Consider the following 115343-nt stretch of genomic DNA (forward strand, 5'->3'; position numbering starts at 1 on the left):
CTACGCTGGGCATCGGCGCGCCAACCGACAGCGTGTTTATGATTGAAGAGGCCAAACGTCCGGGCGAGTACATGACCGCCTTTGAAGACGAGCATGGCACGTACATCATGAACTCAAAAGATCTGCGCGCCGTCGCCCACGTTGAACGTCTGACCCAGATGGGCGTGCACTCCCTGAAAATTGAAGGCCGCACCAAATCCTATTACTACTGCGCGCGTACCGCACAGGTGTACCGCAAAGCGATTGACGACGCGGCAGCCGGTAAACCGTTCGACACCAGCCTGCTGGAAACTCTGGAAGGTCTGGCGCACCGCGGCTATACCGAAGGTTTCCTGCGTCGTCATACCCATGACGATTATCAGAACTACGAGCACGGCTATTCTGTGTCCGAGCGTCAGCAGTCTGTCGGCGATTTTACCGGCGAGCGCAAAGGTGCGCTGGCCGCCGTGGCGGTGAAAAACAAGTTCACCAAAGGCGACAGCCTGGAGCTGATGACCCCACAGGGCAACATGAACTTCACGCTGGAACACCTGGAGAACGGCAAAGGCGAAGCGATTGAGGTTGCGCCGGGCAATGGCCATACCGTCTGGCTGCCGGTACCGGAAGAGGTGGAGCTGGAGTTTGCCCTGCTGATGCGCAATTTCAACGGTGAAAGCACCCGAAATCCGCATAGTAAATAGTCAACCAGGGAAATTTTTTCGCGCCGGGAAAATTCTTAGAATCGGATCACATACCGCTTCGTTCAATACGGGTATTATCCCCAGCGCTGAAAAACATAACCCATAAATGCTAGCTGTACCAGGAACCACCTCCTTAGCCCGCGTAATCTCCCTTACGTGGGCTTATTTTTTTGCTTTAATAAAACGATTTGTTCTTAATCATGCTCATATATTGACCACCTCATTATATATCCCGCATCTGTGCTGAAGGATCCCCACAAACTTAGCGCTACCCTGCTTCGTCAGATACAAGATATCAGGTCGCTTTTGATGCCTGGGCATCAGGAGACCCAAACCGAGATATGCGCGACTTAAACACGGGAAAATTGCGAAAAAGGACATAAAAAAACCGGCATATTGAGTGCCGGTTTTATGGATTCATTCAGGCGTCAATTCTGCCATGAAATGATGTCGTCCAGACCTGAGAGCAGGTCTGGAAAATAGCTTTCATCAATATCGAAGGAATCCTCAAGCGTAATACTGTCAGCATGGTTTTCAGGCTTCAGTACCAGGCTGACGCCAACAGCCCCGGCAAAATGTGCCTGATGAAACTTAAGCATAACCTGCTCAAATGCCGAGGTTAAATTAATATCCTTAAATTTCGCCCCTGTCTTTAAGGCCTGATGAAAACTATGGATATCATGCCTGAATTGCTCTAACTGACCGACAAAAAACTCTGCAGCAAACGCCGTTTTTAAGGCAGGGATTGAGAATTCAACCCATACCATAATACGGCTATAAGCTGGCTCCTCGGGCTCAGTCAGCCTTTCATAAGGCGTTAATTTAAGGTGTCTGTCACCGCTTGTGATGTCTATCATGATCCCCCCTTACGGCATGTACTGAAAATGCATGATAGTCCAGTCAGTTTCTCTGACCAAAACCTCAAGACGATAAGACTTATAAATATAAGTGCCTTTATTTTGCCTGTCTTCCACAAGCTTATACATACGCGCTTCGTACCGGAAAAGCCCAGGCTTTTTTAGTGGGTCTGACGTTCTGGTACCATAGCGAATGGCCTTTTCCTGAATCTGTAACGGCACATAACGACCTGGGGTCAGCATGTGTTTTGCCGATGACTCGCTCATCCTGAGGGCGCGCGCTGATAAGCCTAATTTAAGGCGGCCACGCAAGAGACTGATGGTAGCCTCACTGAGCCTCACCGTTACGGCGGTTTTGACACCACTCTCCAGTAACGCCTTACCTGCCCGAAAAAGACGAAATGCACCAAAGGCAATTAAAGCGAGGTCTGTTGGGTCAATCAGTGGGGCTTCTAATGGCGCTTCTTCCAGCCTGACAAACATGCCGTCGGCATCGTAAATCTGCCATAAACCGGGAGCCTGTGCGACAGAATAACCAATACACATCCCGCTTTCGTCATCAACAATGGGTTTTGAGTTCAGTGGAGGGTTGCGGGGTCGAAATTCGAAATATTCACCGGCGGGCAATGTTGACTGGAAGGTGTAGAAACGTCCTGGCGCGTCTGTAATTAATCCAACGCTCATTGTCATGATTTCCTTTTGGGCTAACCTGTAGGGTCATCATAATGGACGTTTTTACTTCAATCTACCTTTCTTAACTCTGGTTTTATCGACTTAGAAGCCAACGCCTCGCGGGGCCCATTGTTCAACACCACCAGCGATGAAACAGAGTTTTCAACACCGGGGGCGTTTGCTATCGTCGACGTGGCGCAGGAATCATTGCAGTTGCTCTTAGCGTGAGTTGTTAAACACCATTTCAAATTCCTCAGCCTTTGTTGGAAGCGCTATCTCAGGTAATACCAGGAATCCGCAGAATGTTGTACAAACGGGTAAATATGTTTTCGGTTTAATTCAGTCTTTTTCATTTACAGGAAGTTATTAACCCAGCCATGATGAAATACATTAAAAATAGCCTTGCATTAAGTGCTGTGGTTACAAGTAAAATGGCGACCGATGATCTACAGCAGCTTGAGTCATTAAAAGAAGAGTTAAAAGCGCAATTTGGCGTTCCTGTGGGTGTACATATGACAGGAATTCCTTTGGCATTGAGTACCTTACTTGCTATTTTTTGCTACGCCATGCTGCAGGTTTCCCTCTGGTTGGTGCTGTTTCGCTGGCTTGAATTGCCAGAGTTTAAAGTCATGATGGGAGTATTCAGTGCAGCAAGTGTGTATTGTCTGGCAGTGATGAGCACGATGTTTATGACGACAAGGGGTTCTTTGTCTGGATATAAACTGCATATTTTTGTCATTACGCTGACAGGCTTGATGAGCATCGTTTATTTCCTCTCGACATGGATTTCGCTTTTATTCGGCCCCGTTGACAATTACACGCCGCAAATAACCTCTTTATTGGGTCTGGGATTTTTCTGTCTGAACATCATGTGGATGAATACATCGATTTTTTACCGTTCCATTGCGCTAACGCTACATAACCGTGTCTGGCGTAAGCAGTTGAAAATTGAGGCAAAGCAAATGTCAGGGCTCAAACGATAACCGCAATTGACAGGAGCATGCTATGTAAGCGCTACGGGCTTCGTTTGGCGGTATAACGGCCCCGCTTACGCGGCCTTATTTTTCCCTTTCATCCTGTTCTTACCCGCTTTTTTCGTCACTGCTATACACTCTTACTAACGCTAAAAAAGGGAGCAGCGAGGATGGCAACCTATCCAGACAGTTTATTGATTCTCAATGGTAAAAGTGCAGGCAACGATCTGCTGCGTCAGGTAATCACTGATTTACGGGAAGACGGGGCGCGGATCCATGTACGGGTCACGTGGGAAAAAGGCGACGCGGCACGGTATATCCATGAAGGCCTGACGTTGGGTGTCGAGACTATTATCTCCGGCGGCGGCGACGGCACCATCAATGAGATCGCCTCTGCGCTTGTCGACCTGCCCACCGAAGACCGCCCGGTGATGGGCATTTTACCGCTCGGTACCGCCAATGATTTTGCCACCAGCGCTGGCATTCCGGAGGAGTTAAGTAAAGCCCTGCAACTGGCGATCCTCGGTAAAGCTACCGCCGTGGACATTGCGCAGGTGAATGACAAAACCTGCTTTATCAACATGGCGACGGGCGGGTTCGGCACGCGGATCACCAGCGAAACGCCGGAAAAACTCAAAGCGGCGCTGGGCGGTGTCTCTTATCTGATCCACGGCCTGATGCGCATGGACACCCTCAAGCCTGACCGCTGTGAAATTCGCGGCGAGGATTTCCAGTGGCAGGGAGACGCGCTGGTGATTGGCATTGGCAACGGTCGTCAGGCAGGCGGCGGGCAGCAGCTTTGCCCGGAGGCGCTGATTAATGACGGTCAGCTTCAGCTGCGTATTTTCACCGGCGACGGCCTACTGCCCGCGCTATTTACCACGCTGACGCAGCCCGAAGAGAGCCCAAACATTATTGCCGGAAAATCCGCGTGGTTCGAAGTGAATGCCCCGCACGGGATGACGTTTAATCTGGATGGGGAACCGTTGAGCGGGGAGCATTTCCGCATAGAGGTATTGCCCGGCGCGCTGCTGTGCCGGTTGCCGCCGGATTGTGTGCTTCTGCGCTAACCCCCTCACCCCAGCCCTCTCCCAAAGGGAGAGGGAGAGTGAGGTGTCAGGCGATCGTCACTTTGCTGTCCAGATAAACATCCTGAACTGCATTGATCAGCTTCACGCCGTCAGCCATCGATTTCTTAAACGCTTTACGGCCAAGTATCAGCCCCATACCGCCTGCGCGTTTGTTGATAACCGCCGTGCGCACCGCGTCAGACAGGTCAGTATCTCCACCCGCCGCACCGCCGGAGTTAATCAGCCCGGCGCGTCCCATGTAGCAGTTCGCCAGCTGGTAGCGCACCAGGTCGATCGGGTTATCGCTGGTCAGTTTGCTGTAGACACGGTCATCGGTATAACCGAAGTTCACCGCCTTATAGCCGCCGTTATTCTCGGCCATTTTCTGCTTCACGATGTCAGCGCCAATGGTTGCGGCCAGGTGGTTCGCCTGACCGGTCAGGTCAGCTGAGACGTGGTAGTCCACCCCGTCTTTTTTAAACGCGGAGTTACGCAGATACGCCCACAGCACGGTCACCATCCCGAGTTCATGGGCGCGTTCAAAGGCGGCGGAAATCTCTTCAATCTGACGACGGGACTGCTCAGAGCCGAAGTAGATCGTTGCCCCAACCGCTACTGCGCCCATATTGAACGCCTGCTCCACGCTGGCGTAGAGGGTCTGGTCATATTCGGTTGGGTAGCTGAGCGTCTCGTTGTGGTTCAGTTTGACGAGGAAAGGAATGCGGTGGGCATAACGCCGTGAAACAGACGCCAGCACGCCATAGGTAGAGGCCACACAGTTACAGCCTGCTTCAATCGCCAGCTCAACAATGTTCTTCGGATCAAAGTAGAGCGGATTGGCTGCAAAGGAGGCGCCTGCCGAGTGCTCAACGCCCTGGTCAACCGGCAGAATCGAGAGATACCCGGTACCGCCCAGCCGCCCGGTATTATAGAGCGTCTGCATATTTCGCAGCACGGCCGGTGGACGGTTGTTATCCACCATCACGCGATCAACGTAGTCGTGGCCGGGCAGATAAAGCTGGTCGGCTGGAATGGTCATACAACGATGCTGTAAAAGGCTGTCGGCGTCTTTGCCAAGCAACTGCGCAATATCAGTCATAGCGATGCTCCCGTAATTCCGACGTCATGTCGGTGAGTGTTTATCCAGACCCACTTTTTTATGGGCAGACTAAGCCTGGTACCGACTTAACAGATTTTCCAGCATTTGCATTTTTTTTCAGCACAATCTGCTGGCTCGATTCGTGTACAACAAAACTGTTACATTGATCAAACAATCACCACAAAGGTATTTTAAAGGTATTATTGAATGGTATGTTAAAGGCGTACTCTCACTGACATGCAGGATTAAACAATGAAAACGAAAGTCCAACTGTCATTCATGATGTTTGTTGAATGGTTTATCTGGGGAGCGTGGTTTGTGCCGCTGTGGCTGTGGCTGAGCAAAAGCGGCTTTACCGCGGGGGAGATTGGCTGGTCCTATGCCTGTACGGCCATTGCGGCGATCCTGTCGCCTATTCTCGTCGGCTCGCTGACCGACCGCTTCTTTGCCGCCCAGAAAGTGCTGGCGGTTCTGATGTTTGCAGGTGCCATTCTGATGTACTTCGCCGCACAGCAAACCCAGTTCAGCACCTTCTTCCCGTTGCTGCTGGCCTACTCTCTTACCTATATGCCCACCATTGCGCTGACCAACAGTATTGCCTTCGCCAACGTCGATGACGTGGAAGCCGATTTCCCGCGTATTCGCGTGATGGGCACTATCGGCTGGATCGCCTCCGGTCTGGCATGCGGGTTCCTGCCGCAGATGCTGGGCTATAGCGATATCTCTGATACCAATATTCCGCTGCTGATGACCGCTGCCAGCTCTGCCCTGCTGGGCGTGTTTGCCCTTTTCCTGCCGAATACGCCGCCGAAAAGTACCGGCAAGCTGGATTTCAAAGTGATGCTCGGTCTGGACGCGCTGATCCTGCTGCGCGACAAAAACTTCCTGGTATTCTTCTTCTGCTCTTTCCTGTTCGCGATGCCGCTGGCCTTCTATTACATCTTCGCCAACGGCTATCTCACCGAAGTGGGGATGAAAAACGCCACCGGCTGGATGACGCTCGGCCAGTTCTCTGAAATCTTCTTTATGCTGGCGCTGCCGTTCTTCACTAAACGCTTTGGTATTAAGAAGGTCTTACTGCTGGGCCTGCTCACGGCCGCCATCCGCTACGGTTTCTTTGTTTACGGCGGCGCGGAACAATACTTCACCTATGCGTTGCTGTTCCTCGGCATTCTGCTGCACGGGGTGAGCTACGACTTCTACTATGTAACCGCGTATATCTACGTGGATAAAAAAGCGCCGGCGCATATGCGTACGGCTGCGCAAGGCCTGATTACGCTGTGCTGTCAGGGCTTTGGTAGCCTGCTGGGTTACCGCCTGGGCGGCGTGATGATGGAAAAAATGTTCGCTTACAAAGAGCCGGTGAATGGGCTGACCTTCAACTGGGCCGGAATGTGGACATTCGGTGCGATCATGATTGCCGTGATCGCCGTGCTGTTTATGCTGTTTTTCCGCGAATCGGACAAAGAGATCACCGCAATTGAGGTGGTTGATGGCGATGCTGCGCTGACACAAGGGGAAGTTAAATGAAACAAGAACGTATTCTCGGTGCTCTTTACGGGCAGGCGTTAGGGGATGCGATGGGTATGCCCTCTGAGCTGTGGCCAAGAAAGCGCGTAAAAGCGCACTTCGGCTGGATCGACCGCTTCTTACCCGGCCCGGCAGAGAATAACGCGGCCTGCTATTTTAAGCGCGCGGAGTTTACCGATGATACTTCGATGGCGCTGTGCCTGGCCGATGCGATTATCGAATGCGACGGGGAGATTGACGCGGATATCATCGGCAAACACATCCTGAACTGGGCGCTGGATTTCGATGCCTTTAATAAAAACGTGCTGGGTCCCACCTCAAAAATCGCGCTTAACGCCATCCGCGACGGCAAACCCGTCAGTGAACTGGACAACAACGGTGTGACCAACGGGGCGGCGATGCGGGCTTCCCCGCTGGGCTGCCTGCTACCGGCGACGCGGCTGGAACATTTTGTCGGGCAGGTCGCGCTGGCCTCCAGCCCGACGCATAAATCGGACCTCGCCATCGCCGGGGCCGTGGTGATTGCCTGGGCGGTTTCGCGCGCCATCGACGGTGAGCGCTGGCAGAACATCGTCGATGCCCTGCCCGGCATTGCCCGCTACGCACAGGAGGCGAATACCACCACCTTCAGCGCCTCGCTGGCGGCTCGTATTGAACTGGCGCTTAAGACCGTGCGGGAAGCCCACGGTATCGACTCCGCCAGCGAGCAGGTTTATCAGCTTATTGGTGCGGGCACCAGCACCATTGAGTCCGTTCCGGCGGCGATTGCGATGGTGGAGCTGGCCGGCACGGACCCTAACCGCTGCGCGATTTTGTGCGCCAACCTCGGTGGTGATACAGACACCATCGGGGCGATGGCAACGGCCATCTGCGGGGCACTGCACGGCGTGCAGGCAATTGACCCGGCGCTGAAGGATGAACTCGATACCGAAAACCGGCTCGATTTTGACTACTATTGCGAAAAACTGCTGCACTACCGGGAGCAAAGGGAGGGCGTATGAGTACGTTAGCCCAGCGTCTTGAAACATTACAGGCCACACGCCCGGTCACGGTGCTGGGCGCGGCGGTCATCGACGTGATCGCCGACGCGTACGCCCTGCCCTGGCGCGGATGCGATATCGAGCTGAAACAACAAGGGGTGAATATCGGCGGCTGTGCGCTGAATATTGCCATCGCCCTGAAGCGGCTCGGCATTGCGGCGCAAAACGCCCTGCCCGTCGGCCACGGCGTATGGGCGGAGATCATCCGTAACGCCATGGCAAGACAGGATCTGCACAGCGCCGTGGAGGCCGAAGCGGGCGATAACGGCTGGTGTCTGGCGCTGGTAGAGCCTGACGGCGAACGCACCTTTATGTCGTTTAGCGGCGTGGAGAACCAGTGGCAGCCGCACTGGCTGGATGGGCTGAACGTCCCACCGGGTAGCCTGGTGTATCTGTCCGGCTATCAGCTGGCATCGCCATCGGGCGAACTGCTCACACGCTGGCTGGAGTCGCTGGAAAACGTCACCGCGTTTATCGATTTTGGCCCCCGCATTGCTGATATTCCCGACGCGCTGATGGCGCGGATCATGGCCCTGAAACCTATCGTGTCGCTCAATCGTCAGGAGGCGCAGATTGCCGCAGAGCGCGCTGGCATGGACGTTGATACCTTAGGCGTGCAGTGGCAGCACCGTTATGGCGCCGCGCTAATTATTCGTCACGACAAAGATGGCGCAGCCTGGTATGAAGGCGACGCATCGGGTTATGTTCCTGCGTTTCCCGCCACCGTCGTCGATACCATTGGCGCAGGCGACAGCCATGCGGGCGGTACGCTTGCCGGTCTGGCGGCAGGATGGCGTCTGGCGGATGCCGTGACGCTGGGAAATGCCGTGGCGGCCTGGGTGGTCAGCCACCGCGGCGGGGATTGCGCGCCGACGCGCGAGGCATTACTCCTCGCACACAAAGACGTATAGGTCGCTGCGACAGTAGCTGATGCTGTACTCAATCGGCCGGTGCTGCTGGTCAAGCGCAACCTGCTTGATCACCAGTACCGGTATTTTGTCATCCATACTGATATGCGCCTGAAACTCGCTGTCCGGCATCCGGGCGCTGACCCGGGAGCGGGTGCGTTGCGGAAAGATATTCTGGCTACGGAAGTAGTCGTACAGCGAGATGCCAATTGCGTCCGGGTCATGAATTAACTCAACCGGAACCCAGGACTCCTCAATCGACACCGCGTCATCGTCAACGTAACGAATGCGCTTAAGCAAGAATACCTCGCTGTTCGGGGGTACCGACAGCTGGCTGGCCACCTCTTCCGGACACTTCACCACCCGTTTATTCACCCACAGCGTGTTAGGTTTTTTACCGCGCAGCACCACCTGCTGGGAAAACCCGCGCGCTTCCTTGAGCGAATATTCAAAGATGTTGTTGATCTGTGTCCCGTAACCCCGGGCGCGCGTTACCACGCCCTCTTCTTCCAGCGCCTGCATCGCTTTGCGCACGGTAATGCGCGACACCCCGGTTAACTGACTCAGATCGCGCTCGCCGGGCAGAATATTCCCGTGCTCCAGCACTCCGCTGCGTACCGCGTTTTTTACCGTTTCGGCAAATTTCAGATACAGCGGCATGTTGTCGGGCGCGGCGATCCGTTCATTCAGTTGAGCGATTAACCGGGTATGCGCTTGTTCCATCTCTGTTTTCTCAGGCGTGGTGTTTCCTGCCAGTATACTGGCTTACCACCATGCATGAAAATGATGAACCGGCCCAATACCGTGACCCACTTCCAGAGTATCGGCTTTTGCCAGCGCGGCCGAGAGCCATGTTTTGGCCTCGCGTACCGTATCGTCCCAGCTGTTGTGCCGTGGACGCAGCGCCGCCAGCGCGGCAGAGAGCGTGCACCCCGTACCGTGGGTATTTTTGGTATGCACGCGCGGGGCCGTGAAACGCAGTTCACCGTCGCGGGTAAAGAGCCAGTCCGGGCTTTCATCGTCATCGAGATGGCCGCCTTTCATTAGCACCGCGCCGCACCCCATCGCCAGCAGGGCGTTCCCCTGCTCTTTCATCTCACGTTCGTTCTGCGCGTGTGGCGCGTCTAACAGTGCGGCCGCTTCCGGCAGATTTGGCGTAATCAGCGCCACCTGCGGCAGCAGTTTCTTGCGCAATGTCTCAACAGCAGAGGCAGAGAGCAGCGGGTCACCGCTTTTAGCCAGCATCACCGTATCCAGCACCACATTTTGCACCTGATAACGTTGCAGCCGCTCAGCCACCGCTTCGACGATATCCGTTTCTGCCAGCATCCCAATTTTGGTGGTGTCGATGCGCACATCGCTGAATACCGAGTCCAGCTGTGCACCGACAAAATCAGGCTCGATACGGTAGACCGACTGCACGCCACGGGTGTTTTGCGCCACCAGCGCGGTGATCACCGAGCAGCCGTAAGCGCCAAGAGCCGAGAACGTTTTCAGGTCGGCCTGGATACCGGCACCGCCGCTTGGATCGGTACCGGCAATCGTCAGAGCATTAATTCGTTTCATGCCTGTGCCTCCAGGTTGTGCAGCGCATCAAGGAACGCGCTGGCAAAGCTGCCCGGCCCGTGAGACTGCGCAACGGCGATCGTTCCGGCACGCTTCATCCATCCGCAGGCAGCGGCAACATTATCCAGCCGCTCCCCCGGCAGGGAACAACTCGCCGCCACCACCGCCGAGAGCGCACACCCGGTGCCCACCACGCGGGTCATTAACGGATCGCCGCCCGCAACCGTTCGGGTGCGCTGGCCGTCGGTGACGTAATCCACCTCCCCCGTCACTGCCACAATGGCATTGGTCTGGCGAGCCAGCACCTGCGCGGCGGGTAGCGCGGCGGCGGCGGTGTCGGTGGTATCTACACCGCGTCCCCCTGCGCTCATCCCCGCAAGGGCGAGAATTTCCGACGCATTGCCGCGAATGGCTGCTGGTTTCAGGGCAAGGATTTGATGACAAAAGCGGGTACGGAACGCCAGAGCGCCCACCGCAACCGGGTCAAGCGTCCAGGGCTTGCCTGCCGCCACCGCGCTCTCAATAGCACGACGCATCGACTGGGCGCGGGGCGTGGTGAGAGTACCGACGTTAATCAGCAGCGCATCGGCCATCCCGGCAAACTGCTCGGCCTCTTCGGCTTCAATCACCATTGCCGGAGAAGCGCCAAGCGCCAGCAGAACGTTGGCCGTAAAGGTTTGCACGACATCATTGGTCATACAGTGCGTAAGCGGGGAACGGGTTCGGAAATGATGTAAAACGTGTAAATCGAGCAGGTCAGGCTGCATAGGTTCGCTCCTGCCTTGCGTGAAGAAGCGATGACCAGGGGAGGCATCTGACTTCCCTACGCTGGCATTATCCAGATCAGGTAATACGGGTATTTCTCAGCCTTCAACGAAGAAGGGCACCCCGAGTCAAAATACTTTTAAAACAAATAGTTAGATGCAAACATTTGCTTGAATTTAGTGTAACCGTAGCGAAGGCCACGGTGCAAGGGGTTTCTACAAGGCCAGTCGCATGCAGCATGTGGCCGCAGCTTATCGTAGGGAGATCATTCCTGTATTTTTTAGCTATACGTTTCGCGATAATTAAATCATTGTTACCTAAACACGATAAATTCGTTGTTTTTAAACCGTTACAACATGATATTTTTTCATGTGGAAAATATTTTGCAGAGGCAATAATAAAAGTTTCATTCAAAACAAATAACGAAATCAATAGAAAGGAAAACCAAAAGACGCTTTAAATAAATTAATTAAACAGGCGTAATAATGTAATTTTTTGACGAAAACAGATAAGCAAGATTAATGTATTCTTAGTTTTACCCAAGAACGCCCGTCAATCCCCATAAAAATTAACTCCTTGTTTTATAATGAGTAGATCAATCCGCTCTCAAACTCCCCTTTTTAGCCATGCGTGCCAGTATTGATGAAGATCAATAAATAAAACGTGAATATCCGGGATAGTTGCTGCGCGTTACAAAAAAAGTGATTTAGAAAAAATCACCGCAACCTCCTTTTTTAAATTAAATATAACAAGACGTTATATCCTCCCGCCAGGATAGCGAAATAATTTTATTGATGAGAGTTTGGAAATGAAATGTATTAAAACCGCCGTATCTGTTTTTATTTTAACTTCTGTTCCTGGCACAGCAGTTCTTGCCTCTACCTCGCCGGTTACATCCAGTTGGGGGGACGCATATATTTCCGCAAAGAATGAGCAATTTACTGCCACACCTGTTATTACCCTGCCGACGCAACAAACACCGGTTGCACCACAGCCAGTATTATTAGCCCCTCACCTGGACGGGCAGCATATTGAGCCTGGTCAGGCGCCCACGCCTGTTCTGCCGCCGCAGAAAACTCCCGTGAAACAAATTGCGGTTGACCCAATACAAACCTCTGTTGATGGTTCTGCAACGGCGTTGAAAACCGCGCAGGCAACACATTTAGACGGTCAACACAACCAGGTCATTAATGGTCGTGATGGCCGTCCGGGCAAAGACGGCGTGACGACGATCATCACCCGTAATGTCACTGATACAGCCGCCGTTAAACAGATCAATACGCTGACTACGCAAACAGCCGGGCAAGCACAGGAGCTCAACGCGGCCCGACAAATGCTTATTCAGCAGCAAAAAAGTTCTAACGCACAGTTTAAAAGCCTTAAAGACGACGTGGACGATAATAAAAAAGAGTCCCGTAGTGGAATCGCCGGTGCCGTTGCTATCGCTTCAATGCCGCAAGTCGAGCGGGATCAAACGTTTATGGTGAGTGCGGGTGCCGGGACTTTTCATGACGAAAGCGCCGTTGCGGTAGGCGCGTCCTTCCATGCGGGTGAACATGCCATTGTGAAAGCGGGTGTCACCACCACAACGAATAACGATTATGCTGTAGGGGCGGGTATAGGGCTTGGCTGGTAATTAAAAACAACCACATAGAGTAAAACCATTAATCGCAAGTTGCGTTTAAATTCCTGAAATAATTTAGATATCTGCTCTTACAATGACATGCTTTGTTTATATCAAAGCAAGAGCACAATTAAATGATTTACTGGGGTGTAAAATTAAAATAATTTACTGGTCATTAGCGGTGATAGTTATTTTTATAATAATTATCATCATCACAGCATATATTAAAATTGTGATGTTAGTGCAATGAAAAAAACGATATTTACTGTAGTCATACTCAGCATAGCGTATTTTCTCGGCGGATGTGCAACAAAGGCGTCAAGGATGCAGGAGTGTCTTAATGAAGGCATTTCTAAAGACACCTGTTATCTCGCAGAATCACAACGCCAGGCAGCGATCAGCAACGCGTCGATGAATGCGGCTTTTGCGAATGCGGCTCATGCGGTGCAACATGCACAAATGACACATAAGCACAGAAAAGAGCTTGCTCGTTCAGGATGTACGCAGGTTGAGGAAGCTAACGGCGAATGCACTGCAAATTCAGATAAAAGTCAATCGCGTGATTTAAAACAGCTCTCCCGCGAGGCCGAAGCGGTAATGAACGGTACCATCGATGACGGTGCGGCATTCCTGCTGGGGCAAGGATGGAAACCAAACAACGGTAAATGGCATAAACAGGGATATACCATAACGCTGGTGGTTGAAAAGGGAATTGTTGTGAACAGCCAGCTGTCAAAATGATGATCTAAACCGGCAACAATAAAGGGGTGGCTGCCCCTTTATTGCAAACTCACCATGCGAATGAACGGGAAGTCGTCACTCCAGCTGCCAGGCTCCGGCTTCGAATAATAACGCTGAGCCACCCCAGGCGAATAAATTTATTTCCCTTCGCCCTGCCTCAGGATAAATTCGGCTGCTTAAACACGCGTCGCCTTCATTGACAAAAACTTCCACGGATGAACTGTCGAAGAACAGACGCAGACTAAGCGTATTATCCAGGTTCAGCGCGACGCTTCGTGTCCCGCACAGGCCATACTGCGGATAGTTTCGCTCAAGAACCAGACGCTGCATTTGAGCATCCACGTAGACGCGCAGCCCCTCTCCCAGACTCATGCCGTACTGCTCGGCACTGCTGTTGGCACAATCCCACTGCAGAATAACCTCCATCGCGTCGCAGCGTTCCAGCAGAGTCATCTGCTGATTGTTAAGCGTGCTAACCGGCCAGGGGAACCACGCTCGCCTGAGACCTTCGACCTCTCTGGCTGGCCGCATTTGCAGACGGTGATCCGCGCCAAGCGTCAGTTCGCGCGGTAAAGAGAGCATGCCAGCCCAGCCGTCCTCCTGTTCCGGCAGCGGGGATTCCCACATGTCCAGCCAGCCGATAACGATGCGGCGACCATCAGGCGTGAGGAAACTTTGTGGCGCATAGAAATCATGCCCGCGATCCATCTCCACAAACTCACCTTCCCGCACAAAAGGCTGCCCGGGCTGCCACTCGCCCAAAAGATAGCCGCTCTGGAAAAGATTACGATTTTTGAATCCTTCAGCGGCCATCCCCTGAGGCGAAAACATCAGCACGCGTTTGCCATTGAGCGTGAAAAAGTCCGGGCATTCCCACATGTAGCCCATCTCCTTTTCAGCCACCGCCAGCACGCCCATATCCTGCCACTCACGCAGATCGGCAGAACGATATACACGCACCTGGCCCGTCTCACCGTCCCGCGCACCGACAACCATGTACCAGCTCTCCCCTTCACGCCACACTTTCGGGTCGCGGAAGTGATGCAGACCTGGCGGGGTATCAACGATCATTCCCTGCCGGACAAAATGAATGCCGTCACGGCTGGTCGCCAGACATTGCACCTGGTAGAGATTCGCCTCGTCATCAGGATCGCCGTGGAATTTATGTCCGGTGTAAATCAGCGCCAGCGTATCGCCATCCACCACCGCCGATCCGGAAAAACAGCCATCCTTGTCTTCAGGCCCTTCTGGCGCCAGCGCAACGGGGAGATGTTCCCAGTGAACTAAATCCTTGCTACGCGCATGGCCCCAGTGCATAGGCCCCCACTGGGTGGAGTACGGATGATGCTGGTAAAAAACGTGATACCAGCCGTCAAACCAGACCAGGCCATTTGGGTCGTTCATCCAGCCAGCGCGTGCAGCGAGGTGGTAACGTGGATACCAGCGCAGATTGAGCCCTTCGCGTCTGGACTGAAGTTCCTGCTCTGCTTTAGTAATTGAATACGTCATTTCTCTACTCTTTCGATCAGATGGTGGAAGGTTGCGGCATGAGCGGGTCAGAAGAAGATTTACCCGAGCGCAACAGGAAGATGGAGATAAACGTGGTGCTGAAAACTAACAGCCCCATAATGAGATAGGACTGGGCGAAGCCGTATTTCTCATAGCTGTAACCCGCCAGCGGCGACAGGACCGAGGCGATCACCGAGCTGGTACAGGCAAAGCCCACCAGATAGAGGGTGGAAGAGAGCCGTTTATCGAAATGTAAGCTGTTGTATTTAAAAATTGAGACCAGCAAAACGGGCAGTTCGACCGCGTGCAATAGCTTGGTCATGGAGATCAGTACCGGCCCCTCAACCAGCCCCGAAGCCACCATACGCATCGCCATCACCATTCCCGCAAAAATCAGGCCATTCTTTGCGCCAAGGCGGTTCACCAGCCATGGGGCGCAGAACATGCCCGCCGCCTCAAGGAAAACCTGGAAGGAGTTGAGATAGCCATACATGGCGTTTCCTTCCTGTAACGTCGGGAACTGGGAGGAGAAATAGACCGGGAACTGCTGGTCGTAAACGCCATAAATACAGGTGCCGATAACAAAAAACACCAGCGCCCAGAACCGCGGCAGCGTCAGCAGACGCAATGCATCTTCCAGCGTGACTTTACCGCCTGACACCGCTTCCTGCATGGCGTGCGGGGCGGAAGAGACCCTGAGACGCGCCAGCAAAACAAAAAACAGCAGTCCTGCAGAGCTTGCGACAGCGAAGTTCAGCTTCGGATTAATGTTAAACAGAAGTCCCGCGAAAAAGGTTGCCACCGCCCAGCCAAGCGATCCCCACATCCTCGCCTTGCCGAACTCAAACTGGCTCTGGCGGGCGACACGCTCGGTATAGGACTCCAGTACCCCTATCCCACCGTTAAACGTCAGGCCGATATAGATCCCGCCGAAAATACTGCCGAGTAAAACGTTAATCTGCAGCAGATAACCAAACAGCAAAAAGGCCGGACCAGAAAGAATGAGCAGGCTGGTCAGAAACCAGAGCAGGTTCTTGCGCAGACCAAGTTTGTCCTGAATGAATCCATAGCAGATTTGAGCGAAAAGCGCGGAGACAGAAAGCACGGCATAGATAATGCCGGTGTCGCCCGCTTTTAAGCCCACCTCCTGGTGGAGCCAGATGGAAAGCAAAGAGCCGGAAGAAGACCAGGTGACAAAAAAGAAAAACAGTAATGCGCTCAATAAGGGATAGCTGTGAGAGTGATGCGTTTTCATCATGGCATTCTCATGTTGGAGTAATGACAAAATGGTAACGTTAACATTGAGCGCGACTCATGCGGTTTGGATCAGATTCATGATGTTAATCACGAAAGTTAACGTTAACATTACAGAAGTGAGATCGCGATCAATTATTCATCAATGAATCCTGTCTGGCTCCACTCACATATCCACTTTCCTTTTACATCAGTAACTTAGTTGTATACTCTTTAACACGTGACATTAACGGAGTAAGAAAATGGCTTCCCTGAAGGACGTCGCAAAGCTGGCTAACGTATCGCTGATGACCGTCTCACGCGCGCTTAACAACCCGGAGCGCCTTAAACCGGAAACGTTGGCACGCGTACAGCAGGCTATTGAGCAGACCAGCTACGTACCCGATCTTTCCGCCAAGAAAGTACGCGGCGCGCGTGCCTCGCCAAAAACCATAGGCGTGCTGGCACTCGATACGGTGACGACACCTTTCTCGGTGGAGATTACGCTGTCCATTGAAGAGACGGCCCGGATGCACGGCTGGAACAGTTTCGTCATGAATATGTTTACCGATGACAACCCGGAGGCAATCGTCGATCTGCTGCTCTCTCACCGCCCGGACGGCATTATTTACACCACCATGGGATTACGTCAGGTTCCTCTCCCGGCCAAGCTCCTTACCCTTCCCTGCGTGCTGGCCAACTGCGAAAGTATCGATGAAAAGGTCGCCAGCTATATTCCTGATGATGAACAGGGGCAGTACGCCGCCGTACAGGCGTTACTCGCCGCAGGCTATCGACAGCCCCTGTGCCTGCATTTACCCGCAGATCATCTGGCCACAACCCGACGCCGTCACGGGCTGGAACGTGCATGCCGTGAAGCGGGGCTCGACCCGGACCGTCTGGATCATAGTTATATGGCGTTTGGGGACGAGCACTATCGCGACATTCCGTCAGTTCTGCAGGCGCACATTCAGAATGGCCTTCCCCAGTTCGACTCGGTTATCTGCGGCAACGATCGTATCGCATTGATGGTTTACCAGACCCTGCTGGCGCAAGGAATTCGCATCCCTGAAGATATCGCGGTTATCGGCTATGACAATATGGTGGGCATTGGAGAACTCTTTCTTCCGCCTCTTTCAACGGTTCAACTGCCGCATTATGAAATTGGTCGCCTCAGTGCTCTGCATATTATTCACGGTGAAACCCATCGGGAAACCACGCGCGTTGAAAGTCCATTTTTAATGCGGAATTCCATTACGCATCTATCATGACCACCGCTTTTTAGCCCTGTCGCAGTAATAAGCAGGCTAAGGAGGCGGTCAACCTCCCTTTCAGGGAAAAATGGCACGATTTGTCACACTCTTTTTTATGATTTTACCCTCCGGGCAGTTAGCACGTAACCGGCTGTTTTTATTTGCCATAACACATAATTTTCTTTCTCAAAACGGGGATATTCCGTCCCCTGTGCCCCATGTCACAAAACAGTAAACAAATTAACCATTGAGCCCCGTGGCAAAAGGCTCTATATTGGCGGCGTTTTTTTCAGGCCCCCATCTGTTTTTTAACTTTTTATTCAATCGTGGCTCATAACGAAGCGGCGGTTGTAGGAGTGATATGATGACGGATAAAGTCCGTATTGACACCGTAGATGCCCACAAAAGCAACGAAACCTATCTGGCCCGTCAGGCCGAGTTTGAATCTAACGTCAGGAGTTATCCGCGCAAACTGCCTTTAGCCATCACTAAAGCAGAAGGCGTGTGGATCACCGATGCAGATAATAAAGAATACCTTGACTGTTTAGCAGGCGCAGGCACTCTCGCGCTTGGCCATAACCACCCTGATGTGCTGAAAAGCATCCAAAATGTCATTACCAGCGGCTTGCCGTTACATACTCTGGATCTGACTACGCCTCTGAAAGACGCGTTTTCCGAATACCTGCTCTCTCTGCTGCCTGGTCAGGGCAAAGAGTACTGCCTGCAGTTCACCGGTCCATCCGGTGCTGACGCCGTGGAAGCGGCGCTGAAGCTGGCGAAAAAAGTCACCGGCCGTAGCGGTATCATCAGCTTCTCGGGTGGTTACCACGGTATGACTCACGGTGCACTGTCCGTGACCGGTAACCTGTCTCCGAAAGAAGCGGTAGACGGTATGATGCCAGAAGTGCAGTTCATGCCTTACCCACACCAGTACCGTTGCCCACTGGGTATCGGCGGTGAAGCGGGCGTGAAAGCGCTGACCTACTACTTCGAAAACCTGATCAACGACGTTGAAAGCGGCGTGCGTAAACCTGCTGCGGTAATCCTGGAAGCCGTTCAGGGTGAAGGCGGCGTGAACCCGGCTCCGGTTGAGTGGCTGCAGCGCATCCGTAAAGTGACTCAGGAACACGGCATTCTGCTGATCCTGGACGAAGTTCAGGCAGGCTTTGCCCGTACCGGTAAATTCTTCGCGTTCGAACACGCTGGCATTGAGCCAGACATCATCGTGATGTCTAAAGCCGTTGGTGGCGGTCTGCCACTGGCTGTGCTGGGTATCAAAAAGCAGTTCGATGCATGGGCACCAGGTCACCACACCGGCACCTTCCGTGGCAACCAGCTGGCGATGGCAACCGGTCTGACGACGCTGAAGATCCTGAAAGACCAGAACATCGCTGGCAAAGTGGCTGCACAGGGCGAATGGCTGAAAGGCCAGCTGAACGAGATGGCGAAACGCTATCCGGTTATCGGCCACGTTCGCGGTCTGGGCATGATGATCGGTATTGAGATCGTTAAACCACACGAAGCCGCTGACCACATGGGTTGCTTCCCGGGTGATGGCGAGCTGTCTGCACTGATTCAGAAGAAGTGCTTCGAAGCCGGTCTGATTCTGGAGCGCGGTGGTCGTAACGGTATCGTTCTGCGTCTGCTGCCTTCTCTGCTGATCAGCGATGATGAGCTGAAAGTCTTCCTGGATAAATTCGAGCAGGCACTGCTTGCTGCGGGCGTTCGCCCGGCGTAACCGGAGTTGTTGATTACGATGTCTGATTCAAACCCAATTTTGTTCTCCTCTGCGCAGAGCATTGAAGCTTACCAGCAGGCGATTGAACAAAGCACTCAGGCTGTGATGCAGTGGCTGAAACAGCCTGAGATGTATCAGGGCAAAACGGTCGCGGAACTGCGCGACCGCATTAAGCTGGATTTCAACCCGAAAGGGCTGGGCAACGAAGCGGCGATTGAACGCGCCGTCGAGTTTTTCCTGAAAGACAGTTTGTCCGTTCATCACCCGCAGTGTGTGGCGCACCTGCACTGCCCAAGCCTGGTCGTTAGCCAGGCGGCGGAAGTGCTGATTAACGCCACTAACCAGAGCATGGACTCCTGGGATCAAAGCCCGTCCGCAACCATTATTGAGATCAAACTGATCGAATGGCTGCGTACCCGCGTGGGTTATCAGGCTGGCGACGCGGGTGTCTTCACCAGCGGCGGCACCCAAAGCAACCTGATGGGTCTGATGCTGGCACGTGATGCGTTCTTCGCACGTCAGGGCCACTCTGTCCAGCAGGATGGTCTGACGGGCGATCTGCGTAAGATCCGCGTACTGTGCTCCGAAAACGCGCACTTCTCCGTGCAGAAAAACATGGCGCTGATGGGGCTGGGTTATCAGTCCGTCGTGCAGGTGAAAACTGACGAATTCTCTCGCATGGATCTGACCGATCTGGCGGCGAAAATCGAGCAGTGCAACGCCAACGGCGAACAGATTCTGGCGATTGTCGCGACAGCAGGGACCACCGATGCCGGTGCTATTGACCCGCTGCGTGCCATTGCTGAACTGGCGGCGAAGCAGAACATCTGGGTACACGTTGATGCGGCCTGGGGCGGCGCACTGCTGATGTCTGAGCAGTATCGCCACTACCTGGACGGCATTGAACTGGTGGATTCCGTTACTCTGGACTTCCACAAACAGTTCTTCCAGACCATCAGCTGCGGTGCATTCCTGCTGAAGGAAGCGCGCCACTATGAGCTGATGCGCTATCAGGCGGCTTACCTGAACTCTGAGTTCGACGAAGAAGCCGGCGTGCCGAACCTGGTTTCCAAATCGCTGCAGACCACACGCCGTTTCGACGCGCTGAAGCTGTGGATGAGCCTGGAAGCGCTGGGTCAGGAGCAATACGCGGCGATTATCGATCACGGCGTGACGCTGGCACAGCAGGTTGCAGCTTATGTGAAAGAGCAGCCCGCACTGGAACTGGTTATGCAGCCACAGCTGGCAAGCGTGCTGTTCCGCTTCCGTGGCGAGGTGCAGGCAGATGATGCAGGTATCGCCCTGCTGAACCAGAAAATTGGTGATGCGCTGCTGGAGTCCGGCCGTGCAAACGTCGGCGTGACCGAGCATAACGGCGTGACCTGTCTGAAGCTGACGCTACTGAACCCAACCGTGACGCTGGAGGATATCAAAACCCTGCTGTCTCTGGTTGAGCGTACTGCGCAGGAAGTTCTGGCGAAGTAATACACAGCCCCTCTTCCACCGGAAGAGGGGCTATTTTTATAACCCTGCCCACCACATCCTGACTTTTAATCCCCAGTAGCTTGTCCAGCCCGTTGTTGTACTGACGACATTGCCTTTAGAGACCAGCACCAGCGTCGGCGTTACGCTAACCTGCCATTGCTGTGACAGCGCACCGTTTTCGTCATTAATCACCGGCATTTTCAGCTGCTTCTTTTCGACCCAGCGCGCAAGCTTAGCGTCATCACCAGAGCGCATGGCAATACTCACCACGTTCCCGCCCTCTTCTGCCAGCCTATTGACCGCAGGCGTGGTATAACGACAGATGCTGCACCAGGTCGCCCAGACGTAAATCAGCAGCGGCCGATCCTGACTGAGTGCAGCAATGTCATGTACTGAGCCATCAATACCCTGCATTGGGGTAGCGCTAAACGTGGCGGGTAATGTCGGCTTGCGGTACTGATCCACACCCCACATCACGGCCAGCGCCAGCAGTACGAGTATGATCCCTTCCCGCGCCCAGCGGCGCAGTTGGCTGAATTTGCGGTTTTCCATTGTGACCTCGTGATTTAACGAAAGTCATCTTAGCGAGCTGCGCGCCGTTTCGCTGTAAAGAAGTGTCGCCCTACCTGGTGCGTAAGGTATCAACCATCAGGGTAAAGCAGGATTCAATGAGCGGAGGCAGCGCCTGCGGGGCACGCATCAGCGCCACCGTGCGCGCCAGGGCCGGTTGCTGAAGGTGAACCACCTTAAGCTGCGAGTCCTGCAGGTGGGTGGTGTAAAGCTGAGGCAATATCCCCACGGCAAGCTTCGAGCGCACCAGCCCGTATAATGTCTCGATATAGTCCACCTGATAACGGGTCTGCAGGGACAGACGGTGGCTTTCGGCAAGCGCATTGACCAGCCGCTGAATATTGCCTTTTGAGAAAACGGCAATATCCCGGCCCACCAGCTGTTTCCAGGGAACATGTGCCGACGCGGCGAGCGGATCGTCGCAGTGCAACACGGCCACAAACGGATCCTCCTGCAGCGGGAACACGTCCAGCTGTTCGGGTACCGAGTTGTCCAGCGCCCCGATGCCAAAATCAATCTGCCCTTTCAGCAGTTGCGCCACCAGCGCATCGTTGGTCTGGTCGTGAAACTCCACCCGCAGACGTGGAAAGGTTTGCGCCAGCGTCTGCGGCAGCAGCGGAAACAGTAGCGAACTGACTGAAGGCACCAGACCGATCCGCACCGTACCGTCGCCGCCGGCCTGCACAATCTGCTGCATATCATCAAACGCCAGCTGCGCCACGCTGAGCACCCGCTGGGCGTGTGGCAGAATGGCGTGACCCAGCTCGGTCAGCGTGACCGCCGACGCGGTACGGTTGACCAGTTTACCGCCGAGCACGGTTTCGATTTGCCGCAGGGCGCTGCTGAGTGCCGGCTGGCTGATGGCCAGTTTACTGGCGGTATCCGTAAAATGACGCAGCTGCGCCAGAGTGACAAAATACTGTAGCTGCCGAAGGGAGAGCGCAGGCAAGCGCTGCCAGGGTTCCGTCATCATTATCCATTACACGCGTCACAGAATAACCCGGGGTTATCGGGCGATAAATTTTATCAGCTGGGCAAACGTTTGCCGGGTGCATAGAGTAACGTCAATATTTCAATGCTGGAACTGTTAATTGCATGACTGCCGAAACCCGACGCCGCGCCGTGAAGGCTGCACGAGGCGAAACGCCGTTTGACCTGTTGCTTACGCATACCCGAGTTGTTGATATGGCAACCGGTGAGATCCGCGACGCGGATGTGGGCATCGTCGGCTCGCTTATCGCCAGCGTCCATCCGCGCGGCAGCCGCAACGATGCGCTTGAGACGCATGACCTGAATAACCAGTTTCTCTCTCCGGGGCTAATGGACACGCATGTTCACCTTGAAAGCTCGCACCTGCTGCCCGCCCGCTACGCAGAGATCGTACTGGCGCAGGGCACCACCGCGGTGTTCTGGGATCCGCACGAACTGGCAAACGTGCTGGGGATTGAGGGCGTCCGCTTTGCCATTGAGGCGAGCCGCAACCTGCCACTGCAGGTAATGGTCGCGGCGCCATCGAGCGTTCCTTCCACACCGGGGCTGGAGATGTCCGGCGCAGACTTTGCGGGCGAAGAGATGAATACCCTGCTTGGCTGGCCCGAAGTGCGCGGCGTGGCGGAAGTGATGGACATGCACGGGGTGCTGAATGGCAGTCAGCGTATGCTTGAGATCCTGCAGGCCGGGCTGGAAAGTGGGAAGCTGATTGAAGGTCACGCGCGTGGTCTGAGCGGCGCGGATTTACAGGCGTATCTGGCGGCGGGCGTCACCTCCGATCATGAACTCACCTCCGCCGACGATGCGCTGGAAAAATTACGCGCCGGGCTGACGCTGGAGATCCGCGGCTCGCATCCTTATCTGCTGCCTGATATCGTCAGCGCGCTGAAAACGCTGCCGCATCTGTCGTCACAAATCACGGTCTGCACTGATGATGTCCCACCGGACATCCTGATGGAAAAAGGCGGCATCATCGCCCTGCTCAACCTGCTGATTGAACATGGCCTTCCGGCGACGGACGCGCTGCGGTTTGCCACCCTGAATGCTTCCCTGCGCCTGCAGCGTAACGATCTCGGGCTGATTGCCGCGGGTCGTCGTGCGGATCTGGTGGTGTTCGATTCACTGGATAAACTGACGGCTCGCCGGGTGTACGTCGCCGGAAAATGCATTGCCCGTAACGGAGCGATGATCGAGCCGATTGTTGATACGCCCCTGACGCTGCCCCGGGATACCGTGCGCCTGTCGTCGCTGACCGCCAGAGATTTTTACATGCGCATCGACAACGCAAACCACGGTGTGGCGCGCCTGCGTCATATCAGCGGCGCACGTTTTACCCGCTGGGGAGAAACCGACGCCCGGGTACGTGACGGACGCGTTGAGATACCGGCTGGTTTTAGCCTGATTTGGGTTCAGCACCGCCACGCGCGCCATGCGGCAAAACCGCAAATCGCCCTGCTGGAAGGCTGGGGAGAGCTGCGGGGGGCCATTGCCACCAGCTACTCCCATGACTCACACAACCTGGTGGTACTGGGACGCAATCCTGATGACATGGCACTGGCCGCCAACACGCTGATCCAAAGCGGTGGCGGGATGGCGCTGGTCCAGAACGGGGACGTGATTGCCCATGTGGCGATGCCCATTGCGGGGATGTTGTCAGAACTCGCCCCTGCGGAACTGGCGCGCCAGTTTCGTGAACTGCGTGAACGCAGCAGCCAGATTGCCGACTGGGAGCCGCCATACAGAGTATTTAAAGCCATTGAAGGGACGTGCCTTGCCTGCAACACCGGGCCGCATTTAACCGATCTTGGACTGACCGATGGCAGCACGCGCCAGATTGTCGATCCGCTGATTTCTTACCGGGAAACCCCGGACACCACACAATAATACCGAAGGAGAGCCGGATAATGGCCGACAATACCGTTAATTCGCCAGCACCAGGGAACTGGCTTGAACGTCGTTTTGCACTGCATACGCGCGGCAGTACCGTGCGCACAGAGTGTCTGGCCGGTCTCACCGGTTTTCTCGCCGCCGCCTATTTGCTGGTGGTCATCCCGGGGCTGCTGGCCGTGGGCGGGATGGATAAAGGCGCGGCGACCACCGGCACCATTTTGGTGTTTGTGGCCGGTACGCTGCTGATGGCGTTTTACGCCAACCTGCCGTTTATTGTCGGGCCCGGCATTGGTGGCTCAGTGCTGGTTGGGGTAACGCTGGCGGGCAGTGAAGGCATCGGCTGGCAAATTGGTCTGGGCATTGCCTGCTGGTCGGGAATTTTGTTCTTCCTGCTCACCCGTTTTGGCCTGCGAGAGGTTGTGACCCGCTCCGTACCGCAGTCCATCAAACTGGGACTGACGGCCTCTATCGGTCTTTTTGTCGCCGTACTGGGCTTTCGCAATGCCGGGCTGGTGCTGGCTAACGCAAAAACGAACGCGCTGATGCTGGGTGATTTTCTCTCCCCAGGCGCGCTGGTGGCGCTCAGCGGTCTGTTCCTCGCCATTGCCCTGCAGGCGCGTCGCATTCCGGGCGCCATTTTGTGGGCCATTTTGTTTGCCACCCTCGTAGGCATTCCGATGGGGGTGACCCACCTTCCTGCCAGCTTTATTGACATGCCTCACTCACTGACGCCGGTGCTGGGCCATATCGACATGCTGGGCGCGCTGAATATTGCCTTCCTGCCGTTCCTGTTTGTCTTTTTCGCATCGGAGTTTTTCTCCACCATGGGCACCACGCTGGCGGTGGGAGGTGAAGCCGGGTTGCTGGATGAAGAGGGCAATATGGCAAACATCAATCGCCCGTTTATGGTGGACTCGATTGCCGCCGCGATTGGCCCGTGGGTGGGTATTCCTGCCGCCACGGCGCTGATCGAATCCTCCGCGGCCGCAGAAGCGGGGGGGAAAACCGGCATGACGGCGCTGGCCGCTGCGGTCATGTTCTTGCTGATGCTGCTGTTTACGCCCGTTGCGCTCATGATCCCAAAAGAAGCCACCGCCCCTGCCCTGATCCTGATCGGCCTGAATATGTTCAGCGGCCTGCGTAAGGTGAATCTGGCAAACTTCACCGACGGGCTGCCGGTGCTGATGATGGTAATGATTACGCTGATTGCCAACAGCTTCGGGACAGGGATTGCGGGAGGGCTGCTGTTTTACATCGTCATTAAAGCGATTGCAGGAAAATGGCGAGAAATCCCCGTTGGTCTTTGGATCCTCGCCATTCCGCTGGTGTATTACTTTGCCACGCTGGTGAAGCACTAATCCTTGCGCGGTTGCCGTGTCGGGCGTTGGCCATACTCGTAATGGCCATAGCCTGCACGGTAATACAGCGCTGCCGATTTCACCACATCATTCAGCACGGTGCCGTTGATATGCGCCCCCGTTTGCTGCAAACGCTTAATGCTGTTCTCCATCTCTTTGAGGCTGGTTTTACCATAGCGGGCCACCAGCAGCGAGGTGGCGGCCACCGGGGCAGCCACTGAGGCGTCGGTTACGGCCAGCACCGGCGGGGTATCGAGGATCACAAGATCATAATGCTCGTCTGCCCAGGTCATTAACGCCCTGAAGCGTTCGCTCATCAGCAGTTCAGAGGGGCGTAACGGAACCGGCCCGCAGGTCAGCACATCAATGTTGCCTTTCTCATAGCGCTGAATCGCCGCCTGGAAATGACATTTTCCGTCAAGCACGTCGGAAAGCCCGGTATGGTTTTTCAGATCGAAGATGTTGTGTACATAGCCTTCGCGCATATCCGCATCAATGAATAACACCCTGAGCCCGGCCTGCGCCTCAATCGCGGCCAGCGAGGTGCTGACAAGGGTTTTACCGCAGTCCTGCGTTGGGCCTGAAATCATCACGATCCGGTTAGCAGCATCCTGCAAGGTGAAATGCAGGCTGGTGCGCAGCCCCCGCACGGCCTCGACAAAAACATCCGCAGGCCGATCAACCGGCAGGAAAGGGACATCGACAATCTTGTGTCTCCAGCGTGAGCCAAATGCGCGTTTTTTACGCAGGTTGGTTTTTTTCCACAGCCACAGGGAACGGGGCAAGGTGGCCATCACCTGTACGCCAAGCCCTTCCAGTTGCTCGGAGGTGTTGATGCCGCGTCTGAGCGCCATACGGACCAGGACCAGCCCCATTGAGCATATCAGCCCCAACAGGATGCCTAAGACGATGATCACCAGCTTTCGCGGTTTGATGGGATCGGGTTGCGTCACCGCGCTGTCGATAATTCGCACGTTACCAATGGCGCTGGAGCGCGAAATGTTCAGCTCCTGCTGACGGGTGAGGAGCTGCAAATAAATGGTGCGGCCTGACTCCACATCCCGACTGAGGCGCAAAATGTCCTGCTGAGTCGATGGCATGGCGGCGACACGCTGATTAAGGCGAACCTTCTCCTGCTCAAGCGTCTGACGCTTTTCACGCAAGGCGCGGTAGTTCGGGTGCTCTTTCTTGAACAGCTGAGAAATCTCCGCCTCACGAAACGTCAGCTCGTTGAGCTGGTTTTCGATATTCACAATCTGCTCGAGAACCGATTTCGCTTCCAGGGAGAGATCCACCGAATCACGCTGTTTGCGATACTGATTCAGCCGCTCTTCAGCCAGATCCAGTTCGCTTCTGATTTTAGGCAATTGCTTCTGCAAAAATGCAAGACTGCGGGCATCCTGTGCTTCCTGGCGCGCAATGTTTTGCTGCAGATAGTTGTTGGCAATCCGGTCAAGCACATGCGCAATGCGCTCAGGATCGTTTCCGGTCAGCGTGAGCGTCAGCACCCCACTCTGCTTTGCCGATTCAACGACGCTAAATTGGGTGCTGAGCGTATTGATAGCTTCCAGACGGGTGCTGTTTTGCACCGTGAATTGCGTGCCCGTTGGCGCATTCATTTTCACCACCAACAGCGAAACGCCGGCTTTTTCCAGCGGTTTCCCTTCCCTGCCCTCGGCATAAAAGTTATCCCCCTCCAGCCGGTATGCCCCTTTTTCCAGCACAGTGAGCACAAGGGTGCGAGGTTTGCCTTCAACAGGGGGAAGTTGCAGCCAGCCAAGGGCAACCGTCGCCGGTGTACGGCCCTGCAACCGTGCCCACAGACGTCCCACTACCGGGAACGTACGCTGCATCACGTGCTGCGTTAGGCCTAATTCATCGACGGTTGCGCCCAGAATCATCCGCGATTTAAGCAGGAGAATTTCAGGTTCGACATCGGGAGACATCTCACTCCCAAACTGCCTTAAATTTTTGAGCAGGCTGTTATCCTGCTTTCCTTCTACCTGGATTAAGGCATCTGCGCGATAAACGGGCGTGGCCAGAAAGGCATACAGCCCCGCCAGCAGGGTGAACAGGAAAGTTATCGATAAAATGACTGCACGGTGATCGATCACCTCGCCGAGCAGGCTAATGAGATCGATTTCATGGTTCTCCGGTGCTGCCGCACCGTAACTGTCTGTTGTGTAAGACGACATTAACGCTTCATTCCTTGTTGACTCAAACGATGAGCCCATTCCTGACTGGCTTTGCCCAGCAGACCGAAAACATAATCGAACGCTTCACGACTTTTACAATAGGGATCGGGGATGTCCTGCGGCCCCAGCCATTGCCCAAAAAGCAGCGATTTGCCGCGAATTTCCGGGGCCATGTCAGAGATAAAGCGAAGATGGGCAGGTTCCATCACCAGAATCAGATCCGATTCCCGCATGATCTGCGGGGTCAGTTTGCGCGCGCGATGTCCCTCAAGTGAGATCCCATGCCGCCTGGCCACGTCCTGAGCGCTGACATCCGCCGGGCTGCCCTCCAGCCCATAGATACCTGCCGAGGTTATCCGTTTTCCCGGTAGCAGCTGACGCAACAGCCGCTCGCCAATCGGCGAGCGACAAATATTGCCGGTGCAGACCACTAAGATAGAATCAAACATTATTGCGGCCACGATCTGATGTAACGGACCGTTTCGGTCAGGTCATGAACGCCACTGATGGTCGGCACGAGCTGCGTAATGACGCGATTCCAGCGTGACAGCGGTGCCGTGGTGACGTAGACAATGTCGTACGGCTCAAGCTGGAATTCAGTGCCCAACACCATTGCGGAGGCATCCTGTGCGTTAAGCTGATAAATGTTGGCAATTTTTCCCGCATCGTTGCCTTTGGCAATGGATCGAATGACAAAAATGCCCGTCGCATCGGCCATATCCTGATTCAGGCCGCCCGCATTGCTCAGCGCTTCAGCAAGGGTCATTCCGCTCCTGTCCATCTTGAGCGTGCTCTGCTTGATCACCTCCCCCATCACGAAGACTTTCAGGGCGTCATTACGAGGCACAAAAAGGATATCGCCCGGATAGAGCAGTTTATTTTGCGTCAGGTCGCCGTGCTGCATCAGCGCATACAGAGAGAGGCGCGAATCTTTCCCCTCGTGAGTGAGAACCACATTGCGCCAGTCCGCATCGGCAGAAAGCCCGCCTGCCGCGTTGACGGCATCCATGACCGTCAGGGGAATATTGGTGATTGCCTGCTGACCAGATTTGACGACTTCGCCAGTGACATAGGCCTTTTGCGAGCGGAAGGCAGCCACGCTGACGTCCACCTGCGGGCTTTCGATCACGCTATCCAGCCGTTTGGCGATCTCTTCCCTGACTTCAGAGACCGTTTTTCCTGCCACCGGGAGTTTGCCGACATAGGGATAGAAGAGCGTACCGTCGGCGTTGACCCAGTTGCCGGTGTCACTGGCACTGCGATACTGTCCGGCCGGTGTTGTCAGTTCAGGGTGATCCCAGACGGTTACGGTCAAAATATCACCGGTTCCAATGCGGTACTCCCAGTTTCTGACCTGCTCATCGAGCTTAGGATTAGACTGAGATTTGGTGACGGCAGGGCGCAATTTCTCAATCAATGAAGGGGTAACAGGATAGAGATCCACGCGCTTATCTAAATTATTATTTTCATCACCCGACGTAATGACGTTTTTTCCCGCTGAGCTTAATGTTTGCCCGGGAGAAAATACGCAGCCCGTCAACTGACTTATCGCTAAGAATATTACAGATAATGTGGTTGTGTTTTTCATTAGAATTAATATTTCATTCATGAGCGCAAAAAACGCATAACAGGCCATTCCGGAAGAATCGCCTACTTTTTCAACATGCTGTTTTTCAAGCAATTACGTAAAATTACACATCACTGAATGATGTGTAGAATGAACTGAAGGACCGGAACCACGTAGAATTGAGAATTAAACCGCTCCGCTTTTAGAAGTTTAAATCGTCTTCAAATGAAATGCATGCATTTCAGGTCACAAATTTAGAGTAAACTTATATTTTCAGAATTAATTAAAAAAAACATTTCCGTTCTGAATAAGTCCTAGGAAATAATATTCATAAACAAAATAGTATTAACCGTTTGATCTACACAAAACCGTCCACTTTTGTTACATTTTTTTTCTAACAGGCTCTGCTGGGATACTTAAAATAGGCTGTCTGCCATATCGTCAACACAGCAGGCTGAGCGTATCAGTAACGGTATAACTGGAGAAAAAATGGCTAAGCGTACATGGCTGCTTCTGGGTGTAGTAATGTCTCTAGCGAGCGCGGCTTCGGCAGCCCCGCAAACGGCGTCAGCACCTGGCGGCATCAAAGCTTATGAAGAACAAGAGTTCATTGCTGATTTCACGAAGTTCAAAATTGGCGACACGGCTCCGGCGCTGTATCAAACCCCTGAATACACCATCAAACAGTATCAACTGCGTAACCTCCCGGCGCCGGATGCGGGTACGCACTGGACCTATATGGGCGAGAACTATGTCCTGATCGGCGATGCCGACGGTAAGATCTATAAAGCCTATAACGGAGATATCTTCTATCATCGCTGATACCGTCCATATTCGGCCGTGGCAGGAGAGCGATCGTCCTTTCCTGCGCACCCTTTACCTGCATGCCCGCCGCGAGGCGTGGCCGTGGCTGAACGGTGCAGAATGGCAACTCGAAGATTTTGACGAGGCAACCCGAGACGAAGTGATTTGGGTTGCTGTACAGAACGGCCATCGTGTGGGCTTTGCGTCAGTCTGGACGAATGATAACTTTCTGCACAATCTGTTCGTTGATCCGCAGTATCAGAGCCTGGGTGTTGGCCGTTTGCTGCTGGAACAGGTACAAAAAACGTTTACCAGTACGGGGGCGTTAAAGTGTCTGGTGAGAAACGAACGGGCTATCGCGTTTTATCAGCGTCATGGCTGGCACATCGAGGCAACGGGGGATTCTCCGGAGGGAGAGTACTATCTGATGCATTACCGATTGCGTTAATGTCGGGTGGCGGCTTCGCCTTACCCGACCTACATGATGGTGCCATTTGTAGGCCGGGTAAGCGAAGCGCCACCCGGCACTCAAGCGCAGAAGAATTACACCGCGCGGAAGGCGATTTCGCCAGGAATGACTTCACCCTGCCAGTAAAGCTGCGCCGCAACGCGCCCCGCCAGCTGACGGTACAACTCCGCAAACTCACTGTCCGGGCGGTTGATGACCGTCGGTTTCCCGCTATCCAGATCTTCACGCAGCGTGATGTGCAGCGGCATCTGTCCCAGCAGCTGGGTGTGATACTGCGCCGCCAGTTTTTCTGCACCGCCGGTGCCGAAGATAGGCTCGTGATGACCACAGTTGCTGCAGATGTGCATGCTCATGTTCTCGACGATACCGAGCACAGGCACCTCGACTTTCTCAAACATCACGATGCCTTTTTTGGCGTCGATCAGCGCGATATCCTGCGGCGTAGTGACGACAACTGCCCCGGTGACGGGGATGTTCTGCGCCAGCGTCAGCTGGATATCACCGGTACCCGGCGGCATATCCAGCACCAGATAATCCAGATCCGGCCACAGGGTCTCTTGCAGCATCTGCATCAGCGCTTTGCTGGCCATTGGACCACGCCAGACCATCGCATTGTCATCAGTCACCAGATAACCGATGGAATTCGTTGCCAGACCGTGCGCCATGATTGGCGCCATGTGGGTTCCATCCGGCGAGGTTGGACGCTGGTTTTCTGCGCCCAGCATGTTGGGAATTGACGGCCCGTAGATATCCGCATCCAGAATACCGACCTTCGCCCCTTCGGCCGCCAGCGCGAGCGCCAGGTTGACGGCGGTAGACGATTTCCCCACCCCGCCCTTGCCGGAGCTGACGGCGATGATGTTTTTCACACCGTTAACGCCGGGCTGGTTTTTCACCCGCTTGAGGGTGGCGATACTGTGGCTCAGCTTCCAGTCAATCGCTTTTGCACCGGTAATGCGCAGCAGCTCCGAGCTGGTTTGCTCTTTCAGCGCGTCGAAGGCGCTGGTCCAGACGAACGGCATCTGCAGCTCAATGTGCAGCGTATCGTCCAGCCATGCGACATGGTGCAACGCTTTCAGCGTAGTGAGATTGTGCTTCAGGGTTGGATGCTGAAAGTTAGCCAGCGTCCCGGCGACCATTGCTCGTAAGGCTTCCGGTGATTTGGCCTGGGATTGCGAACTCATCCCGACTCCTTTGTTCTTGTGAATAAGACCTTAGATGAACAAGTTTACCTGAAAGGCCGTGGTTTGTGCTTACTTAATAATGCCCCTTTTGGTAATATCAAAAACCCTTTTCACAGTTAAAAGAAGTAATGCCTACTATGACTCAAGTCGCGAAAAAAATTCTGGTAACGTGCGCACTGCCGTACGCCAACGGCTCAATCCACCTCGGCCACATGCTGGAGCATATCCAGGCTGATGTCTGGGTCCGTTACCAGCGAATGCGCGGCCACGAGGTTAACTTCATCTGCGCGGACGATGCCCACGGCACGCCGATCATGCTGAAAGCCCAGCAACTGGGTGTTTCCCCGGAGCAGATGATTGCCGAAATGAGTCAGGAGCATCAGACCGATTTTGCTGGCTTTGACATCAGCTATGACAACTACCACTCCACGCACAGCGAGGAGAACCGCGAGCTGTCAACGCTTATCTACACCCGTCTGAAAGAGAACGGTTTTATTAAAAACCGCACTATTTCCCAGCTGTACGATCCGGAAAAAGGTATGTTCCTGCCGGACCGTTTCGTCAAAGGCACCTGCCCGAAATGTAAATCACCGGATCAGTACGGCGATAACTGCGAAGTGTGCGGCGCTACCTACAGCCCGACAGAGCTGATCGACCCGAAATCGGTGGTCTCCGGCGCCACGCCTGTGATGCGTGACTCCGAGCACTTCTTCTTCGACCTGCCATCCTTTAGCGAAATGCTGCAGGCGTGGACCCGCAGCGGCGCGCTGCAGGAGCAGGTAGCGAACAAAATGCAGGAGTGGTTCGAATCCGGCCTGCAGCAGTGGGATATCTCCCGCGATGCGCCCTACTTTGGTTTCGAAATTCCAAATGCACCGGGCAAATATTTCTACGTCTGGCTGGACGCGCCAATCGGCTACATGGGCTCCTTCAAGAACCTGTGCGACAAGCGTGGCGACACCGTCAGCTTCGAGGAATACTGGAAGAAAGATTCCACCGCCGAGCTGTATCACTTCATCGGCAAAGACATCGTTTACTTCCACAGCCTGTTCTGGCCGGCAATGCTGGAAGGCAGCAACTTCCGCAAGCCAACCAACCTGTTTGTTCACGGCTACGTGACGGTGAACGGCGCGAAGATGTCCAAATCGCGTGGGACGTTCATCAAAGCCAGCACCTGGCTGAACCACTTTGATGCGGACAGCCTGCGTTATTATTACGCGGCGAAGCTCTCTTCCCGCATCGACGATATCGACCTGAACCTGGAAGATTTCGTGCAGCGCGTGAACGCGGACATCGTGAACAAGGTGGTGAACCTGGCGTCCCGAAACGCGGGCTTTATCGCCAAGCGTTTTGACGGCGTGCTTTCTGCCGAACTGGCCGATCCTGAGCTGTATAAAACCTTCACCGATGCCGCCGCTGCGGTTGGCGAAGCCTGGGAAAGCCGTGAATTCGGTAAAGCAATTCGTGAAATCATGGCGCTGGCCGATGTTGCCAACCGCTATGTGGACGAGCAGGCCCCATGGGTTGTCGCGAAACAGGAAGGCCGCGACGCTGACCTGCAGGCGATCTGCACCATGGGTCTGAACATGTTCCGCGTGCTGATGACCTGGCTGAAGCCTGTACTGCCGCAGCTGGCAGCGCGTGCAGAAGCGTTCCTGAACACCGAACTGAGCTGGGATGCAATCCAGCAACCGCTGCTTGGCCACAAGGTGAATACCTTCAAGGCGCTCTACAATCGCATCGAAATGAAACAGGTTGAAGCCCTGGTGGAAGCCTCGAAAGAAGAGGTGAAAGCAGCTGCCGCACCGGTGACCGGCCCGCTGGCTGACGATCCGATTCAGGAGACCATCACCTTTGACGATTTCGCTAAAGTTGACCTGCGCGTGGCGCTGATTGAAAACGCGGAATTCGTGGAAGGCTCTGACAAGCTGCTGCGCCTGACGCTGGATCTGGGTGGTGAGAAGCGTAACGTCTTCTCCGGCATCCGTTCTGCCTATCCTGATCCGCAGGTACTTATTGGCCGTCAGACCGTCATGGTCGCGAACCTGGCACCGCGTAAAATGCGCTTCGGCATCTCTGAGGGGATGGTGATGGCCGCAGGCCCTGGCGGGAAAGATATCTTCCTGTTAAGCCCTGACGAAGGCGCGAAGCCGGGTCAGCAGGTGAAATAACAAAAAAAGCCGGAGATTATCTCCGGCTTTTTTTGTTCTCCCTCTCGCACAGGGAGAGGGCCGGGATGAGGGCATCAGGCCGCACCCATTCCGCAATCACGCCTTCGTATTATGCACCCGGTGGGTCAGCCCGCGCAGGAAATTACGCAGAAACTGGTCGCCGCACTCGCGGTAATTTTTGTGGCCCGGCGCACGCATCATGGCGGTCACTTCCGGCACGGATACGCGGTATTTTTGCTCCGTCATGATCGCCACAATATCATCCGTTTTCAGCGAGAACGCGATACGCAGCTTTTTCAGCACCGTGTTGTTGTCCACCCGACGCTCCAGCGCCAGTTCAGGTGCAGAATCATCTTTGCCACGCTTATCGTAGATCAGGCCGTTCAGGAAGCCTGACAGAATAATGTCAGGGCAGCGAACAAACCCCTCTTCGTCCTCTTTGGTCATCCAGATGTCAAAACCAGCAGAGGTGGATTCCATGGCAGACAGCGCAAGAATGCGCACCATATCGTTGTTGTTTGCTTTCAGGGTGTAGCGCAGGCTACGAAGAATATCATTACTAAGCATGAGTGCCTTTAACTGTCGATGATGCAATGGCGCGCAGTGTACCAGTTTTACAGCCCAATCGCCTCTTTCAAACTTTTCAGGTAGCGACGACTGACGGGTACCGTTTGACCGGCCCGCAGTACCAGCTCTGCCTGACCGTTATCTTCCAGACGGATCTCTTTCAGGTGCGCCATGTTAACCAGATACTGCCGATGGCAGCGGACAAGCGGCGTGCGGCTCTCCAGCGTGCGCAGCGTCAGCTCGGTGAAGCCTTCATTGCCCTCGGCGCTGGTGACAAACACCCCGCTCAGGCGACTGCTGACAAATGCCACATCATCCATTTGCAGCAGGTAAATCCGGCTATGCCCGGTACACGGGATAAACTTCAGCGGCTGCTGGTTTTCCGGCAGCAGCGTGACGTCCTGTACCGTGCGTTCCTGGCGTAAACGCGTCAGGGTCTTTTCGAGCCGCTTCTCTTCAATCGGCTTCAGCAGGTAATCGAACGCGTGTTCTTCAAAGGCCTTCACGGCATATTCGTCAAACGCCGTCAGAAACACGATATACGGGCGATGCTCCGGGTCAAGCATGCCGACCATCTCCAGCCCACTGATACGGGGCATCTGGATGTCGAGGAACAGCACATCCGGACGCAGTTTATGTACAGCACCAATGGCTTCAATGGCATTGGCGCACTCTCCCACAATCTCAATGTCACTCTGCTCCTGCAACAGCACGCGCAGGTTTTCCCGTGCCAACGGTTCATCATCGACTATCAGCACTCTTAACATGCGGTCTCCTCCAGCGGCAATCGTAACGTAATACGGGTAAATCGGTCCGGCTCACAGGCCACGGTGATGCCACATCCATCCCCAAAGTGAGCGCGCAGGCGTTTATCCACCAGGCTCATCCCCAGCCCGCCGGAAGCGGACGGGACGTAAAGCCCGGCATTGTCTTCAATATTCAGCACCAGATGATGATTAAAACGGCTGGCAGAAATAGTGATCTCCCCAGTGCCCAGAAGCTGCGATGTCCCGTGTTTAATGGCATTTTCCACAATAGGCTGCAGCGTAAAGGCCGGGAGATGCTGATACGCCAGCTCATCCGGCACGGATAACGACACCTGCAGACGAGACTGGAAGCGCGCCTGCTCAATCTGCAGATAGGCGTTAACATGTTCAATCTCATCGGCCAGGGTCACAATCTCAGACGGCCGTTTCAGGTTCTTGCGGAAAAACGTCGACAGAAATTGCACCAGTTGCGCGGCCTGATCGCTGTCGCGGCGGATCACCGCTTTCAGGGTGTTGAGGGCATTAAACAGGAAATGCGGGTTCACCTGAGCGTGCAGGAGCTTAATCTCCGACTGCGTTAACAGGGCTTTTTGCCGCTCATATTGCCCCGCCAGGATCTGCGCGGAAAGCAGCTGCGCAATCCCCTCCCCCAACGTCCGGTTGATCGAGCTGAACAAGCGGTTCTTCGCTTCGTAGAGCTTAATGGTTCCCATCACCCGCTGGTTTTCCCCCCGCAGCGGAATGACCAGCGTAGAGCCGAGCTTACACTGCGGATGCAGCGAACAGCGGTAAGGCACTTCGTTACCGTCGGCATAGACTACCTCACCGGTCTCTATCGCACGAAGCGTATACGCGGACGAAATCGGTCTGCCGGGAAGGTGGTGATCGTCGCCGGTACCGGTAAAGGCCAGCAGCTTTTCACGATCGGTAATCGCAACGGCACCGATATCCAGCTCCTGATAGAGTACCTGCGCCACCTTCATGCTGTTTTCTTCGTTAAAGCCCTGACGCAGGATCCCCTCGGTTGAAGCGGCGACTTTAAGTGCCGTGGCAGAGAACGCCGAGGTGTATTTCTCAAACATGGCGCGCTTGTCGAGCAGAATGCGCATAAACAGCGCCGCGCCCACGGTGTTGGTGACCATCATCGGGGCGGCAATACTGTTCACCAGATGCAGTGCGTCCTCAAAAGGTCGGGCGATAAGCAGAATGATCGCCATTTGCGCCATTTCGGCCACAAAGGTGATCGCGCCAGCGGTAAGCGGGCTGAAGACTTTATCCGGGCGGCCTCGTTTGATCATGTAGCTGTGCACCAGGCCACCAAGCAGCCCTTCCACGATGGTCGAGATCATGCAGCTCAGCGCCGTCATCCCGCCCATGGAATAGCGGTGCAGCCCACCGGTTAAACCGACAAGGCCACCCACAACCGGGCCGCCCAGCAGCCCGCCCATCACCGCGCCGATGGCGCGCGTATTGGCAATGGAGTCTTCGATATGAAGGCCAAAATAGGTCCCCATGATGCAGAAAATGGAGAAAGTCACATAACAGAGGAGCTTGTGCGGCAGGCGGACGGTGACTTGCATCAGCGGGATAAACAGACGCGTCTTACTCATCAACCAGGCGATGACAAGAAACACGCACATCTGCTGAAGCAACAGCAGCACCAGATTAAACTCGTACATACTCAGGAACCGCACCTTCTGAAAACGCGTAACATACACTGAAGGCGCCGAAGTTTCTTTGAAGCAGTCCAAAAAAGCGGTAAATCGTGTCCGTCATCACATCTTTTGCCGAACATAACGGCTGCTTCGCATTATTTGTACAAAAAAAAGGCAATTCTTCCTGGTTCGACAAACTGGGTCTACAGTTAAGCTGGGGACGCGTTAGCCAGGGGGCGAATATGGCGCTTTACACGATCGGTGAAGTGGCACTCCTTTGTGATATCAATCCCGTCACGCTACGGGCTTGGCAGCGACGGTATGGTTTACTCAAACCGCAGCGCACGGACGGTGGTCACCGCCTTTTCAATGATGCCGACATCGATCGGATCCGCGAGATCAAAAGCTGGATAGATAACGGTGTGCAGGTGAGCAAGGTAAAGTCGCTGCTCTGCCATGACGATCCCGATACCCAACACCGCTGGCGCGAACAGCAGGAAACCCTGCTCCGGCTTCTGCAGGCGGGCAACGTTCAACGTCTGCGCGCGTGGATCAAAGAGCAAGGCCGCGATTATCCGGCGCAAACCTTAATCAACCATCTTTTCATCCCGCTTCGTCGACGGCTGCAATGCCAGCACTCTACCCTGCAGGCGCTGCTGAGTATGCTCGACGGGGTGCTGATCAATTATATCGCCGTCTGTCTGGCCTCGGCGCGAAACAAGGGCGGAAAAGACGCGCTGGTTGTTGGCTGGAACGTGCACGATACCACGCGGCTGTGGCTCGAAGCCTGGATCGCCACCCAGCAGGGCTGGCGCGTGGAGGTGCTGGCGCATTCGCTGGCTCAGCTACGGCCCGAATTCTTCGACGGCCAGACTCTGCTGGTCTGGTGCGGGGAAGTGCCCACCGCCTCGCAGCAACAGCGGCTGACGGAATGGCGGGAGCACGGTTATCCGGTTTACGCCCTGGGCCCCGACGAAACGTAACGGCATTTAATGGTTCATTAACAGCTGCGCTTCACCGTATAATTGTTCCGTTAACAACAGGAGCAGATGATGAAGGCAACCAAACTGGCCGTAATTACCCTTTTTGTACTGATGGCCGTAAGCGGCATCGGCGGCGTGATGCTGGCCGGGTACTCATTTATTGTTCGTGGCGGTGTCGGCTGAGAAGCCGGGCCAGTCGTTCAAACAGGCGATCGATAACGATGGCCGCCAGCGCCACCAGTACCGCACCCTGAACGATATAGGCCGTATTGAACCCGCTTAAGCCAATGATGATCGGCGTTCCCAGCGTATTGGCCCCCACCGTAGACGCGATGGTCGCCGTGCCGATGTTAATAATCACCGATGTACGGATCCCCGCGATAATCACCGGTGCCGCAAGCGGCAGCTCAACCTTGCACAGCCGCTGACCGCTGCTCATGCCCATCCCTTCGGCCACGCTCAGTACCGATGCCGGTACCGACGCAATGCCCGCCAGCGTCCCCTGAAGAACAGGCAACACGCCGTAAAGGATCAGCGCAATGATAGCCGGTTGCTGACCAAACCCGATCACCGGCACCGCAATCGCCAGTACCGCCACCGGCGGAAATGTCTGTCCGATAGCCGCAATCGTCTCTACCAGCGGGCGAAACTCTCTCCCCCAGGGCCGGGTGACCACAATCCCCGCCCCCACGCCCAGCACCACGGCAATCGCGCTGGAGAGCGCCACCAGCCACAGGTGCGCCAGGGCGAGATTGATAAAGCTTTCCTGCTGATAGACGGGGCGCGGCAGGCCGGGAAAAAGCGAGCTGAACAGCGCCGCACTGTGCGGCATTAGAAACAGCAAGGCAACAAAAAGCCCCGTCAGCCAGAGGAGCGGATCACGCATGACCTTCACGCGTCACCTCCCCGGCCAGCAGATCGCGAAAATGCAGGGTGCCGCACGGTGCCCCAGCGGCATCCGTAACCGGCAGTACCTCGCACTGGCGCGCCACAAACGCAGAGAGTGCGTCCCGCAGGCTCATCTGTTCTTGTAATGCTTCACCGCCCATCGCCACATCCTGTCGACGCATATAATCGCTGACGGTTCGCAGGGAGAGCAGTCTGACGCCCAGTTCGCTGCGTCCAAAAAACTCGCGCACAAAATCGTTCTGCGGATGGGTCAGCAGTTCAAGCGGCGTACCCTGCTGGATCACTTCCCCGTGGTCCATCAACACCAGATGATCGGCCAGCCGCAGCGCCTCATCAATATCGTGGGTCACGAGGACGATCGTCCGGCCAAGGATGCGGTGAATGCGGGTCATCTCGGTCTGCAGTGCCCCGCGCGTAACGGGATCGAGCGCGCCAAAAGGCTCATCCATCAGCAATACCTGCGGGTTCGCCGCCAGCGCGCGCGCCACTCCCACACGCTGCTGTTGTCCACCTGAAAGCTGATGCGGATAGCGGCCACGCAGCCCAGGCTCTAACCCCAGCAGCGACATAAGCTCGTCCACCCTCTCGTCACTCTTTGCACGCGACCATTTTTCCAGCTGCAGCACGGTGGCAATGTTCTGCGCGACCGTCCAGTGGGGAAACAGGCCGATGGACTGGATGGCGTAGCCCATGCGACGACGCAGCTCCAGCACCGGCAGACTGCGGATCTCTTCCCCGGCAAAACGTATTACACCGCTGTCGTGCTCCACCAGGCGGTTGATCATCTTCAGCGTGGTGGACTTCCCCGACCCCGAGGTGCCAATCAGTACCGAAAACGCCCCCTCGGCAAAATTCAGGTTCAGGTGACTTGCTGCCGGACGACCGGCAAATGTTTTACTGACATCGTGAAATTCAATCATTGGCTCTTCTCCCGAGCAACGCGAGCCATAAGGCAAACAGCGCATCGATGACGACCGCCAGTGCAATCGTGGGCACCACGCCCAGTAACACCAGATCCAGCGCGCTGCTCAGCAGCCCCTGGAACACCAGCGCGCCAAAACCGCCTGCGCCAATCAGCGCGGCGATAACCGCCATCCCGACGGTCTGGACCGCCACCACCCGCAGGCTGCGCAGCAGCAGGGGCAAGGCGAGCGGCAGCTGGATCTGCCAGAAGCACTGTCGCCGGCTCATCCCCATCGCGTGGGCGCTCTCCAGTACATCCGGCGCGACCTGGCTTAAGCCCGCCACCACGCCGCGGACCAGCGGCAGCAGCGCGTACAGCACCAGGGCAATAAGCGCGGGGGTTAATCCGGTTCCGGCGATACCGACCGAGGCTAACGCCGGAAATGACTTCACCAGCCCCGCCAGCGGCGCAATCAGCAGGCCAAACAGGGCCACGGAAGGGATGGTCTGGATCACGTTGAGCACGGCAAAAACCCCGCCCTGGCGGGAGGGATGACGATAACACCACATGCCAAGCGGTACCCCCAGCAGTAACGCCGGGAACAGCGTGCCGAAGAGGATCGTCAGGTGTTGCGCCAGCGCATCATCAAACACCTCCTGACGGTTGGCGTACTCTTTTAACAGCGAGAGATTATTCAGCTCACCGCTGAACAGCAGCAGCAATGGAATACACCAGATCTGGGCATTGAGCACCCAGCGCCAGGCAGATGACGGGATCAGGCGGCGGATCGCATCGCTGCAGGCCAGCAGACACAGCGCCAGCCACAGCCACAGCCCACTGCCCACGGTGGTTCGCGCCAGTGGACTTTCCGCCGAAGTCATGTGCGTGGCGGCAAGCCCGGCACTCCAGAACAAGGTGATGAAGAGGCCTTCACTGAGGAGTAGCGTCAGCCACTGTGCAACCCGCCCACGGCTGAGCGAGAGCACAACCAGTGCACCCAGCGCCACAACCAGCAGCAGCGGCGTAAACGGCCAGACCTGCCAGAGCGCGCGCCCTTCCCCCGACATCAGGCGGTTTGGCGCCACATTGACAAACGGTAGCGCGACCGCCGCAATGGCCACACAGGCCAACAGCAGCAGTACGCGGTTATGACATTTTATTGGCACATCCCTGTCCTGTTACTTCACAAGCCCTTGTTGTTTCAGGAAATCGGCGGCCACTTTTTTGGCATCCAGTCCCTCTACGGCAATGCTCGCATTGAGCTGTTGCAGCGTTTTTGCATCCAGTTTTTCAAAGACCGGTTTGAGCCAGTCGGCGATATCCGGGTAGGCTTTCAGCACCGCCTCACGCACCACCGGCGTGGGGGCATAAATAGGCTGAACGCCTTTTGGATCGGTTAAGGTTTGCAGACCAAGCGCCGCGACCGGGCCGTCCGTACCGTAGGCCATCGCCGCATTGACGCCAGAGGTCTGCTGCGCCGCCGCCTTGATGGTCACCGCGGTGTCACCGCCCGCGAGCGAGAGCAGCTGTGCCTGGTCAAGCTTGAAGTCGTAGGCTTTTTCGAAAGCAGGCAGCGCGTCCGGACGCTCGATAAACTCCGCCGAGGCCGCAAGCTTGAAGTCGCCCTTCTCTTTCAGATAGCGGCTGAGATCCGCAAGTGACGTCAGTTTGCCTTTCTCCGCCACGTCTTTACGCACCGCGATGGTCCAGGTGTTGTTGGCCGGAGCCGGGGTCAGCCAGACCAGCTTGTTCTGTTCTGCATCGAGTTTTTTGACTTTTTCATACCCGGCTTTGGCGTTTTTCCATGCCGGATCGTTTTCATCTTTGAAGAAAAATGCCCCGTTGCCGGTGTATTCCGGATAAATATCCAGCTCGCCGGAGGTGATGGCCCCGCGTACCACGGGCGTGGTACCCAGCTGAACTTTATTCACGGTTTTCACGCCGTGGCTTTCCAGCACCTGCAAAATAATATTCCCGAGCAGCGCGCCTTCAGTGTCGATCTTTGAGCCCACTTTTACCGGTTCTGCCGCCTGTAGCGGCAGGCTTAGCGCCGCGAATAACGCCGCAGAAACTACCATCCCCGTTTTAATCGTCATTCCACTATCCTCATTTTTTTGCTGCCTTTTTCAGAGGCTTGAGAGAAAAGCGTAGCTTAAAACGGCGGATTTACCCGGCAAAATGCCTTTTTAGCATAAGGTAAGACGCATCCCCCGGTGAACGGGGGATGCAAAGGAGGGAAAGGTTACAGCAGCTCGAACTCGCCTTTATTCACGCGGGCGGAATCCACCCCAATGTAGACATTGAACTTGCCCGGTTCCGCATCGTATTTCATCTGCTGGTTCCAGAACTTCAGGGCATCCACGTCAATCGGGAAGCTGATGGTTTTGGTTTCACCAGGTTTCAGGTCGACCTTCTCAAAGCCGCGCAGCTGTTTCACCGGACGGCTCATGGAGGCGGTCACATCCTGAACATACATCTGGATCACCGTCGCACCTTCACGTTTACCGGTGTTCGTCACATCAACGCTGGCAGTCACCTTACCGTCACGCTTCAGGCTCGGGGCCGACATTTTCACGTCAGAGACCTTAAAGGTGGTGTAGCTCAAACCGTAACCAAACGGATACAGCGGGCCGTTCGCTTCATCGAAGTAACGGGAGGTGTACTTGTTTGGCTTATCGGCGTTATACGGACGGCCGGTATTCAGGTGGCTGTAGTACACCGGGATCTGCCCGACAGAGCGCGGGAAGGACATCGGCAGTTTGCCCGACGGGTTGTAATCACCAAACAGCACGTCAGCGATGGCGTTACCCCCTTCCGTACCGGCGAACCAGGTTTCCAGAATAGCATCAGCCTGCTGATCTTCTTTCACCAGCGCCAGTGGACGACCGTTCATCAACACCAGCACCAGCGGCTTGCCGGTGGCTTTCAGGGCGGCGATCAGATCGCGCTGGCTTTGCGGGATCGTGATGTCCGTTCGGCTGGAGGCTTCGTGTGCCATCCCCTGTGCTTCACCCACCACGGCAACCACCACGTCAGACTGTTTCGCGGCGTTTACCGCTTCGTCAATCATCTCTTTCGGCGAGCGCGGATCCACCTTCACCGCCTCTTCATACTGATTGAGGAAGGTCACGATATCTTTATCATCAGTGACGTTCGCCCCTTTGGCGTACACCACCTTAGCGTTTTCACCGACCGCATTTTTAATACCGGTGAGCACGGTCACGGACTGATCGGCCACGCCCGCAGCAGACCAGCTCCCCATCACGTCGCGCTTGCTGTCGGCCAGCGGGCCGACCACCGCAATGGTGCCGGATTTTTTCAGCGGCAGCGTGTCGAGGCGGTTTTTCAGCAGCACCAGGCTTTCACGGGCCACTTCTCGGGCCTCTTTACGATGCAGACGGCTTTCGGCATTGGTGTCCGCCGGGTCTGACTCTTTCGGACCCAGGTGGCTGTATGGATCGTTAAACAGCCCCATGTCATATTTCACGTTCAGCACGTGACGCGTGGCATCGTCCAGCTCCGCCATCGTCACCTTACCGCTCTTCACCAGCCCCGGCAGGTATTTGCTGTAATATTCGTCGCTCATGCTCATGTTGATGCCGGATTTGAGCGCCACGCGCACCGCATCTTCCGGGTCGGAGGCCGTACCGTGTTTGATGAGCTCTTTAATGGCGCCATGGTCAGAGACGGTGATGCCCTTGAAGCCCCACTGGTCGCGCAGCACGTCTTTCAGCAGCCAGGAGTCAGAGGTGGCAGGCGTGCCGTTGAGCGAGTTCAGGGCGACCATCACCGCGCCGCTACCGGCATCCAGGCCTGCTTTGTACGGCGGCATGTAATCGTTAAACAGGCGCTGCGGGCTCATGTCGACGGTGTTGTACTCTTTACCGCCTTCCACGGCACCATAGGCGGCGAAGTGCTTGACGCTGGTCATGACCGAATAACGATCCGCCGGGCTTTTACCCTGCATCGCTTCCACCATGGTTTTCCCCATCGTGGCGGTCAAATAAGTATCTTCACCAAAGCCCTCTGACGCGCGGCCCCAGCGCGGATCGCGGGAGACGTCAACCATCGGGGCCCAGGTCATGTTCAGGCCGTCGTCTGCGGCTTCATATGCCGAGACGCGCCCGACGGTTTTCACCGCGTCGAGGTTAAAGGAGGAGGCCAGACCGAGGCTGATAGGGAAAACGGTACGCTGTCCGTGTACCACGTCATAGGCGAAGAACAGCGGAATTTTCAGGCGGCTAAGTTCCATCACCTGATCCTGCATTTTGCGGATATCCTGACGGGTCACGGTGTTAAAAATCGCCCCTACCTGGCTCTCTTTAATCATTTCGCGGATCGCCTCTTTCGGGTTATCCGGGCCGACGCTGATAAGACGCAGCTGGCCGATCTTCTCATCGACCGTCATTTTCTTGAGCAATTCCGTGACAAACGCGTCCCGTGCTTCAGGCGTAAGCGGGTGATTGCCAAACAGTTCATCTGCCAGCGCAGGTTGCAGTGCCAGGCTGACGGCGACACCTACAGAACATAGCCATTTCATGTCGTTTTACTCTCTCATCAATTTCCGCCGGAAGATCTCGGCCAGGGCGTGCGAAAAGCGCAGTGTGCCACAAACCCTCAGAACGTTGCAGGGTTATTCTCTGATTTTTCTCGCAAATACGCGCCCTCTAAACAGCTAATCGCGCTATGCTTTACAGCGAGAAATTTGCCCCACCACAAGGAGTGGAAGATGTCTTCTGTTCGAACTGCCGATAACACGACTTTTATTAACGAACTGTCGCGCCTGGTTGGTCACTCTCACCTGCTCACCGACCCGGCTAAAACCGCCCGCTACCGTAAGGGCTTTCGTTCCGGACAGGGCGATGCGCTGGCGGTGGTTTTTCCCGGCACGCTGCTGGAGCTGTGGCGCGTCCTGAGCGCCTGCGTCGCCGCGGACAAGATCATTTTAATGCAGGCGGCTAACACCGGCCTGACCGAAGGCTCGACGCCGAACGGCAACGATTACGATCGCGACATCGTGATTATCAGCACCCTGCGCCTCGACAAACTTCACCTGCTCGATAAAGGCGAGCAGGTACTGGCCTTCCCCGGTACCACCCTCTACTCGCTGGAAAAAGCGCTTAAGCCGCTTGGGCGCGAACCGCATTCGCTGATTGGTTCATCCTGCATCGGCGCCTCCGTCATTGGTGGGATTTGTAATAATTCTGGCGGTTCGCTGGTGCAGCGCGGCCCGGCTTATACCGAAATGTCGCTCTATGCCCGTATTGATGAAAACGGCAAGCTGACGCTGGTGAACCATCTGGGAATCGATCTGGGCGTCACGCCGGAGCAGATCCTGAGTAAGCTCGACGACGATCGCGTGAAAGATGAAGACGTACAGCACGATGGGCGTCATGCCCACGATCACGATTACATCACCCGCGTACGTGATATCAACGCGGATACACCAGCGCGTTACAACGCCGACCCGGATCGCCTGTTCGAATCCTCCGGCTGCGCGGGCAAACTGGCCGTTTTCGCGGTCCGGCTCGACACCTTCCCGGCCGAGAAAAAACAGCAGGTGTTTTACATCGGCACCAATCAGCCTGACGTGCTGACCGAAATCCGTCGTCATATTCTGGGCGAATTCACGCATCTGCCGGTGGCGGGCGAGTATATGCATCGGGATATTTACGACATCGCCGAACGCTACGGCAAAGATACGTTCCTGATGATCGACAAGCTCGGCACCGACAAAATGCCGTTCTTCTTCACCATGAAGGGCCGCACTGATGCAATGCTGGAGAAAGTGCCGCTGTTTAAACCCCACTTCACCGACCGCTTTATGCAGAAGCTGGGTAACGTTTTCCCGGCCCACCTGCCGGAGCGAATGAAAACCTGGCGCGACAAGTATGAACATCACCTGCTGCTGAAAATGGCCGGGGACGGGATCGCCGAAGCACAAAACTGGCTGAGCGAATTCTTCAAAACCGCCGAGGGAGATTTCTTCGCCTGTACACCTGAAGAGGGGAGCAAAGCGTTCCTGCACCGTTTTGCCGCTGCGGGGGCCGCCATCCGTTATCAGGCCGTACACTCAGAAGAAGTAGAGGATATTCTGGCGCTGGATATTGCCCTGCGACGCAACGATACCGAGTGGTTTGAACACCTGCCGCCGGAAATCGACAGCAAGCTGGTGCATAAGCTCTACTACGGCCACTTTATGTGCTACGTCTTCCACCAGGATTACATCGTTAAAAAAGGGGTCGACGCGCACGCATTGAAAGAGGAGATGCTCGCGCTTCTGCGCGAACGTGGCGCACAATATCCTGCGGAACACAACGTTGGGCATCTTTACAAAGCCCCTGAGACACTTAAGCAGTTTTATCGCGAGAATGACCCTACAAACAGTATGAATCCCGGCATTGGTAAAACAACGCGGAATAAATACTGGAAAGAGAGCGGTAACGCAGAGCAGGCCATTACGCAAGCATCTGATTAATTCATACAGCCATATTTAAGAGATTGTTAAGCACAGCTCAATCGTACTAGAGTACCTGCACTCGCCGGAGAAACGTTTCTCCGGCATTCTTTGACGAGGAGCAGGCACATCATGTCGGCTGTTGATATTTTATCCGTAACCGAAGTGGAAGTGCGCGATGCCCTTCCCGACGATGTGCATGCCATTTCGGCTATTTATGCATGGCATGTACTTCACGGACGTGCGTCGTTTGAGGAAATCCCCCCCACCGTTGATGAAATGCGTAAGCGGTTGAAAAACGTGACCGATAACGGTTTGCCCTGGCTGGTGGCGCTGTATCGCGGCATTGTGGTGGGCTATTGCTACGCCACGCCATACCGTCCACGACACGCGTATCGCTTCACGCTGGAAGAGTCAATCTACGTGGATGCCAGCACCACCGGACGCGGTTTTGGCAGTGCACTAATGGACGCGCTGATTGAACGCTGCGAACAAGGTCCCTGGCGTCAAATGATTGCGGTTGTGGGGGATGGCCATAATAACGCCGGATCATTGCGGCTGCATAAAAAGCACGGTTTTGAAGTGGTCGGTCAGCTGCGCAGCGTGGGCTACAAAAAAGGCGACTGGCGGGATACGGTGATTATGCAGCGCCCGCTTAACGACGGAGACTGGACCCTGCCGGAATAGGACCAGTGCGGTCTGGTGCCCTCACCCCCGCCCTCTTCCACCGGGAGAGGGAGAAAACATAAAAAACGGTAACACAGTTACCGTTTTGCTTTTACCTAATCGTTCTGCGCCGTCGCCATCTGCTCGGCTTTCTGCTTTTTATACGTCAATGCCGCAGCCGGAACAGGCTGCACTTTCCCGGTTTCAATCCAGGTGCGCAGTCGGCTGGCATCGGCGAAGTGAGTATATTTGCCGAAGGCATCCATCACCACCAGCGCCACCGGTTTACCGTTGAACACGGTACGCATCACCAGACAGTGACCCGCCGCGTTAGTAAAGCCGGTTTTCGTTAACTGAATATTCCAGTTCTCGCGGTACACCAGGTGGTTCGTATTGCGAAACGGCAGCGTATAGGCCGGGTTCGCAAAGGTCGCCATCTCTTCACGGGTGGTACTGAGCTGCCCAATCAGCGGGTACTGTTTGCTGGCAATCAGCAGTTTGGTCAGATCGCGCGCCGTAGAGACGTTGTGAATCGACAGACCTGTCGGCTCAACAAAACGGGTGTTATTCATTCCCAGCGCTTTGGCTTTGGCATTCATCGCTCGAATGAAGGCGTCGTAGCCGCCCGGATAATGGTGGGCGAGGCTCGCCGCGGCGCGGTTTTCAGACGACATCAGCGCCAGCAAGAGCATATTTTTACGACTGATTTCACTGTTCAGGCGCACGCGGGAGTAAACCCCTTTCATCTCCGGCGTGTGGCTGATATCCACTTTCAGTTTTTCATCCAGCGGCAGATGTGCATCCAGCACTACCATCGCGGTCATTAATTTGGTTATCGAGGCGATCGGGCGCACCAGATCCGGGTGGCTGGCGTAGATCACCTTATTAGTGTTGAGATCAACAATCATCGCGCTGCCGGAAGCGATTTGCGGTTGAGCAGCAGCGGTGGTCACCGCGGGCGTTTTGGCGAGAGCTGGCACGCCAGCGGACGCCCCCAGCAACAGTGCCAGGCTAAGTAAAGAAACTCGGAATTTCAGCATGGTGAGACTTCTGATAATTATTCACGCACGTTATGACGTACACCGCCTGCGTCGACGGAGAAACACAGGCTGGCTTCGGCATCATAGCGGTCACCGTGTATTGTCGCCAGCGGATAATCGTGAACAGATGCTGCATTGCTGGCATTTACGCCAGCAATGCAATTAACTCAGAAGAGACGGTAACCATAACCCCAAAGAATCACCGTCAGCGCCAGTAACGCTTCCAGTACCAGCACGCCGATGGCGAGCGTAGAGCTGGAAAAGCTCAGGCCTTCTTCTTTATTGATATTCAGGAAGGTAGGTACCCCCAGATACAGCAGATAGCCGGTGTAAAAGAGCGCAATGGTCCCGATCAGCGCGCACAGCCAGACCAGGGGATAGAGCGCAACAATACCGCTTAAGAACAGCGGGGTTGCGACGTATCCGGCAAAGACCATACAGTGTGCCAGGGAAGGACGCTGCGGATAGTTACGTGCCATCCAGTGAATGACGCGTCCCATAACCGCCACCCCTGCCAGCATCAGGCCATAAAAGAGAATGGCAAGATAAAGCCCGGTAAACCAGGAAAGCTGTACTACGGTGCCATCACCAAAGTTCCAGCCGATTTGTGTTGTACCAATAAACGCGCATATCACCGGCACCGCCGCCATCAGCAGCACGTGGTGCGTGTAATGATGCGAGACCGTTTCGTTCTCACTTTTGATGACATGCATTTCACGATCGGGATGGGAAAAAAGTCCCCAGACATGGTTCATAGCGCCCCCTTGTTGTCGGCCCGTCATCGATACCTTAAGTATAATGCAGGGTTTAGATTATTTTATGTACAGTGGGAAATTTCCGTTGATTGCCCCGCGGTTGTCACAAGGGGTATATGATTAACCGAGGCACGCTGAGGGAGATAATATTTACGTAATGGATATCAACGGAGTTATTGAACAATACGGATACGCTGCGCTGGTTGTCGGAAGCGTGGCAGAAGGTGAAACCATCACCCTGTTAGGCGGCGTCGCCGCGCATCAGGGATTACTTAAATTCCCGCTGGTTGTCGCCGCGGTTGCGCTGGGCGGGATGATTGGCGATCAGCTGCTCTACTTTCTGGGGCTGCGTTTTGGGCCGACGCTGCTTAAGCGTTTCGCTAAGCACAAGAAGAAAATTAACCGCGCGCAGCGGCTGATCCAGCGCCACCCTTACCTGTTTGTGATTGGCACCCGCTTTATGTACGGCTTTCGGATTATCGGGCCGATATTGATTGGCGCCAGCCGCCTGCCGCCGAAAATTTTCCTGCCGCTGAACGTGATTGGCGCGTGCGCCTGGGCGCTGATCTTTACCACGCTCGGTTACGTGGGTGGAGAAGTGATTGGCCCGTGGCTGCATAACCTTGACCAGCATCTGAAGCACTGGGCGTGGCTGATTCTGGTGGTGGTGGCGGTGATTGGAGTCAGGCTGTGGATGCGGCACAGAGAGAAGAAGCAGGATGAGGAGTGAGTGCGGTCTGTTGCCCTCACCCTCTCCCACTGAGTGAGGGAACTTAACACACCCTCTCCCACGGGGTGAGGGGAAGCTACCCCGCTGGCTTAAACTGCGGATTCGCCAGCATAAACCCGCCATCGACGATAAACGATTGCCCGGTGGTGTAGCTGGCGTCGCTGTCGCATAACCACGCCACCAGACTGGCGATCTCTTTGGTATATCCCGGTCTTGCGAGCGGGATCGCTGGCATCGATCCTTCCTTCACTTCACTCTCGTCCATATCATTCATCGGTGTGGCAATCGCCCCCGGTGCAACGGCGTTGACCAGAATGTTGTGCTGCACAAGTTCCAGCGCCATCGATTTGGTTAATCCTCCCAGCGCATGTTTTGCGGCGGTATAGGCGCTGGCTTCCGGCAGCGGCGTATGTTCGTGCACCGAGGTGATATTGACGATTCGCCCTCCTTCCCCCTGCTCCACCATTTTACGTGCGGCAATCTGCGAACAGAGAAACGCACCGTCCACGTCGACGGTGAAAATGTTTCGCCAGTCGTCAAACGGCATATCCAGGAAGGGCGCTTTGGTCATCGCACCCGCATTGTTAACCAGCACGTCCAGGCGACCAAAACGGGCAATTAACGTTTCAATCGCCTGCGCGCCCTGTGGAAGGGTGCTTAGATCAAGGTGGATAGCTTCAGCCCGCCGTCCCTGCGCCTCCACTTCGCGGCAGGTATCCCGGGCCCCTTGTTCATCAGAGTGCCAGGTGACGCCAATATCAAACCCACGTTCAGCCAGCATCAGGGCTGTGGTTTTACCAATCCCGGAATCCGATGCGGTAACAATCGCTACTTTGGTCATACTCACCTCCTGAAGAACGGCAAAGAGGTAAGTATAGATAATGACCCTGATTAGCCATGATGATAACCACCACCCAGCGCGGAGGTGAGCTGTAGCGTGGCGTCGATATACTCGCCCTGCAGCATCAATCCGGCGAGATGTTCCTTCAGCGCTGGAATTCTGGCTTCACTGACGCGCGAACCGGCAATAATTCCGGCGCTAAAACGTGCCTGCGCCAGCGCCACCACGCGCGCCGCATCTTTTTCTACCTGCTGCTGATGCTGATTTTTCGCCGTCAGCATTTCCACTTCGCTGGCCGTGCGCGCCACCTGGTTTACGGCATCCACCACCGCCTTGTTATAATTCGCCACCGACAGATTGTTCTGCGCCTGGGCAATATCCAGCTGCGCGTTCAGCCTGCCGCTGTCAAAAATGGGCAGAGTCAGCCCGGCGGTCACCCCCATTTGCTGGGCTGAAGAACGGAACAGATCGCTCAGGTGCAGGGCATCCTGTTGTAAAAACGCCATCAGATTCACATCAGGATAAAACGCCGCTCTGGCGGCTTCGACCTCGCTCATTGACGCTTCGATATACCAGTGCGCCGCCTGCAGATCCGGCCGTCGGGCCAGCAGTTCATACCCCAGCGTCGACGGTAACGACGCTTCAACCGTCGGTAAGGCATGCCGTGTGAGCGCCAGGGCGGGGGTATTAGTCAACGCGTTCAGACGCGCCTCGATGGCTTTCATTTTGCCGTGAACCTCTGCGATCTGCTCTTCGGTTTTGCTGGCACTGATGTCGGTTTCGACACCTTCCACAGAGGAGGTGATCCCGTGCTGATACAGCTCGCGATCTGCACCGATGATATTGTCCTGTTGGGATTTGATCTGCGTGAGGACCTCCTCCACGGCGGCCTGAGTTTGCCAGTCCCAGTAGAGCCGCGCCACGCTGCTGGCAAGCAGTTGACGGGTCTGCTCAAGCTCCGCTTTTTGCGCATTCACCTTGCCTATCCGGGCCTCCAACCGGGCGCGATTTTTGCCCCACAAATCCAGATCCCAGCCCGCGGTCAAGCCAAAGGTACCGTTGGTATACCAGGGGCCGGTGGTGCCCGCAGCCGGGTCGGTTATGGCAAAGGGCCCCATCAGCCCTTCAGCGGACATTTTCTGACGTTCAGCATCGGCCGAAAAATCAATTTGCGGGCCGTCGGCCGCCAGGGCTGCTTTGGCCTGGGCTTCGGCAAGGGTAATACGCTGACGGGCAATCTGCATATCGGGCGCATCGCTTAATGCTTTGGCAATTAGCTTATCAAGCTGCGGATCGTTATACGCTTTCCACCATGCATTTTTCGGCCAGTCCTGATGAGGCAGCACCGTATTAACCGACGCCGTGAGTGACTGGGTATTAAGGGGAGTTACCGTGGCATGTTGCGGCGCACAGCCGGCCAGAATAACGGCAAAGGGAGCACTCAGAGATAAAATAAGAAAACGTTTCATTACGCCATTCACGCCAAAAAATAAAGGCGCAAAGTACGCCTGATACCTCTCTTTTTTTTAGTAATGCGTGGCAATGCGCAAATTGTCATACATTTTTGTAATTAGAAAATTATACATACCGAGAATAAGCCAAATTAACAAATTCATCTTAATTATAAATTGCCTGCTACACTTACTGTTGACATACATACGCAGGAGAAGGGAATGAAAATATTATTGTGGGTCATTTTAATTATATTTCTGATAGGACTGCTGGTGGTAACGGGTGTGTTCAAGATGATTTTCTGATTCATTTGCCCGGCACCGCGCCGGGCAAAGGTCAACCAGCCCATGCGTCTGGTCCAGCGCTTCACAGCGATAATTGCGGTCACACGCTTATTATTTTGCCTGGATCACCCGCGCAATATCCGCAGAAGTCTGTAATGTCCGAATCTCCTGAAATAACCCCAGCGCTTCATCGTACTCTTTGCGTAAATAGCTGAGCCACTGTTTGATGCGCGCCACGTGATATAGCCCGGTGTCGCCCTGCTTTTCCAGACGGCTATATTTTTGCAGCAGCGTCACAACATCAGCCCACGGCATACGCGGCTCGTTATATTTAATCACCCGGCTGAGGTTAGGCACATTCAATGCCCCGCGGCCGATCATCACCGCCTCGCAGCCGGTGGCCTTGAGACAGGCCTGCGCGCTCTGGTAATCCCAGATTTCACCGTTGGCGATCACCGGAATGCTGAGGCGTTTGCGGATCTCACCAATTGCCTGCCAGTTAATGCGCTCGGCTTTATAACCATCTTCTTTGGTGCGGCCATGCACCACCAGTTCAGTAGCCCCGGCCTGCTGCACCGCATCGGCAATTTCAAACTGCCGCGCGTCGCTGTCCCAGCCCAGGCGCACTTTCACCGTCACCGGCAAATGGGCAGGCACGGCTTCACGCATCGCTTTCGCGCCACGGTAAATCAGCTCAGGATCTTTCAGCAGCGTCGCCCCACCGCCGCTGCCGTTCACCAGCTTCGACGGGCAGCCGCAGTTGAGATCGACCCCGTAAGAGCCCAGCTCGACGGCACGGGCGGCGTTCTCGGCCAGCCATTCAGGATACTGGCCCAGCAGTTGAATACGCACCAGCGTGCCGGAGGTGGTCCGGCTCTGGCGGTGCAGCTCCGGACAGAGTCTGTAAAACGATTTTACCGGCAACAACATATCGACCACGCGCAAAAACTCCGTCACGCAGAGATCGTAATCGTTCACCTCGGTCAGAAGTTCGCGCACGAGGGAGTCGAGCACGCCTTCCATTGGGGCCAGTAAAACACGCATAGCAGTACCTGTGAAAAAAGACGCGCTATAGTAATCGCTCTGTATGTATGTTGAAAGCACGACGTTCTATTCTGGAATGACGGGTATGCTTAAAATTCATGATGTGATCCATGGCACACTTTCGGGTTTAATTGTATGATGAATGCGTTTCAGCAAGGATTTTAACCATGAGAAAATCATTGAACATTATCTGGCAATATCTGCGCGCATTCGTCCTGATTTACGCCTGCCTGTACGCCGGGATTTTCATCGCTTCCCTGCTTCCTATCACCATTCCCGGCAGCATTATCGGCATGCTGATCCTCTTTGTTCTGCTGGCGTTGCAAATTCTGCCCGCTAAGTGGGTCAACCCGGGCTGCTTCGTTCTTATTCGCTATATGGCGCTGCTGTTCGTGCCGATTGGCGTCGGGGTCATGCAGTACTTCGATCTGCTTAAAGCCCAGTTCGGCCCGATTGTCGTCTCCTGCGCGGTCAGTACGCTGGTGGTTTTCCTTGTGGTGAGCTGGAGTTCGCATCTGGTACATGGCGAACGTAAAGTGGTTGGACAGAAAGGAACAAAACAATGATGGCCAATATCTGGTGGTCGCTGCCATTAACCCTGGCGGTGTTCTTCGCGGCACGCAAACTTGCCGCCCGGTTCAAGATGCCGCTGCTTAACCCGTTGCTGGTGGCGATGGTGGTGATTATCCCGTTTCTGCTGCTTACCGGTATTCCTTACGAACGCTACTTTGCCGGGAGCAAAATTTTAAACGACCTGCTGCAACCCGCCGTGGTCGCACTCGCGTTTCCTTTATATGAACAGCTGCACCAGATCCGCGCCCGCTGGAAATCCATTATTACCATCTGTTTTGTGGGGAGCCTGGTGGCGATGATCACCGGTACTTCAGTCGCACTGCTGATGGGGGCCTCTGCGCAAATTGCCGCCTCTATTCTGCCGAAATCGGTGACCACGCCTATCGCCATGGCAGTGGGCGGCAGCCTCGGCGGCATTCCTGCCATCAGCGCCATGTGCGTGATCTTTGTCGGCATACTGGGCGCCGTGTTTGGCCATACCCTGCTCAATGTCATGCGCATTCATACCAAAGCCGCACGCGGTCTGGCGATGGGCACCGCGTCGCACGCGCTGGGCACCGCCCGCTGTGCGGAGCTGGATTATCAGGAGGGGGCGTTCAGCTCGCTGGCACTGGTGATCTGCGGAATCATGACCTCGCTGATGGCGCCGTTCATTTTCCCCGTGATTCTGGCGGTGATGGGCTAAAATTTGCGATGCGTCGCGCAAATTTCATTTTGTTTTCATAAGTTGCATACATAATGAGATATGGATCACATATAAAGCCCCAGCGGCTCCGTACACTACCGATCCATTAACCTTTATGAGGCAAACGCCATGCATCCACGTTTTCAAGCGGCTTTCGCCCGGCTTGCAGAGAATTTGCAATCAGCTCTGGCCCCGATTCTGGCGGATGAGCATTTCCCCGCCCTGCTCACCGCTGAGCAGATCACCACGCTGAAACAGGCCACGGATCTTGACGAAGACGCGCTGGCTTTCGCATTGCTGCCGCTGGCTGCCGCCTGTGCACGTGCCGATCTTTCCCACTTTAACGTTGGCGCGATTGCGCGCGGCGTCAGCGGAACCTGGTACTTCGGCGGAAACATGGAGTTCCTGGGCGCAACCATGCAGCAGACTGTTCATGCGGAACAGAGCGCCATCAGCCACGCCTGGCTGCGCGGCGAAAAGGCCCTGAGCGCCATTACCGTGAACTACACCCCGTGCGGGCACTGCCGTCAGTTTATGAATGAACTGAACAGCGGGCTGCAGCTGCGCATCAATCTGCCGGGTCGCGCGCCGCATACGCTGGGCGACTACCTGCCTGACGCCTTTGGTCCGAAAGATCTTGAAATCAAAACCCTGCTGATGGACGAGCAGGATCACGGTTACACGCTGACCGGTGATGACCTGACCCAGGCGGCCATTCGCGCTGCCAACAAGAGCCATACGCCGTACAGCAAATCCCCGAGCGGCGTGGCACTGCAATGCCGCGATGGGCGTATTTTTAACGGCAGCTATGCCGAAAACGCCGCGTTTAACCCAACGCTGCCACCGCTGCAGGGCGCACTGAACCTGCTGAGTCTGAACGGCTATGACTACCCGGATATTCAGCGCGCCATTCTGGCAGAAATTGCCGATGCACCGCTGATTCAATGGGATGCCACCGCCGCCACCCTGAAAGCGCTGGGCTGCACGTCAATCGAGCGTGTATTGCTGGCGTGATCCTTCTGGCGGGCAGACATGCCCGCCCGTTTTGCTGAAAAAGCCTTCAGTTGATGCGCTGTTTCTTGCGCTAACCAGGCGGGTACAGTAGCCTGAGTTAAATTCACCTTCGGTACGAGCCATCTGCATGTTAAAGCGCGTTTTTTACAGCCTGTCTGTCCTGGTCGGCATACTGCTGTTGATCGTGCTGGGTCTCGACCGCTGGATGAGCTGGAAAACGGCCCCCTACATTTTTGATGACCTGCAGGACCTGCCCTATCGCCAGGTGGGTGTGGTGCTCGGCACCGCAAAGTATTACCGCACCGGTGTCATCAATCAGTATTACCGCTACCGCATTCAGGGCGCGCTCAACGCCTACAACAGCGGCAAAGTCAATTACCTGCTGTTAAGCGGCGATAACGCGCTGCAAAGCTACAACGAACCGGTCACCATGCGCAAAGATCTGATTGCCGCAGGCGTTGATCCGGCAGATATCGTGCTCGACTACGCCGGGTTCCGCACGCTCGACTCCATCGTGCGCACGCGCAAAGTGTTCGACACCAACGACTTCATCATCATCACCCAGCGCTTCCACTGCGAACGTGCGCTGTTTATCGCGCTGCACATGGGCATTCAGGCGCAGTGTTATGCGGTGCCCTCGCCAAAAGATATGCTGAGCGTGCGCGTGCGTGAGTTTGGCGCTCGCTTTGGCGCGCTGGCCGATCTCTATATCTTCAAACGTGAACCGCGCTTTTTAGGCCCGCTGGTGCCAATTCCGGCCATGCATGAAGTGCCGGAAGATGCGCAGGGTTATCCGGCGGTGACGCCGGAGCAGCTGCTGGATATGCAGAAGAAAAAATAAACCCGCCATACGGCGGGTTTAACTTTTCAGGAAGGTTATTTCTTACGCGCGTATTTCAGTGAATCCAGCGCAACCGCGAAGATGATAATGGCGCCCTTGATGATGTACTGCCAGTACGGGTTCACGCCGATGTAGGTCAGACCATAGTTGATGACCGTAAAGATGATCACACCGGTGACCACGCCGAGCACAGTACCCACACCGCCGCTGAAAGAGACCCCGCCCACCACGCAGGCGGCAATCGCATCCAGTTCGTACATAAAGCCGAGGTTGTTGGTGGCAGAGCCGATACGGCCCGCTTCCAGCATCCCGCCGAAGGCATAGAACACACCGGACAGGGCATAAATCATCAGCAGGTTCAGGGCCACGTTAACGCCGGACACTTTCGCTGCTTCCGGGTTGCCCCCGATGGCGAAGATGTTCTTACCAAAGCGGGTTTTGTTCCACAGGATCCAGACGAACGCCACCGCAATCAACGCGTAGAAAGTGATGTACGACAGGCGGAAGCTGCCCAGCGCAATAAATCCTTGCGTGAAGGTCGAGAAGCCGCTGTCGAAGCCCGAGATGGGGGACGCACCGACGAAGTCGTAGTACAGGGAGTTGATACCGTAAACGATGATCATCGTACCCAGGGTGGTGATAAATGGCGTCACGTTCAGGTAAGCGATGATGATACCGTTGATCAGACCAATCACTGCACCGATGGCGCAGACAATCAGGATCACCACGAAAATGGGCATGGTCGCCATTTCCGGGAACACCTTGTTGGCGTTTTCCATCGACTGCAACAGGGTTGCCGCGATCACCGCCGCCAGGCCGACCTGGCGCCCCGCGGAAAGGTCAGTCCCCTGGGTGACGATGAGCCCCGCCACGCCCAGCGCAATGATAATACGTACGGAAGACTGAGTCAGAATGTTACTCAGGTTCAGCAGACTTAAGAACGTAGGGTCCTGGAAAATGATAATGGCCAGCAATACTAAAAGAACAACGTAAATACCGCCTTCTTTCAGATAAGTGAGAAAACTTTTTTTATTTAACGCACTCATGAGGAGCCCCTGATCTTAAAGGTGCAAAGACGCTAAACGCAAAATTTCGTTTTGCGTTGTCGTTTTCGTGTCAACAATACCGGCAACGAGACCATTGCTCATAACCAGAATACGGTCTGTGATCCCTAACAATTCCGGCATTTCGGAAGAGATAATAATGATCCCTTTATCCTTTTTCGCCAGTTCAGCGATCAGCTGATAAATTTCAAACTTCGCGCCGACGTCAATACCGCGGGTTGGTTCATCCAGCATCAGAATTTCTGGCTGCGTTAATAACCAACGACCGATAATGACTTTTTGCTGGTTACCGCCCGACAGCGAACCAATTTGCGTACGATGCCCCGGCGTTTTTACGCGCATAGAGTCAATAACCCACTGGGTATCACTCTTCATGCGGGAGTTATCCAGCAGACCCACTTTGTTTTTATAGTTGCGGATATTAGAAATTAACGAGTTAAAGTTAATATCCAGATAGGCATAAATACCGGTCGAACGCCGCTCTTCCGTCACCAGTGCAAAACCATTATTAATGGCTTCGTTGGCGTTGTGGTTGTTAATTTTCTTACCGTGCAGCGTGATGGTGCCTTCGGCTTTCTCGCGAATACCAAACAGGGTTTCGACGATATCGGTACGTTTTGCCCCAACCAGGCCTGCAATGCCCAGAATTTCGCCCTTGTGCAGGTCGAAGGAGACGTCGCGAATAGAGGGCTGACGCAGCGAAGTCAGGTTACGCACCTCAAGGATCACCTCACCCGGCTTGTTCTCTTTGTCCGGGAAACGCTGGTTCAGGGAACGGCCCACCATCATGGCGATGATCTTGTCCATGTCCAGCCCTTCGAGAGGCTGAGTGGCAATCCACTGGCCGTCGCGCAGGATGGTTATCTCATCACACAGCTGGAAGATCTCTTCCATTTTATGGGAGATATAAACAATGCCGCAGCCGCGATCTTTTAGCTTACGAATAATGGTAAAAAGGTGGTTAACCTCTTTTTCCGTTAATGACGATGTCGGTTCATCCATGATGACAATTTTGGCATCATAGGAGAACGCTTTGGCAATTTCGATCATCTGCATTTGCGAGACGGATAATGTTCCCACGCGGGCGCGCGGATCGATATCAATATCCAGCTCATCGAAAATGGCTTTGGTGTCACGGTACATTTTGTCCTGATCGACAAAAACACCTTTGGTTGGATAACGTCCCAACCACATATTATCCATTACCGAGCGTTGCAGTACCAGGTTCAATTCCTGGTGAACCATAGAGATACCGTTTTCCAGTGCTTCTTTCGCTGAATGGAAATCGATCTCTTTCCCCTGAAAAAGAATGCTGCCAGAATCTTTTTGATAGATCCCAAAAAGACATTTTAATAATGTTGATTTACCGGCACCGTTTTCACCCATTAAGGCATGAATTGAATGAGGCCGAACTTTTAAATTAACATTATCGAGTGCCTTAACACCGGGAAACGACTTGTTGATGCCGTTCATTTCCAACAAGAATTCACCGGACGACGGAGTAGTTGTGCTGACCATAATTATACCTTGTTGGCCTCGCATATCGCGTTATAAAAGGGCGCAACATGTTGCGCCCTGTGGAGACATAACTAACTATCTTATTTACCGATAAACTCAGCCAGGTTGGACTGGTCTACGCCCACGTAAGGTACGCGAACGATTTTATTGTCGATTTTCCAGTTGGTGCCATCAGCCGCACCTTTACCGTCGGCCAGGTTTTTCGCCAGATCGAAGGTGGCTTTCGCCTGGTTGTTGGCATCGTTCAGCACGGTACCGGCCATCGCACCTGATTTCACCAGAGCCAGCGCTTCTGGCAGCGCATCCACGCCGAACACAGGGATAGAGGATTTGTTGTGTGCTTTCAGGGCTTCTACCGCACCCATTGCCATCGCGTCGTTGTTAGCGATAACCACTTCAATTTTGTTCGCGTTAGGACCAGACAGCCACGCGTCCATTTTATCTTTCGCCTGAGCGGTATCCCACATCGCGGTATCTAAAGCCAGCTGCTGGGTTTTCAGACCTTTGTCGTTCAGCTCTTTGACAACGTAAGTGGTACGCGCTTCAGCATCCGGGTGGCCTGGCTCGCCTTTCAGCAGCACGAACTGGATCTGGCCGTCTTTGTTCAGATCCCAGTTCGGGTTGGCCGCCCAGTGTTTCGCGATCAGATCGCCCTGGATAATACCGGACTCTTTGGAGTCAGTACCGACGTAATACGCTTTGTCATAGCTGTCCAGCGCTTTACGGGAAGGTTCTTTGTTGAAGAAGACGATTGGCACGTTCTGGCCGCGCGCTTTCTCGATAACTGTGCCTGCAGCAGCCGGGTCAACCAGGTTGATTGCCAGTGCCTTCACGCCTTTTGCCAGCAGGACGTCAATCTGATCGTTCTGTTTGGACTGGTCGTTCTGGGAGTCATTCATCAGCAGCTGAACATCTGGCGCTGCTTTAGCATCTTTCTCGATCGCTTTACGCACAACAGACATGAAGTTGTCGTCGTATTTATAGATAGTCACACCAATACGGGTATCCGCAGCGTGCGCTGCTGCACCAAAAAGCATGCTTGCCATTACAGCAGACAGAGTCAACACCTTCTTATTCATGGTATCTCCGGTTTTTTTTATGCAGGGTAGTTCTTGTGAATAACGATCGGCGGGCAGGTGTTAATAAAACGTTACTGACAGCCGAAGTTCACTTATAAAATTTCTATCTTCCGTGTTCGGTAACGCTCCAGAAATGCGTTTTATTCGTTGTTTGCGGCACGTTGGCTATAGTGAAAGTGAATAATCACTGTTACATAGCGTTTCAGCCCCTAAAACGCTGACATCATAGTCAGCGCCTTGTTAAGATACTGTGAATTTACTCACAGATTGAAAACGGTTACATCAGCTGGCTTTATCAGTTAGTGATCGGAACCACAATTTGCCGGGCAGAGACCGAATGGCGGCGCACTAACGTCGGCATGAAAGAGTGTGTTGCTCCCGTATCAAGCAGCCCTGCCGCGCCCTGTAACGCCAGCTCAGTCGCCAGTTTGGCCATCGAGACAATGGGATAGCGTACCGTTGTCAGCTGCGGGTCGGTGTAACGGGCAATGGGAATATCGTCAAAACCGATCAACGACAAATGCTGTGGCACCGCAATGCCGTTATCTTTTAACGCCGTCAGTGCTCCGGCAGCCATACTGTCGTTGTAGGCAAACACCGCGGAGAGCTGCAGGTTACGGCCCAGCAGCTCGACCATCGCCGCCTCCCCTCCCTGCATGTCCGGGGTACCGGTGCCTACCCAGCTTTCAGCAGGCGCAATGCCGTGCTCTTTCAGGGCGTTTTGCCAGCCTTCGCGACGCAGTTCGTCGTCCTCAATCGCGTGGCTGGAGGCCAGATAACCGATTCGCTGGTGCCCGTTATTAATCAGCATGCGCGTGGCCATCATGGCGCCGCTCACGTTATCCAACCCCACGCAACGGTGGGCATAGCCGGGCACAATCCGGTTGATGAGCACCATGCCGGGGATTTGCTCCATAAATCCGGCAAGTTCCTCATCACTCAGGGCTTTTGAATGCACAATCAGCGCGTTACAACGCTGGCGGATCAGCACTTCGATGGCATAGCGCTCTTTTTCTGCTTCATGATAGCTGTTGCCGATCAGCACATACTTCTGGTGCTGCTGGGCGACAACATCCACCGCTTTCACCAGCGCGCCAAAAAACGCATCCGACACGTCCATCACCACCACGCCAATGGTGTCACTGACCTGCGTAGCCAGCGCCTGCGCGTTAGCATTGGGCCGGTAACCCAGTTGGGTCACGGCTTTCATTACGGTTTCACGGGTTTCAGGGCTGACCAGCGCGCTGTTGTTCAGCACGCGAGAGACGGTGGCCACAGAAACGCCCGCCTGACGGGCGACGTCACGAATGGTGATCATATTCACCATCCTTAAATGGATTGCAGCAACTCACAGACACCCCCTGTGTTTAGCAAGGTGGCTATTTTGGCAGCGAGAGAAAGGGGACTACGTGAAGAAGCTCACACAGATGAAAACGGTTACATCCATTTTGTTAATGATTGTGATCCAGATCGTTATCTGGATGTATTATTCAATGAAACACCTGATGCTTTTGCGGTTAACTGACGCCACGCCCACTCCAGGGGCCCCTGGCGGAAATACCGCAGCCAGATAACCGAAAACGCCAGGTTTATCGTCCAGACCGGAAGAACAAACGCCACCAGCGTAAGGCGGTCGAATTTCATAAACAGGCCGAATCGATAGAACAGCGTGGTGCAGATGAGGGTCTGCAAAATGTAATTGCTTAACGCCATGCGGCCAACGCAGGCCACGGCACTGACAATCCAGAGGCGGGAGAGCTGCGGCCAGTAGCCATAGATGAGCGCGGCGTAGCCGATGGTCTGGAACGGGGCACCGAGCTCGCGCGGAACCTGCAGCAGGAAAGCGCACCAGCGGTAATCCCAGTGTAGATGCCACTGCGCAATCACCGCCGGGAGATTGATCGCCACGCCCAGCAGCACCAGCAAGACTCCGGTGCGACGATAGTGGCGCAGGCTAAATTCCCCTTTCAGCCAGCCGGTGCGCATCAGGGATGCGCCCATCAGCATCATCCCCGCCAGCTGCCAGCCGTATTGCGCTCCCAGTGCCAGCAGGTTATCGCCCAGCATATCCGCGCGATTGCTTATCGCTTCCGCGCCGCCTTTTAGCTTCCAGAACTGCTCATACTGCAGGTTGGCGGCGTCCGGTATCCATGAGCGGCTTGTTGCGTCGCCGGCGATCATACCCAGCAACAGCAGCACGCCAAGCCCCATGACATAAAGCATCACGCCGGTGTTAAACAGGCTTTTGACGCTATGCGCATCACGGATGAGTCGCCAGCAAATCAGCCCGACTAATCCATAGGCGAGAAGAATATCACCGTCCCAGAAGAACAGGCCGTGAATAAAGCCAAGGAGCACCAGCAGGGTCAGACGTGACTGGATCCAGCGGGTGCCGCGTTTGAGCAGGAGTTGCAGACCGGCGCCAAACAGCAGCGCAAAGAGGGTGAGGAATTTCACCTGAGCAAAGAGATCGAGGATTGCCCACGTCCAGGCATCGCGACGGGTGATCTCGCCATACCAGGCGGGGTTGAGATAAGCGGCCTTCGGCAGACCGAAGGCGCTGATATTAAGCAGCAGGATACCGAGAATGGCGACGCCGCGAACAAAATCGAGCGTGACGTTTCGCTCCATGGTCCCTGCCCTGTCTGATTAGTTGTGGTGACGCACGGCGCGCAGGAACTCCTGGCGGGTGTTCTGGCTGGATTTAAACAGACCGCCCAGCGACGTGGTGGTGGTCGCACTGGTGGCATCACGTACACCGCGCGCCTTCACGCAGTAGTGAACCGCGTCAATGGAGACCGCGACGTTATTGGTGCCCAGCAGCGTTTGCAGCGCAGTCAGGATCTGCTGCGTCAGACGCTCCTGCACCTGTGGGCGTTGGGCAAAGAACTGCACGATACGGTTGATTTTGGACAGACCAATCACCGTATCTTTTGGAATGTAAGCCACGGTCGCTTTACCGTCGATGGTCACGAAGTGGTGCTCGCAGGTGCTAGTCAGCGTGATATCGCGCACCGTCACCATCTCATCCACCTTCATTTTGTTTTCAATGACGGTGATTTTCGGGAAGTTGGCGTAGTCCAGGCCGGAGAAAATTTCGTCGACATACATTTTTGCGATGCGATGCGGCGTTTCCATCAGACTGTCGTCGCTCAGATCGAGATTCAGCAGTTGCATGATCTCGGTCATGTGCCCGGCAATCAGACGTTTACGGGTTTCATTATCCACTTCCTGAACGGGTGGACGCAGTGGCGTTTCAAGACCGCGCGCAACCAGGGCTTCGTGGACAAGGGCCGCTTCTTTACTGAGTGATGACATTCTTTTCTCCTGCAGGTGTGGCGTCTTTTGCCCTCGTTGTGGCAAAAGTGTGCGCTCATTGTGCGTGAGGCCGCGCACATAATCCAGTATTCACGACGATAATTATTGCAATTGCTGCTGCCTTTCGGCCTGACGGTTCCACACCAGCGCGCCCGCAATGAACAGCGCAATGCCCGCCAGCCCCAGCGCAGGCTCAAGCTTGTGGGTAAGCCAGGTGGATAACGCCGAGGTCATCGGCCCCACCAGCTGTCCAATGGCATAACCGGTAGTCAGTAGCCCCGCCATATAGCGGGTATGTTCGGGTGCCAGCTCGCGCCCGTAGAGTAAAGAGAGCTGAACGGCACACAGGAATCCGCCGCCGACCAGCAGGCCGCCCGTCAGCAAGCCGCCAATTCCCGGCAGTAGCCACGCCGCCAGCACACCCGCCCCCTGTAACCACAGCACGATAGCCAGCCTGCGGTTCGAGGTAGAGGTGTGACGCAAAACGATACTGAGCACGATGCCCACAACAGCGGCAGCGCCAAATATCGGCCAGACAAACTGTGCAAACAGGCTGCCGGGAAAACGCACGGCCGCCATTTGTGATAAAAATGTTGCAGGCAGGATGTAGCCAAATCCGGCCAGGCTGTAGCTCCAGACCAGGCACTTCAAATCTTTCGTCAGAATAAGGGGTTCAGGCGCGCTGCCCGGCCGGTGCAGTTGCCCGGCACGCGGTAAATAGCGGGCAACCAGTGCGATAAGCACCAGCGCCAGCACGCCGTAAATCTGCCATGCGGCCCCGGCCGACAACGCTTTTGCGTGAATATAGACCGCAAGCAGTCCGCTCAGGGCGATACCTGCGCCCGGCCCGGCAAACACGGCCGCGCTCAAACCCGGTTTACCCAGTTGCCCCAGCCGCTCGTTGGTCCAGGCGGCAATCAGCACCATCGACCAGCCGCTCATGCAGCCAATCACAAAGCGCAGCAGACCATGTACCAGCGCGTTATCCGCTGCGGCGGAAAGCAGCGTCAGCGCCACAGCGCCAGTAATACCCAGCCAAAGGCGGGTTTCAACGAAGCGATGGGCGCGCATCGCATCCCATGCGCCCACCAGATAGCCCAGATAGTTCATCGCCGCCACCAGACCTGCGCTGGTGAGCGTGAGTTGCCCGGCGGCAATCATCAGCGGCACCTGAGGGGTAAACGCGAAGCGCCCAATTCCCATCGCTACCACCAGAACCACAAATCCACTGAGCGCAATTCGCAGCGCCATGACCGCTCCAGTTGTTAATAAAAAGTAAATTTATGATGCAGGATCTCGCTGTCTTGCGAAAGTGAAAGTTGCTCACAGGTAAATGAAAACTCTGTATTATGGGCTGAATGAATAGCAATTCGCATTAAGGAGCCTTGCATGGAACTGCTCGAAGAGCATCGTTGTTTTGAAGGTCGACAGCAGCGCTGGCGCCACGACTCCACTGTCCTGAACTGTGCCATGACGTTCAGCATTTTCCTGCCGCCCACTGAAGAGGGTGCTAAGCCCCCGGTTCTGTTCTGGCTCTCGGGATTAACCTGTAACGATGAGAATTTCACCACCAAAGCGGGCGCGCAGCGTGTGGCGGCTGAGCTGGGTATCGCCCTGGTGATGCCAGACACCAGCCCGCGTGGCGATGAGGTGGCGGACAATGCCGGATATGATCTGGGCAAAGGGGCCGGGTTCTATCTGAACGCCACAGAGCAGCCGTGGGCGAGCCATTACCGCATGTACGACTACATTGCCGACGAGCTGCCAGCCCTGATCCAGCGTGAGTTTGCAGTAAGCAACCGGTGTGCCATCAGCGGGCATTCCATGGGTGGGCACGGCGCGTTGATCATGGCGCTAAAAAATCCTGGCAGATACACCAGCGTTTCCGCGTTTGCGCCAATAGTGAACCCCACCCAGGTACCGTGGGGGCAGAAAGCCTTTACGAACTATCTGGGTGATGACGCACAACGCTGGCAGGAATGGGACAGCTGTGCCCTGATGCTGGCGAGCCAGCCTGGAAATGCGATCCCGACGCTTGTCGATCAAGGTGATGCGGATCAGTTCCTGGCCGGGCAGCTACAGCCCGCCGTGCTGGCTGAAGCCGCACGTCAGAAAGACTGGCCGCTGACGCTGCGTATTCAGCCCGGATATGACCACAGCTACTATTTCATTGCATCCTTTATTGAGGATCACCTCCGCTTCCATGCGGAGCATTTGTTCGGGTAAGTGCGGTCTTTTTTGCCCGGTAAGCGAAGCGCCACCGGGCATGAAAACCACATCAGAACTTATAATCCACACCCACAAAGTAGCGGCGGCCATCTTCCGTGTAGCTGTAATCGTCGCGGCTCAGATCTTTATCCAGCAGGTTCTGCACGCCCGCGCGCAGCTTCACGCTTTTCGTTGCCTGCCATGCCGCGCCAGTATTCCAGATGACATAGCCGCCCGGCGTTGCGTCTGCGCTGGTTAACGCACGTTTCTCGCCGGTGTAGTGGCCCTGGACGTAGAACGACCACTCCTGCGTCGCCTTCCAGTCCACGGTACCGTTGGCGGTATGGAACGGCAGTTCGGACAGCGGTTTGTTGCCGCCGTTGCTGATATCACGCCCGTCGTTGTAGGTATAGTTCAGCGTCAGCTTCCAGTCCTCAGCCACCGGGATCTTCAGCTCGGTTTCCACGCCACGAATACGCGCCTTGTTGACGTTGTAATAGCGGAAGATCGGTTCACCGTCAGCATTCAGCCCCACGTAGTTCGGGTAGCTCTTAGCCTGGTTAACGTTCGCCGTACGGCTGATGCTGATACGGTCATCAACATTGTTCTGGAAGGTGGTAATGCTGGCCTGCACGCCCTCTAACCATCCCTCTTCCCCGCTGTAGTACAGCCCGAGTTCAAAGCTTTCGCTGGTTTCCGGTTTCAGGTTCGGGTTACCGACAATCTCGCAGGCACCGCGACACGATCCGGTGATCCAGTCCGGACTCAGTTGCAGCAGGGATGGCGCTTTAAACGCGGTTGCCCAGCCCCCTTTCACCGTGACGGTATCGGTCGCGTTATAGACCAGATACGCTCGCGGACTCCAGTGATCGCCGTAGGTGTCGTGGTCGTCCATACGGATGCCGGTAGTCAGCGCCAGCGGTTCAAATATCCGCCATTCATCTTCAAGGAAGAGAGCATACTGGCTGGTAGAGGTCGCGCTGCCGGAGCCCCCGGTCAGGTTTACCGGATCTTTCAGCTTGTCGTGACGCCATTCGCCGCCGAAGGTCAGCAGCTGATTGATTTCACCCAGCGGCAGCACGTATTTACCATCAGCGGCGTTGCTCTCGGAAGTGATGGTATGGCTGTTACCCGGGTTTTTGTTGTCCACCTTCTCGCCGTAAACTTTCAGTTCGCTGTTGCCTGTCCCCCATCGGCCGTTGTGGCTCAGGGAGTAGTTCTGGCGCTCAAGGCGATTTTTATCGAGGGAATCGGAATCACGATCCTGGCGGTCGAAACCATAGCCTGCGGTAAAGTCATGATTTTCCGTCGGCGTCCAGGCAAATTCCACGTTGGCATCGCGGCTGGTGAAGCCCTCAATGCGCGGCGTTTCACCGCTCGTTGTGGTAGACGATTCTTGCTGCTTGTCTTTTTCACGCTTAGACACACTGCCGTAGGCCTTCAGCCCCAGCACGCCGTCCACCAGCGGGCCGCTGGTGTAGAACTGGCCGTTGTTGGTGTCCCCGCGATCGCGGTGTTCCTGAATGGTGGAGTCGGCACTCAGGGTGCCCGTCCACTTCTGACCGATTTTTTTGGTGATGATGTTCACCACGCCGCCCAGCGCATCTGAGCCGTAGAGCGAGGACATTGGCCCGCGCACCACTTCGATCCGCTCGATCGCATCGACCGGAACCCAGTTCAGATCGAAATCGTTATGGCGGAAGACGGCGTTGCGGGAGTTAACACGCTTACCGTCGATCAGGATCAGCGTATAGCTGCTGTCCAGACCGCGAATACTTACCCCTTTACGGTTGTCCCCTTCATTAGTGAGCTGCACGCCCGGTACGTCCTGCAACACATCTTTCAGGTTCTGAACGGGTTTACGCTGCAGGTCTTCCTGGGTGATGACGCTGATGCTCGCCGGTGCGTCCTTCAGGTTTTGCTCAGTCGCTGACGCCGTGACAACCAGTGTGTCGCTGGATTCCGCAGCGATGACAGGCAGTGCCAGGGACATTGCGGACGCACAAAGTCCTCCCCTGACGAAGGGATTCAACCTAAACATTCCATATCTCCATGAGGTAAATACAACTAAATCAAAAGATTATTGCCCACAATGCCTTTTGCTCCGTCCGCATCTCCGGCGGGTCGGTGGTCTGCTTATTTTGACGTAACGATAAAGCAAACGATTATTATTATCAATTAAATTGTTAAAAATTATATCCGTTCTGCATAATGTGGAGATAAAAAAGCCCGCTCAAATGAGCGGGCTAAAAGAGAGGAAGTGCGGTTTATTTGTTAAATCGTTCAGGGAATTCCATTTCACTGTAGCGAACGAAGTGCGTTCCTTTCATCAGCTTGTAACCAAACCAGATCACCAGGAACAGCGGAATACCAATGTAGGTGGCCGTTACGGCGCCCCAGTCAATGGTGTCCGCCAGGAACGCTTCATAGTTCTGGCCCAGGGTGATAATCAGACACAGAATGAAGGCGAAAATCGGCCCCAGCGGGAAGAACCCGGAACGGTACGGCAGGTTGTTCAGATCGTGTCCCTGCATCACATAGCCGCGACGGAAGCGGTAGTGACTGATGGCAATCCCCAGCCAGGCAATAAAGCCCGTCATACCAGAGGTGTTGAGCAGCCACAGGTAGACCGTCTGGTTACCGAACATGGAGGTCAGGAAGCACAGACCAGCAATGACCGTTGTGGCATACAGTGCGTTACGCGGCACACCACCACGAGACAGTTTTGCGAAAATACGCGGCGCTTTACCGTCACAGGCCAGGGTATAGAGCATACGGGTTGAGGCGTACATACCGGAGTTACCCGCAGACAGCACCGCTGTCAGGATAACGGCGTTCATCACCGCCGCCGCAGAGAGCAGACCGGCATGCTGGAAGACCAGCGTGAACGGGCTGACGCTGATGTCTTTGACATCGTTGCGCAGCAGGCTTGGGTCGGTGTACGGGATAATCAGGCTGATAATCAGGATCGCGAACACATAGAACAGCAGAATACGCCAGAATACCTGACGCACCGCGCGCGGAATGTTCTTCTCCGGGTTTTCAGACTCACCGGCAGCAATACCAATCAGCTCGGTGCCCTGGAAGGAGAAGCCAACAATCATCGCCACGCCAATCATCGCCGAGAAACCACCGGCAAACGGCGCATCGCCAATCGTCCAGTTGCTCCACCCGGCCGGTTCCGCCCCTTTGAAAATACCAACGATCATCGCCACACCGACGACGATAAAGATGATGACGGTTGCCACTTTGATCAAAGAGAACCAGTATTCCGCTTCGCCAAAGCCGCGAACGGAGATGTAGTTCAGCAGGAAGATGACCGCGAGGAACAGCGCACTCCAGATCCAGCCGGGCGTGTCCGGGAACCACCAGGTCATAACCAGCTGTGCGGCGACAAGGTCAACGGCGATGGTGACCGCCCAGTTGTACCAGTAGTTCCAGCCCAGCGCGAAGCCGAAGCCTTCTTCAACGTATTTCTGACCGTAGGTCGAAAACGAACCGGATACCGGCATGTACGCGGCCAGTTCGCCCAGGCTGGTCATCAGGAAGTAGACCATCAGGCCAATCAGGATATAAGAGAAAAGTGCCCCACCCGGGCCAGCTGCCGAAATGGTTGCCCCGGAGGCAACGAAAAGACCTGTACCGATTGAGCCGCCGATGGCGATCATCGTCAGGTGACGCGCCTTGAGTTCGCGGCGTAGCGCGGGCGCTTCTGTGGTTTTAGTTTCTGAAACCATGTGAAAATGCTGTCCATCTAATAAATGAGGCGCGATTGTAGCAGACGATCCGCGTTCCTTCCGGCAGAAATACTGAGTTATAAGAGAGCTTCATGACTCGGCCAGGATTATAAGTAAAGCATAATTTTTCCCTCTCTCCATTGGGGTGAGGGGCGCTTTTACATGGCGCAATAGCGCAGAAAACGCTGCAGCGAGCTGGAAAGGTGTTTCTGACGATGGTGAATACACCACAACGTGCGCACCAGTTTGGGCAGCGGAAGCGGAACTTCAACCAGCGTTCCGGCCTCAAGCTGTTCAATAATGACCCGTCGTGAAAGGCAGCTGATCCCAAGGCCATGTCGCACCGCATGCTTGATCGCCTCTGAGTTGCCCAGCTCCATCCCCAGCTGGAAATGCGGCAAATGGGAGAGCAGCAGATAATCAACAATTTCCCGCGTGCCGGAGCCCTGCTCACGCAGGATCCACTGCGCCTGCGCCAGACGTTCCAGCGTTACTTCACCCTGCAATAACGACGAGGCGGGTGAGGCGAAGACCACCAGCTCATCTTCCAGCCAGGGTTCCGCAATGATATCGACGTTATGGCACGGCCCTTCGATAAGACCGATATCCACGCGAAAATCGATTACCGCGTTAATCACATCCTGACTGTTCCCCACGCTCATCTCCAGAGGCAGGGTCGGGAAATCCCGGCGATAGCGGGCAATCACTTCCGGCAAGATATAGTTCCCGATGGTGCTGCTGGCATACACGCGGATGGCACCGTTCTCTTCCCGGAAGAGTTGTTCAATTTCCGTTGCCTGTTCCAGCAGCGCCAGCGCGCGGGGATAAAGCAGGCGGCCATGTTCGTTAACCACCAGCCGCTTCCCTACCCTGTCGAAGAGCTGCACGCCCAACTGGCCCTCAAGATCGGTTAACGCGGCGCTGACCGCAGACTGGGAAAGCGAAAGCATCTGCGAGGCCTGGGTCGTCGACCCGCTTTTCAGCACTTCGGCAAAAACTTCCAGCTGACGCAAAGTAATGTGCATGGTTGCTTACCACTTATATAGATTGATTATAAGTATATAATCAATTTTATTTTTAAACCAGCGCGCCGTAACCTTTAGCCAGACAAAGGAGAAGGTTATGTCAGAAATCACCTTACAGCATCATCGTACATTGTGGCACTTCGTGCCGGGTCTTGCGCTCAGCGCGGTCGTCACCGGTGTGGCATTATGGGGCGGCAGCATTCCCGCCGTCGCCGGTGCCGGTTTTAGCGCCTTAACGCTGGCGATCCTGCTCGGCATGGTCGTGGGTAACACCGTTTACCCGCACATCTGGAAGTCCTGTGATGGCGGCGTTATTTTTGCCAAGCAGCATCTGCTGCGCCTCGGGATCATTCTTTACGGCTTTCGCCTCACCTTTTCACAGATTGCGGATGTCGGCATTAGCGGTATCGCCATTGACGTTCTGACCCTGACCAGCACCTTTTTACTGGCCTGCTTTATCGGGCAGAAAATCTTTGGCCTGGATAAACAGACCAGCTGGCTGATCGGTGCCGGGAGCAGTATTTGCGGTGCGGCGGCGGTACTGGCAACCGAACCTGTGGTCAAGGCGGAATCCAGCAAAGTTACGGTGGCGGTCGCGACCGTGGTGATCTTCGGTACGCTGGCAATTTTCCTCTACCCGGCCATGTATCCGCTGGTTGCCCACTGGTTTAGCCCGGAAACCTATGGCATCTACATTGGCTCAACCATGCATGAAGTGGCGCAGGTTGTGGCGGCGGGTCATGCCATTAACCCGGAAGCAGAAAACGCTGCGGTGATTGCTAAAATGCTGCGCGTCATGATGCTGGCACCCTTCCTGATTATCCTGGCCGCCCGCGTGAAACAGCTTGCGCCCGCGAGTGGTAATCAGAAGAGTAAAATCACCATACCGTGGTTTGCGATCCTGTTTATCGTGGTGGCGATTTTCAACTCCTTCCACCTGCTGCCAAAAGCGGTGGTCGATATGCTGGTGACGCTGGATACCGTGCTGCTGGCGATGGCGATGGCGGCGCTGGGGGTGACCACGCACGTCAGCGCGCTGAAAAAAGCCGGTGCGAAACCGCTGCTGATGGCGCTGGTGCTCTTCATCTGGCTGATTGTGGGTGGCGGCGCGATTAACCTCGTGGTCCACAGCCTGATGGCATAAACCACTACATCCTTCCCCTGTTAACCCGTTATGATACGCATTTCGGGTTAACAGGAGTCCCTTTATGAAATACGTTGGAGCGCACGTCAGCGCTGCCGGTGGCCTTGCGAATGCCGCCATTCGCGCCGCCGAAATTGAGGCGACCGCTTTCGCCCTGTTCACCAAAAACCAGCGCCAGTGGCGCGCCGCGCCGCTTACCGCTGATGTCATAGATGATTTCAAAGCCGCCTGTGAGAAGTACCACTACGGGCCGGGTCAAATCCTTCCCCACGACAGCTATCTGATCAACCTCGGCCATCCGGTTCAGGAAGCGCTGGAGAAGTCCCGCGAAGCGTTTCTGGATGAAGTCCAGCGCTGCGAGCAGCTTGGGCTGACGCTGCTGAATTTCCATCCGGGTAGCCATCTGATGCAGATAGACGAAGAGGCCTGCCTGGCACGCATTGCGGAGTCCATTAACATCACGCTGGATAAAACCCAGGGGGTTACCGCGGTGATCGAGAATACCGCCGGTCAGGGCAGCAACCTCGGCTTTAAGTTTGAACATCTGGCCGCCATCATCGACGGCGTGGAAGATAAATCCCGCGTGGGCGTATGTATCGATACCTGTCACGCGTTTGCAGCCGGTTACGACCTGCGTACAACCGAGGCCACGAAAAACACCTTCGATGAGTTCGAACGCGTGGTGGGCTTTAAGTATCTGCGTGGAATGCACTTAAACGATGCCAAAAGCGCCTTTGGCAGCCGCGTAGACCGTCACCACAGCCTGGGTGAAGGTAATATTGGCCATGATGCGTTCCGCTTTATCATGCAGGACGCCCGTTTCGATGGTATCCCCATGGTGCTGGAAACCATCAATCCGGATATCTGGGCGGAAGAGATCGCCTGGCTGAAGGCACAGCAGACCGCTGAACAGGCGGCATAAAAAAAGCCGGATCGCGTTAAGCGTCCGGCTTTTTTATAGGTCGGGTAAGGCGAAACCGCCACCCGACACCACTTTTAGGCTGCTTTTGCCACCGCTTCCGCTTCAGGGCGTTTCAGCACCGCGTAAGAGAGCCCCGCCACCAGCGTACCAGCAACAATCGCCAGCAGGTAACCCAGTACCGGGGTGATAGCGCCTGGGATCAGCAGAACGAACAGACCACCGTGCGGTGCCATCAGCTTCGCGCCAATCGCCATTGAGATAGCCCCGGTCACCGCGCCGCCAACGATACAGCAAGGCAGAACACGCATTGGGTCACGGGCAGCGAACGGAATCGCCCCTTCGGTGATAAAGCACAGGCCCAGTACCAGCGCTGCTTTGCCGCCTTCCTGCTGCGCTTTGTCGAATTTACGACGCGCAATAATCGTTGCCAGGCCGAGCGCCAGCGGTGGCACCATACCGGCCGCCATAATGGCCGCCATTGGCGCGTAGGTCTGGGTACTCAGCAGGCCAACACCGAATGCATAGGCCGCTTTGTTTACCGGACCACCCATGTCGGTACACATCATGCCACCGAGGATAGCACCCAACAGCACCGCGTTTGCCGTGCCCATGGTTTGCAGCCAGTGGGTCAGACCCGCCAGGATACCTGCAACCGGCTTACCAATCAGGTAAATCATCGCCAGACCGACCACCAGGCTGGAAATCAGCGGAATGATCAGAATCGGTTTCAGGGCTTCCATACTTTGCGGCAGCTTCAGCTTCGAGCTGATAAGCTTCGCGACGTAACCCGCCAGGAAACCGGCGATGATACCGCCAATAAAGCCGGAACCGGTGCTCACGGCCAGCATACCGCCGATAAGACCCGGCGTCAGACCCGGACGGTCAGCGATGGAGAAGGCGATAAAGCCTGCCAGCACCGGCACCATCAGCGCGAACGCGGAGCCGCCACCAATCTGCATTAACGCCGCAGCCAGCGTCCCTTCTTCTTTAAATGCGGTGATACCAAACGCGAATGACAGTGCGATACACAGACCGCCCGCCACCACCATCGGCAGCATATAAGACACACCGGTCAGCAGGTGACGATAGGCGCCCGCAGATTCTTTTTTCCCTTCGGTAGCCGGTTTAGCCGCACCGGTTGCCTGATAAGGCTGGGCTTCCACCAGCGCTTTATCAAACTCCTGCGCGGTCTTTTTCAGCGCCAGGCCGGTAGAGGTGCGGTACATCGGTTTACCCGCGAATTTCGCCAGATCCACTTCGATATCCGCCGCAACGATCACCAGATCGGCTTCCGCCACTTCTTCCGGGGTGATGGCATTGCCCGCACCCACCGAGCCACGGGTTTCAACTTTCACCCACCAGCCGCGTTTTTTCGCTTCAGTTTCAATCGCTTCAGCCGCCATAAAGGTATGCGCGACGCCCGTCGGACAAGCTGTCACCGCCACAATGCGTTTCGGGCCCGTGGCAGCAACCGGTGCTGCCGCAGCCGGTGCGCTGTAGACAGACGCGTGGCCTTTCGCTTCGCTCAGGAACAGTTCCGGATGTGCCACCGCGCGATTAATATCGCCCAGCCACACTTTTTTGCCGTTCAGCGCGCTGTCAGCCGGGACCTTATCACCCAGCACAATCGCCAGTTCAGCGTCGCCCGGGTTATCGGTCATTTCCAGATGTGCTTTGTTCGCCGCCGCTCCCAGCAGGGTCTTCGCCATATAGGCGCGAGCCTGTCCGAGACCGGAGTCAATAATCAGCAGCGTTTTCATTATTCCTCTCCTGCTGTTAGTTAAAAGGTTTTAAGTCAACGCGCGCCATCATCGCGGCTAACTGGGTACGATCGGTAATGCCGACATTGCTCTGACTCACGGCCAGGGCTGCAACGGCGGTGGCAAGACGTAAAGTATGTTCACTGGATTCGCGCATCAGCAGGCCATAGATCAGACCGCCAACCATCGAATCCCCTGCGCCAACGGTGCTGACAACGTCAACCGACGGCGGTTTGGCGATCCATTCACCAGACGCGTTAACCCACAACGCCCCTTCTGCACCAAGCGAAATCACCACGTGAGCGATACCCTGCTCGCGCAGCGCATGGGCAGCGTCAATCACATCTTTTAATTCTGGCAGCTTCCGGCCAGCCCAGATCTCCAGTTCACGGCGATTAGGCTTCACCAGCCACGGGGACGCTTTTAGGCCGGCGACCAGCGCATCACGGCTGCTGTCAAAGATGATGCACGGGCACTGGCTGCGCAGGCGCGTCATCCAGTCGGTGAAGGCTTCCGGGCTTACGCCAGATGGCAGACTGCCGCTGACGCACACCATGTCGAACTGGCCCAGCCAGGTCAGAGAATCGTTAACAAAACGCTCCCAGTCAGGAGGCGTCACTTCAAAGCCAGAGAAATTCAGATCGGTCACTTCCCCGTCTTTCTCCGTCAGTTTGACGTTGATACGGGTACGGCCCTGAACGACCTGGAAACGGTTAGCAATGCCCAGCTCGCTGAACAGCTGCTGGAAACCATCCTGGTTATCTTTACCGAGGAATCCCCCCACGGTGACATCGATACCGAGATCCTTGAGCACTTTCGCGACGTTAATCCCTTTGCCCGCAGCATGCAGGCCAGTGGTACGCACGAGGTTTACTTCGCCGCGCTCAATCTCCGGGCAAAACCCCACCAGGTCATAAGCCGGGTTCAGCGTAATAGTCGCAACACGTCTGCTCATTATGCGCCCTCCCCCAGACCCGCCGCGATGGCATCGCCAATCGCTTTCAGCGCCTGTTCAGCATCCGCACCCTGCGCGGTGAAACGCAGACGGTGACCCTTCTTCACGCCCAGCGCGACAACTTTCATCAGACTACGACCATTGGCCGCTTTGCCCGTGCCATCCAGGTTAGCCACGGTGATCTCACTTTCGAATTGTTTAATGGTATTCACCAGCATGGTGCCCGGACGGGCATGCAGGCCGTGCTCGTTACGTACAACGAACTCTGCGCTCAGCACGTCATCCGTCAGCGCATCATCACTGGTCAGCAGAGCCAGCACGGTGGCGGCATCCGCGTTCAGCAGTTTTTCAGCTTTGTTGTTCAGCAGCAGATCGCCCAGACGCTTCAGCACGGCAACCGGCTGGTCATCGGTCATGGCGACGGTCACCAGCAGTGCAGCGTTTTCACCGTCTACGTCAAAGGCGCTTGCGGCACGGCTCACCGCGATAGCACTCCGCAGGTTGCCTTCAGCACTGTCGTTCAGCCAGATACCCTGGCCCAGATTGAGAGGCTTATCGTTAATGACGCGGGTAACAAAGGTAGCGTCTGCTGCCCCGGCTTCTTTCAGGCGTCCGGCGTTCAGGGCCTGCAGCGTCACCAGATCGGTCGCGGCAACGTCCAGCGTCAGCGTGTCGTTATCCAGTTTCAGCGCTTCGCTCTGTTTTTCGCCCATCAGCAGAGCGCGCAGCTCTTCAGCGGTGGTGGCAGATTTCAACTGCTCGGCCACGGCGTCATCGCTCAGCACATGGGTCAGCTGACGCAGCAAACCTAAGTGCTCGTCGCTGCTGGCCGCGATACCGATGGCCACGTAAGCCACCTGCCCCTCGCCCCATACAACGCCCTGCGGGAACTGATAAACCTTAACGCCGGTTTTCAGCACCTGATCGCGGGTGTCTGTGGTGCCGTGCGGAATGGCGATGCCATTGCCGAGGAAGGTCGAGGTCTGCTGCTCACGCGCCAGCATGCCGTTGACGTAGCCTTCAGCCACATTGCCGGCCTGCACAAGGGCAGCAGCAACCTGGCGAATGGCCTCTTCTTTGTTCCCGGCCTGAGCGCCCGGGTGGATATCCTGTACAGATAACTGGAACATGGTTCTCCTCTCCTGCTGAAAGTGAATCGTTTCAGCTTCACTGAGAAAAAATGCGCTAGCCTGCTCCGTTTGTTAAAACAAGATAGCGCTGAAACGTTTCAAAAAGTCTTGCGCTTTCTGCAAGACGTTGCAAGGAAAGTTACATTTCTGATTGCAGAATTTAGAGATGCAGCACATTTCTTCCTCGTTCAGCTGAATTTTGCTGACGGTCAGCAAATCAGTTTCAGCTAAGGTCAGCTGCGCGCGAATATGAAATGCCATTTTGATTATTCGTGGCGAAATTGACCTCACCCTCTGTTTATTTTCTGACTCGCGACGTACACTCCGCGTCTCCTGGAAACTCACCGACTGTGAAACATGCATAACACGCCCGCCGCCGTCTCACCGAAGCCCTTTGATTTCACCTCAACGGCATTTTTAATTGTTGCCTTCCTGACCGGCATCGCCGGTGCGCTGCAGACCCCTACGCTGAGCCTGTTCCTGACCAATGAAGTCCATGCGCGTCCGGCGATGGTGGGCTTCTTCTTTACCGGAAGCGCCATTATCGGCATCCTGGTGAGCCAGTTTCTGGCGGGGCGTTCAGATAAAAAAGGCGATCGTAAAAGCCTGATCGTCTTTTGCTGTCTGCTGGGGGTGTTCGCCTGCGTCCTGTTTGCCTGGAACCGCAACTATTTTGTTCTGCTGTTTATCGGGGTGTTTCTGAGCAGTTTCGGTTCAACGGCGAATCCGCAGATGTTCGCCCTTGCCCGTGAGCATGCCGACCATACCGGGCGAGAAGCGGTAATGTTCAGCTCTATTCTGCGTGCGCAAGTATCGCTGGCGTGGGTTATTGGCCCGCCGCTGGCTTACGCGCTGGCGATGGGGTTTGGCTTTACGGTGATGTACCTGAGTGCGGCAGTGGCCTTTGTGGTGTGTGGCGCCATGGTGTGGTTCTTTCTGCCGTCGATGCGTAAAGAGCCAAAAGTGGCAACAGGCGTGCTGGAGGCACCGCGTCGTAACCGTCGTGACGCCCTGCTCCTCTTTATTATCTGTACGCTGATGTGGGGCACAAACAGCCTGTATATCATTAATATGCCGCTGTTTATTATTGATGAGCTGCATCTGCCCGAGAAGCTTGCTGGCATCATGATGGGGACCGCGGCCGGGCTTGAAATCCCCACCATGCTGATTGCTGGCTATTACGCGAAGCGTTTCGGGAAACGTTTTCTGATGCGTATCGCCGCCGTCGCCGGGCTACTGTTCTATGTTGGAATGCTGACGGTTCATACGCCGGGCCTGCTGCTGGCTTTACAGCTGCTGAACGCCATCTATATCGGCATACTCGCCGGAATTGGCATGCTCTATTTCCAGGATCTGATGCCGGGCCAGGCAGGCTCCGCCACCACCCTTTATACTAATACCACCCGCGTGGGCTGGATTATCGCAGGCTCAATGGCCGGCGTGGTGGCAGAAATCTGGAACTATCACACGGTGTTCTGGATTGCGCTGGTGATGTGCACCCTGACGATAGCGTGCCTGACAAGAATTAAAGACGTTTAAGGTGCGGTGAGTGCTTCCAGATTAAGCAGGTACGTCATCGCCTGCGCGCGCGTGTTGCCGCACATCTCTGCGGAGGGCTGCAGCCCGGAGCAGACCTTCGGGCGCAGAGGCGAGCCAAAGATCATGCACAGGTTGGTTTCAGAGAGCTGAACGCAGCGGGTATTCGCAGGCTTGCCCTCCGGCATTCCTGGAATGGGGCTGGAAATGGACGGTGCGGTACAGCACGCGCCGCAATCGGGACGACAATCCATAAATGCTCTCTATCGGTGAAAGACCCGCGCAGTCGGGTATCGGGCGCACAGTAACACCTTTCATGTATTGATAGCAAAAGCCACGAATTCCGCTTGCCTGAAAGGCCGCGCACGAGTAATTTGGCGCGATATTTTTTACCTCCCGTAGACAGGATTACTGCAATGCCAAGAGCGAACGAAATTAAGAAAGGTATGGTACTGAATTACAACGGCAAACTGCTGATTGTGAAAGATATCGATATTCAGGCCCCGAGCGCCCGTGGTGCAGCAACGCTGTACAAAATGCGTTTCGCCGATGTACGTACCGGCCTTAAAGTGGAAGAACGTTTTAAAGGTGATGATATCGTTGATACCGTCACTCTGACCCGTCGCTATGTTGATTTCTCCTATATCGACGGCAACGAGTATGTATTCATGGATAAAGAAGATTACACCCCGTACATCTTCACCAAAGATCAGATTGAAGAAGAGCTGCTGTTCATTCCTGAAGGCGGTATGCCGGATATGCAGGTTCTGACCTGGGACGGCGTGCTGCTGGCGCTGGAACTGCCGCAGACGGTTGATCTGGAAATCGTTGAAACGGCACCGGGTATCAAAGGCGCGTCCGCCAGTGCGCGTAACAAACCCGCGACGCTGACCACCGGTCTGGTGGTGCAGGTACCTGAATACCTGTCCGCGGGTGAGAAAATCCGCATCCATATCGAAGAAAAACGCTATATGGGTCGTGCTGACTGAGTGCGGCTTTTGTTGGGTGGCGGCTTCGCCTTACCCGATCTACAAAAACACAAAAACCGGCTCTCAGGCCGGTTTTTTGTAGGCCCGGTAAGCGTAGCGCCACCGGGCAACAGCACTTACAGAAGCTCAGGATACTTCGTCATCTTCAGCGCCAGCTCTACGCCGCGCACTTCTGCCATCCCTTTCAGGCGGCCAATCGCCGAATAGCCCGGGTTCGTTTTCTTACGCAGATCGTCCAGCATCTGGTGTCCGTGATCCGGGCGGAACGGGATAGGACGTAAATCGCCAGCCAGTTTACGACGTGCCTCTTCCGCCAGAATGGCATCCACCACCGCCACCATATTCACATCACCGCTCAAGTGCGCCGCTTCGTGGAAGGTTTTCGGGTTCTCTTCACGGCAGGTTGCACGCAGATGCGTGAAGTGAATACGATCGCCAAAGGTTTCAATCATCCGCACCAGGTCATTATCCGCACGCACGCCATACGAGCCCGTGCACATGGTAAAGCCGTTATAGATGCTATCGACCGTCTCTTTCAGCCACTGCATATCTTCAATGGTTGAGACGATACGCGGCAGGCCGAGGATGGGACGCGGAGGATCGTCCGGGTGTACGGCCAGACGCACGCCCGCCTCTTCCGCGACCGGCACAATCGCGCGCAGGAAGTACGCCATGTTTTCGCGCAGCTGATTTTTATCAATGCCGCCGTACTCTGCCAGACGGGCGCGGAACTGATCCAGCGTGTAGCCCTCTTCTGCACCCGGCAGGCCCGCGATGATATTGCGGGTCAGCTTTTCAATGTCTGCTTCGCTTGCTGCGTTAAACCATTCGCGCGCCTGCTGCTGCTCGTCGGCCGTGTAATCGGCTTCCGCGCCAGGGCGTTTCAGAATGTGTAACTCAAATGCCGCGAAGGCGATCTGATCAAAACGCAACGCTCGGGAACCGTCTGGCAGCTGATACTCAAGGTCAGTACGCGTCCAGTCAAGAACAGGCATGAAGTTATAGCAAACGGTATCGATGCCGCAGGCCGCCAGGTTGCGGATGCTCTGCTGATAGTTAGCAATCCAGGTCTGATACTCCCCAGAATGGGTTTTGATATCTTCGTGAACGGGAATACTTTCCACGACAGACCAGGTTAAGCCTTTTTCTGCCAGCAGCGCCTGACGCTGTTGAATCTCCTCTACCGGCCACACCTGGCCATTCGGAATATGATGCAGCGCCGTGACGACACCCGTTGCGCCAGCCTGACGCACATCATCTAGAGAAACTGGATCGTTCGGCCCGTACCAACGCCAGGTTTGTTCCATTGCCCATCCTCCAAAGTTGTTATACCAATATATGTTACTGCGATGACGACTACCATACATGTTTAATAAGGAGGGTCAACACAGCGCCACAGATTGATTGATCGAACTCACAGAACGGCGATATTTACGGCTTACCAATTCTCTTTGTTGTCATATAACTTTACACTGACATTGTTAATTAATGGTTAATCAGGTGTGTATTTCATGAAGACAATTGCCTCCACCCCGCTTCCTGCCCATGTTCAGCAGCCGCGCTACGATCGCTCGCTTCTGCGCTCGCGCATCGTCCACTTCGGCTTTGGTGCTTTTCACCGTGCGCATCAGGCGTTATTAACCCATCGGGTGCTGAATGCCAAAGGAGGCGACTGGGGCATTTGTGAGATTAGTCTGTTCAGCGGCGATGTGTTGATGAGCCAGCTGCGGGCGCAGGATCACCTCTTCACCGTGCTGGAGAAAGGCGCGGAGGGCAACCAGCCGATTATCACTGGAGCCGTGCATGAATGCCTGAATGCAAAACTGGACTCGCTGGCCGCCATCATTGAGAAATTTTGCGAGCCGCAGGTGGCAATTGTTTCCCTCACCATTACTGAAAAAGGCTATTGCATCGACCCCGCAACCGGGAAACTCGATTTGCAAAACACCCGGATCGTTCACGATCTGGAAAACCCGACGGAGCCCCATTCCGCCCCAGGGATCATCGTCGAAGCGCTCCACCGCCGCCGTGAACGCGGCTTACCCGCCTTTACGGTGCTTTCCTGCGATAACATCCCGGATAACGGCCACGTGGTGAAAAATGCCGTGCTCGGCATGGCGCAGAAACGCTCTGAAGACCTGGCCGGATGGATTGATACCCATGTGAGTTTCCCGGGCACAATGGTTGACAGGATTGTGCCCGCCGCCACCGATGCCTCGCTGGCGGAGGTCGCGCAGGAACTCGGTGTGGAAGATCCGTGCGCCATCAGCTGCGAGCCCTTTATTCAGTGGGTCGTGGAAGATAACTTTGTCGCCGGACGCCCGGGGTGGGAAGTGGCAGGCGTGCAGATGGTGCAGGACGTTCTGCCGTGGGAACAGATGAAATTACGTATGCTGAACGGCAGCCACTCCTTCCTGGCGTATCTGGGCTATCTCGCCGGGTATGCGCACATTAATGAATGTATGGAGGATAAGGCGTTTCGTCAGGCCGCGCGGCGGTTAATGCTGGATGAACAGGCCCCTACGCTGCGTATCACCGACGTTGATCTAACGGCTTACGCCGACAGCCTGCTCGACCGTTTTGCCAACCCGGCACTGCAGCACCGTACCTGGCAAATTGCGATGGACGGCAGTCAAAAGTTGCCCCAACGCATGCTGGATGGGATCCGTATTCATCTGGAGCGTCAAAGCGCGTGGCCCCTGCTGGCGCTGGGTGTTGCGGGCTGGATCCACTACGTCAGCGGTACAGATGAACAAGGCAATACGATTGATGTCCGCGATCCGCTCAGCGACAAAATCCGTGCGAAGGTTGAAGCCAGCAATGACGCAAACCGCGTAAACGCTCTGCTGACGCTGAGCGAAGTCTTTGGTCACGATCTCGCGCAAAACCACGTTTTTGTCGAGTCGGTGAACCAGGCATACCAACGTATTGCCCGCCTCGGGGCGCGCCAGGCTGTTATCGAAACGTTAAATCTTTAACGTTTATTGCGCTTAAGGCGAACGGACATGCGCTCCGTTTGCCCTTCCTCTTCTCATTGCGCCCTTTTTTCGTCAGGATGAGAGATAATTGTTACATCATCACAATTATCTACCGGAGCGCACGTGACCAGGACCAACCTTATTACCGGTTTTCTCGGTAGCGGGAAAACCACCTCAATTCTCCACCTGCTGGCCAATAAAGATCCGGCAGAAAAATGGGCCGTGCTGGTCAACGAATTCGGCGAAGTGGGTATTGATGGCGCGTTACTGTCTGACAGCGGCGCCATGATCAAAGAGATCCCGGGCGGATGCATGTGCTGTGTGAATGGCCTGCCCATGCAGGTGGGGCTGAACACGCTGCTGCGTCAGGGTAAACCCGACCGCCTGCTGATTGAACCGACGGGGCTTGGCCACCCGAAGCAAATTCTTGATTTACTCACCGCGCCGGTTTACGAGCCGTGGATAAACTTACGCGCCACGCTTTGCCTGCTCGACCCGCGACAGCTGCTGGATGAAAAAGCGGTGGCCAACGACAACTTCCGCGATCAGCTCGCCTGCGCAGATATTATCGTCGCAAATAAAGAAGATCGGGCTACGGCTGAAAGCCAGGCGGCATTCGATGCCTGGTGGCAACATTTCGGGGGCAACCGTCAGCGGGTACAAACCACTCAGGGGAAGATAGATGTCGCCCTGCTCGACCTGCCACGCCTGAACCTCACCGAGCTGCCAGCCAGTGCGGAGCATGCGCATAGTCATCCCGCAAAGCAGGGTCTGGCGGCGTTGAGCCTGCCGGAACACCAGCGCTGGCGACGTAATCTCAACAGCGGTCAGGGTCATCAGGCCTGCGGGTGGATCTTTGATGCCGACACCGTTTTCGACACCATAGGCGTGCTTGAGTGGGCAAGACTGGCGCCGGTCGATCGCGTTAAGGGGATTATGCGCACCCCCGACGGCCTGGTGCGCATCAACCGTCAGGGTGAAGATTTCTTTATTGAAACGCAGAATGTTGCGCCCCCGGATAGCCGAATAGAGTTAATTAGTGCGGTTAACGCCGACTGGAATGCCCTGCAGTCCAGCCTGTTGAAGCTTCGTTTAAGTTCGGGCGGCTAACGTTGCCCCTGATTTCCCTGTATGCTGAATGTTATGACAACTCGAATTCCCCTGATTTTGCTGCTCAATGTCGCCGGACTGGCGCTCTTTTTCTCCTGGTATATCCCGGTGGATCACGGTTTCTGGTTTCCGCTGGATTCTGCCATCTTCCATTTCTTTAACCAGGCTCTGGTGAAGAGTGATGCCTTCCTGTGGCTGGTGGCGATTACCAACAACCGCGCGTTTGACGGCTGTTCGCTGGTAGCGATGGGCTGCCTGATGCTCTCTTTCTGGCTGAAAGAGGACAAAACCGGGCGTCGCCGCATTATGATTATTGGTCTGATGATGCTGCTGCTGGCTGTGGCCATTAACCAACTGGCTACGGCTATTATTCCGGTCAAGCGCTCAAGCCCAACGCTGTTCTTTACCGATATTTATCGCGTCAGCGAATTGCTGCATATTCCAACGAAAGATGCCTCGAAGGCCAGTTTCCCTGGCGATCACGGCATGATGCTGCTTATTTTTTGTGCAGTTATGCTGCGCTATTTCGGCAGGAAGGCATTCGCCATAGCCCTGATTATTTTTGTGGTTTTCGCCTTCCCTCGCGTAATGATTGGCGCACACTGGTTCACCGATATTGCCGTGGGCTCGCTCTCTGTTGCGCTGGTCGCGTTACCGTGGTGCCTGATGACACCGCTGAGCGACCGGATAATAGCCCTGTTCGATCGCTATCTGCCGGGTAAAAAGCAACAAGCATTAAACAAATAATTAACCCAAATTAACGTCCGCTATCAGGGATCATTGCGATCCCTGATAGATCTCCCGCCGCGAACGTTTCGCACTGTCATCTTCCCGTCATCTCTTTCATGATAAAAATGAATCAATTGCGTGATTAAGCGCCGGATCTGACTGCATTTTAAGCAATGCCGGATTTTTACTTTCTGTATCACAATTTCTTATAAAAAAAAGGCTTTTTTTACTCGCAATAGCCCTGGCAATCGGTTAATCTCGAACTCGTTTTGCCCCATAGAGATAATTATTTCCTTGGTGAATAAATTTGTGCGCTGCGCCACAAATGTGACCAGAAAGAATTGTCTCATTGTGAACAGATAATTAGTCTCGTCACGTTTGGCATTTTTATAACGATATTTGTCGTTAAGGACTTCAAGGGAAAATAAACAAAATGGTCAAATCTCAACCGATTTTGAGATATATCTTGCGGGGGATCCCGGCGATAGCAGTTGCGGTACTGTTGTCTGCATGTAGTACATCGAACACCGCAAAGAACATGCATCCTGAGACGCGTGTTGTGGGAATGGAAGATTCCTCGTCACTGCAAGCCTCTCAGGATGAATTTGAAAATATGGTACGTAATCTGGACGTGAAGTCCCGTATTATGGACCAGTATGCTGACTGGAAAGGCGTGCGTTATCGTCTGGGCGGCAGCACCAAAAAAGGTATCGATTGTTCCAGCTTTGTACAGCGTACCTTCCGTGAGCAGTTTGGGTTAGACCTGCCGCGTTCAACTTACGAACAGCAGGAAGTGGGCAAGTCGATTTCACGTACAAAACTGCGCACCGGTGATTTAGTTCTGTTCCGTGCCGGTTCAACGGGTCGACATGTCGGCATCTATATTGGTAATGACCAGTTTGTACATGCCTCCACCAGCAGCGGTGTGACCATTTCCAGCATGAACGAGCCATACTGGAAGAAGCGCTACAACGAAGCGCGTCGCGTACTGACCCGCAGTTAATATGATGATTGTATCGTTGGTTATCCCTTGGCTGGCGATATGATGAAAAAAAGACACTGCTTCGGCGGTGTTTTTTTTTGCCCGTTACACTGAATACATCCAGCGGCAATTCAGGAACCACGACGTCTATGTTCACCCGCTACTTTTCCAGTCATCGCAAGATACTGTTCCTCAGTATTATTACAGGTCTGGTCACTGCCCTGCTTTTGGGTTCATTGCAATTTTTCTGGAGTTACCACAAGCGGGAAGTCCGGTTCGACACCCTGATTACCGATGTGAGCCTCTACATGGAGAGCTATTTCGAAGAGTTGAAAACCTCTATCGATGTTCTTCAGCCCCTCACGCTGAACAACTGCCATGACGTCAATGCCGAGCTGACGTCGCGCGCGGCCTTCAGCCTCAATGTGCGCGCGTTCTTGCTGGTCAGGGACAAAATCGCCTTCTGCTCGTCGGCCACCGGGCCGATGGATACGCCGATGGAAGCCCTTATACCTGAGCTGCACATCAACAAGAAGATTGATATGGCATTACTGCCGGGCACGCCTATGCTGCCGAATAAACCCGCCATTGCCATCTGGTACCGAAACCCTCTGGTTAAAGACGGCGGGGTGTTTACGTCAGTTAATCTCAATCTGACCCCCTACCTGCTTTATACCGCGCGCCAGGACGACTTCGCAGGGATTGCCATCATCATCGGTGATATGGCGCTGTCCACCATGTCCAGTACCCTGATCAGGGCGCAAGATTTACATGCCGTGCCCGAGCGTACCGCCACGCTTAAGGCCGTGCCGCTGACCATTAAGCTGTACGCTGAAAAGTGGACAAGCGACGAAATTCTCTACGCCCTCTTCTTTGGGCTGGTGTGCGGCATTGCGGCAGGATCGCTGAATTTCTATATCCTCACCATCCGCGTTAATCCCGGCAAAGAGATCCTCAGCGCCATTAAGCGCGGCCAGTTTTATGTGGTCTATCAGCCCGTGGTGGATGCAAAAGATCTGAAAATGCGGGGGGTTGAGGTCCTGATGCGCTGGAAGCACCCCACCATGGGTGAGATCCCCCCTGATGCGTTTATCAATTTTGCTGAAGCGCAGCAGCTGATTGTTCCGCTCACGCTGCATCTGTTTGACCTTATCATTCACGATGCGCCGGTATTACAGACCCAGCTACCGCCGGGCGCAAAACTCGGTATCAACATTGCGCCGGGGCATCTGCACGCCGACAGCTTTAAAGATGATATGCGCACGTTTAAAGAGTTACTGCCGCCGGATCACTTCCAGTTGGTGCTGGAAATTACCGAGCGCGACATGCTCAACCACCGTGAAGCCAACAACCTGTTCGAATGGCTGCACAACGAAGGGTTTGAGATAGCGATCGATGATTTTGGTACCGGCCACAGTGCACTGATCTATCTTGAACATTTCACCATGGATTACATCAAAATCGACCGGGGTTTTGTTAACGCCATCGGGACAGAAACCGTCACCTCACCGGTGCTTGATGCCGTACTGATGCTGGCAAGACGGCTGAACATGTCTACCGTCGCAGAGGGCGTGGAAACGCCGGAACAGGCGGCCTGGCTGCGCGAACATGGCGTTAACTTCCTGCAGGGATACTGGATTAGCCGTCCGATGCCGCTGGAGCAGTTCCGTGAGTGGCGGCCCGACCTGACGCACGCTGGCGAATAATTTCACATTGCCCGTGACGTCACTTATTATTCAGCTTAACTGAGCCGGTCTGTTAAAGAGGGAGCTGTCGCGAGATGTTTATGCGCTTCATACTGTTGCTGTTGGCACTGACGGCCCTGTCCAGCCAGGCGCAAACCATCAAAGAAGACGTTGCGTTTGCCGTGATTGGTGAACCGAAATACGCGGTGAATTTCACCCATTATGATTACGTCAACCCTGCCGCGCCGAAAGGCGGGAATGTGACGCTCTCCGCCACCGGCACGTTCGATAACTTCAACCGCTTTGCCCTGCGCGGTGTGGCCGCGGCGCGCACAGAATCTCTCTACGATACCCTGTTTGTCACCTCTGATGATGAGCCCGGAAGCTACTATCCGCTGATCGCCGAAAACGTGCGGTATGCGGATAATTTTGCCTGGGCGGAAATTTCGCTAAACCCGCGGGCGCGTTTTCATGACGGTTCGCCGGTCAGGGCAAGCGATGTCGCCTTTACGTTTCATAAATTTATGACTGAAGGCGTTCCCCAGTTCCGTATTGTCTACAAAGGCGCGTCGGTCAGGGCCATCGCACCGCTCACCGTGCGCATTGAGCTGAGCGAGCCGAATAAAGAGAATATGCTGAGCCTGTTCTCCCTGCCCGTAATGCCTGAATCGTTCTGGAAAGCCCATAAGCTGAGCGACCCGCTCTCCACACCGCCGCTGGCTGGAGGCCCGTACCGCATCACCGACTGGCGCATGGGGCAGTATGTGGTCTACTCCCGTGTAAAAGACTACTGGGCCGCCAACCTGCCGGTAAACCGGGGGCGCTGGAATTTCGACACCCTTCGCTATGATTACTACCTGGACGATAACGTGGCTTTTGAGGCCTTTAAGGCCGGAGCCTTCGATTTACGCCTGGAGAGCAGCGCCAAAAACTGGGCCACGCGCTATATCGGTAAAAACTTCGCCAAAGGCTACATCGTCAAGGACGAGCACAAAAATAGCTCTGCCCAGGACACGCGCTGGCTGGCGTTTAATATTCAGCGCCCGGTGTTTAACGACCGCCGGGTACGTCAGGCCATTACCCTGGCCTTTGACTTTGAGTGGATGAACAAGGCGCTGTTTTATGGCGCCTACAGCCGCGCTAACAGCTATTTTCAGAATACCGAATACGCGGCGCGCGCTTACCCCAATGCCGACGAGTTGACGCTGCTGGCCCCCTTCAAAGCACAATTGCCGCCGGAAGTGTTTACCACCGTGTTTGATCCCCCCACCTCCGATGGCAACGGCTTTGATCGTGACAATTTGCTGAAAGCCAGCAAACTGCTGGATGAGGCCGGTTGGGTCCTGAAAAATCAAAAACGGGTCAATGCCCAAACGGGAAAACCGTTGAGCTTCGAGCTACTGATCGCGTCAGGGGCAAACGATCAGTGGGTTTTGCCGTTTAAGCACAACCTGGCCCGGCTGGGGATCACAATGAACATACGCCAGGTGGATATCGCCCAGCTGACCAACCGCAAGCGCAGCCGGGATTACGATATGATGCAGAGCCTGTGGCCCGCGCAGCCCTGGCCAAGCTCCGACCTGCAGATTTCCTGGGCGTCCAGTTACATCGACTCCTCGTACAATGCGCCGGGGGTAAAAAGCCCGGTCGTTGACGCGCTAATTGCAAAGATCGTGGCAGCACAGGGCGATAAACAGAAGCTCCTGCCATTAGGACGCGCCCTCGACAGAGTGTTAACCTGGAACTACTACATGCTGCCCATGTGGTATATGGGTGAAGATCGTCTTGCCCGCTGGGACAAATTTTCGCTGCCTGCCGTGCGCCCGATCTATTCGCTGGGCTTCGATACCTGGTGGTATGACGTTAACAAAGCCGCCAGACTCCCAGCTGAGCGGCGATAAGGAATCATCATGGGTGCGTATCTAATCCGCCGTCTCCTGCTGATCATCCCAACCCTGTGGGCCATCATCACTATTAACTTTTTTATTGTGCAAATCGCGCCCGGCGGGCCGGTCGATCAGGCGATTGCGGCGATTGAATTTGGCACTAGCGGCGGGATGCCCGGCGGTGGCGGAGAAGGAATGGGCGCAAGCCATGCCAAAACGGGCGTGGGGAATATCAGCGAAAGCCATTATCGCGGCGGCCGCGGGCTGGATCCGGAGGTGATTGCCGAGATCACCCATCGCTATGGTTTTGATAAACCGATTCACGAGCGCTATTTCAAAATGCTGTGGGATTACGTCCGGTTTGATTTTGGTGATAGCCTGTTCCGCAGTGCCTCGGTCTTAACCCTGATCAAACAAAGCCTGCCGGTGTCGATCACCCTGGGACTGTGGGGAACGCTGATTATCTACCTGGTTTCCATTCCGCTTGGGATCCGCAAAGCGGTCTACAACGGCAGCCGTTTTGATATCTGGAGCAGCACGTTCATTATCATCGGCTATGCCATTCCGGCGTTTCTGTTCGCTGTGCTGTTGATTGTCTTTTTTGCCGGCGGCAGCTATTTCGATCTCTTCCCGCTGCGGGGGCTGGTATCCGCCGATTTCAGCATCCTGCCGTGGTATCAGAAAATCACCGACTATCTCTGGCATATCACGCTGCCGGTGCTGGCAACGGTGATTGGCGGATTTGCCGCTCTGACCATGCTGACCAAAAACGCCTTTCTTGATGAAATCCGCAAACAGTATGTCGTCACCGCCCGCGCGAAGGGCGTGGGTGAAAAACAGATCATGTGGAAGCACGTGTTCCGCAACGCCATGCTGCTGGTGATTGCCGGATTTCCTGCCACGTTCATCAGTATGTTTTTTACCGGCTCGCTGCTTATTGAGGTGATGTTCTCGCTTAACGGTCTGGGGCTGTTGGGTTATGAAGCCACCGTGTCGCGGGATTATCCGGTGATGTTTGGCACACTCTACATTTTTACCCTGATTGGCCTGCTGCTGAATATCGTCAGTGATATCAGCTATACGCTGGTCGATCCCCGAATCGATTTTGAGGGCCGATGATGCCGCGTTTAAGCCCCGTCAATCAGGCCCGCTGGGCCCGTTTTCGCCACAACCGTCGTGGCTACTGGTCGTTATGGATTTTTGCCGTCCTGTTTGTGTTAAGCCTGTGCTCAGAGCTGATTGCCAACGATAAACCCCTGCTGGTGCATTTCAACGACCGCTGGTATGTGCCCGTGCTTAATAACTACAGTGAAAGTGACTTTGGCGGCCCATTTGCAACACCGGCGGAGTATCAGGATCCGTGGCTGCGCCAGCAGATTGATCAACACGGCTGGGCACTGTGGGCCCCGATCCGTTTTGGCGCCAACAGTATCAATTTCGCCACCACGACCCCCTTCCCTTCTCCCCCGTCCACGCAAAACTGGCTGGGAACGGATGCCAACGGTGGCGACGTGCTGGCGCGCATCCTCTACGGTACCCGAATCTCGATCCTCTTTGGGCTGATGCTGACGCTCTTCTCCAGCGTGATGGGCGTGGTGGCAGGTGCCGTCCAGGGCTACTATGGCGGTAAAATTGACCTCTGGGGTCAGCGCGTGATTGAGGTGTGGTCAGGTATGCCAACGCTGTTTCTGATCATCCTGCTGTCGAGCGTGGTGCAGCCAAACTTCTGGTGGCTGCTGGGGATCACCGTATTGTTTGGCTGGATGGCGCTGGTGGGCGTCGTGCGCGCAGAATTTCTGCGCACCCGTAATTTTGACTATATTCGTGCCGCGCAGGCACTGGGCGTGAGCGACCGTGGGATCATCTTCCGCCATATGCTGCCGAACGCCGTGGTGGCGACACTGACCTTTCTGCCGTTTATTTTGTGCAGCTCCATCACCACCCTCACCTCGCTCGATTTCCTGGGCTTCGGGCTACCGCTCGGTTCCCCCTCGCTCGGCGAGCTGTTGCTGCAGGGCAAAAACAACCTGCAGGCACCGTGGCTGGGCATTACAGCCTTTCTTTCCGTGGCGGTACTGCTTTCGCTGCTGATTTTTATTGGCGAAGCCGTGCGCGACGCCTTCGATCCCAACAAGGCGGTGTAACATGACGCAGCCCCTTCTCAGTATCGATAATCTGTCGATTGCCTTTTCGAAACAGGGTGAGACGCGCACCGTGGTCAGCGATCTGTCGCTGCAGATCCAGCGTGGCGAAACGCTGGCGCTGGTGGGGGAATCCGGCTCCGGCAAGAGCGTCTCGGCACTCTCCATTCTGCGCCTGCTCCCGTCTCCGCCAGTGAGCTACCCGCAAGGAGATATTCTGTTTCACGGCAGCTCGCTGCTGCACGCCGACGAACAGACCCTGCGGGGCGTCCGCGGCAATAAAATTGCGATGATTTTCCAGGAGCCGATGGTCTCACTCAACCCGCTGCATACCCTGGAAAAACAGCTTTACGAGGTGCTCTCCCTGCACCGGGGCATGCGCAAAGAGGCCGCACGCGGGGAAATCCTCGACTGCCTCGACAGAACCGGCATCCGCAACGCGGCAAAACGGCTGAGCGATTTCCCGCATCAGCTTTCCGGCGGTGAACGTCAACGTGTGATGATTGCCATGGCGCTACTGACACGCCCGGAACTGCTGATCGCTGATGAGCCCACCACCGCGCTGGACGTCACGGTGCAGGCGCAAATTTTGCAGCTGCTGCGGGAGTTACGTAGCGAGCTGAACATGAGTCTGCTGTTTATCACCCATAACCTGAGCATAGTGAAAAAGCTGGCCGACAGCGTCGCCGTAATGCAAAACGGACGCTGTGTAGAGCAGAACACCGCCGCCGCACTGCTGAACGCGCCTCAGCACCCCTATACGCAGCGGCTGCTCGACAGTGAACCCTCAGGCGATCCTGTGCCTCTTCAGGGGGACAGCGCGCCGTTGTTGAACGTCGAGGGGCTGTCTGTCTCCTTCCCCATCCGTAAAGGTATTCTGCGCCGCGTGGTCGACCAGAACGTCGTGCTGAAGAACATCCGTTTTTCACTGCGCCCGGGTGAGTCGCTGGGGCTGGTGGGCGAGTCGGGTTCAGGCAAAAGCACCACCGGCCTGGCACTGCTGCGTTTAATTGCCTCGCAGGGCGAGATCCTGTTTGACGGCATGCCGCTGCACCACTGGAACCGTCGGCAGATGCTGCCGGTACGTCCCCGCATGCAGGTGGTGTTTCAGGATCCCAACTCCTCGCTCAATCCAAGGCTGAGTATTTTGCAGATCATCGAAGAAGGATTGCGCGTCCATCAGCCTACCCTGACGGCTCTGCAACGTGAAAATGAGGTCAGGCGTGTGATGACAGAGGTAGGGTTAGATCCCGAGACGCGCCACCGCTACCCGGCTGAATTTTCTGGCGGACAGCGCCAGCGTATCGCCATTGCCCGCACGCTGATCCTCAAACCTGAGCTGATCATCCTGGATGAACCGACCTCCTCGCTGGACAGAACCGTGCAGGCACAGATCCTGACCCTGTTAAAAGGGTTACAGGAAAAGCACCGGCTGGCCTATATCTTTATCAGCCACGATCTACAGGTAGTGCGGGCGTTATGCCATCAGGTGATTGTGCTACGGCAGGGAGAAGTGGTCGAGCAAGGTGAGTGCCAGCGCGTATTTACTGCACCGACGCAGAGCTACACGCGCCAGCTGTTATCGGCAGACTAGCACTCAGAAGGGATACTGGCCCGAGAAAGGCTCAGCAATGGCCACGCCGAAGTTTTTCAGGCGGCAGGTTGCGGCAAATTCATCCTGACTTTTAACAAACAGGCACGGCTCGCCTTCACACTCCAGTACGGAGCTGTCCACTTCGATATCCGACAGCGCCTGGCTTAAGCGTTCCATCACCGGCCATGCATCTTCATCGCTCGGGCTAAGCAGTTTGAGCGCGACCAGACAATTCTCGCAACCTGCAACGTTTTGCGGAATCGGTTCAACTTTCGAACCTGCAAAACCCGCCGACCAGCGATAGCTCTGGGGCAAGCGATGGACTATGGAGAGTTGTAATGTATTCACGTTCGATCCCCGGAAGCAAATTTACTTCACAATTTATTTACATTTATAGTAACACATCATCGCCAACCTGCACTATTCAGCGCTTTTTTATAGGTATCCAGGCTCGCGTCGGCGCTATATGTACCCGTTTCTGCGATCTAACTCAACCTTTTTAAATACAATGATGTGACTTTTTACACAAATAGATTTTACATAAAAGAAACAAACACAGGGTAAACGAACGCAAGTTTGGTTGATATGGGTCAACAAAAAGGCCCATATCGGGCCTGATGTGCAGATTAATGAGCGGCTTTTCGCGGTCGGCTGGCATAAAGACAGAAGAGGATGGAGCTGGTGGCACAAAACGCCATCGCCCACAGCATTGGCCAGGCCGTGTTAAAGGTCGCCATTGAGAGTAACGCCCCCACCACGGCACCAATCCCGAAGCGGAACGTCCCCGCCAGCGATGAGGCGGTGCCAGCCATATGCGGGAACTCATCAAGGATAACCGCCATCGCATTGGATGAGATCATCGAGACGCAGCCAACAAAAGCGGCAACCCCCACCACCAGCGCCCAGAATCCCACGTCGAAAAACGCGCTGACCACCAGCCAGATAGCCATCACAAACTGGATCCACAGCCCGGCACGGAACATGTTCAGTGCTCCAATCCGGCGAACAAAGCGGCTGTTGATGATGGTCATGATGAACAGGAACACAATGTTCAGTGCAAAGTAATACCCAAAGTGCTGAGGGGAAACGTGGTTCAGCTCAATATAGACAAACGGCCCGGCGCTCAGGAAGGAGAACATGCCGGCAAAGCTGAAGCCGCTTGCCAGCATGTAGCTCAGCACGCGCTTGTGGCGGAACAGCGAGGCAAAATTCCCCATTGTGGTACGGATGTGGAATTTCTGGCGGCGCTCGACGGCTAACGTTTCATCAATAAAGAAGAAAATCATCGCCGAGGCCAGCAGTGCGGCAAGCGCCAGGATCCAGAAAATGGCATGCCAGCTGAACCATACCAGCACCGCGCCACCGGCCATCGGCGCCACCAGCGGCGCAATGGTGGTTACCAGCATGACAAACGACATCATGCGGGAGAACTCTTCTTTCGGGTAGATATCACGCATCAGGGCGTTAATCACCACGCTTGCCGCCGCCGCCGCGAGGCCGTGGAATAAACGCATCACGATCAGCTGATCGATACTCTGTGCCAGCGCACAGGCCACGGCTGCGGCTGCAAAGATCAGCGTTCCGCCCAGAATAACCGGCTTACGTCCGAGGCTGTCGGCCATCGGGCCATAAAACAGCTGGCCAAGGGCAAAACCGAGAATATAGGTACTGAGCGTCATCTGTGCGCTGCCTGCCGGTACGCCAAACTGCGCCGAAATCACCGGCAGCGCAGGCAGATACATATCAATCGACAGCGGCATCAACATGGCCAGCAGGCCAAGAATGAACACAATTTTGAAAGACGAGTGTGGCCTGGTGGTCACAGGGTTCTCCTGAAATTAATGCGAGGGCAGACCGACGCTGGCGATCTCTTCTTCCGTCAGCGGGCGATATTCGCCAGGCGCCAGATCGGGATCGAGTTCAATTGCCCCAATACGTTCACGATGCAGACCCACAACGTGGTTACCCACCGCGGCGAACATACGTTTCACCTGATGATAACGCCCTTCGCTGATGGTCAGACGGACTTCGGTCGGGGTAATGACTTCCAGCACCGCCGGTTTGGTGAGGTCTTTTTCATTATGCAGCTGAACGCCTTTGGCAAATTGTTCTGCCGTGTCATCTGCCACCGGCGATTCCAGCGTCACCAGATAGGTTTTTTCACAGTGATGTCGCGGAGAGGTAATGCGGTGGGACCACTGACCGTCGTCGGTCATCAGCACCAGCCCCGTGGTGTCGATATCGAGGCGGCCAGCCGCATGCAGCTTGTGTGCAACCGGTTCGTCGAGGAAATAGAGCACCGTCGGGTGATCCGGATCGTCCGTAGAACAGACGTAGCCTTCCGGCTTATTGAGCATGAAATAGCGCGGGCCGTGCTGCTGGGTGAGCGGGTTGCCGTCATACTCCACCTGATGGTCAGGTTGCAGTTTGAACGCGCTGTCTCTCACAATGTCGCCATCCACGGTAACGCGGCTGGCGCGGATCTCGCGCCCGGCAATAGCACGGCTTACGCCGAGTTGCTGAGCGATAAACTTATCAAGTCGCATGAAATCTTTTTAGCCTTAATGGTGCTGGAAGTCGGACAATGCGTCCGAAAAAGAAGCAGTCAGGAACGGTTCAGTATAATGGTCTGGTTGCGCCACTCAAGGGAAAAAGTTTCGTGGCATACTATATGCGGAATAACGATACAGAGACCCCATGACTTTTACACTTCGCCCCTATCAGCAGGAAGCCGTTGACGCCACCCTGGCCTGGTTTCGCAAACACCGTGAGCCCGCGGCCATTGTGCTCCCGACTGGCGCAGGCAAAAGCCTGGTGATCGCCGAACTTGCCCGCCTGGCGCGCGGCCGCGTGCTGGTGCTGGCGCACGTCAAAGAGCTGGTTGCGCAAAACCATGCCAAGTATTGCGCGCTTGGTCTGGAGGCCGATATCTTCGCCGCCGGGCTAAAGCGGAAAGAGAGCCACGGCAAAGTGGTGTTTGGCAGCGTGCAGTCTGTTGCCCGCAACCTTGAGCTGTTTCGCAGCGAATTTTCGCTGCTGATTGTCGACGAGTGCCATCGCATCAGTGATGACGACGATAGCCAGTATCAGCAAATCCTCACTCACCTGAAAGAGGTGAACCCTCACTTACGCCTGCTGGGCCTGACGGCAACCCCGTTTCGCCTGGGTAAAGGCTGGATTTACCGCTTTCATTATCACGGTATGGTGCGAGGGGATGAGAAGGCGCTGTTCAGCGACTGTATTTATGAACTTCCGCTGCGCTATATGATTAAACACGGCTACCTGACCCCGCCTGAACGGCTGGATATGCCGGTCGTCCAGTACGATTTCAGCCGCTTACAGGCGCAGAGCAACGGTTTATTTAGCGAAGCGGATTTGAACCAGGAGCTGAAAAAGCAAAAGCGCATCACTCCGCACATTATCAGCCAGATTGAAGAGTTCGCTGAAACGCGCAAAGGGGTAATGATTTTTGCCGCCACCGTTGAGCATGCGCGCGAAATCACCGGCTTACTGCCCGCTGGCGACGCGGCGCTGATCACCGGCGAGACGCCCGGCCCGGAGCGCGACAGCCTGATTGAGGCGTTTAAAGCGCAGCAGTTTCGCTATCTGGTAAACGTCTCGGTGCTCACCACCGGGTTTGATGCCCCCCACGTCGACCTGATTGCTATTCTGCGTCCGACCGAATCGGTCAGCCTGTATCAGCAAATCGTTGGCCGCGGTCTGCGTCTGGCTCCCGGTAAAACCGACTGCCTGATCCTGGATTACGCCGGTAACCCGCACGATCTCTACTCGCCTGAAGTGGGTACGCCGAAAGGAAAAAGTGACAACGTGCCGGTACAGGTCTTCTGTCCTGCCTGTGGCTTTGCCAACACCTTTTGGGGCAAGACGACGGCTGACGGTACGCTGATCGAACATTTTGGCCGCCGCTGTCAGGGCTGGTTTGAAGATGATGAAGGGCATCGCGAGCAGTGCGATTTCCGTTTCCGCTTTAAAAACTGCCCCCAGTGCAACGCTGAAAATGATATTGCCGCCCGCCGCTGCCGCGAATGTGACACGGTTCTGGTCGACCCTGATGACATGCTGAAGGCCGCGCTGAAGTTAAAGGATGCCCTGGTGCTGCGCTGCTCTGGCATGGTGCTGCAACCGGGAGCGGATGAAAAAGGCGAATGGCTGAAAATCACCTATTACGATGAGGACGGTGCCGACGTCAGCGAGCGCTTCCGGGTGCACACTCCGGCTCAGCGCACGGCTTTCGAACAGCTCTTTATCCGCCCGCATACCCGCACACCGGGCGTACCGCTGCGCTGGATAACCGTAGCGGATATCGTGCATCAGCAGGTGCTGCTGCGCCATCCGGATTTTGTTGTCGCCCGCAAGAAAGGCCAGTACTGGCAAGTCCGTGAAAAGGTTTTTGACTATGAAGGCCGTTTTCGTCGGGCCAACGAACTGCGTTAACGACAGGCAGGCCTTGAATAGGAAACGATTGTTTCCTATTATGCATTATCGTATTGCAACAGGACTCACTCATGTCACGTCTTCCCGGTCGCCCGCGTGAATTTGACACCGACGCTGCCATCGACAGCGCCCTGCTCGTTTTCCGCGAGCGCGGCTATCATGCTACCTCAATCAAAGAGCTGAGTGACGCGACGGGCCTTACGGCGGGAAGCCTGTATAAAGCCTTTGGCAGCAAGAATGGCCTGTTTCTCGCGGCGTTCGACCGTTACATCCGGACGCGCAGCGCCGCCCTGCGCCAGCGTACCGAGGCGGCACGCAGCGGGCGAGATAAAATCGCGGCGGTGTTACGTTTCTACGCCGAGAGCAGCCACGGTCCAGAGGGCATACGCGGCTGTCTGGTGGTCGCCAGCGCGACCGAGCTGGCGGTTTTTGATGAGGCAACCGCGCAGTACATCAAAGCCGCCATGCAGCGTACCGAGCAGTTGTTACTCGAACTGGTTCAGGAAGGCCAGCGGGACGGTAGCCTTTCCCGCGCGCTGCCCACGGAGCAAACGGCACGTAATCTTTTCGCGCTGCTGCAGGGTTACCGCGTGATCGGCAAAAAAGGCCTGTCTGAGGACGAAATCAATAGCGCCGTTAACGCGGCACTCAGCCTGCTCGGCTGAGTTTTTTTAACCAATTAGGAAACGATTATTTCCTATTATTCTGGATATCGTTATGACCATGCCCATCGCCCCGCAGCACCACTTCACGCTCATCAATGGCATCCGCACGCACTACGTCACCGCCGGAGAACAGCACGCGCAGACGGTTGTCCTGCTGGCAGGTTTCCCCGAAAACTGGTACGCCTGGCGCCATGTTATCCCTGTGCTGGCCGAGCGTTACCATGTGATCGCCCCGGACTTACCCGGACAGGGTGATACCGATTGTCCGTCAGAGGGGTATGACACCCACACCCTCGCCAGCCATGTTCATGAACTGCTGACCCAGCTTGGCGTGCATCGCTACTATCTGGCCGGTCACGACGTGGGAGCCTGGGTTGCCTGGCCTTATGCGGCGATGTACAGCGATGAGGTGATAAAGCTGGCGCTGCTGGACGCCGGCATTCCGGGTGTTACCTTACCCGATGCCCTCCCCGTCACCGCGGACCGCGCCTGGCGCACCTGGCATTTTGCCTTTCACGTAATTGCAGACCTGCCTGAATTCCTCATCAGGGGCAAAGAACGTGGCTATCTGGAGTGGTTTCTGCGTCGCAAAGCGGCGAATCCCCTCACCTTCAGCGAGGCAGATCTTGACGAGTATCTGCGCATTTTTACGCGCGAAGGTGGCTTGCGCGCAGGGCTGGCTTACTATCGCGCTGCCGCCCTCTCCGCCGCGCAAAACCGGGCGCTTAGCGAACGGGGTAAACTCTCCGTTCCCGTTCTGGCACTCAGTGCCGATCAGGGTTCGATTCCTGATATGGCCTCGCCGCTGAGGGCGTTTGCAGAACGCGTTGACGGGCACGTGATCCCCCGTTGCGGCCATTTTCAGCCAGAAGAGCAGCCTCAGGCCGTCGCCGACGCCCTAAGCGGTTTTTTTAGTGGGGATTAATTCATTGCCCTGAGGTGGATTGGGGGCTATAATGCCGCCCGCTTTTGCATCCGCAAAGCAGAACACTCACCTGCTGCTGGGTCGCCTGTAGTAGGGTTTTAAATACAGAGAGAAATCAATGTTCACTATCGAAGCAGAAGTACGTAACGTGCAGGGTAAGGGTGCGAGCCGCCGCCTGCGTACCGCTAACAAGTTCCCGGCTATCGTTTACGGTGGCGAAGCTGCTCCAGTTTCTATCGAACTGGATCACGACAAAGTATGGAACATGCAGACCAAAGCTGAATTCTACAGCGAAGTTCTGACCATCGTTGTTGGCGGTAAAGAAGAAAAAGTGAAAGTTCAGGCTGTTCAGCGTCACGCGTTCAAGCCAAAACTGACTCACATCGACTTCGTTCGCGCGTAATCGCAAACATGTCGAAAAAAAGCCCCGCTTCGGCGGGGTTTTTTTATGGCGGTTATTTACCGCCAGCGGTGCGACGCTGCAGCTGATCGCGCAGGTTGGGTGGCGTACCTTTAATGGTCAGCGTATCGGTGGCCGGATCCCAGAAGATACGTTCCCCCAGCAGCATGGCATCAAAGTTGATGGTTAACCCGCCGCCGCTTCCGGCAAATTTGGTTAACTGACGCAGCGTACTGCGATCCGCCGGGAAGCTCTCTTCCAGCTCATACCCTTTCTCAGCGGTAAATTCCTGGAAACTGACTTCACTGACGCCGGCCAGCTCTTTTGACAGCGACTCCAGCTCAATCTCTTCCCCCGCCTGCAGCTGTTCGTTGCAGTAGCTGTAAACCTGCTGACGCACGTTCTGGCGCTCAGATTTATCGAGCTGCGCTTCCGCCGTGAAGTCATCCACCGCCTGCAGCAGCCCTTTGTTCTGCGCTTTGGCGTTGAGACCTTCGCTGGCACCGAGGAAGTCCATAAAGAAATCGGCCACTTTACGGCCAACACGCCCTTTGAGGAAGGTCAGGTAGCGCGTCGACTCCGGATTGGTTTCCCACTCGGTCAAATCAATACGCGCAACGATATCCGCATGGTTGATATCCAGATAATGGGTGGAGCTGATATCCAGCTGCTCATTCACGCGCATACTGCTTAAATTGTTCAGCACGGTGACCAGCAGATACTCGACCGCCAGGTAGCGATAGTGGCAGAACAGAACGATACCGCCGTCGGCAAACGGGTATTTTGCCAGTTCGTCGCGCAGACGTCCGGTTGCCGCGCGGCTAAACGCCAGGAAATCTTCTTCACCCTGACGTTGCAGGCGCAGGCTATCAGCCAGTTCACTCTCGTCGCTGAACAGACCATAGGCTTTATTTTTTGCACTGTAGACGCGGTGCAGTTCCGCCATCATTTCCACAACGGTTGCCGTGGGTTCCAGTAACGAATCGCGCAGCACCACTTCAAGGGTTTGCTCATCACGCTTGATAAGCTGGTGCAAGGCAATCTGGTTGATTTCCAGACTCATGATAAACTCTCCTTTTAGACCGGGCGGTATTCAACCACCACCAGGACATGTGTGCAACAACTGATAAAAAAGGGGAAAAAAAGCTGTTGCTACGGTAATATGTTGCCCTTTCATCAACAAACTGATTTTGATTTATGCCACAACATTCCCGCTACAGTGATGAACACGTTGAACAATTGCTCAGTGAGCTGGTCAACGTACTGGAAAAACATAAAACACCGACCGATCTCTCCCTGATGGTTTTGGGAAATATGGTCACCAACCTTATCAATACCAGCGTTGCTCCGGCTCAGCGTCAGGCGATCGCCAAATCTTTCGCCCAGGCTTTACAGTCTTCCGTTAGCGACGACCAGGCCCATTAAGGGAAACGAACAACAGTTTATGGTGACGAATCGTCAGCGCTACCGTGAAAAAGTCTCCCAGATGGTCAGCTGGGGGCACTGGTTTGCCCTGTTCAACATTCTGCTGGCGACGCTTATCGGCTGTCGTTATCTGTTTGTCGCAGACTGGCCGACGACGCTAACCGGGCGTATTTACTCCTGGATAAGCGTTGTAGGGCACTTTAGCTTTTTGGTTTTCGCCACCTATCTGCTGATCCTCTTCCCGCTGACGTTTATCGTCATGTCGCAGCGTCTGATGCGATTTTTATCCGCCATCCTTGCAACGGCAGGGATGACGCTGCTGCTTATCGACAGTGAAGTGTTCACCCGCTTCCACCTGCATCTCAATCCCATCGTCTGGGAGCTGGTGATTAACCCCGATCAGAACGAAACGGCCCGTGACTGGCAGCTGATGTTTATCAGCGTCCCGGTGATCCTTCTGATAGAGATGCTGTTTGCCACCTGGAGCTGGCAAAAACTGCGCAGCCTGACCCGCCGACGCCATTACGCGAAACCGGTGGCCGCGATCTTTTTCGTCTCCTTTATCAGTTCGCACATCATGTATATCTGGGCGGATGCGAACTTCTATCGCCCGATCACCATGCAGCGGGCGAACCTGCCGCTCTCTTATCCAATGACGGCGCGTCGTTTCCTTGAGAAGCACGGGCTGCTGGACGCGCAGGAGTACCAGCGTCGTCTGATTGAGCAAGGGAATCCGGAAGCGGTTAGTGTGCAGTATCCGCTGAGCGATCTGCGCTATCGCGATATGGGACGCGGACAGAATGTCCTGCTGATCACCGTCGATGGTCTGAACTACTCCCGTTACGAGAAGCAGATGCCTGCGCTTGCCGAGTTCGCCAGCAAGAACGTGACGTTCACCCAGCATATGAGCTCCGGCAACACCGCCGATGCGGGCATTTTTGGCCTGTTCTATGGCATTTCAGCCGCCTACATGGACGGCGTGCTTTCTGCGCGCATTCCTGCAGCGCTGATCACCGGGCTCAATCAGCAGGGATATCAGTTAGGGTTGTTCTCCTCAGACGGCTTTAACAGCGCGCTGTACCGCCAGGCGCTGCTGTCTGATTTCTCCCTGCCAGCCGCAGAAAGCCAGTCGGACGAGCAGACCGCCAGTCAGTGGATTAACTGGCTGCAGCGTTATGCGCAGGAAGATAACCGCTGGTTCTCCTGGGTTGCCTTTAATGGCACCACGCTCGATGACAGCAATCAGAAAGGCTTTGCGCGCCGCTACAGCCGTGCAGCAGGCAATGTTGATGACCAGATTAGCCGCGTGCTTGATGCCTTACGCGAATCCGGCAAGCTCGAAAACACCGTGGTGATCGTGACGGCAGCCCACGGCGTACCGCTGGGCGACGAAGCGAAGAGTATGAGCTGGTCGCGGCCGAATCTGCATGTTCCGCTGGTGATCCACTGGCCGGGCACCCCCGCTCAGCGCATTAACATGCTCACCGAACATAAAGATGTGATGACCACGCTGATGCAACGACTGCTGCACGTCAGTACACCGGCAAATGAATATTCACAGGGGCAGGATCTCTTCAGCGCCACGCGTCGCCACAACTGGGTCACGGCAGCGGGCAATGATACGCTGGCGGTCACCACGCCAATGCTGACGCTGGTATTGAACAATAACGGAAACTACCAGACGTATAATCTGCAGGGTGAACGGCTGAAAGACCAGAAACCGCAGTTGAATCTGCTGCTACAGGTTCTGACGGATGAGAAACGGTTTATCGCTAACTGATTAATTATAAACCAGTTAGCCTCAGATTCCCTTGCATTCAAAACGGAATCGAGTAGTATTCATTTCATGCGTCGGCACGTAGCGCAGCCTGGTAGCGCACCGTCATGGGGTGTCGGGGGTCGGAGGTTCAAATCCTCTCGTGCCGACCAAAACTATTTAAAAACCAGCCATATGGCTGGTTTTTTTGTGCACAAAAAAAGCCAACCCGCAGGCTGGCTTTTGAGATCGCAAGTGAACGCTTAGTGCTTGTCGCGCCCGCCAAGGAAGAAAATACCCAGCGGAATGGCAAGCAGGACGGTGAACACCAGGCTGTAAACGAAGATCATCGCCGACTGCAGGACATACATGCTGGTCGTCCACGCAGAGAGTGGAATGTTGTACTGTTCGATGACGCCGACAATGGTTGCCCGGCCCACGCACGCGGCCGCAATCATAAACACAACCAGCAGCGCCAGGAGGAACTTACGGCCTTCAGGTGTTTTCAGTTTTGCACGAATCATCTCTCTTCCCTTTACAGATGAATAACATTATTTATGCCTTAAAATAACACGATCTGCCGCCAGACTCCACCGAAGTACAAACCACCACAAAAATGGCACTGAATTAGCTCATTACACTGCTTTTATTGAAAATGTAAGTAAATCACGCTAATCATACATGGGCGTTATGCTAATCTCTTCAGGATGGTTTTGACATAAAGGAATGACTGTGAAAAACGCACCTAAATTTGCCCTTGCCCTGATCGCCGCCGCGTGCGTCAGCACCAGCGCCTTCGCAACTGAAAGCCAGAAGGTACAACCTCTGGAAAAAATCGCGCCTTATCCGCAAGCGGAAAAAGGCATGAAGCGTCAGGTGATCCAGTTACCGGCTCAGCAAAATGAAGCGAATTTCAAAGTGGAACTGTTGATCGGCCAGACGCTGGAAGTGGATTGCAACCAGCATCGTCTCGGCGGACAGCTGGAAAGCAAAACGCTGGAAGGCTGGGGCTACGACTACTTTATCTTTGATAAAGTGACGTCACCGGTTTCCACCATGATGGCCTGCCCGGATGGCAAGAAAGAGAAGAAATTCGTGACCGCGTATCTGGGTGATAACAGCCTGTTACGCTACAACAGCAAGCTGCCAATCGTGGTGTATACGCCGGAAAACGTGGAAGTGAAATATCGCGTGTGGAAGGCGGATGAAAACATCGGACAAGCGGTAGTACGTTAAGAATAAGTCGGGTGGCGGCTTCGCCTTACCCGACCCGGAATGGGTGTGCTCTGGTGCCCTCACCCCAACCCTCTCCCACCGGGAGAGGGAGAAAACACTAAAAACGGTAACGGATGTTACCGTTTTGCTTTTACCTTACAGCGCGATATCCGCCACCGGTTTGTTTTCTGCCTGCGGCTTCAGCTCCGCTTTTGGTGCAGCATCAGCAGCCTGCGGCTTAACGTATTGCAGCTGCAGCACGCGGCTGGTGTATTCCAGCTCCTGCTCCGTCGCGTCCACGTTACCGTTCAGCTTCGTACCGTAGGATGGAATAATCGTTTTCAGCTTCGCCTGCCATTCCGGCGTGGCGACTTTATCTTTAAACACTTTTTCCATCAGGTGCAGCATGATAGGTGCAGCGGTAGAGGCGCCAGGGGAAGCCCCCAGCAGGGCGGCAATAGTGCCGTCTTTATCGCTTACCACTTCGGTACCCAGACGCAGCACACCGCCCTCTTTCGGATCGCGTTTGATGATCTGTACGCGCTGACCCGCCTGCCACAGACGCCAGTCTTCTTTCTTCGCCTGCGGATAGTACTCTTTCAGCGCCTCGAAGCGTTCTTCATCAGAAAGCATCACCTGGCTAATCAGGTATTTCACCAGATCGAAGTTATCCAGACCGACATCCATCATTGGCTTCACGTTTGAGGTGGTGGTTGCGCTCAGCAGATCCCACAACGAGCCGTTTTTCAGGAACTTAGTGGAGAAGGTTGCAAACGGCCCGAACAGCACCACACGCTTACCATCAAGCATACGGGTATCGATGTGTGGAACGGACATTGGCGGCGCCCCCACGGAGGCCTGACCATACACTTTTGCCAGATGACGGTTCACCACTTCCGGGTTTTCCGACACCAGGAACTGACCGCCCACCGGGAAGCCCGCGTAGTCGTCCGCTTCCGGAATACCGGACTCCTGCAGCAGTTTCAGCGCCGCACCGCCCGCACCAATAAAGACAAACTTTGCCTTGATAACGTGCTCGGCTTCGTTGTTTTTCAGATCGGCAACGGTCACGCTCCAGCTGTTGTCAGCGTTGCGCTTAAAGCCACGCACTTCGGTGCTGAGCTGCAGATTGAAGTTCTCTTTTTTCTTCAGAGAAGCCACCAGCTGACGGGTGATTTCGCCATAGTTGACGTCAGTACCAATCTCAGTACGGGTTGCCGCCACCTTCTGGTTCGGGTCACGACCTTCCATCACCAGCGGTGCCCACTCTTTGATCTGCGCGTGATCTTCAGAATATTTCATGCCGCGGAACAGCGTGCTCTGCTGCAGCGCCGCGTAGCGCGCGCGCAGGAAGTTCACGTTCTGCTCGCCCCACACAAAGCTCATGTGCGGCACGGTGTTGATGAAGGAGTGCGGATCGTGCAACACGCCGCTGTTCACCTGGTGAGACCAGAACTGGCGAGAAATCTGGAATGCTTCGTTGATCTCTACCGCCTTCTCGATACTAATGGAACCGTCCTTTTTCTGCGGCGTATAGTTCAGTTCCATGAGTGCCGAATGTCCGGTACCGGCGTTATTCCAGCCGTTTGAGCTTTCCTGCGCCACGCCATCGAGGCGCTCGACCATGGTCATTGACCAGTCCGGCTGAAGCTCTTGCAGATAGGTTCCCAGCGTGGCGCTCATGATGCCGCCGCCAATTAAAAGGACGTCCGTTTCCTGCTCTTTTGGTGCGTCAGCTTTCGCCGCCATGGAGACGGTGTTCAGCCCCACGGCCAGAGAAAAGAGCATGGCAGTCATTTTTTTCATAATTTTGCCTTAGTTGAGTAGTGCTTGAAGCGTGGAAATTGCAGGTGAAAAAAGCTGCGGGGGGAACGGTAGCAACTTTTAAATATTGTTTAAAGGTTACGAAATTATTGTAATTGTGAAATTTAATGATGGATTGTTTGTGTGGGATTGCCGGATGAAACTGGCAAGGCGCGTTATTTCTGGTTACTATGCTGCACTTTGTGATCGCGCGCACGGAAGCCCGCCCTAATCTGCGAATTGTTATGTCATTACCCCATGCTTCTCTTTCCCGTGAAGACCAGGTCGCCACGGTGCTGCGTTCCCCTCAACTGCTGCTACGCGAAACGCTGGCAGGCGTAATCACCGCTCTGGCCCTCATTCCTGAGGTGATCTCCTTTTCCGTGGTCGCAGGCGTTGACCCAAAGGTCAGCCTGATTGCCTCTGTGGTGCTGTGTCTGACCCTTTCAGCGTTCGGCGGTCGTCGTGCGATGGTCACAGCAGCTGCGGGCTCCGTCGCGCTGGTGATTGGCCCGATGGTGCATCAGCACGGCGTGCAGTACATCCTGCCGGCGGTCCTGATGGCGGGGATAATCCAGATTCTGTTCGGCGTGCTCGGAATGGCGCGCCTGATGCGCTTTATTCCCCAGTCGGTGATGACCGGCTTCGTAAATGCGCTGGGATTGTTAATTTTCTTCGCGCAGGTTCCCCATTTCTGGAGCCGCAGCCCGCTGATTGTGGGTCTGTTCGTGCTGACGCTGCTGATTGTGCTGTGGGTGCCGCGTTTTGTTAAAAGCATCCCGTCACCGCTTATTGCGATTGTACTGCTCACCCTGTTCACCGTGACCAGCGGACAGGTTCTCCCGACTGTGGGGGATGAAGGTTCTATGAGCAGTGGTTTGCCAGGGATGACGCATCTGCTCGTCCCGCTGAATATGGAAACGCTCAGCATCATCTGGCCATGCGCGCTGAGTATCGCTTTTGTCGGCCTGCTGGAATCACTGCTGACGGCAAAACTGGTGGATGAACTGACCGCGACGACGTCCAGCAAACGCCGTGAAAGTATCGGCCTCGGCGCAGGGAATATTCTTGCCGGGTTGTACGGCGGTATCGCGGGCTGTGCCATGATCGGACAAACCATCGTCAACGTGGAGATGGGCAAAGGTCGCAGTCGCGTCTCAACTTTTGCAGCGGGCATGGTGCTGCTGGTGCTGGTCACCGCCCTCAGTGAGGTGATGGCAAAAATCCCGATGGCCGTTCTGGCCGGGATCATGGCGATTGTTGCCATCAAAACGTTTAACTGGCACAGCCTTCAGCCTGCCACGTTAAAAAGTGCGCCCATTGCCGAAACGGTTGTGATGCTGATTACCGTTGCAGCAACGGTTTCAACCGGTAACCTGGCCATTGGCGTACTGGGCGGGATTATTGTGATGGCCCTGCTTCCCGCCCGGCTCAAGCGTCGGCTTAAAGAAGAAAAATCGTTGCAAGCCCAAGAAAAATAAAGAAACCGCCGGTATCGGTGATGGCGGTAATCATCACGCTCGACCCCACCGCGGGGTCGCGCCCCAGTTTGGTCATCGTCAGGGGGATAATGACCCCCATCATGGAGGCCACCAGCAGATTCAGCACCATCGCCAGCATCATCACCCCGCCTAACGCCATATCATCGTACAGCCACCAGGTAATGCCGCCCATAATGCCGCCCCACACCAGGCCGTTAATCAGCGCCACCCCCATCTCCCTGAAGATCAGGAAGGCGAAGTTACCCGGCTGAATGTTCTCCAGCGCCAGCGCGCGGACGATCATGGTAATGGTCTGGTTGCCGGTGTTGCCGCCAATGCCGGCCACAATCGGCATCAGCGAGGCCAGCGCGACCAATTGTGAAATGGTGTGTTCAAAGCCGTCGATCACCCGGGAGGCGATAAATGCAGTGCAGAGGTTAATGGCGAGCCATGCCCAGCGGGTTTTCACTGCCTTGCCGACGGAGGCGTGGACGTCATCTTCGGCGCTGATCCCGCCGAGCGCACGTAAATCGTTATCGGTCTCTTCGTAAACCACGTCAACGATCTCATCGATGGTCAGACGCCCCATCAGTTTACCCACAGAATCTACGACCGCCGCGCTCACAAGGTCGTCACGTTCGAAGGTACGGGCCGCTTTTTCCGCGTCGTCTTCCGGGGAGAAGACCATCGGCTCGGTTTCCATCACCTCACTCACCCGCCGCTGGGTGCTGTTGAGCAGGATCGTTTTAAGCTCCAGCTCGCCAAGCAGGGTTTTATCCCGGGAGGTGACGAACAGTTTATCGGTGTTGTCCGGCATGCTGCCCAGGCGACGCAGATAGCGCTGCACCGTACCGAGAGTCACATCCGGGCGCACCATGATGACGCCAAACTCCATAATGGCGCCCACGCTGTGTTTGTCATAGTGCATCACCTGACGCACGCGTGCCCGCTCTTCCGCAGGCAGCGAAGCCAGCAGTCGCCCGGTCAGGTTTCGCGGCAGGTGCTGAACGAGGTAAATCTGCTCGTCAATGTCCAGCGTCTGCAGGGCATCGAGGATATCCCGGTCGCTCATCTCATCAATGAGATCGTCCCAGACGTTTTCAGAGGCTTCCAGCAACACCTGCCCGCGCTCGTGATCCTGCACCAGCCGCCACAGGGCGTGACGCTCTTCCGAGGGGAGGGCTTCCAGGGTATCCGCCAGATCCGGCGGAGGTAAATGAGCAACCAGCGCACCTACCTCAGCAATATCGTCGGCCAGCGTGCCGACATCATATTGCTCAGCCAGGGTCAGTTTGCCCAGTAACGCAGAGGTGACCGCTTTATCCGTCGTGAGGAGCCAGATGAGACGCGCACGTTCCTGGTCGCGCTGCCTGGCACTGTTTTTCTTTAAAACCGACATTAATCATAAATCCATGAAATAAGTTGGCTTTAAGCATAGCGCGGAGATATGTAAATAAGAATAAACAACGGGGCGGGATGGAGAAAAAATCGGCATAACATGCACGATTTATCCCCTCTCCCCGTGGGAGAGGGTTAGAGTGAAGGCTTCAGGCCGTGCGCGCCACCGCATCGCGAGACGCCGCATCGCGCTCTTCACCGGTCAGCTCGCTCAGCTTGCCGTCACGCATCTCCAGCAGCCGGTCGGCGTGAATGAAGTAGTGATCGTCATGGCTGATGGCAAAGATGGTTTTGCCCATCGCCTGCATCAGCGGCAGCAGCACCTGGTAGAACTCGCGGCGGAAATGCGGGTCCTGATCCGCTGCCCATTCGTCCAGCAGAATGATGTCGCGCTCTTCCGCCAGGGCCAGCAGCAGCGCCACGCGCTTTTTCTGGCCTTTCGAGAGCTTCAGGTTGAGGATCTTGCCGTCCTGCAGCTCAAGCTTGTGCGACATCTGCAGATGCGCCAGCCACTTCTCCACCAGCGCCGGGTTAGCCTGTTGCCCTTCCGGCCCCAGCAGCTGATCGAAGAGCCAGACATCGGTGAATACCGCCGAGAACAGCTTGCGATAATCCTCAGGCTTCTCTGCGTTGAGCGCGCGGCCATCCAGCAGAATGTCACCCGATTGCGGCTGATATAACCCCGTCAGCAACATCGCCAGCGTCGATTTCCCGCTGCCGTTACCGCCAATGAGAAACAGCAGTTCGCCGCGATGAATCGTCAGATTGACCGGCCCCACGGAAAAGGCGTTGTCCTGGTAGAGGAATGTGACGTTACGCAGTTCCAGCGTTTGCCAGTTCGGGAAGGCCTGAGGGCGCGGGAACTCGGCTTTGAACGGCGCAAGGTCGAACTTTTTGAGCTTATTAAACGCCACCTGCGCGCTCAGCAAGGTGGGCAATGCGCCGACGGCAGAGAGCAGCGGTGTGCGCAAAAACAGCAGCGTCAGGGAGTAAGTTGCCGCTACATTGGTATCGGCCCAGCCCAGGCTGTTGGCCATCCAGAAGACCAGGCCAATCGCGCCCAGCATCATAATGTTCGACCAGTTAACCGCGCTCAGGTGGAAGGTATCGGCACGGATAATATGGTGCCGGTATTCACGCGCGTCCGGGATGTAGAGGTTGTTGAAGATATGCTCGGCACGCTCGCGGTTAAGGGTCAGCTCTTTACGCCCTTCCAGTACCGTCTGGTAATCGTTATAGAGTTTGTCCTCGGTTTCACGCAGTACCGCCATGTGTTTGTAGACGCGGGAAACCAGCAGGAAACCACCCCAGATGGTGATAGTAATCCACAGTGCCGTAACGGCCAGCATCTTGCTGGAGAGCCAGGCGAGATAGGCCGCCGAGCCAACGGTCAGGATAATGCCCTGTACCAGCTCCGGCAGACGGACAAACGCAATGGTGATGGCGCGCACGTCGCTGGTCAGTCCCGCCAGCAAAGAGGCACTGCCGAGCTGCTCGACGCGCTCCACCTGGGTATCCAGGATACGCTTGATAAACTCGCTGCGCAGGCGGAAGACGAAATGATGCCCGAGGGCCGTCAGCGCCAGCTGGGAACCCAGCGTGACCGCCATCAGCAGCAATAATAGCCCCAGGAATTCCGGCAGAACGGACAGCGAGGTGTCGACCATTTCGATCAAACGCACGTTGATGAAGGCGATAAGACCAATACCTAATGCGGCGCTGGCAAGGCTTAGCGCCATTACCGCAATAAAGGGCCAGCGATACTGACGCCAGACAAGAAGAAGTAGTTGCATGCAGGCAATCCGGACAATAAAAATCAGCCAGCAGTGTAAACTGCCCTGCGTTTACATCAAGAATAATTCTTATTTTTGTTTGCCTGGCGCGGTCTGGCGGAAAGTCAGGTTAAAGCGGAACTCGCCCGTCTGCGGATGGACGCCAGGCTTCAGTGGCTGAATGCCGTGGTAATAGAGCCGCGACTCCCTGCCCCACACCACCACATCCCCATGCTCCAGCATCAGACGCTGGAGAGGATCGTTGCGGCGTAATCCGCCGAACTGGAATATGGCGGGCAGACCCAGGGATACCGAGACGATCGGCGCACGCAGATCGGGTTCATCTTTATCCTGATGCAGCGAGAGTTTCGCCCCAACGCCATAGCGGTTGATAAGACAGGCATCCGGTTGAAAATCGGGATAGGTGGCCTCGACGGCGGCATCATGGCAGAGCGCCTGAAAAACCGCAGGCATGGGCGGCCAGGGCTTGCCGGTGACGGGATCGTCCGGGGCATAGAGATAGCCCCGTTCGTTGGTTGCCCATCCTGCCGTACCGCAGTTAGTCATCGCCACCGACATGGTGTAGCCGCCAGGCGTCACCATATGTCGGAATGGCGAAACGGCCGCGACGTCATGGATCCCGGCCAGCAGCGCCGAGGCCCGGGAGAGTGCAAACCGGCGCAGGATCACTGCACCAGGCGCTAGCGGCTCCTGCCAGGGTTCTGCATCCGCAAAGAGATCGAGCATTATCCCTCCTGATTCCTGGACTCACGTTTCAATAATAGCGCCTTTCGTTCCGTCCCCCAGCGATAGCCCGAAAGCGCTCCGTCCTGGCGTACAACACGATGACAAGGGATGACGATCGCCAGTTTATTTGCGGCACACGCTGCGGCCACCGCACGTACCGCGCCAGGTTTGCCAATCGCCTGCGCCACCTGCTGGTAGCTTGCTGTTTCACCGCAGGGAATATTGCGCAGGGCCTGCCAGACCTGCTGCTGGAAAGCGGTTCCGCGAATATCCAGCGGCAGAGCCAGCGGCACGCCACGGTTATCGATGGTATGGATAACCTGAGCAATACGTCGGGCAAATTCGCCTTCCAGCGGCGCGCGCTCCGCGTCCGGAAACAACGACAAAATCTCCTGGGTGACTTTGGCATCATCATCGCCCAGCAATATTGCGCAGATCCCCCGCTCGCTTTCACCCACCAGACAGCGGCCTAAGGCACACTCGCTGATGGCATAGCGCACTGCGACATCCCCTTTACGGTACTGCTTTGCCGTCATGCCCAGCGCGTCGTTGGCTTTACGATAGTAGCTGCTGCTGTCCGGAAACCCTGCCGCCAGCACGGCATCGGTTATTTTATCCCCGTGGGCGAGCGCATCGCGCAGGCGCTGCCCTCGCGCTGCCTGCTGCCAGGCTTTTGGCGTCATCCCGGTTACGGATTTAAACAGGCGGTGAAAATGGAAAGGACTCATGGCAACCTGCTGCGCCAGCATTTCCAGCGTTAACGCGGGATCCTGCTCCAGCAGGCGGCAGGCGCGCTCCACTTTTGCCAGCTTCTCTTCCTGCGGGTCGCGTTTGTCCGGTCGGCAACGCTTGCACGGCCGAAACCCTGCCTGAACAGCATGGTGCACATCGGGGTAAAAGTGGACATTTTTACGCAGCGCGTGTCGGGCGCGGCAGGACGGACGACATACGATCCCTGTCGTCTGGACGGCAAAGACAAATTGTTCGTCAGCACGCGGATCGCGGGTCAGCACAGCCTGCCAGCGATCCTCATCGGTCATATAGGTCGGGTTTTTCATCATCGGCTCCTCTTACAAGCATACCTACAGCTTGCCTGAGCGCCAGCAATCAAAAACCCGCAACCTTGCTTTTTAATTCTTTTCGCTCACCAGGAAGCTGTCGAACTGCGGTGAACTCCAGGTCTTAAAGCCGTCGGCCTCTTTGGTGATCATATACACCGCCAGCCCTTGCTGGCGAACCACCTCTTTGGCTTTCTCAGTACCGAGCACCATTAACCCGGTATCCCAGGCATCGGCTTCCAGCGCCGTCGGGGCAATCACCGTAACCGAGACCAGATTATGCGTAATGGGTCGCCCGGTCTGGGGGTCAATGACATGCGAGATCCGCTTCCCGTCGAGCTCGTAATAGTTACGGTAGCTGCCGGAGGTGCTGATGCCATGGCCGTTAATATCGACAATCGCCTGCACCGCATTTTGCTGGTCGGTCGGTTTTTGAATCGCCACACGCCACGGTTTGCCGCTGGCGTTCATCCCCCGGCTGACCAATGCGCCACCCACGGAGACCAGATAACGCGGGATGCCTTCCTGAGCCATCAGTGCGGCCAGATGATCCGCCGCATAACCTTCCCCGACTGTCGACAGGTCAACAAACAGATCGGGGATGTCTTTTTGCAGATACTGCTGCCCGTACTGGTTGATCACCGTCAGGTGCTGAAGCCCTGTCCGGGCGCGGGCGTCGTCAATGGCCGCCTGATCGGGGGTGGTCACCGGCTGCTTATTTGGGCCGAATCCCCAGAGGTTAACTAACGGCCCCACGGTCACGTCCATCGCACCGTGGGTTTTATAGCCCACGCGCATCGATTCGGTCACGATATCGGCCATCTCCTCGCTCACCGGCCACAGGGACGTGCTGGTAGAGAGGTTAAAGCGCATCAGCGCCGAGTCGTTTTTGTAGGTGGATAGCAGCTGATCGTCGGCATCCAGCTGAGACTGAATTTTGCCGCGAAGTTCTTCTGCGCGTGCTTTATCAAGGTTCATTACGCTGACGCGCCAGAATGTCCCCATCGTTTTGCCTTCCAGCACCGTCGCCGCTGGCGCGTCGGTGTGTGCCACAGGCGTGGAAGAGTCACATGCGGTCAGGAAAAAAAAGGTTGCCAGGACGCTGGCGCGTAAAAAAGTCATGTCCATTCATTATTATCCTCATGCCAGGGCGGCAAGAGTACACCAAAACGCGGGAATTGAAAGGCCTTAAAAAAGGCAATAAAAAGGGGCCAGCCGGCCCCTTTGTTACACTGAAAAGCGATTAGAACTGGTAAACCAGGCCCAGTGCTACGATATCGTCAGTGCTGATACCTGCGTTACGGGTGAACTCTTTGTCATCCAGCAGGTTGATTTTGTAGTCCACGTAGGTAGACATGTTTTTGTTGAAGTAGTAAGTCGCACCCACATCAACATATTTCAGCAGATCCTGATCGCCGTAACCTTCAATGTCCTTACCTTTGGACTGCAGGTATGCCACGGAAGGACGCAGGCCGAAGTCGAACTGGTACTGAGCAACCACTTCGAAGTTCTGCGCTTTGTTGGCCCAGCCTTGATCACCGATGCGAGTTGCGTTATAGGTCTGAGTATACTGAGCAGCCAGGTAGATGTTGTTAGCGTCGTATTTCAGACCGCCGGTGTAGGTTTCAGCGCGATCGCCGTTACCTAAGCCGTAGTCATTCTGAGAGTTGGTACGTTTAGAGCTGCTGATGGCAGTACCGATACCGAAGCCTTCGCCCAGGTTATAAGTGATAGAACCGCCAACGCCGTCACCGTTCTGACGCAGTTCATTACGACCATTGTTAGTCTGGTCTTCACCACTCACGCTACCGTTTTTACCCTGATACTGAACAGCGAAGTTCAGGCCATCAACCAGGCCGAAGAAATCGCTGTTACGGTAGGTCGCGAAGCCGTTACCACGCTGCTGCATGAAGTTGTCAGAACCGTAGGTGTCGCCGCCAAATTCTGGCAGAACGTCGGTCCAGGAAGTCACATCGTAAACAACACCGTAGTTACGACCGTAGTCGAAAGAGCCCGCGTCACCAAATTTCAGACCGGCGAACGCCACACGAGTCCAGGAGTTGTTTTCGTTCTCACCAGAGTTACCCTGAATCTGGTATTCCCACTGGCCGTAACCGGTCAGTTGATCGTTAACCTGAGTTTCGCCTTTGAAGCCAAGACGCATGTAGGTCTGGTCGCCATCCTGACTGTCGTCATCAGAGAAATAGTGCAGACCATCGACTTTGCCATACAGATCTAATTTGTTGCCGTCTTTGTTGTAAATTTCAGCCGCATTTGCTGCGCCTGCTACCAGCAGTGCTGGTACCAGGAGGGACAGTACTTTAACTTTCATTTTATTAACCCTCTGTTATATGCCTTATTATTACCACTGCTTACCGGTTAACCCTCTTAACCAGTCGGCAATTTCATTCTCCTCAAAATTACAGAATAATCCAACAGGAATATGATACGAAAACTTTGAAAATGTTTCATTTCACTATCAAGATGTTTCAATTTGTAAACATCAAGGAACTTTTACAAAGCACAAAGCGCTTAAGAAATTAGCACTAATAATCAAACGAAAATATACGCCCATAAAAATCATGCAGTTACAATAGAAAAATTTACAGCACTGAATGACAAAACAAGATCGTGCGTAATCACTAAAATAACTCTCGCTATCATCATTAACTTTATTTATTACCGTCATTCAGCTTTGAATGTCTGTTTATCCCTAATTCAACCGAATGCTTCGCATTCGGTTTTTTTTTACCTTTCTTTACGTAATTATTCTTTTTTTTGTGCTACCGCACAGAAATCATAACGACTATTAACTAAATTCGCCTGAAACCCCTTCCGCATAAAACGCAACGCAACAAAACATAATTTCTTGTTTATTCGTGCTATTCTCTGTCCGATATCGAGCGTAATCTGTACATTCACCTCGGGTATGTACACATTTAATACAGACCATTCAGTAGTACTCACAGAGGAAAAAGTCGCGTGTTCAAAGGCTATGAGGCTGGAAATTCAGTTATTACCCTTTATACTGCCCTATCGCCATAAAGCACGGCCATTACGGGTTAAACATATCAATGAGTCAGACTGAAACTACCGCCCCGAGCAAATTCTCCCTTCTCCCCGGGAGCATCACCCGTTTCTTTCTTCTTTTGATCGTTGTGCTGTTGGTCACGATGGGGGTTATGGTTCAGAGCGCGGTGAACGCCTGGCTGAAGGATAAGAGCTATCAGGTCGTTGATATCACGCATGCCGTGCACAAGCGCATTGACACCTGGCGCTACGCCACCTGGCAGATTTACGACAATATCGCGGCCGCCCCGGCGACGTCCTCAGGCGAAGGGCTGCAGGAAACGCGACTGAAGCAGGACGTTTACTACCTGGAAAAGCCGCAGCGCAAAACGGAAGCGCTTATTTTCGGCTCGCACGACAGCGCGACGCTTGAGATGACGCAGCGCATTTCAACCTATCTCGATACCCTCTGGGGTGCCGAGACGGTGCCATGGTCGATGTACTATCTGAACGGTCAGGATAACAGCATGATCCTGATCTCAACCCTGCCGCTTAAAGATCTCTCCTCGGGTTTTAAAGAGACGACCGTGGGCAGCATTGTCGATTCCCGCCGGGCAGAAATGCTGCAGCAGGCGAACGCCCTTGATGAACGCGAAAGTTTCTCTTCCCTGCGCCGTCTGGCCTGGCAAAATGGCCATTACTTTACCCTTCGCACCACCTTTAACCAGCCAGGACATCTGGCGACGGTTGTGGCGTTCGATCTGCCGATTAACGATCTGATCCCGCCGGATATGCCGCTCGACAGCTTCCGCCTGGAGCCGGACAGCAGTACCCAGAACATGCGTGCTGCCTCGGATAAAGAGGCCGCAGAAAGCGTTTCTATCTCCTTTAACGGCTCGAAGATTGAAATTGCCTCTTCGCTGAACTCAACCGGTATGCGCCTGGTGTGGCAGGTGCCGTTTGGCACATTGCTGCTCGACACCCTGCAAAATATCCTGTTACCGCTGCTACTGAATATTGGGCTACTGGCGCTGGCGCTGTTTGGCTACAGTACGTTCCGTTTCCAGCCCGGGCGTCAGAGCGATGCCTCAACGGTCCCGGCCGGAACCAGTAATGAATTGCGCGTATTACGTGCCCTGAATGAAGAAATCATCTCAGTACTGCCGCTGGGTGTGCTGGTTCACGACCAGGAAGCCAACCGCACGGTGATGAGCAATAAAATTGCCGACCATCTGCTGCCGCATCTTAACCTGCAGAACATCACCACCATGGCGGATCAACATCAGGGGGTGATTCAGGCCACCGTCAATAATGAACTGTACGAGATCCGTCAGTTCCGCAGCCAGGTCGCCTCCCGCACGCAGATCTTCATTATTCGCGATCAGGATCGCGAAGTGCTGGTGAACAAAAAACTGAAGCAGGCGCAAAGACTGTATGAGAAAAATCAGCAGGGTCGCGCCGCGTTTATGCAAAATATTGGTGATGCCTTCAAACAGCCATTAAGAACGCTGGCGACGCAGGCGGCGGCGTTGAGCACGCCTGAAAGCCAACAGCTGGCAAGCCAGGCGGATTCGCTGGTGCGGATGGTGGATGAGATCCAGCTCGCGAACATGCTTGAGAACGACTTCTGGAAAG

102 protein-coding genes, 1 tRNA gene and 1 riboswitch (2 of these 104 cut by a window edge) are annotated in these 115343 nt (G+C 55.2%); of the genes, 49 read left to right on the forward strand and 54 right to left on the reverse strand.

All coding sequences use genetic code 11. The features are described from left to right. Positions 1–680 carry the 3' portion of a tRNA 5-hydroxyuridine modification protein YegQ gene (yegQ, locus tag ACMWKA_RS03150; RefSeq protein WP_414759983.1) on the forward strand. Its footprint begins 682 nt before the window's first position, so only the last 680 of its 1362 coding nucleotides appear in the window; the start codon falls outside the window, past its left edge; its stop codon occupies positions 678–680. A 428-nt stretch (positions 681–1108) separates the two neighbouring features. Here the strand turns inward: yegQ and ACMWKA_RS03155 are convergent, their stop codons facing one another. Both ACMWKA_RS03155 and ACMWKA_RS03160 read right to left on the reverse strand, forming a co-directional pair. After that, the gene (locus ACMWKA_RS03155) at positions 1109–1537 is read right to left on the reverse strand and encodes a hypothetical protein (RefSeq protein WP_248075852.1); all 429 of its coding nucleotides are present in this window, start codon (positions 1535–1537) and stop codon (positions 1109–1111) included. Between the two features lie 9 nt (positions 1538–1546). Continuing rightward, positions 1547–2221, reverse strand: a complete 675-nt coding sequence (locus ACMWKA_RS03160; RefSeq protein WP_414759984.1) for a hypothetical protein — start codon at positions 2219–2221, stop codon at positions 1547–1549. Positions 2222–2586: 365 nt separating this feature from the next. Here ACMWKA_RS03160 and ACMWKA_RS03165 point away from each other — a divergent pair, with 365 nt between their 5' ends. Further along, entirely contained in the window at positions 2587–3192 is a 606-nt protein-coding gene (locus tag ACMWKA_RS03165; protein ID WP_335262300.1) for a hypothetical protein, read from the forward strand. A 161-nt stretch (positions 3193–3353) separates the two neighbouring features. Continuing rightward, a complete protein-coding gene (gene yegS / locus ACMWKA_RS03170; protein WP_414759985.1) occupies positions 3354–4253 on the forward strand; it encodes a lipid kinase YegS in 900 nt (299 codons plus the stop codon). A gap of 46 nt (positions 4254–4299) precedes the next feature. On the opposite strand, the gene fbaB is transcribed toward yegS, so the two are convergent. Further along, on the reverse strand, positions 4300–5352 hold the full coding sequence (fbaB, locus tag ACMWKA_RS03175; protein ID WP_008500869.1) for a class I fructose-bisphosphate aldolase: 1053 nt from the start codon (positions 5350–5352) through the stop codon (positions 4300–4302). A 252-nt stretch (positions 5353–5604) separates the two neighbouring features. Here fbaB and ACMWKA_RS03180 point away from each other — a divergent pair, with 252 nt between their 5' ends. From ACMWKA_RS03180 to ACMWKA_RS03190, 3 genes are read left to right on the forward strand one after another with little or no spacing between them, the layout of a single operon-like run. Continuing rightward, positions 5605–6882: a nucleoside permease gene (locus ACMWKA_RS03180; protein ID WP_013097908.1), complete on the forward strand. Its 1278-nt coding sequence runs from the start codon at positions 5605–5607 to the stop codon at positions 6880–6882. Next, complete coding sequence (locus ACMWKA_RS03185; RefSeq protein WP_029881785.1) at positions 6879–7883, forward strand: ADP-ribosylglycohydrolase family protein; 1005 nt, start codon at positions 6879–6881, stop codon at positions 7881–7883. Before ACMWKA_RS03180 ends, ACMWKA_RS03185 begins: the two co-directional genes overlap by 4 nt. Beyond that, positions 7880–8833, forward strand: a complete 954-nt coding sequence (locus tag ACMWKA_RS03190; RefSeq protein WP_038979523.1) for a PfkB family carbohydrate kinase — start codon at positions 7880–7882, stop codon at positions 8831–8833. The genes ACMWKA_RS03185 and ACMWKA_RS03190 overlap by 4 nt, the downstream gene beginning before the upstream one ends. Here ACMWKA_RS03190 and ACMWKA_RS03195 read toward each other — a convergent pair. The 3 genes from ACMWKA_RS03195 to thiM are packed head-to-tail and all read right to left on the reverse strand — an operon-like array spanning position 8807 to position 11163. After that, complete coding sequence (locus ACMWKA_RS03195) at positions 8807–9553, reverse strand: GntR family transcriptional regulator (protein WP_058679560.1); 747 nt, start codon at positions 9551–9553, stop codon at positions 8807–8809. The two genes, ACMWKA_RS03190 and ACMWKA_RS03195, sit on opposite strands and share 27 nt — an antisense overlap. 42 nt (positions 9554–9595) lie before the next feature. Further along, a complete protein-coding gene (thiD, locus tag ACMWKA_RS03200) occupies positions 9596–10396 on the reverse strand; it encodes a bifunctional hydroxymethylpyrimidine kinase/phosphomethylpyrimidine kinase (protein ID WP_038420163.1) in 801 nt (266 codons plus the stop codon). Continuing rightward, the gene (thiM, locus tag ACMWKA_RS03205) at positions 10393–11163 is read right to left on the reverse strand and encodes a hydroxyethylthiazole kinase (RefSeq protein ID WP_058679559.1); all 771 of its coding nucleotides are present in this window, start codon (positions 11161–11163) and stop codon (positions 10393–10395) included. The genes thiD and thiM overlap by 4 nt, the downstream gene beginning before the upstream one ends. A 36-nt stretch (positions 11164–11199) precedes the next feature. After that, a riboswitch (TPP riboswitch) is annotated at positions 11200–11297 on the reverse strand. Between the two features lie 672 nt (positions 11298–11969). On the opposite strand from thiM, the gene ACMWKA_RS03210 reads away from it, so the two are divergent. Together ACMWKA_RS03210 and ACMWKA_RS03215 are read left to right on the forward strand one after the other, a co-directional pair. Continuing rightward, the gene (locus ACMWKA_RS03210; protein ID WP_080292706.1) at positions 11970–12797 is read left to right on the forward strand and encodes a YadA C-terminal domain-containing protein; all 828 of its coding nucleotides are present in this window, start codon (positions 11970–11972) and stop codon (positions 12795–12797) included. 234 nt (positions 12798–13031) lie between these two features. Next, positions 13032–13526, forward strand: coding sequence for a hypothetical protein (locus ACMWKA_RS03215; protein ID WP_176601166.1), 495 nt, complete (start codon positions 13032–13034; stop codon positions 13524–13526). 75 nt (positions 13527–13601) lie between these two features. Here ACMWKA_RS03215 and ACMWKA_RS03220 read toward each other — a convergent pair whose 3' ends face one another. Together ACMWKA_RS03220 and ACMWKA_RS03225 are read right to left on the reverse strand one after the other, a co-directional pair. After that, positions 13602–15035 (reverse strand): glycoside hydrolase family 32 protein, encoded by a 1434-nt coding sequence (locus tag ACMWKA_RS03220; RefSeq protein WP_129327419.1) that lies wholly within the window; start codon positions 15033–15035, stop codon positions 13602–13604. A 16-nt stretch (positions 15036–15051) separates the two neighbouring features. Further along, on the reverse strand, positions 15052–16293 hold the full coding sequence (locus ACMWKA_RS03225; RefSeq protein WP_057072590.1) for an MFS transporter: 1242 nt from the start codon (positions 16291–16293) through the stop codon (positions 15052–15054). Positions 16294–16531: 238 nt separating this feature from the next. On the opposite strand from ACMWKA_RS03225, the gene ACMWKA_RS03230 reads away from it, so the two are divergent. The 3 genes from ACMWKA_RS03230 (at position 16532) to ACMWKA_RS03240 (ending at position 20744) form a co-directional block, all read left to right on the forward strand. Next, entirely contained in the window at positions 16532–17539 is a 1008-nt protein-coding gene (locus tag ACMWKA_RS03230) for a LacI family DNA-binding transcriptional regulator (RefSeq protein WP_057072591.1), read from the forward strand. A 343-nt stretch (positions 17540–17882) separates the two neighbouring features. Next, positions 17883–19259 (forward strand): diaminobutyrate--2-oxoglutarate transaminase, encoded by a 1377-nt coding sequence (locus ACMWKA_RS03235; RefSeq protein WP_013097916.1) that lies wholly within the window; start codon positions 17883–17885, stop codon positions 19257–19259. 18 nt (positions 19260–19277) lie between these two features. Continuing rightward, positions 19278–20744 carry a pyridoxal phosphate-dependent decarboxylase family protein gene (locus ACMWKA_RS03240; RefSeq protein WP_013097917.1) on the forward strand — a complete coding sequence of 489 codons (1467 nt, stop codon included), beginning with the start codon at positions 19278–19280 and terminating at the stop codon, positions 20742–20744. Between the two features lie 36 nt (positions 20745–20780). Here ACMWKA_RS03240 and ACMWKA_RS03245 read toward each other — a convergent pair whose 3' ends face one another. Then, the gene (locus tag ACMWKA_RS03245; protein WP_020690158.1) at positions 20781–21296 is read right to left on the reverse strand and encodes a protein disulfide oxidoreductase; all 516 of its coding nucleotides are present in this window, start codon (positions 21294–21296) and stop codon (positions 20781–20783) included. A gap of 70 nt (positions 21297–21366) precedes the next feature. After that, complete coding sequence (locus tag ACMWKA_RS03250; protein ID WP_414759986.1) at positions 21367–22287, reverse strand: LysR family transcriptional regulator; 921 nt, start codon at positions 22285–22287, stop codon at positions 21367–21369. A 122-nt stretch (positions 22288–22409) separates the two neighbouring features. Here ACMWKA_RS03250 and ACMWKA_RS03255 point away from each other — a divergent pair, with 122 nt between their 5' ends. Together ACMWKA_RS03255 and ACMWKA_RS03260 are read left to right on the forward strand one after the other, a co-directional pair. Continuing rightward, complete coding sequence (locus ACMWKA_RS03255) at positions 22410–24188, forward strand: adenine deaminase (RefSeq protein ID WP_038979511.1); 1779 nt, start codon at positions 22410–22412, stop codon at positions 24186–24188. Positions 24189–24208: 20 nt separating this feature from the next. Beyond that, on the forward strand, positions 24209–25552 hold the full coding sequence (locus ACMWKA_RS03260) for an NCS2 family permease (RefSeq protein WP_038979509.1): 1344 nt from the start codon (positions 24209–24211) through the stop codon (positions 25550–25552). Here the strand turns inward: ACMWKA_RS03260 and etk are convergent. The 3 genes from etk to ACMWKA_RS03275 are packed head-to-tail and all read right to left on the reverse strand — an operon-like array spanning position 25549 to position 29335. Further along, complete coding sequence (gene etk / locus ACMWKA_RS03265; protein ID WP_414759987.1) at positions 25549–27747, reverse strand: tyrosine-protein kinase; 2199 nt, start codon at positions 27745–27747, stop codon at positions 25549–25551. The genes ACMWKA_RS03260 and etk overlap by 4 nt on opposite strands. Next, complete coding sequence (locus tag ACMWKA_RS03270; RefSeq protein ID WP_013097923.1) at positions 27747–28196, reverse strand: protein-tyrosine-phosphatase; 450 nt, start codon at positions 28194–28196, stop codon at positions 27747–27749. Before ACMWKA_RS03270 ends, etk begins: the two co-directional genes overlap by 1 nt. After that, positions 28196–29335: a polysaccharide export protein gene (locus tag ACMWKA_RS03275; protein WP_023622076.1), complete on the reverse strand. Its 1140-nt coding sequence runs from the start codon at positions 29333–29335 to the stop codon at positions 28196–28198. The genes ACMWKA_RS03270 and ACMWKA_RS03275 overlap by 1 nt, the downstream gene beginning before the upstream one ends. A 468-nt stretch (positions 29336–29803) precedes the next feature. Here ACMWKA_RS03275 and ACMWKA_RS03280 point away from each other — a divergent pair, with 468 nt between their 5' ends. Together ACMWKA_RS03280 and ACMWKA_RS03285 are read left to right on the forward strand one after the other, a co-directional pair. After that, complete coding sequence (locus tag ACMWKA_RS03280; RefSeq protein ID WP_020690151.1) at positions 29804–30136, forward strand: RcnB family protein; 333 nt, start codon at positions 29804–29806, stop codon at positions 30134–30136. Further along, entirely contained in the window at positions 30081–30566 is a 486-nt protein-coding gene (locus tag ACMWKA_RS03285; RefSeq protein WP_028028119.1) for a GNAT family N-acetyltransferase, read from the forward strand. The genes ACMWKA_RS03280 and ACMWKA_RS03285 overlap by 56 nt, the downstream gene beginning before the upstream one ends. 95 nt (positions 30567–30661) lie before the next feature. Here the strand turns inward: ACMWKA_RS03285 and apbC are convergent, their stop codons facing one another. Continuing rightward, positions 30662–31771 (reverse strand): iron-sulfur cluster carrier protein ApbC, encoded by a 1110-nt coding sequence (apbC, locus tag ACMWKA_RS03290; RefSeq protein ID WP_013097927.1) that lies wholly within the window; start codon positions 31769–31771, stop codon positions 30662–30664. Between the two features lie 137 nt (positions 31772–31908). On the opposite strand from apbC, the gene metG reads away from it, so the two are divergent. After that, positions 31909–33942, forward strand: coding sequence for a methionine--tRNA ligase (gene metG / locus ACMWKA_RS03295; protein ID WP_038420180.1), 2034 nt, complete (start codon positions 31909–31911; stop codon positions 33940–33942). Between the two features lie 96 nt (positions 33943–34038). Here metG and ACMWKA_RS03300 read toward each other — a convergent pair whose 3' ends face one another. The 3 genes from ACMWKA_RS03300 to ACMWKA_RS03310 are packed head-to-tail and all read right to left on the reverse strand — an operon-like array spanning position 34039 to position 36955. After that, entirely contained in the window at positions 34039–34509 is a 471-nt protein-coding gene (locus tag ACMWKA_RS03300) for a DUF1456 family protein (RefSeq protein ID WP_057071272.1), read from the reverse strand. Positions 34510–34556: 47 nt separating this feature from the next. After that, positions 34557–35276 (reverse strand): two-component system response regulator BtsR, encoded by a 720-nt coding sequence (btsR, locus tag ACMWKA_RS03305; protein WP_014832665.1) that lies wholly within the window; start codon positions 35274–35276, stop codon positions 34557–34559. Further along, entirely contained in the window at positions 35270–36955 is a 1686-nt protein-coding gene (locus ACMWKA_RS03310; protein WP_013097931.1) for a sensor histidine kinase, read from the reverse strand. The genes btsR and ACMWKA_RS03310 overlap by 7 nt, the downstream gene beginning before the upstream one ends. Positions 36956–37173: 218 nt before the next feature. Here ACMWKA_RS03310 and mlrA point away from each other — a divergent pair, with 218 nt between their 5' ends. Together mlrA and ACMWKA_RS03320 are read left to right on the forward strand one after the other, a co-directional pair. Continuing rightward, the gene (mlrA, locus tag ACMWKA_RS03315; protein ID WP_029881769.1) at positions 37174–37914 is read left to right on the forward strand and encodes an HTH-type transcriptional regulator MlrA; all 741 of its coding nucleotides are present in this window, start codon (positions 37174–37176) and stop codon (positions 37912–37914) included. A gap of 69 nt (positions 37915–37983) precedes the next feature. Further along, the gene (locus ACMWKA_RS03320) at positions 37984–38097 is read left to right on the forward strand and encodes a protein YohO (RefSeq protein ID WP_010433613.1); all 114 of its coding nucleotides are present in this window, start codon (positions 37984–37986) and stop codon (positions 38095–38097) included. Here ACMWKA_RS03320 and ACMWKA_RS03325 read toward each other — a convergent pair. The 5 genes from ACMWKA_RS03325 to bglX all read right to left on the reverse strand — a co-directional run bounded on the left by ACMWKA_RS03325 (position 38072) and on the right by bglX (position 44267). Then, complete coding sequence (locus ACMWKA_RS03325; protein ID WP_029881768.1) at positions 38072–38809, reverse strand: ABC transporter permease; 738 nt, start codon at positions 38807–38809, stop codon at positions 38072–38074. The two genes, ACMWKA_RS03320 and ACMWKA_RS03325, sit on opposite strands and share 26 nt — an antisense overlap. Continuing rightward, a complete protein-coding gene (locus ACMWKA_RS03330; RefSeq protein ID WP_058651738.1) occupies positions 38793–39743 on the reverse strand; it encodes an ABC transporter ATP-binding protein in 951 nt (316 codons plus the stop codon). Before ACMWKA_RS03330 ends, ACMWKA_RS03325 begins: the two co-directional genes overlap by 17 nt. After that, positions 39736–40893, reverse strand: coding sequence for an ABC transporter permease (locus tag ACMWKA_RS03335; RefSeq protein WP_020690143.1), 1158 nt, complete (start codon positions 40891–40893; stop codon positions 39736–39738). Before ACMWKA_RS03335 ends, ACMWKA_RS03330 begins: the two co-directional genes overlap by 8 nt. A 12-nt stretch (positions 40894–40905) precedes the next feature. After that, entirely contained in the window at positions 40906–41823 is a 918-nt protein-coding gene (locus ACMWKA_RS03340) for an ABC transporter substrate-binding protein (RefSeq protein ID WP_013097936.1), read from the reverse strand. 146 nt (positions 41824–41969) lie between these two features. Beyond that, a complete protein-coding gene (gene bglX / locus ACMWKA_RS03345) occupies positions 41970–44267 on the reverse strand; it encodes a beta-glucosidase BglX (RefSeq protein WP_178327518.1) in 2298 nt (765 codons plus the stop codon). A 189-nt stretch (positions 44268–44456) separates the two neighbouring features. Here bglX and dld point away from each other — a divergent pair, with 189 nt between their 5' ends. Next, a complete protein-coding gene (gene dld, locus ACMWKA_RS03350; RefSeq protein ID WP_414759988.1) occupies positions 44457–46205 on the forward strand; it encodes a D-lactate dehydrogenase in 1749 nt (582 codons plus the stop codon). 111 nt (positions 46206–46316) lie between these two features. Beyond that, positions 46317–46871: a GNAT family N-acetyltransferase gene (locus tag ACMWKA_RS03355; protein ID WP_020690140.1), complete on the forward strand. Its 555-nt coding sequence runs from the start codon at positions 46317–46319 to the stop codon at positions 46869–46871. 95 nt (positions 46872–46966) lie between these two features. Here the strand turns inward: ACMWKA_RS03355 and pbpG are convergent, their stop codons facing one another. Together pbpG and ACMWKA_RS03365 are read right to left on the reverse strand one after the other, a co-directional pair. Further along, positions 46967–47890, reverse strand: a complete 924-nt coding sequence (gene pbpG, locus ACMWKA_RS03360) for a D-alanyl-D-alanine endopeptidase (RefSeq protein ID WP_013097940.1) — start codon at positions 47888–47890, stop codon at positions 46967–46969. 167 nt (positions 47891–48057) lie between these two features. After that, positions 48058–48645, reverse strand: a complete 588-nt coding sequence (locus tag ACMWKA_RS03365; RefSeq protein ID WP_013097942.1) for a Yip1 family protein — start codon at positions 48643–48645, stop codon at positions 48058–48060. A 157-nt stretch (positions 48646–48802) separates the two neighbouring features. Between ACMWKA_RS03365 and ACMWKA_RS03370 the strand changes: the two genes are divergently transcribed. Then, positions 48803–49375: a DedA family protein gene (locus ACMWKA_RS03370; RefSeq protein WP_013097943.1), complete on the forward strand. Its 573-nt coding sequence runs from the start codon at positions 48803–48805 to the stop codon at positions 49373–49375. Positions 49376–49451: 76 nt separating this feature from the next. On the opposite strand, the gene ACMWKA_RS03375 is transcribed toward ACMWKA_RS03370, so the two are convergent. The 3 genes from ACMWKA_RS03375 to dusC form a co-directional block, all read right to left on the reverse strand. Then, the gene (locus tag ACMWKA_RS03375; protein WP_072205129.1) at positions 49452–50216 is read right to left on the reverse strand and encodes an SDR family oxidoreductase; all 765 of its coding nucleotides are present in this window, start codon (positions 50214–50216) and stop codon (positions 49452–49454) included. A gap of 50 nt (positions 50217–50266) precedes the next feature. Beyond that, positions 50267–51685: a multidrug resistance outer membrane protein MdtQ gene (mdtQ, locus tag ACMWKA_RS03380; RefSeq protein WP_058683476.1), complete on the reverse strand. Its 1419-nt coding sequence runs from the start codon at positions 51683–51685 to the stop codon at positions 50267–50269. A gap of 378 nt (positions 51686–52063) precedes the next feature. After that, positions 52064–52996: a tRNA dihydrouridine(16) synthase DusC gene (gene dusC / locus ACMWKA_RS03385; protein ID WP_013097946.1), complete on the reverse strand. Its 933-nt coding sequence runs from the start codon at positions 52994–52996 to the stop codon at positions 52064–52066. A gap of 167 nt (positions 52997–53163) precedes the next feature. Between dusC and ACMWKA_RS03390 the strand changes: the two genes are divergently transcribed. The 4 genes from ACMWKA_RS03390 (at position 53164) to sanA (ending at position 56109) form a co-directional block, all read left to right on the forward strand. After that, positions 53164–53562 carry a CidA/LrgA family protein gene (locus ACMWKA_RS03390; RefSeq protein WP_023619766.1) on the forward strand — a complete coding sequence of 133 codons (399 nt, stop codon included), beginning with the start codon at positions 53164–53166 and terminating at the stop codon, positions 53560–53562. Next, the gene (locus ACMWKA_RS03395) at positions 53559–54254 is read left to right on the forward strand and encodes a CidB/LrgB family autolysis modulator (RefSeq protein ID WP_013097948.1); all 696 of its coding nucleotides are present in this window, start codon (positions 53559–53561) and stop codon (positions 54252–54254) included. The genes ACMWKA_RS03390 and ACMWKA_RS03395 overlap by 4 nt, the downstream gene beginning before the upstream one ends. Positions 54255–54383: 129 nt before the next feature. Next, positions 54384–55268, forward strand: coding sequence for a cytidine deaminase (cdd, locus tag ACMWKA_RS03400; protein ID WP_409244299.1), 885 nt, complete (start codon positions 54384–54386; stop codon positions 55266–55268). A 127-nt stretch (positions 55269–55395) separates the two neighbouring features. Beyond that, positions 55396–56109 carry an outer membrane permeability protein SanA gene (sanA, locus tag ACMWKA_RS03405; protein ID WP_023619764.1) on the forward strand — a complete coding sequence of 238 codons (714 nt, stop codon included), beginning with the start codon at positions 55396–55398 and terminating at the stop codon, positions 56107–56109. A gap of 35 nt (positions 56110–56144) precedes the next feature. Here the strand turns inward: sanA and mglC are convergent, their stop codons facing one another. The 7 genes from mglC to ACMWKA_RS03440 form a co-directional block, all read right to left on the reverse strand. Next, the gene (mglC, locus tag ACMWKA_RS03410) at positions 56145–57155 is read right to left on the reverse strand and encodes a galactose/methyl galactoside ABC transporter permease MglC (protein ID WP_013097952.1); all 1011 of its coding nucleotides are present in this window, start codon (positions 57153–57155) and stop codon (positions 56145–56147) included. A gap of 15 nt (positions 57156–57170) precedes the next feature. Continuing rightward, positions 57171–58691 carry a galactose/methyl galactoside ABC transporter ATP-binding protein MglA gene (gene mglA, locus ACMWKA_RS03415; protein WP_029883073.1) on the reverse strand — a complete coding sequence of 507 codons (1521 nt, stop codon included), beginning with the start codon at positions 58689–58691 and terminating at the stop codon, positions 57171–57173. 80 nt (positions 58692–58771) lie between these two features. Next, complete coding sequence (gene mglB / locus ACMWKA_RS03420; RefSeq protein ID WP_014832691.1) at positions 58772–59770, reverse strand: galactose/glucose ABC transporter substrate-binding protein MglB; 999 nt, start codon at positions 59768–59770, stop codon at positions 58772–58774. 295 nt (positions 59771–60065) lie between these two features. After that, positions 60066–61088: an HTH-type transcriptional regulator GalS gene (gene galS / locus ACMWKA_RS03425; RefSeq protein WP_414759989.1), complete on the reverse strand. Its 1023-nt coding sequence runs from the start codon at positions 61086–61088 to the stop codon at positions 60066–60068. 155 nt (positions 61089–61243) lie between these two features. Next, positions 61244–62401, reverse strand: coding sequence for a DUF418 domain-containing protein YeiB (yeiB, locus tag ACMWKA_RS03430; RefSeq protein ID WP_020690129.1), 1158 nt, complete (start codon positions 62399–62401; stop codon positions 61244–61246). 18 nt (positions 62402–62419) lie between these two features. After that, positions 62420–63088 (reverse strand): GTP cyclohydrolase I FolE, encoded by a 669-nt coding sequence (folE, locus tag ACMWKA_RS03435; RefSeq protein ID WP_013097957.1) that lies wholly within the window; start codon positions 63086–63088, stop codon positions 62420–62422. Between the two features lie 102 nt (positions 63089–63190). Further along, entirely contained in the window at positions 63191–64339 is a 1149-nt protein-coding gene (locus tag ACMWKA_RS03440) for a YbfB/YjiJ family MFS transporter (protein ID WP_013097958.1), read from the reverse strand. A gap of 138 nt (positions 64340–64477) precedes the next feature. On the opposite strand from ACMWKA_RS03440, the gene fghA reads away from it, so the two are divergent. Next, positions 64478–65314 carry an S-formylglutathione hydrolase gene (gene fghA / locus ACMWKA_RS03445; protein ID WP_095427709.1) on the forward strand — a complete coding sequence of 279 codons (837 nt, stop codon included), beginning with the start codon at positions 64478–64480 and terminating at the stop codon, positions 65312–65314. A gap of 52 nt (positions 65315–65366) precedes the next feature. Here the strand turns inward: fghA and cirA are convergent, their stop codons facing one another. The 3 genes from cirA to yieE all read right to left on the reverse strand — a co-directional run bounded on the left by cirA (position 65367) and on the right by yieE (position 70058). Further along, positions 65367–67337: a catecholate siderophore receptor CirA gene (gene cirA / locus ACMWKA_RS03450; RefSeq protein ID WP_414759990.1), complete on the reverse strand. Its 1971-nt coding sequence runs from the start codon at positions 67335–67337 to the stop codon at positions 65367–65369. A 226-nt stretch (positions 67338–67563) separates the two neighbouring features. Then, entirely contained in the window at positions 67564–69033 is a 1470-nt protein-coding gene (locus ACMWKA_RS03455; protein ID WP_013097961.1) for an amino acid permease, read from the reverse strand. Positions 69034–69191: 158 nt separating this feature from the next. Continuing rightward, positions 69192–70058, reverse strand: a complete 867-nt coding sequence (gene yieE, locus ACMWKA_RS03460; protein WP_029883079.1) for a DNA-binding transcriptional regulator YeiE — start codon at positions 70056–70058, stop codon at positions 69192–69194. Positions 70059–70155: 97 nt separating this feature from the next. Between yieE and ACMWKA_RS03465 the strand changes: the two genes are divergently transcribed. Continuing rightward, a complete protein-coding gene (locus tag ACMWKA_RS03465) occupies positions 70156–71202 on the forward strand; it encodes a YeiH family protein (protein WP_414759991.1) in 1047 nt (348 codons plus the stop codon). A gap of 64 nt (positions 71203–71266) precedes the next feature. After that, positions 71267–72124: a deoxyribonuclease IV gene (gene nfo, locus ACMWKA_RS03470; RefSeq protein ID WP_013097964.1), complete on the forward strand. Its 858-nt coding sequence runs from the start codon at positions 71267–71269 to the stop codon at positions 72122–72124. Positions 72125–72198: 74 nt separating this feature from the next. Here nfo and fruA read toward each other — a convergent pair whose 3' ends face one another. From fruA to fruB, 3 genes are read right to left on the reverse strand one after another with little or no spacing between them, the layout of a single operon-like run. Beyond that, positions 72199–73884, reverse strand: a complete 1686-nt coding sequence (gene fruA, locus ACMWKA_RS03475) for a PTS fructose transporter subunit IIBC (RefSeq protein ID WP_023619758.1) — start codon at positions 73882–73884, stop codon at positions 72199–72201. A 16-nt stretch (positions 73885–73900) separates the two neighbouring features. Continuing rightward, on the reverse strand, positions 73901–74839 hold the full coding sequence (gene fruK / locus ACMWKA_RS03480) for a 1-phosphofructokinase (protein ID WP_020690122.1): 939 nt from the start codon (positions 74837–74839) through the stop codon (positions 73901–73903). Beyond that, on the reverse strand, positions 74839–75969 hold the full coding sequence (gene fruB / locus ACMWKA_RS03485; protein ID WP_062934672.1) for a fused PTS fructose transporter subunit IIA/HPr protein: 1131 nt from the start codon (positions 75967–75969) through the stop codon (positions 74839–74841). The genes fruK and fruB overlap by 1 nt, the downstream gene beginning before the upstream one ends. 357 nt (positions 75970–76326) lie before the next feature. On the opposite strand from fruB, the gene setB reads away from it, so the two are divergent. Further along, a complete protein-coding gene (setB, locus tag ACMWKA_RS03490) occupies positions 76327–77508 on the forward strand; it encodes a sugar efflux transporter SetB (protein WP_013097970.1) in 1182 nt (393 codons plus the stop codon). Here the strand turns inward: setB and ACMWKA_RS03495 are convergent. Next, positions 77505–77759 (reverse strand): YkgJ family cysteine cluster protein, encoded by a 255-nt coding sequence (locus tag ACMWKA_RS03495; protein WP_038420213.1) that lies wholly within the window; start codon positions 77757–77759, stop codon positions 77505–77507. The two genes, setB and ACMWKA_RS03495, sit on opposite strands and share 4 nt — an antisense overlap. A gap of 162 nt (positions 77760–77921) precedes the next feature. Between ACMWKA_RS03495 and yeiP the strand changes: the two genes are divergently transcribed. Continuing rightward, entirely contained in the window at positions 77922–78494 is a 573-nt protein-coding gene (gene yeiP, locus ACMWKA_RS03500; RefSeq protein ID WP_008500940.1) for an elongation factor P-like protein YeiP, read from the forward strand. Between the two features lie 116 nt (positions 78495–78610). On the opposite strand, the gene uxuA is transcribed toward yeiP, so the two are convergent. Beyond that, on the reverse strand, positions 78611–79801 hold the full coding sequence (uxuA, locus tag ACMWKA_RS03505; protein ID WP_013097978.1) for a mannonate dehydratase: 1191 nt from the start codon (positions 79799–79801) through the stop codon (positions 78611–78613). A gap of 204 nt (positions 79802–80005) precedes the next feature. Between uxuA and ACMWKA_RS03510 the strand changes: the two genes are divergently transcribed. From ACMWKA_RS03510 to yejF, 9 genes are all read left to right on the forward strand, one after another. Beyond that, a complete protein-coding gene (locus tag ACMWKA_RS03510; protein ID WP_414759992.1) occupies positions 80006–81472 on the forward strand; it encodes a mannitol dehydrogenase family protein in 1467 nt (488 codons plus the stop codon). A gap of 123 nt (positions 81473–81595) precedes the next feature. Next, positions 81596–82582: a CobW family GTP-binding protein gene (locus ACMWKA_RS03515; protein ID WP_062728896.1), complete on the forward strand. Its 987-nt coding sequence runs from the start codon at positions 81596–81598 to the stop codon at positions 82580–82582. A gap of 33 nt (positions 82583–82615) precedes the next feature. Then, positions 82616–83329 (forward strand): phosphatase PAP2 family protein, encoded by a 714-nt coding sequence (locus tag ACMWKA_RS03520; RefSeq protein WP_029883087.1) that lies wholly within the window; start codon positions 82616–82618, stop codon positions 83327–83329. A gap of 415 nt (positions 83330–83744) precedes the next feature. Beyond that, the gene (mepS, locus tag ACMWKA_RS03525; RefSeq protein ID WP_023619753.1) at positions 83745–84314 is read left to right on the forward strand and encodes a bifunctional murein DD-endopeptidase/murein LD-carboxypeptidase; all 570 of its coding nucleotides are present in this window, start codon (positions 83745–83747) and stop codon (positions 84312–84314) included. 128 nt (positions 84315–84442) lie between these two features. Continuing rightward, positions 84443–85999 carry a cyclic di-GMP phosphodiesterase gene (locus ACMWKA_RS03530; protein WP_161669976.1) on the forward strand — a complete coding sequence of 519 codons (1557 nt, stop codon included), beginning with the start codon at positions 84443–84445 and terminating at the stop codon, positions 85997–85999. A 74-nt stretch (positions 86000–86073) separates the two neighbouring features. After that, positions 86074–87879, forward strand: a complete 1806-nt coding sequence (locus tag ACMWKA_RS03535) for an extracellular solute-binding protein (RefSeq protein ID WP_020690112.1) — start codon at positions 86074–86076, stop codon at positions 87877–87879. Between the two features lie 9 nt (positions 87880–87888). Beyond that, positions 87889–88983 carry a microcin C ABC transporter permease YejB gene (locus ACMWKA_RS03540; RefSeq protein WP_058662031.1) on the forward strand — a complete coding sequence of 365 codons (1095 nt, stop codon included), beginning with the start codon at positions 87889–87891 and terminating at the stop codon, positions 88981–88983. After that, positions 88983–90008, forward strand: a complete 1026-nt coding sequence (locus ACMWKA_RS03545) for an ABC transporter permease (protein ID WP_014832713.1) — start codon at positions 88983–88985, stop codon at positions 90006–90008. Before ACMWKA_RS03540 ends, ACMWKA_RS03545 begins: the two co-directional genes overlap by 1 nt. Position 90009: 1 nt before the next feature. Continuing rightward, a complete protein-coding gene (gene yejF, locus ACMWKA_RS03550) occupies positions 90010–91599 on the forward strand; it encodes a microcin C ABC transporter ATP-binding protein YejF (protein ID WP_414759993.1) in 1590 nt (529 codons plus the stop codon). A 3-nt stretch (positions 91600–91602) separates the two neighbouring features. On the opposite strand, the gene ACMWKA_RS03555 is transcribed toward yejF, so the two are convergent. The 3 genes from ACMWKA_RS03555 to rsuA form a co-directional block, all read right to left on the reverse strand. After that, positions 91603–91947, reverse strand: a complete 345-nt coding sequence (locus ACMWKA_RS03555) for a YejG family protein (protein WP_013097988.1) — start codon at positions 91945–91947, stop codon at positions 91603–91605. Positions 91948–92225: 278 nt separating this feature from the next. Further along, positions 92226–93422 carry a Bcr/CflA family multidrug efflux MFS transporter gene (locus ACMWKA_RS03560; RefSeq protein WP_038420224.1) on the reverse strand — a complete coding sequence of 399 codons (1197 nt, stop codon included), beginning with the start codon at positions 93420–93422 and terminating at the stop codon, positions 92226–92228. 15 nt (positions 93423–93437) lie between these two features. Beyond that, positions 93438–94145 carry a 16S rRNA pseudouridine(516) synthase RsuA gene (gene rsuA, locus ACMWKA_RS03565; RefSeq protein ID WP_013097990.1) on the reverse strand — a complete coding sequence of 236 codons (708 nt, stop codon included), beginning with the start codon at positions 94143–94145 and terminating at the stop codon, positions 93438–93440. A 151-nt stretch (positions 94146–94296) separates the two neighbouring features. On the opposite strand from rsuA, the gene ACMWKA_RS03570 reads away from it, so the two are divergent. From ACMWKA_RS03570 to rplY, 4 genes are all read left to right on the forward strand, one after another. Further along, complete coding sequence (locus ACMWKA_RS03570; RefSeq protein WP_029883093.1) at positions 94297–96054, forward strand: DEAD/DEAH box helicase; 1758 nt, start codon at positions 94297–94299, stop codon at positions 96052–96054. Positions 96055–96125: 71 nt separating this feature from the next. Further along, positions 96126–96719 carry a TetR/AcrR family transcriptional regulator gene (locus tag ACMWKA_RS03575; RefSeq protein WP_062934667.1) on the forward strand — a complete coding sequence of 198 codons (594 nt, stop codon included), beginning with the start codon at positions 96126–96128 and terminating at the stop codon, positions 96717–96719. Between the two features lie 52 nt (positions 96720–96771). Continuing rightward, complete coding sequence (locus ACMWKA_RS03580; RefSeq protein ID WP_414759994.1) at positions 96772–97644, forward strand: alpha/beta fold hydrolase; 873 nt, start codon at positions 96772–96774, stop codon at positions 97642–97644. Between the two features lie 118 nt (positions 97645–97762). Further along, entirely contained in the window at positions 97763–98047 is a 285-nt protein-coding gene (gene rplY, locus ACMWKA_RS03585; RefSeq protein ID WP_013097994.1) for a 50S ribosomal protein L25, read from the forward strand. 52 nt (positions 98048–98099) lie between these two features. On the opposite strand, the gene yejK is transcribed toward rplY, so the two are convergent. Beyond that, positions 98100–99107, reverse strand: coding sequence for a nucleoid-associated protein YejK (gene yejK / locus ACMWKA_RS03590; RefSeq protein WP_013097995.1), 1008 nt, complete (start codon positions 99105–99107; stop codon positions 98100–98102). A gap of 134 nt (positions 99108–99241) precedes the next feature. Here yejK and ACMWKA_RS03595 point away from each other — a divergent pair, with 134 nt between their 5' ends. The 3 genes from ACMWKA_RS03595 to ACMWKA_RS03605 all read left to right on the forward strand — a co-directional run bounded on the left by ACMWKA_RS03595 (position 99242) and on the right by ACMWKA_RS03605 (position 101398). Continuing rightward, on the forward strand, positions 99242–99469 hold the full coding sequence (locus ACMWKA_RS03595) for a YejL family protein (RefSeq protein WP_001135586.1): 228 nt from the start codon (positions 99242–99244) through the stop codon (positions 99467–99469). Between the two features lie 19 nt (positions 99470–99488). Beyond that, on the forward strand, positions 99489–101249 hold the full coding sequence (gene yejM, locus ACMWKA_RS03600) for an LPS biosynthesis-modulating metalloenzyme YejM (RefSeq protein WP_020690103.1): 1761 nt from the start codon (positions 99489–99491) through the stop codon (positions 101247–101249). A gap of 72 nt (positions 101250–101321) precedes the next feature. Then, positions 101322–101398, forward strand: a tRNA-Pro gene (locus tag ACMWKA_RS03605). 90 nt (positions 101399–101488) lie between these two features. Here the strand turns inward: ACMWKA_RS03605 and ACMWKA_RS03610 are convergent. Continuing rightward, entirely contained in the window at positions 101489–101749 is a 261-nt protein-coding gene (locus ACMWKA_RS03610; protein WP_013097997.1) for a DUF2534 family protein, read from the reverse strand. A 202-nt stretch (positions 101750–101951) separates the two neighbouring features. On the opposite strand from ACMWKA_RS03610, the gene eco reads away from it, so the two are divergent. After that, a complete protein-coding gene (gene eco, locus ACMWKA_RS03615) occupies positions 101952–102461 on the forward strand; it encodes a serine protease inhibitor ecotin (protein ID WP_029883097.1) in 510 nt (169 codons plus the stop codon). A gap of 135 nt (positions 102462–102596) precedes the next feature. On the opposite strand, the gene mqo is transcribed toward eco, so the two are convergent. Then, entirely contained in the window at positions 102597–104246 is a 1650-nt protein-coding gene (mqo, locus tag ACMWKA_RS03620) for a malate dehydrogenase (quinone) (protein ID WP_020690675.1), read from the reverse strand. Between the two features lie 188 nt (positions 104247–104434). On the opposite strand from mqo, the gene ACMWKA_RS03625 reads away from it, so the two are divergent. Beyond that, positions 104435–105724, forward strand: coding sequence for a SulP family inorganic anion transporter (locus ACMWKA_RS03625; RefSeq protein ID WP_347481683.1), 1290 nt, complete (start codon positions 104435–104437; stop codon positions 105722–105724). Here ACMWKA_RS03625 and mgtE read toward each other — a convergent pair. From mgtE to ACMWKA_RS03655, 6 genes are all read right to left on the reverse strand, one after another. Next, positions 105687–107123: a magnesium transporter gene (gene mgtE, locus ACMWKA_RS03630; protein WP_013098001.1), complete on the reverse strand. Its 1437-nt coding sequence runs from the start codon at positions 107121–107123 to the stop codon at positions 105687–105689. The genes ACMWKA_RS03625 and mgtE overlap by 38 nt on opposite strands. Positions 107124–107271: 148 nt before the next feature. Further along, positions 107272–108915, reverse strand: coding sequence for a multidrug ABC transporter permease/ATP-binding protein (locus ACMWKA_RS03635; RefSeq protein ID WP_414759995.1), 1644 nt, complete (start codon positions 108913–108915; stop codon positions 107272–107274). A gap of 69 nt (positions 108916–108984) precedes the next feature. Further along, entirely contained in the window at positions 108985–109641 is a 657-nt protein-coding gene (gene alkB / locus ACMWKA_RS03640) for a DNA oxidative demethylase AlkB (RefSeq protein WP_045903369.1), read from the reverse strand. Next, positions 109641–110699, reverse strand: a complete 1059-nt coding sequence (gene ada / locus ACMWKA_RS03645) for a bifunctional DNA-binding transcriptional regulator/O6-methylguanine-DNA methyltransferase Ada (protein WP_414759996.1) — start codon at positions 110697–110699, stop codon at positions 109641–109643. Before ada ends, alkB begins: the two co-directional genes overlap by 1 nt. Before the next feature lie 72 nt (positions 110700–110771). Next, positions 110772–111827, reverse strand: a complete 1056-nt coding sequence (apbE, locus tag ACMWKA_RS03650; RefSeq protein WP_013098005.1) for an FAD:protein FMN transferase ApbE — start codon at positions 111825–111827, stop codon at positions 110772–110774. Positions 111828–111942: 115 nt separating this feature from the next. Further along, a complete protein-coding gene (locus tag ACMWKA_RS03655; protein ID WP_038420237.1) occupies positions 111943–113031 on the reverse strand; it encodes a porin OmpC in 1089 nt (362 codons plus the stop codon). Between the two features lie 742 nt (positions 113032–113773). On the opposite strand from ACMWKA_RS03655, the gene rcsD reads away from it, so the two are divergent. Next, a protein-coding gene (rcsD, locus tag ACMWKA_RS03660; protein ID WP_032618586.1) for a phosphotransferase RcsD crosses the window boundary here: on the forward strand, positions 113774–115343 show its 5' portion. Its footprint extends 1103 nt past the window's final position; only the first 1570 of its 2673 coding nucleotides appear in the window; its start codon is at positions 113774–113776; its stop codon lies off the right edge, out of view.

It is taken from the genome of Enterobacter sp. 03-F-07-AD-ECC (assembly GCF_047530935.1).
Lineage (GTDB): Bacteria > Pseudomonadota > Gammaproteobacteria > Enterobacterales > Enterobacteriaceae > Enterobacter > Enterobacter cloacae.

Bases quoted from the DNA above. Each gene is read 5' to 3' on its own strand.
- ACMWKA_RS03260 (WP_038979509.1), top strand. From the start codon at position 24,209: ATGGCCGACAATACCGTTAATTCGCCAGCACCAGGGAACTGGCTTGAA.
- ACMWKA_RS03625 (WP_347481683.1), top strand. From the start codon at position 104,435: ATGCTGCACTTTGTGATCGCGCGCACGGAAGCCCGCCCTAATCTGCGA.
- mglB (WP_014832691.1), bottom strand. From the start codon at position 59,770: ATGAATAAGAAGGTGTTGACTCTGTCTGCTGTAATGGCAAGCATGCTT.
- ACMWKA_RS03310 (WP_013097931.1), bottom strand. From the start codon at position 36,955: ATGTACGAGTTTAATCTGGTGCTGCTGTTGCTTCAGCAGATGTGCGTG.
- ACMWKA_RS03530 (WP_161669976.1), top strand. From the start codon at position 84,443: ATGTTCACCCGCTACTTTTCCAGTCATCGCAAGATACTGTTCCTCAGT.
- ACMWKA_RS03275 (WP_023622076.1), bottom strand. From the start codon at position 29,335: ATGAAAAACACAACCACATTATCTGTAATATTCTTAGCGATAAGTCAG.
- ACMWKA_RS03230 (WP_057072591.1), top strand. From the start codon at position 16,532: ATGGCTTCCCTGAAGGACGTCGCAAAGCTGGCTAACGTATCGCTGATG.
- ACMWKA_RS03440 (WP_013097958.1), bottom strand. From the start codon at position 64,339: ATGGCGCTGCGAATTGCGCTCAGTGGATTTGTGGTTCTGGTGGTAGCG.
- yieE (WP_029883079.1), bottom strand. From the start codon at position 70,058: ATGCACATTACTTTGCGTCAGCTGGAAGTTTTTGCCGAAGTGCTGAAA.
- ACMWKA_RS03635 (WP_414759995.1), bottom strand. From the start codon at position 108,915: ATGCAACTACTTCTTCTTGTCTGGCGTCAGTATCGCTGGCCCTTTATT.
- ACMWKA_RS03365 (WP_013097942.1), bottom strand. From the start codon at position 48,645: ATGAACCATGTCTGGGGACTTTTTTCCCATCCCGATCGTGAAATGCAT.
- ACMWKA_RS03375 (WP_072205129.1), bottom strand. From the start codon at position 50,216: ATGACCAAAGTAGCGATTGTTACCGCATCGGATTCCGGGATTGGTAAA.
- thiD (WP_038420163.1), bottom strand. From the start codon at position 10,396: ATGAAACGAATTAATGCTCTGACGATTGCCGGTACCGATCCAAGCGGC.
- ACMWKA_RS03155 (WP_248075852.1), bottom strand. From the start codon at position 1,537: ATGATAGACATCACAAGCGGTGACAGACACCTTAAATTAACGCCTTAT.
- ACMWKA_RS03390 (WP_023619766.1), top strand. From the start codon at position 53,164: ATGAGAAAATCATTGAACATTATCTGGCAATATCTGCGCGCATTCGTC.
- ACMWKA_RS03225 (WP_057072590.1), bottom strand. From the start codon at position 16,293: ATGATGAAAACGCATCACTCTCACAGCTATCCCTTATTGAGCGCATTA.
- uxuA (WP_013097978.1), bottom strand. From the start codon at position 79,801: ATGGAACAAACCTGGCGTTGGTACGGGCCGAACGATCCAGTTTCTCTA.
- ACMWKA_RS03255 (WP_038979511.1), top strand. From the start codon at position 22,410: ATGACTGCCGAAACCCGACGCCGCGCCGTGAAGGCTGCACGAGGCGAA.
- yejF (WP_414759993.1), top strand. From the start codon at position 90,010: ATGACGCAGCCCCTTCTCAGTATCGATAATCTGTCGATTGCCTTTTCG.
- ACMWKA_RS03215 (WP_176601166.1), top strand. From the start codon at position 13,032: ATGAAAAAAACGATATTTACTGTAGTCATACTCAGCATAGCGTATTTT.
- ACMWKA_RS03580 (WP_414759994.1), top strand. From the start codon at position 96,772: ATGACCATGCCCATCGCCCCGCAGCACCACTTCACGCTCATCAATGGC.
- sanA (WP_023619764.1), top strand. From the start codon at position 55,396: ATGTTAAAGCGCGTTTTTTACAGCCTGTCTGTCCTGGTCGGCATACTG.
- mlrA (WP_029881769.1), top strand. From the start codon at position 37,174: ATGGCGCTTTACACGATCGGTGAAGTGGCACTCCTTTGTGATATCAAT.
- alkB (WP_045903369.1), bottom strand. From the start codon at position 109,641: ATGCTCGATCTCTTTGCGGATGCAGAACCCTGGCAGGAGCCGCTAGCG.
- mepS (WP_023619753.1), top strand. From the start codon at position 83,745: ATGGTCAAATCTCAACCGATTTTGAGATATATCTTGCGGGGGATCCCG.
- ACMWKA_RS03165 (WP_335262300.1), top strand. From the start codon at position 2,587: ATGATGAAATACATTAAAAATAGCCTTGCATTAAGTGCTGTGGTTACA.
- ACMWKA_RS03250 (WP_414759986.1), bottom strand. From the start codon at position 22,287: ATGATGACGGAACCCTGGCAGCGCTTGCCTGCGCTCTCCCTTCGGCAG.
- ACMWKA_RS03195 (WP_058679560.1), bottom strand. From the start codon at position 9,553: ATGGAACAAGCGCATACCCGGTTAATCGCTCAACTGAATGAACGGATC.
- thiM (WP_058679559.1), bottom strand. From the start codon at position 11,163: ATGCAGCCTGACCTGCTCGATTTACACGTTTTACATCATTTCCGAACC.
- folE (WP_013097957.1), bottom strand. From the start codon at position 63,088: ATGTCATCACTCAGTAAAGAAGCGGCCCTTGTCCACGAAGCCCTGGTT.
- fghA (WP_095427709.1), top strand. From the start codon at position 64,478: ATGGAACTGCTCGAAGAGCATCGTTGTTTTGAAGGTCGACAGCAGCGC.
- ACMWKA_RS03510 (WP_414759992.1), top strand. From the start codon at position 80,006: ATGAAGACAATTGCCTCCACCCCGCTTCCTGCCCATGTTCAGCAGCCG.
- pbpG (WP_013097940.1), bottom strand. From the start codon at position 47,890: ATGCTGAAATTCCGAGTTTCTTTACTTAGCCTGGCACTGTTGCTGGGG.
- dld (WP_414759988.1), top strand. From the start codon at position 44,457: ATGTCTTCTGTTCGAACTGCCGATAACACGACTTTTATTAACGAACTG.
- cirA (WP_414759990.1), bottom strand. From the start codon at position 67,337: ATGTTTAGGTTGAATCCCTTCGTCAGGGGAGGACTTTGTGCGTCCGCA.
- ACMWKA_RS03455 (WP_013097961.1), bottom strand. From the start codon at position 69,033: ATGGTTTCAGAAACTAAAACCACAGAAGCGCCCGCGCTACGCCGCGAA.
- ACMWKA_RS03370 (WP_013097943.1), top strand. From the start codon at position 48,803: ATGGATATCAACGGAGTTATTGAACAATACGGATACGCTGCGCTGGTT.
- ACMWKA_RS03210 (WP_080292706.1), top strand. From the start codon at position 11,970: ATGAAATGTATTAAAACCGCCGTATCTGTTTTTATTTTAACTTCTGTT.
- yejK (WP_013097995.1), bottom strand. From the start codon at position 99,107: ATGAGTCTGGAAATCAACCAGATTGCCTTGCACCAGCTTATCAAGCGT.
- ACMWKA_RS03535 (WP_020690112.1), top strand. From the start codon at position 86,074: ATGTTTATGCGCTTCATACTGTTGCTGTTGGCACTGACGGCCCTGTCC.
- cdd (WP_409244299.1), top strand. From the start codon at position 54,384: ATGCATCCACGTTTTCAAGCGGCTTTCGCCCGGCTTGCAGAGAATTTG.
- ACMWKA_RS03270 (WP_013097923.1), bottom strand. From the start codon at position 28,196: ATGTTTGATTCTATCTTAGTGGTCTGCACCGGCAATATTTGTCGCTCG.
- dusC (WP_013097946.1), bottom strand. From the start codon at position 52,996: ATGCGTGTTTTACTGGCCCCAATGGAAGGCGTGCTCGACTCCCTCGTG.
- ACMWKA_RS03610 (WP_013097997.1), bottom strand. From the start codon at position 101,749: ATGATTCGTGCAAAACTGAAAACACCTGAAGGCCGTAAGTTCCTCCTG.
- rsuA (WP_013097990.1), bottom strand. From the start codon at position 94,145: ATGCGACTTGATAAGTTTATCGCTCAGCAACTCGGCGTAAGCCGTGCT.
- ACMWKA_RS03540 (WP_058662031.1), top strand. From the start codon at position 87,889: ATGGGTGCGTATCTAATCCGCCGTCTCCTGCTGATCATCCCAACCCTG.
- apbE (WP_013098005.1), bottom strand. From the start codon at position 111,827: ATGGACATGACTTTTTTACGCGCCAGCGTCCTGGCAACCTTTTTTTTC.
- yegS (WP_414759985.1), top strand. From the start codon at position 3,354: ATGGCAACCTATCCAGACAGTTTATTGATTCTCAATGGTAAAAGTGCA.
- ACMWKA_RS03570 (WP_029883093.1), top strand. From the start codon at position 94,297: ATGACTTTTACACTTCGCCCCTATCAGCAGGAAGCCGTTGACGCCACC.
- ACMWKA_RS03180 (WP_013097908.1), top strand. From the start codon at position 5,605: ATGAAAACGAAAGTCCAACTGTCATTCATGATGTTTGTTGAATGGTTT.
- ACMWKA_RS03300 (WP_057071272.1), bottom strand. From the start codon at position 34,509: ATGCTTAGTAATGATATTCTTCGTAGCCTGCGCTACACCCTGAAAGCA.
- ACMWKA_RS03545 (WP_014832713.1), top strand. From the start codon at position 88,983: ATGCCGCGTTTAAGCCCCGTCAATCAGGCCCGCTGGGCCCGTTTTCGC.
- fruK (WP_020690122.1), bottom strand. From the start codon at position 74,839: ATGAGCAGACGTGTTGCGACTATTACGCTGAACCCGGCTTATGACCTG.
- mqo (WP_020690675.1), bottom strand. From the start codon at position 104,246: ATGAAAAAAATGACTGCCATGCTCTTTTCTCTGGCCGTGGGGCTGAAC.
- mglA (WP_029883073.1), bottom strand. From the start codon at position 58,691: ATGGTCAGCACAACTACTCCGTCGTCCGGTGAATTCTTGTTGGAAATG.
- btsR (WP_014832665.1), bottom strand. From the start codon at position 35,276: ATGTTAAGAGTGCTGATAGTCGATGATGAACCGTTGGCACGGGAAAAC.
- metG (WP_038420180.1), top strand. From the start codon at position 31,909: ATGACTCAAGTCGCGAAAAAAATTCTGGTAACGTGCGCACTGCCGTAC.
- ACMWKA_RS03160 (WP_414759984.1), bottom strand. From the start codon at position 2,221: ATGAGCGTTGGATTAATTACAGACGCGCCAGGACGTTTCTACACCTTC.
- yejM (WP_020690103.1), top strand. From the start codon at position 99,489: ATGGTGACGAATCGTCAGCGCTACCGTGAAAAAGTCTCCCAGATGGTC.
- ACMWKA_RS03355 (WP_020690140.1), top strand. From the start codon at position 46,317: ATGTCGGCTGTTGATATTTTATCCGTAACCGAAGTGGAAGTGCGCGAT.
- apbC (WP_013097927.1), bottom strand. From the start codon at position 31,771: ATGAGTTCGCAATCCCAGGCCAAATCACCGGAAGCCTTACGAGCAATG.
- ada (WP_414759996.1), bottom strand. From the start codon at position 110,699: ATGAAAAACCCGACCTATATGACCGATGAGGATCGCTGGCAGGCTGTG.
- ACMWKA_RS03245 (WP_020690158.1), bottom strand. From the start codon at position 21,296: ATGGAAAACCGCAAATTCAGCCAACTGCGCCGCTGGGCGCGGGAAGGG.
- ACMWKA_RS03655 (WP_038420237.1), bottom strand. From the start codon at position 113,031: ATGAAAGTTAAAGTACTGTCCCTCCTGGTACCAGCACTGCTGGTAGCA.
- eco (WP_029883097.1), top strand. From the start codon at position 101,952: ATGACTGTGAAAAACGCACCTAAATTTGCCCTTGCCCTGATCGCCGCC.
- fbaB (WP_008500869.1), bottom strand. From the start codon at position 5,352: ATGACTGATATTGCGCAGTTGCTTGGCAAAGACGCCGACAGCCTTTTA.
- ACMWKA_RS03395 (WP_013097948.1), top strand. From the start codon at position 53,559: ATGATGGCCAATATCTGGTGGTCGCTGCCATTAACCCTGGCGGTGTTC.
- ACMWKA_RS03465 (WP_414759991.1), top strand. From the start codon at position 70,156: ATGTCAGAAATCACCTTACAGCATCATCGTACATTGTGGCACTTCGTG.
- setB (WP_013097970.1), top strand. From the start codon at position 76,327: ATGCATAACACGCCCGCCGCCGTCTCACCGAAGCCCTTTGATTTCACC.
- ACMWKA_RS03285 (WP_028028119.1), top strand. From the start codon at position 30,081: ATGCCGACGGTAAGATCTATAAAGCCTATAACGGAGATATCTTCTATC.
- etk (WP_414759987.1), bottom strand. From the start codon at position 27,747: ATGTCGTCTTACACAACAGACAGTTACGGTGCGGCAGCACCGGAGAAC.
- ACMWKA_RS03185 (WP_029881785.1), top strand. From the start codon at position 6,879: ATGAAACAAGAACGTATTCTCGGTGCTCTTTACGGGCAGGCGTTAGGG.
- ACMWKA_RS03220 (WP_129327419.1), bottom strand. From the start codon at position 15,035: ATGACGTATTCAATTACTAAAGCAGAGCAGGAACTTCAGTCCAGACGC.
- bglX (WP_178327518.1), bottom strand. From the start codon at position 44,267: ATGAAATGGCTATGTTCTGTAGGTGTCGCCGTCAGCCTGGCACTGCAA.
- ACMWKA_RS03280 (WP_020690151.1), top strand. From the start codon at position 29,804: ATGGCTAAGCGTACATGGCTGCTTCTGGGTGTAGTAATGTCTCTAGCG.
- nfo (WP_013097964.1), top strand. From the start codon at position 71,267: ATGAAATACGTTGGAGCGCACGTCAGCGCTGCCGGTGGCCTTGCGAAT.
- mgtE (WP_013098001.1), bottom strand. From the start codon at position 107,123: ATGTCGGTTTTAAAGAAAAACAGTGCCAGGCAGCGCGACCAGGAACGT.
- fruA (WP_023619758.1), bottom strand. From the start codon at position 73,884: ATGAAAACGCTGCTGATTATTGACTCCGGTCTCGGACAGGCTCGCGCC.
- galS (WP_414759989.1), bottom strand. From the start codon at position 61,088: ATGATCACCATTCGTGACGTCGCCCGTCAGGCGGGCGTTTCTGTGGCC.
- ACMWKA_RS03235 (WP_013097916.1), top strand. From the start codon at position 17,883: ATGATGACGGATAAAGTCCGTATTGACACCGTAGATGCCCACAAAAGC.
- ACMWKA_RS03240 (WP_013097917.1), top strand. From the start codon at position 19,278: ATGTCTGATTCAAACCCAATTTTGTTCTCCTCTGCGCAGAGCATTGAA.
- ACMWKA_RS03340 (WP_013097936.1), bottom strand. From the start codon at position 41,823: ATGACGATTAAAACGGGGATGGTAGTTTCTGCGGCGTTATTCGCGGCG.
- ACMWKA_RS03575 (WP_062934667.1), top strand. From the start codon at position 96,126: ATGTCACGTCTTCCCGGTCGCCCGCGTGAATTTGACACCGACGCTGCC.
- yeiB (WP_020690129.1), bottom strand. From the start codon at position 62,401: ATGGAGCGAAACGTCACGCTCGATTTTGTTCGCGGCGTCGCCATTCTC.
- fruB (WP_062934672.1), bottom strand. From the start codon at position 75,969: ATGTTCCAGTTATCTGTACAGGATATCCACCCGGGCGCTCAGGCCGGG.
- ACMWKA_RS03520 (WP_029883087.1), top strand. From the start codon at position 82,616: ATGACAACTCGAATTCCCCTGATTTTGCTGCTCAATGTCGCCGGACTG.
- ACMWKA_RS03595 (WP_001135586.1), top strand. From the start codon at position 99,242: ATGCCACAACATTCCCGCTACAGTGATGAACACGTTGAACAATTGCTC.
- mglC (WP_013097952.1), bottom strand. From the start codon at position 57,155: ATGAGTGCGTTAAATAAAAAAAGTTTTCTCACTTATCTGAAAGAAGGC.
- mdtQ (WP_058683476.1), bottom strand. From the start codon at position 51,685: ATGAAACGTTTTCTTATTTTATCTCTGAGTGCTCCCTTTGCCGTTATT.
- rplY (WP_013097994.1), top strand. From the start codon at position 97,763: ATGTTCACTATCGAAGCAGAAGTACGTAACGTGCAGGGTAAGGGTGCG.
- ACMWKA_RS03495 (WP_038420213.1), bottom strand. From the start codon at position 77,759: ATGGATTGTCGTCCCGATTGCGGCGCGTGCTGTACCGCACCGTCCATT.
- ACMWKA_RS03330 (WP_058651738.1), bottom strand. From the start codon at position 39,743: ATGATTGAATTTCACGATGTCAGTAAAACATTTGCCGGTCGTCCGGCA.
- yeiP (WP_008500940.1), top strand. From the start codon at position 77,922: ATGCCAAGAGCGAACGAAATTAAGAAAGGTATGGTACTGAATTACAAC.
- ACMWKA_RS03320 (WP_010433613.1), top strand. From the start codon at position 37,984: ATGAAGGCAACCAAACTGGCCGTAATTACCCTTTTTGTACTGATGGCC.
- ACMWKA_RS03190 (WP_038979523.1), top strand. From the start codon at position 7,880: ATGAGTACGTTAGCCCAGCGTCTTGAAACATTACAGGCCACACGCCCG.